The organism is Burkholderia sp. MSHR3999 (assembly GCF_000833595.1).
Classification (GTDB): Bacteria; Pseudomonadota; Gammaproteobacteria; order Burkholderiales; family Burkholderiaceae; genus Burkholderia; species Burkholderia ubonensis.
On sequence record NZ_JRFO01000001.1, the window covers coordinates 170,311 to 284,469 of the forward strand.

98 protein-coding genes, 3 tRNA genes and 3 rRNA genes (2 of these 104 cut by a window edge) are annotated in these 114,159 nt (G+C 66.7%); 56 read left to right on the forward strand and 48 right to left on the reverse strand.

The annotated features are described in order from the left end of the window. From KY49_RS00845 to KY49_RS00860, 4 genes are all read right to left on the reverse strand, one after another. Positions 1–525, reverse strand: the 5' portion of a protein-coding gene (locus KY49_RS00845) for an OmpA family protein (RefSeq protein WP_042582993.1). The gene continues 423 nt to the left of window position 1, outside the view; only the first 525 of its 948 coding nucleotides appear in the window; the start codon lies at positions 523–525; the stop codon falls past the left edge of the window. Between the two features lie 4 nt (positions 526–529). Further along, positions 530–1,522, reverse strand: a complete 993-nt coding sequence (gene tagF / locus KY49_RS00850; protein ID WP_042582994.1) for a type VI secretion system-associated protein TagF — start codon at positions 1,520–1,522, stop codon at positions 530–532. Further along, positions 1,519–5,454, reverse strand: coding sequence for a type VI secretion system membrane subunit TssM (gene tssM, locus KY49_RS00855; RefSeq protein WP_042582995.1), 3,936 nt, complete (start codon positions 5,452–5,454; stop codon positions 1,519–1,521). The genes tagF and tssM overlap by 4 nt, the downstream gene beginning before the upstream one ends. Positions 5,455–5,755: 301 nt before the next feature. Further along, positions 5,756–6,601 (reverse strand): M15 family metallopeptidase, encoded by an 846-nt coding sequence (locus tag KY49_RS00860; RefSeq protein ID WP_042582996.1) that lies wholly within the window; start codon positions 6,599–6,601, stop codon positions 5,756–5,758. A gap of 122 nt (positions 6,602–6,723) precedes the next feature. Between KY49_RS00860 and KY49_RS00865 the strand changes: the two genes are divergently transcribed. Next, positions 6,724–7,698, forward strand: a complete 975-nt coding sequence (locus tag KY49_RS00865) for a hypothetical protein (RefSeq protein ID WP_042582997.1) — start codon at positions 6,724–6,726, stop codon at positions 7,696–7,698. A 191-nt stretch (positions 7,699–7,889) separates the two neighbouring features. Continuing rightward, entirely contained in the window at positions 7,890–8,909 is a 1,020-nt protein-coding gene (locus KY49_RS00870; RefSeq protein WP_045566752.1) for a transporter, read from the forward strand. A 49-nt stretch (positions 8,910–8,958) separates the two neighbouring features. On the opposite strand, the gene KY49_RS00875 is transcribed toward KY49_RS00870, so the two are convergent. Beyond that, on the reverse strand, positions 8,959–9,573 hold the full coding sequence (locus KY49_RS00875; protein ID WP_231636331.1) for a hypothetical protein: 615 nt from the start codon (positions 9,571–9,573) through the stop codon (positions 8,959–8,961). A 300-nt stretch (positions 9,574–9,873) separates the two neighbouring features. Then, entirely contained in the window at positions 9,874–12,033 is a 2,160-nt protein-coding gene (locus KY49_RS00880) for a M1 family metallopeptidase (RefSeq protein WP_042583000.1), read from the reverse strand. Positions 12,034–12,611: 578 nt separating this feature from the next. On the opposite strand from KY49_RS00880, the gene KY49_RS00885 reads away from it, so the two are divergent. The 3 genes from KY49_RS00885 to KY49_RS00895 all read left to right on the forward strand — a co-directional run bounded on the left by KY49_RS00885 (position 12,612) and on the right by KY49_RS00895 (position 15,332). Next, entirely contained in the window at positions 12,612–13,106 is a 495-nt protein-coding gene (locus tag KY49_RS00885; protein ID WP_042583001.1) for an LEA type 2 family protein, read from the forward strand. Positions 13,107–13,226: 120 nt separating this feature from the next. Further along, positions 13,227–14,360 (forward strand): methyltransferase, encoded by a 1,134-nt coding sequence (locus KY49_RS00890; RefSeq protein ID WP_042583002.1) that lies wholly within the window; start codon positions 13,227–13,229, stop codon positions 14,358–14,360. Between the two features lie 93 nt (positions 14,361–14,453). Beyond that, positions 14,454–15,332 carry a class I SAM-dependent methyltransferase gene (locus tag KY49_RS00895; protein WP_042583003.1) on the forward strand — a complete coding sequence of 293 codons (879 nt, stop codon included), beginning with the start codon at positions 14,454–14,456 and terminating at the stop codon, positions 15,330–15,332. A 78-nt stretch (positions 15,333–15,410) separates the two neighbouring features. Here the strand turns inward: KY49_RS00895 and KY49_RS00900 are convergent, their stop codons facing one another. After that, positions 15,411–16,001, reverse strand: a complete 591-nt coding sequence (locus KY49_RS00900; protein WP_042583004.1) for a DUF1415 domain-containing protein — start codon at positions 15,999–16,001, stop codon at positions 15,411–15,413. 85 nt (positions 16,002–16,086) lie between these two features. Beyond that, on the reverse strand, positions 16,087–16,707 hold the full coding sequence (locus tag KY49_RS00905) for a TetR/AcrR family transcriptional regulator (RefSeq protein ID WP_042583005.1): 621 nt from the start codon (positions 16,705–16,707) through the stop codon (positions 16,087–16,089). Between the two features lie 220 nt (positions 16,708–16,927). On the opposite strand from KY49_RS00905, the gene KY49_RS00910 reads away from it, so the two are divergent. The 3 genes from KY49_RS00910 (at position 16,928) to KY49_RS00920 (ending at position 20,434) form a co-directional block, all read left to right on the forward strand. Next, on the forward strand, positions 16,928–18,211 hold the full coding sequence (locus KY49_RS00910; RefSeq protein WP_042583006.1) for an MFS transporter: 1,284 nt from the start codon (positions 16,928–16,930) through the stop codon (positions 18,209–18,211). 146 nt (positions 18,212–18,357) lie between these two features. After that, a complete protein-coding gene (locus tag KY49_RS00915; protein ID WP_042583007.1) occupies positions 18,358–18,963 on the forward strand; it encodes a nitroreductase family protein in 606 nt (201 codons plus the stop codon). Between the two features lie 220 nt (positions 18,964–19,183). Beyond that, positions 19,184–20,434: an Hsp70 family protein gene (locus tag KY49_RS00920; protein WP_042583008.1), complete on the forward strand. Its 1,251-nt coding sequence runs from the start codon at positions 19,184–19,186 to the stop codon at positions 20,432–20,434. Positions 20,435–20,507: 73 nt separating this feature from the next. Here the strand turns inward: KY49_RS00920 and KY49_RS00925 are convergent, their stop codons facing one another. After that, on the reverse strand, positions 20,508–20,711 hold the full coding sequence (locus tag KY49_RS00925; protein WP_006400508.1) for a cold-shock protein: 204 nt from the start codon (positions 20,709–20,711) through the stop codon (positions 20,508–20,510). Between the two features lie 421 nt (positions 20,712–21,132). On the opposite strand from KY49_RS00925, the gene KY49_RS00930 reads away from it, so the two are divergent. After that, a complete protein-coding gene (locus tag KY49_RS00930) occupies positions 21,133–22,731 on the forward strand; it encodes an APC family permease (RefSeq protein ID WP_042583009.1) in 1,599 nt (532 codons plus the stop codon). A 100-nt stretch (positions 22,732–22,831) separates the two neighbouring features. On the opposite strand, the gene KY49_RS00935 is transcribed toward KY49_RS00930, so the two are convergent. The 7 genes from KY49_RS00935 to KY49_RS00965 all read right to left on the reverse strand — a co-directional run bounded on the left by KY49_RS00935 (position 22,832) and on the right by KY49_RS00965 (position 28,859). After that, positions 22,832–23,623, reverse strand: a complete 792-nt coding sequence (locus tag KY49_RS00935) for a DODA-type extradiol aromatic ring-opening family dioxygenase (protein ID WP_042583010.1) — start codon at positions 23,621–23,623, stop codon at positions 22,832–22,834. A 133-nt stretch (positions 23,624–23,756) separates the two neighbouring features. Then, entirely contained in the window at positions 23,757–24,353 is a 597-nt protein-coding gene (locus KY49_RS00940) for a UbiX family flavin prenyltransferase (RefSeq protein WP_010092834.1), read from the reverse strand. Between the two features lie 13 nt (positions 24,354–24,366). Beyond that, the gene (gene grxD, locus KY49_RS00945; RefSeq protein WP_010092833.1) at positions 24,367–24,678 is read right to left on the reverse strand and encodes a Grx4 family monothiol glutaredoxin; all 312 of its coding nucleotides are present in this window, start codon (positions 24,676–24,678) and stop codon (positions 24,367–24,369) included. 77 nt (positions 24,679–24,755) lie between these two features. Continuing rightward, entirely contained in the window at positions 24,756–25,598 is an 843-nt protein-coding gene (gene prmC, locus KY49_RS00950) for a peptide chain release factor N(5)-glutamine methyltransferase (protein ID WP_042583011.1), read from the reverse strand. Positions 25,599–25,608: 10 nt separating this feature from the next. Beyond that, positions 25,609–26,691, reverse strand: a complete 1,083-nt coding sequence (gene prfA, locus KY49_RS00955; RefSeq protein WP_042583012.1) for a peptide chain release factor 1 — start codon at positions 26,689–26,691, stop codon at positions 25,609–25,611. A gap of 81 nt (positions 26,692–26,772) precedes the next feature. After that, positions 26,773–28,071, reverse strand: coding sequence for a glutamyl-tRNA reductase (gene hemA, locus KY49_RS00960; protein WP_042583013.1), 1,299 nt, complete (start codon positions 28,069–28,071; stop codon positions 26,773–26,775). A gap of 26 nt (positions 28,072–28,097) precedes the next feature. Further along, entirely contained in the window at positions 28,098–28,859 is a 762-nt protein-coding gene (locus tag KY49_RS00965; RefSeq protein WP_042583014.1) for a response regulator transcription factor, read from the reverse strand. Between the two features lie 176 nt (positions 28,860–29,035). On the opposite strand from KY49_RS00965, the gene KY49_RS00970 reads away from it, so the two are divergent. The 4 genes from KY49_RS00970 to KY49_RS00985 are packed head-to-tail and all read left to right on the forward strand — an operon-like array spanning position 29,036 to position 32,347. After that, complete coding sequence (locus KY49_RS00970; RefSeq protein ID WP_042583015.1) at positions 29,036–29,290, forward strand: hypothetical protein; 255 nt, start codon at positions 29,036–29,038, stop codon at positions 29,288–29,290. An 18-nt stretch (positions 29,291–29,308) separates the two neighbouring features. Continuing rightward, complete coding sequence (locus KY49_RS00975; protein ID WP_042583016.1) at positions 29,309–31,123, forward strand: aminopeptidase P family protein; 1,815 nt, start codon at positions 29,309–29,311, stop codon at positions 31,121–31,123. Between the two features lie 52 nt (positions 31,124–31,175). Further along, positions 31,176–31,727 (forward strand): cysteine hydrolase family protein, encoded by a 552-nt coding sequence (locus KY49_RS00980; RefSeq protein WP_042583017.1) that lies wholly within the window; start codon positions 31,176–31,178, stop codon positions 31,725–31,727. Continuing rightward, positions 31,724–32,347 (forward strand): HAD family hydrolase, encoded by a 624-nt coding sequence (locus KY49_RS00985; RefSeq protein ID WP_042583018.1) that lies wholly within the window; start codon positions 31,724–31,726, stop codon positions 32,345–32,347. Before KY49_RS00980 ends, KY49_RS00985 begins: the two co-directional genes overlap by 4 nt. Positions 32,348–32,439: 92 nt before the next feature. On the opposite strand, the gene ettA is transcribed toward KY49_RS00985, so the two are convergent. Together ettA and KY49_RS00995 are read right to left on the reverse strand one after the other, a co-directional pair. Then, entirely contained in the window at positions 32,440–34,107 is a 1,668-nt protein-coding gene (gene ettA / locus KY49_RS00990; protein ID WP_010092822.1) for an energy-dependent translational throttle protein EttA, read from the reverse strand. A gap of 188 nt (positions 34,108–34,295) precedes the next feature. Beyond that, entirely contained in the window at positions 34,296–34,616 is a 321-nt protein-coding gene (locus KY49_RS00995) for a DUF3761 domain-containing protein (protein WP_042583019.1), read from the reverse strand. A 403-nt stretch (positions 34,617–35,019) separates the two neighbouring features. Between KY49_RS00995 and gabP the strand changes: the two genes are divergently transcribed. After that, entirely contained in the window at positions 35,020–36,414 is a 1,395-nt protein-coding gene (gabP, locus tag KY49_RS01000; RefSeq protein WP_042583020.1) for a GABA permease, read from the forward strand. Positions 36,415–36,469: 55 nt separating this feature from the next. Here the strand turns inward: gabP and KY49_RS34925 are convergent, their stop codons facing one another. Together KY49_RS34925 and ychF are read right to left on the reverse strand one after the other, a co-directional pair. Then, positions 36,470–36,892 (reverse strand): hypothetical protein, encoded by a 423-nt coding sequence (locus KY49_RS34925; RefSeq protein WP_088507028.1) that lies wholly within the window; start codon positions 36,890–36,892, stop codon positions 36,470–36,472. A 418-nt stretch (positions 36,893–37,310) separates the two neighbouring features. Then, a complete protein-coding gene (gene ychF, locus KY49_RS01005; RefSeq protein ID WP_042583021.1) occupies positions 37,311–38,405 on the reverse strand; it encodes a redox-regulated ATPase YchF in 1,095 nt (364 codons plus the stop codon). A gap of 244 nt (positions 38,406–38,649) precedes the next feature. Between ychF and KY49_RS01010 the strand changes: the two genes are divergently transcribed. The 4 genes from KY49_RS01010 (at position 38,650) to KY49_RS01025 (ending at position 43,314) form a co-directional block, all read left to right on the forward strand. Continuing rightward, positions 38,650–39,828: a UbiH/UbiF family hydroxylase gene (locus KY49_RS01010; RefSeq protein WP_042583022.1), complete on the forward strand. Its 1,179-nt coding sequence runs from the start codon at positions 38,650–38,652 to the stop codon at positions 39,826–39,828. 90 nt (positions 39,829–39,918) lie between these two features. Then, entirely contained in the window at positions 39,919–40,647 is a 729-nt protein-coding gene (locus KY49_RS01015) for a DsbC family protein (protein ID WP_010092815.1), read from the forward strand. A 108-nt stretch (positions 40,648–40,755) separates the two neighbouring features. Continuing rightward, entirely contained in the window at positions 40,756–42,558 is a 1,803-nt protein-coding gene (locus KY49_RS01020; protein WP_042583023.1) for a M61 family metallopeptidase, read from the forward strand. 159 nt (positions 42,559–42,717) lie between these two features. Next, positions 42,718–43,314 carry an FMN-dependent NADH-azoreductase gene (locus tag KY49_RS01025; protein ID WP_042583024.1) on the forward strand — a complete coding sequence of 199 codons (597 nt, stop codon included), beginning with the start codon at positions 42,718–42,720 and terminating at the stop codon, positions 43,312–43,314. A 97-nt stretch (positions 43,315–43,411) separates the two neighbouring features. On the opposite strand, the gene KY49_RS01030 is transcribed toward KY49_RS01025, so the two are convergent. The 8 genes from KY49_RS01030 to rpe all read right to left on the reverse strand — a co-directional run bounded on the left by KY49_RS01030 (position 43,412) and on the right by rpe (position 50,736). Beyond that, positions 43,412–44,308: a uracil-DNA glycosylase gene (locus tag KY49_RS01030; RefSeq protein WP_042583025.1), complete on the reverse strand. Its 897-nt coding sequence runs from the start codon at positions 44,306–44,308 to the stop codon at positions 43,412–43,414. Positions 44,309–44,314: 6 nt separating this feature from the next. Further along, positions 44,315–44,941, reverse strand: coding sequence for a CYTH domain-containing protein (locus KY49_RS01035; RefSeq protein WP_042583026.1), 627 nt, complete (start codon positions 44,939–44,941; stop codon positions 44,315–44,317). Continuing rightward, positions 44,941–45,726 (reverse strand): indole-3-glycerol phosphate synthase TrpC, encoded by a 786-nt coding sequence (gene trpC / locus KY49_RS01040; protein WP_010092810.1) that lies wholly within the window; start codon positions 45,724–45,726, stop codon positions 44,941–44,943. Before trpC ends, KY49_RS01035 begins: the two co-directional genes overlap by 1 nt. Positions 45,727–45,763: 37 nt before the next feature. Continuing rightward, positions 45,764–46,795 (reverse strand): anthranilate phosphoribosyltransferase, encoded by a 1,032-nt coding sequence (gene trpD, locus KY49_RS01045; RefSeq protein ID WP_042583027.1) that lies wholly within the window; start codon positions 46,793–46,795, stop codon positions 45,764–45,766. 13 nt (positions 46,796–46,808) lie between these two features. Then, positions 46,809–47,399, reverse strand: a complete 591-nt coding sequence (locus KY49_RS01050) for an aminodeoxychorismate/anthranilate synthase component II (RefSeq protein ID WP_042583028.1) — start codon at positions 47,397–47,399, stop codon at positions 46,809–46,811. Between the two features lie 13 nt (positions 47,400–47,412). Further along, complete coding sequence (trpE, locus tag KY49_RS01055) at positions 47,413–48,906, reverse strand: anthranilate synthase component I (RefSeq protein WP_042583029.1); 1,494 nt, start codon at positions 48,904–48,906, stop codon at positions 47,413–47,415. A gap of 362 nt (positions 48,907–49,268) precedes the next feature. Next, the gene (locus KY49_RS01060) at positions 49,269–50,045 is read right to left on the reverse strand and encodes a phosphoglycolate phosphatase (protein WP_082062291.1); all 777 of its coding nucleotides are present in this window, start codon (positions 50,043–50,045) and stop codon (positions 49,269–49,271) included. 4 nt (positions 50,046–50,049) lie between these two features. Further along, the gene (gene rpe, locus KY49_RS01065) at positions 50,050–50,736 is read right to left on the reverse strand and encodes a ribulose-phosphate 3-epimerase (protein ID WP_042583030.1); all 687 of its coding nucleotides are present in this window, start codon (positions 50,734–50,736) and stop codon (positions 50,050–50,052) included. 172 nt (positions 50,737–50,908) lie between these two features. Here rpe and apaG point away from each other — a divergent pair, with 172 nt between their 5' ends. Together apaG and mltA are read left to right on the forward strand one after the other, a co-directional pair. Next, the gene (gene apaG / locus KY49_RS01070) at positions 50,909–51,283 is read left to right on the forward strand and encodes a Co2+/Mg2+ efflux protein ApaG (RefSeq protein ID WP_017333705.1); all 375 of its coding nucleotides are present in this window, start codon (positions 50,909–50,911) and stop codon (positions 51,281–51,283) included. An 84-nt stretch (positions 51,284–51,367) separates the two neighbouring features. After that, the gene (gene mltA, locus KY49_RS01080; RefSeq protein WP_071853989.1) at positions 51,368–52,600 is read left to right on the forward strand and encodes a murein transglycosylase A; all 1,233 of its coding nucleotides are present in this window, start codon (positions 51,368–51,370) and stop codon (positions 52,598–52,600) included. 113 nt (positions 52,601–52,713) lie between these two features. Here mltA and paaK read toward each other — a convergent pair whose 3' ends face one another. The 5 genes from paaK to paaN all read right to left on the reverse strand — a co-directional run bounded on the left by paaK (position 52,714) and on the right by paaN (position 58,342). Beyond that, on the reverse strand, positions 52,714–54,012 hold the full coding sequence (paaK, locus tag KY49_RS01085) for a phenylacetate--CoA ligase PaaK (protein ID WP_010092799.1): 1,299 nt from the start codon (positions 54,010–54,012) through the stop codon (positions 52,714–52,716). 37 nt (positions 54,013–54,049) lie between these two features. Beyond that, positions 54,050–54,502 (reverse strand): hydroxyphenylacetyl-CoA thioesterase PaaI, encoded by a 453-nt coding sequence (paaI, locus tag KY49_RS01090; RefSeq protein ID WP_042583032.1) that lies wholly within the window; start codon positions 54,500–54,502, stop codon positions 54,050–54,052. 1 nt (position 54,503) lies between these two features. Beyond that, entirely contained in the window at positions 54,504–55,295 is a 792-nt protein-coding gene (paaG, locus tag KY49_RS01095) for a 2-(1,2-epoxy-1,2-dihydrophenyl)acetyl-CoA isomerase PaaG (protein WP_042583033.1), read from the reverse strand. A gap of 45 nt (positions 55,296–55,340) precedes the next feature. After that, positions 55,341–56,543, reverse strand: a complete 1,203-nt coding sequence (pcaF, locus tag KY49_RS01100) for a 3-oxoadipyl-CoA thiolase (RefSeq protein ID WP_042583034.1) — start codon at positions 56,541–56,543, stop codon at positions 55,341–55,343. Positions 56,544–56,635: 92 nt separating this feature from the next. After that, positions 56,636–58,342, reverse strand: coding sequence for a phenylacetic acid degradation protein PaaN (gene paaN / locus KY49_RS01105; RefSeq protein WP_042583035.1), 1,707 nt, complete (start codon positions 58,340–58,342; stop codon positions 56,636–56,638). A 129-nt stretch (positions 58,343–58,471) separates the two neighbouring features. Here paaN and KY49_RS01110 point away from each other — a divergent pair, with 129 nt between their 5' ends. From KY49_RS01110 to KY49_RS01145, 8 genes are all read left to right on the forward strand, one after another. Then, the gene (locus KY49_RS01110; protein ID WP_042583036.1) at positions 58,472–59,248 is read left to right on the forward strand and encodes an enoyl-CoA hydratase; all 777 of its coding nucleotides are present in this window, start codon (positions 58,472–58,474) and stop codon (positions 59,246–59,248) included. Between the two features lie 485 nt (positions 59,249–59,733). Further along, positions 59,734–61,264: ribosomal RNA gene (locus tag KY49_RS01115) — 16S ribosomal RNA — on the forward strand. Between the two features lie 63 nt (positions 61,265–61,327). Continuing rightward, positions 61,328–61,404: transfer RNA gene (locus tag KY49_RS01120), tRNA-Ile, on the forward strand. A gap of 36 nt (positions 61,405–61,440) precedes the next feature. After that, positions 61,441–61,516: transfer RNA gene (locus KY49_RS01125), tRNA-Ala, on the forward strand. Between the two features lie 278 nt (positions 61,517–61,794). Then, a 23S ribosomal RNA gene (locus KY49_RS01130) occupies positions 61,795–64,676 on the forward strand. Between the two features lie 119 nt (positions 64,677–64,795). Beyond that, positions 64,796–64,908, forward strand: a 5S ribosomal RNA gene (rrf, locus tag KY49_RS01135). Together the 16S, 23S and 5S rRNA genes with 2 tRNA genes alongside form the textbook arrangement of a ribosomal RNA operon. A 293-nt stretch (positions 64,909–65,201) precedes the next feature. Continuing rightward, the gene (locus KY49_RS01140) at positions 65,202–67,277 is read left to right on the forward strand and encodes a molybdopterin-containing oxidoreductase family protein (protein WP_042583037.1); all 2,076 of its coding nucleotides are present in this window, start codon (positions 65,202–65,204) and stop codon (positions 67,275–67,277) included. Positions 67,278–67,414: 137 nt separating this feature from the next. Then, positions 67,415–69,088: a long-chain fatty acid--CoA ligase gene (locus KY49_RS01145; protein ID WP_042583038.1), complete on the forward strand. Its 1,674-nt coding sequence runs from the start codon at positions 67,415–67,417 to the stop codon at positions 69,086–69,088. Between the two features lie 155 nt (positions 69,089–69,243). Here the strand turns inward: KY49_RS01145 and KY49_RS01150 are convergent, their stop codons facing one another. Further along, positions 69,244–70,401 (reverse strand): porin, encoded by a 1,158-nt coding sequence (locus KY49_RS01150; RefSeq protein WP_042583039.1) that lies wholly within the window; start codon positions 70,399–70,401, stop codon positions 69,244–69,246. Between the two features lie 285 nt (positions 70,402–70,686). Between KY49_RS01150 and coq7 the strand changes: the two genes are divergently transcribed. The 18 genes from coq7 (at position 70,687) to lpxC (ending at position 90,981) form a co-directional block, all read left to right on the forward strand. After that, positions 70,687–71,313: a 2-polyprenyl-3-methyl-6-methoxy-1,4-benzoquinone monooxygenase gene (coq7, locus tag KY49_RS01155; RefSeq protein ID WP_010091227.1), complete on the forward strand. Its 627-nt coding sequence runs from the start codon at positions 70,687–70,689 to the stop codon at positions 71,311–71,313. A gap of 388 nt (positions 71,314–71,701) precedes the next feature. Next, on the forward strand, positions 71,702–72,130 hold the full coding sequence (gene mraZ, locus KY49_RS01160; protein ID WP_006400450.1) for a division/cell wall cluster transcriptional repressor MraZ: 429 nt from the start codon (positions 71,702–71,704) through the stop codon (positions 72,128–72,130). Positions 72,131–72,153: 23 nt separating this feature from the next. Next, positions 72,154–73,095 (forward strand): 16S rRNA (cytosine(1402)-N(4))-methyltransferase RsmH, encoded by a 942-nt coding sequence (gene rsmH, locus KY49_RS01165; RefSeq protein WP_042583040.1) that lies wholly within the window; start codon positions 72,154–72,156, stop codon positions 73,093–73,095. Then, positions 73,092–73,436 (forward strand): cell division protein FtsL, encoded by a 345-nt coding sequence (gene ftsL, locus KY49_RS01170; protein WP_010091229.1) that lies wholly within the window; start codon positions 73,092–73,094, stop codon positions 73,434–73,436. Before rsmH ends, ftsL begins: the two co-directional genes overlap by 4 nt. Next, positions 73,433–75,271, forward strand: a complete 1,839-nt coding sequence (locus KY49_RS01175) for a peptidoglycan D,D-transpeptidase FtsI family protein (RefSeq protein ID WP_042583041.1) — start codon at positions 73,433–73,435, stop codon at positions 75,269–75,271. Before ftsL ends, KY49_RS01175 begins: the two co-directional genes overlap by 4 nt. Beyond that, a complete protein-coding gene (locus KY49_RS01180) occupies positions 75,268–76,806 on the forward strand; it encodes a UDP-N-acetylmuramoyl-L-alanyl-D-glutamate--2,6-diaminopimelate ligase (RefSeq protein ID WP_042583042.1) in 1,539 nt (512 codons plus the stop codon). The genes KY49_RS01175 and KY49_RS01180 overlap by 4 nt, the downstream gene beginning before the upstream one ends. Next, a complete protein-coding gene (locus tag KY49_RS01185; RefSeq protein ID WP_042583043.1) occupies positions 76,803–78,209 on the forward strand; it encodes a UDP-N-acetylmuramoyl-tripeptide--D-alanyl-D-alanine ligase in 1,407 nt (468 codons plus the stop codon). The genes KY49_RS01180 and KY49_RS01185 overlap by 4 nt, the downstream gene beginning before the upstream one ends. A gap of 16 nt (positions 78,210–78,225) precedes the next feature. Next, a complete protein-coding gene (gene mraY, locus KY49_RS01190; RefSeq protein ID WP_042583044.1) occupies positions 78,226–79,395 on the forward strand; it encodes a phospho-N-acetylmuramoyl-pentapeptide-transferase in 1,170 nt (389 codons plus the stop codon). 28 nt (positions 79,396–79,423) lie between these two features. Beyond that, a complete protein-coding gene (gene murD, locus KY49_RS01195) occupies positions 79,424–80,950 on the forward strand; it encodes a UDP-N-acetylmuramoyl-L-alanine--D-glutamate ligase (protein WP_042583045.1) in 1,527 nt (508 codons plus the stop codon). Further along, positions 80,947–82,230 (forward strand): putative lipid II flippase FtsW, encoded by a 1,284-nt coding sequence (gene ftsW / locus KY49_RS01200; protein ID WP_042583046.1) that lies wholly within the window; start codon positions 80,947–80,949, stop codon positions 82,228–82,230. Before murD ends, ftsW begins: the two co-directional genes overlap by 4 nt. A gap of 121 nt (positions 82,231–82,351) precedes the next feature. Further along, positions 82,352–83,455, forward strand: coding sequence for an undecaprenyldiphospho-muramoylpentapeptide beta-N-acetylglucosaminyltransferase (murG, locus tag KY49_RS01205; protein WP_042583047.1), 1,104 nt, complete (start codon positions 82,352–82,354; stop codon positions 83,453–83,455). Further along, positions 83,452–84,849, forward strand: a complete 1,398-nt coding sequence (gene murC, locus KY49_RS01210; RefSeq protein WP_042583048.1) for a UDP-N-acetylmuramate--L-alanine ligase — start codon at positions 83,452–83,454, stop codon at positions 84,847–84,849. The genes murG and murC overlap by 4 nt, the downstream gene beginning before the upstream one ends. A gap of 1 nt (position 84,850) precedes the next feature. Next, a complete protein-coding gene (locus tag KY49_RS01215) occupies positions 84,851–85,792 on the forward strand; it encodes a D-alanine--D-alanine ligase (RefSeq protein ID WP_010091240.1) in 942 nt (313 codons plus the stop codon). 20 nt (positions 85,793–85,812) lie between these two features. After that, entirely contained in the window at positions 85,813–86,565 is a 753-nt protein-coding gene (locus KY49_RS01220; RefSeq protein ID WP_010091241.1) for a cell division protein FtsQ/DivIB, read from the forward strand. Between the two features lie 26 nt (positions 86,566–86,591). Next, positions 86,592–87,824 carry a cell division protein FtsA gene (gene ftsA, locus KY49_RS01225; protein WP_010091242.1) on the forward strand — a complete coding sequence of 411 codons (1,233 nt, stop codon included), beginning with the start codon at positions 86,592–86,594 and terminating at the stop codon, positions 87,822–87,824. Positions 87,825–87,931: 107 nt separating this feature from the next. Continuing rightward, positions 87,932–89,131, forward strand: a complete 1,200-nt coding sequence (gene ftsZ / locus KY49_RS01230) for a cell division protein FtsZ (RefSeq protein ID WP_010091243.1) — start codon at positions 87,932–87,934, stop codon at positions 89,129–89,131. A gap of 185 nt (positions 89,132–89,316) precedes the next feature. Next, positions 89,317–89,823, forward strand: coding sequence for a peroxiredoxin (locus KY49_RS01235; protein ID WP_010091244.1), 507 nt, complete (start codon positions 89,317–89,319; stop codon positions 89,821–89,823). A 240-nt stretch (positions 89,824–90,063) separates the two neighbouring features. Next, on the forward strand, positions 90,064–90,981 hold the full coding sequence (gene lpxC / locus KY49_RS01240) for a UDP-3-O-acyl-N-acetylglucosamine deacetylase (RefSeq protein WP_010091246.1): 918 nt from the start codon (positions 90,064–90,066) through the stop codon (positions 90,979–90,981). Positions 90,982–91,069: 88 nt separating this feature from the next. Here the strand turns inward: lpxC and KY49_RS01245 are convergent, their stop codons facing one another. Next, a complete protein-coding gene (locus KY49_RS01245; RefSeq protein ID WP_042583049.1) occupies positions 91,070–91,549 on the reverse strand; it encodes a DUF721 domain-containing protein in 480 nt (159 codons plus the stop codon). A 258-nt stretch (positions 91,550–91,807) separates the two neighbouring features. On the opposite strand from KY49_RS01245, the gene secA reads away from it, so the two are divergent. The 4 genes from secA to KY49_RS01265 all read left to right on the forward strand — a co-directional run bounded on the left by secA (position 91,808) and on the right by KY49_RS01265 (position 97,398). Next, complete coding sequence (gene secA / locus KY49_RS01250; protein WP_042583050.1) at positions 91,808–94,606, forward strand: preprotein translocase subunit SecA; 2,799 nt, start codon at positions 91,808–91,810, stop codon at positions 94,604–94,606. Between the two features lie 221 nt (positions 94,607–94,827). Further along, positions 94,828–96,069 carry a bifunctional glutamate N-acetyltransferase/amino-acid acetyltransferase ArgJ gene (gene argJ, locus KY49_RS01255; protein ID WP_042583051.1) on the forward strand — a complete coding sequence of 414 codons (1,242 nt, stop codon included), beginning with the start codon at positions 94,828–94,830 and terminating at the stop codon, positions 96,067–96,069. A 19-nt stretch (positions 96,070–96,088) separates the two neighbouring features. Then, positions 96,089–96,958 carry an ATP-binding protein gene (locus tag KY49_RS01260; protein ID WP_010091251.1) on the forward strand — a complete coding sequence of 290 codons (870 nt, stop codon included), beginning with the start codon at positions 96,089–96,091 and terminating at the stop codon, positions 96,956–96,958. Continuing rightward, a complete protein-coding gene (locus KY49_RS01265; RefSeq protein WP_010091252.1) occupies positions 96,955–97,398 on the forward strand; it encodes an NUDIX domain-containing protein in 444 nt (147 codons plus the stop codon). The genes KY49_RS01260 and KY49_RS01265 overlap by 4 nt, the downstream gene beginning before the upstream one ends. 55 nt (positions 97,399–97,453) lie before the next feature. On the opposite strand, the gene KY49_RS01270 is transcribed toward KY49_RS01265, so the two are convergent. From KY49_RS01270 to KY49_RS01310, 9 genes are all read right to left on the reverse strand, one after another. Beyond that, the gene (locus tag KY49_RS01270) at positions 97,454–97,654 is read right to left on the reverse strand and encodes a DNA gyrase inhibitor YacG (RefSeq protein WP_042583052.1); all 201 of its coding nucleotides are present in this window, start codon (positions 97,652–97,654) and stop codon (positions 97,454–97,456) included. 28 nt (positions 97,655–97,682) lie between these two features. Beyond that, complete coding sequence (zapD, locus tag KY49_RS01275; protein ID WP_042583053.1) at positions 97,683–98,438, reverse strand: cell division protein ZapD; 756 nt, start codon at positions 98,436–98,438, stop codon at positions 97,683–97,685. 117 nt (positions 98,439–98,555) lie between these two features. Then, on the reverse strand, positions 98,556–99,164 hold the full coding sequence (gene coaE / locus KY49_RS01280) for a dephospho-CoA kinase (RefSeq protein ID WP_042583054.1): 609 nt from the start codon (positions 99,162–99,164) through the stop codon (positions 98,556–98,558). A 3-nt stretch (positions 99,165–99,167) separates the two neighbouring features. Beyond that, on the reverse strand, positions 99,168–100,076 hold the full coding sequence (locus tag KY49_RS01285) for a prepilin peptidase (protein ID WP_042583055.1): 909 nt from the start codon (positions 100,074–100,076) through the stop codon (positions 99,168–99,170). Positions 100,077–100,121: 45 nt separating this feature from the next. Next, complete coding sequence (locus KY49_RS01290; RefSeq protein WP_042583056.1) at positions 100,122–101,333, reverse strand: type II secretion system F family protein; 1,212 nt, start codon at positions 101,331–101,333, stop codon at positions 100,122–100,124. Beyond that, on the reverse strand, positions 101,330–102,589 hold the full coding sequence (locus tag KY49_RS01295) for an ATPase, T2SS/T4P/T4SS family (RefSeq protein WP_042583057.1): 1,260 nt from the start codon (positions 102,587–102,589) through the stop codon (positions 101,330–101,332). The genes KY49_RS01290 and KY49_RS01295 overlap by 4 nt, the downstream gene beginning before the upstream one ends. Positions 102,590–102,672: 83 nt before the next feature. Next, positions 102,673–103,968 carry an HlyC/CorC family transporter gene (locus KY49_RS01300; protein WP_042583058.1) on the reverse strand — a complete coding sequence of 432 codons (1,296 nt, stop codon included), beginning with the start codon at positions 103,966–103,968 and terminating at the stop codon, positions 102,673–102,675. A 143-nt stretch (positions 103,969–104,111) separates the two neighbouring features. Further along, a tRNA-Pro gene (locus tag KY49_RS01305) sits at positions 104,112–104,188 on the reverse strand. Between the two features lie 135 nt (positions 104,189–104,323). Further along, entirely contained in the window at positions 104,324–105,319 is a 996-nt protein-coding gene (locus tag KY49_RS01310) for a polyprenyl synthetase family protein (protein ID WP_010091260.1), read from the reverse strand. 209 nt (positions 105,320–105,528) lie between these two features. Here KY49_RS01310 and rplU point away from each other — a divergent pair, with 209 nt between their 5' ends. The 4 genes from rplU (at position 105,529) to proB (ending at position 108,623) form a co-directional block, all read left to right on the forward strand. Further along, positions 105,529–105,840 (forward strand): 50S ribosomal protein L21, encoded by a 312-nt coding sequence (gene rplU, locus KY49_RS01315; RefSeq protein ID WP_006025184.1) that lies wholly within the window; start codon positions 105,529–105,531, stop codon positions 105,838–105,840. Between the two features lie 24 nt (positions 105,841–105,864). Next, positions 105,865–106,128, forward strand: a complete 264-nt coding sequence (gene rpmA / locus KY49_RS01320) for a 50S ribosomal protein L27 (protein WP_010091262.1) — start codon at positions 105,865–105,867, stop codon at positions 106,126–106,128. Between the two features lie 172 nt (positions 106,129–106,300). Next, complete coding sequence (gene cgtA / locus KY49_RS01325; protein WP_042583059.1) at positions 106,301–107,413, forward strand: Obg family GTPase CgtA; 1,113 nt, start codon at positions 106,301–106,303, stop codon at positions 107,411–107,413. 91 nt (positions 107,414–107,504) lie between these two features. After that, entirely contained in the window at positions 107,505–108,623 is a 1,119-nt protein-coding gene (gene proB, locus KY49_RS01330; protein WP_010091264.1) for a glutamate 5-kinase, read from the forward strand. Between the two features lie 83 nt (positions 108,624–108,706). Here the strand turns inward: proB and KY49_RS01335 are convergent, their stop codons facing one another. Continuing rightward, positions 108,707–109,315, reverse strand: coding sequence for a CNP1-like family protein (locus KY49_RS01335; protein WP_042583060.1), 609 nt, complete (start codon positions 109,313–109,315; stop codon positions 108,707–108,709). Positions 109,316–109,328: 13 nt separating this feature from the next. Then, the gene (locus tag KY49_RS01340; protein WP_042583061.1) at positions 109,329–109,973 is read right to left on the reverse strand and encodes an RNA pyrophosphohydrolase; all 645 of its coding nucleotides are present in this window, start codon (positions 109,971–109,973) and stop codon (positions 109,329–109,331) included. Between the two features lie 218 nt (positions 109,974–110,191). On the opposite strand from KY49_RS01340, the gene KY49_RS01345 reads away from it, so the two are divergent. Beyond that, on the forward strand, positions 110,192–111,928 hold the full coding sequence (locus KY49_RS01345; protein ID WP_010091267.1) for a proline--tRNA ligase: 1,737 nt from the start codon (positions 110,192–110,194) through the stop codon (positions 111,926–111,928). A gap of 21 nt (positions 111,929–111,949) precedes the next feature. After that, positions 111,950–112,552, forward strand: a complete 603-nt coding sequence (locus KY49_RS01350; protein WP_042583062.1) for a MarC family protein — start codon at positions 111,950–111,952, stop codon at positions 112,550–112,552. A 77-nt stretch (positions 112,553–112,629) separates the two neighbouring features. Here the strand turns inward: KY49_RS01350 and KY49_RS01355 are convergent, their stop codons facing one another. Then, positions 112,630–113,181 (reverse strand): hypoxanthine-guanine phosphoribosyltransferase, encoded by a 552-nt coding sequence (locus KY49_RS01355; protein WP_042583063.1) that lies wholly within the window; start codon positions 113,179–113,181, stop codon positions 112,630–112,632. A 94-nt stretch (positions 113,182–113,275) separates the two neighbouring features. Continuing rightward, on the reverse strand, positions 113,276–114,159 hold the 3' portion of the coding sequence (gene ffh / locus KY49_RS01360) for a signal recognition particle protein (RefSeq protein WP_010091270.1). The gene runs 484 nt beyond the window's last position; the window shows 884 of its 1,368 coding nt (coding positions 485–1,368); the start codon falls outside the window, past its right edge; the stop codon is at positions 113,276–113,278.

The following is a 114,159-nucleotide window of genomic DNA, read 5'->3' on the forward strand; positions in this document are numbered from 1 at the left end:
CGCGAGCTGCTGGCGCTGCGCCTCGTTGCGCACCTCGCCCTTCATGTCGATCTGCGTGCCGTTGATCTTCAACTGCCCCTTGCTGATCTGCTTGAGCTGCGGGCCGATCAGCTTCTGCACGTTCGCGCCCCAGTTCGGCGGCGTCGCGACGTCGCCGATCTCGATCTGGTCGACGACGTTCGCGGCGCCATAGGTGTCGCGCAGCTTCTGCAGCACGGCGGCCTTGGTCGCCTCGTCGGGCACCTTGCCGCCGACGACGACCTGGCCGGGCGTCGCGTTCGCGGGCGGCGGGGCCAGTGTCGTGGTCGCGGCGGCCGGCGGCGCGACGGTACCGGACGTCAGCGATGCGGGCGCGGCGGTCGCCGGCAGCGCGCTCGTCTGTACGGTGCCGTTGCCGACCGGCGTGACGGTCGCGCCGCTGTTCTGCGCGAAGCTGCTGGCGCCGGCGGCGAGCAGGCCGGCGGCGAGGAGGGCGGCGATGACGGGCGAGAAGCGCGCGCGGCGCGTGTGATTCGTGTTGCGCATGCTGTCAGCCTCCGATGAACGCTTCGCGGAACGCGTCGATCGCGAAGCGCAGCGACAGTTGCGGTTGGTCGAGGTAGCTGACGAGCTTGCTGATCTGTTGATCGTTTTGCGCATGGGCGTCGATCCACTCCGGATCGTCGATGTCGATGTTGTGGGCGGCGTAGGTCTGCGGGTCGACGACGCTCAGCAGCGTTTTCGCCGAAGCGCCGTTGAAGCCGATGATGAGCCGTTCGCGTTCGGCGATCGAACCCATGAAGATCGCGAGCTCGAAGTCGGCCTGCGCGACGAACGGCGCGATCAGTTCGAGCCAGAACGCCGCGACGAGGCTGCGGTAGAACGGGTCGACCGGCAGCGGCAGCGTGAGGCCGCGCTCGATGTGCGACGAGCCGCTCTGCATCACCGGGCGCAGCAGCGAGCCGAGCGCGAGCATCGCGCCGCGCAGCCGCACCGGATGGCCGCTCGCGAGCAGCATCTGCTCGAGGCCGTACAGCGACTGGTGCTCGATGAAATCGTTGAACGTGCCGTCGTGCGCGTTGCCGGGGCCGCTGCCGACCTCGATCGGCACCTGCGTGTCGCCGAGCGCCTGCAGCGCGCCGGGCGGCTCCTCCTTGCCGAGCAGCGGCGGGATCTGCTGCGCGACGCGCGACCACAGCCGCGCGAACGCGAGCGGGCTGCGCGCGAGGAACGCGACGGGCCGCTCGACCTCGAGCGCGGTCGCGCCGAGGAACGGGAAGCGGCGCATCGACACGTCGTGGCTCGCGACCATGTGCCCGGCGATCGCGAGCCGGCTGCGCGAGCCGAGGAACGCGAAGTGCATCGGCTGCGCGTCTTCGTAGACGATCTTCCAGCGCGGGTCCTCGGCGAGCAGCTCGAGGGCCTGCGCGATCCAGCGGTCGAGCGTCTGCAGCAGCTGCGGGTTGTGCGGGCTTTTGACGAAATCGCCGCGCGACGGGATCTTGCCGAAGTAGGCGATCTGCGCCTGAACGGTTTGCGTCATTGCGCCCCCTGTGCGTTCGATGCGGCGGCGGCTGCAACGGCCGGCGCGGCCGGGACTGCACCCGATGCGCCCGACGCGCCCGCGCCCGGCAGGGCGGTGGCGTTGACGGCCGAGCCCGCGCCGACGTCGGCGACCGACGACGGCAGGCGCAGGCCGCGCAGGCTCTGCTGCTGCGGCTGGTCGCCGCCGCCGCCGGTCGGCTGCGACGTGCTGATGATGCGCATCGTGACCGACACGTTCACGTTGCCCTGCGTCCACGTGAGGTCGAAGGTGCCGTCCGGGCGGCGCTTGCGCTGCGCGGAGTTGATCAGCTTCTCGAGACCGTAGCGGCCCGGCTCGTTGACGAGCTGGATCGTGCGGCCGTCGAAGGTGGTCGCCGACAGCGTCGCGCCCGGCGAGCCCTGCGGGTTCGGCCACACGAAGTTGGTCCACTGCGGCGGCGTGTTGCGGTAGCGCAGCTGCTGGCCGTCGATCGCGACCGTGTACTCGGTCGTGCCGCTGCTCGGCTGCGGCAGGATCTGGAACACGGTCTGCGGTTCCGACGACGCACCGCCGCCGCCGGCGCCCGCCGCGCCGCCCGAGAGCGGCGCGACCCAGCGCGCGAAGCCGTTCGTGAAGTCCGGCGCGAGCGCGAGGCCCATGTCGCCCCAGGTGCGGGCCGCGAGCGTGTCGCCGCGGCGCACCGCGAGGGGCCCGAGCGTCGTGCCGACGAACTTCGCGATCGAGCCGTCCGGACCGAACACCTGCGCGATCTCGCTGGCGCCGGCCTCGACCTTCGCGCTCGCCGCGAACGGGTACTTGGTCGCGAGCGAGCCCTGGAACGGCTGGTAGACCTGCGCGTTCCACACCTTGTTGACTTCCGCGCTGGCCGGCTGGATCACGACCGAGAACGCCTGCATCAGCGGCCGCACCAGCAGCGGGCGCAGCGACTTGCGTTGCGTGTCGGTCAGGCCGGTCAGCATCTGCTCGTCGACGAACTTCAGCGAATCGGCCAGCTCCGAGCCGCTGCCGTCGAGCGTCTGCTGCATCAGCTGGCGCGCGCCCGGGCCCGGGTCGCCCTGGTTCTTGATCACGTTGAAGCGCGTGCGGACCTTCGACAGCGTGTCCATGTAGCCCTTCAGCAGCGACGTGCCGTCATGCGTCGCGACGATCCGCGCGAGGCCGACGAACTCCTGGCCGACCGGGCCCATCGGCACGTCCGCCGGATTGCCGTTGATGTCGATGTTGGCGGCCGCCACCTGGCCAGCCTTCGTGCGCGTGAACAGCTGCTTGAACCAGTTCACGACGCCCGTCTGCGCCTTCTTGATCGTCGCGTTCGCGAGCGACGGGTTGTCCCACGAGGTCTGGTCGTACGCGGTCTCGAGCACCTTGCGGATCGGCGAATCCTGCGGGTCGCCCAGGCGGTTCATCCCGTCGACCGCCTGCCCGAAGCTGCTGAAGCCCTGCACGGCGATGCCCTGCATGAACTTCTGCCAGTGCTGCGCGTATTCGGTCTTGTACATGCCGACCAGCGTCTTCTGGATCTGCTCGGGGCTGCCCTCGAGCGTCAGGTCGTCCTGCGTCGACGTGTTCAGCACCCAGTCCTTCGCCTGCAGCTCCTTGGTCGCGGCATCGCGGATCGCCGGCTGCACGTACTCGAACCACGCGTCGCGCGTGAACGTGCCGGGGATCGCGTAGCTGCCGGCGATCAGGCCGCCGTTGCCGTCGCCGACGATGCGCGCGATGGTCATCGGCGCGAAGCGGGTCGACGCGCGCGCCTTGATTTCCTCGTACACGCGCTGGCGGGCCGGCATCCCGCGCACGACGCGGCGCAGGTTCTCGCGGGTCTGGTCGACGAGCGAGAGGTTCGCTTCGATCATCGGCCAGTCGTTGTCGTTCACGCGCGCGAGGTAGAACGAGATCATGCGCTCGGCGCTCCGGATCATCTCGTCGCGCGGCATGTTGCCGCGATTCGTCTCCAGCCAGCCGCGCCAGAAGCGTGCGACCTGGTCGGTCAGGTGCGCCTGCTCGACGTGGCGCTTGTCGGACAGCATCAGGTAGGTCTTCAGCGCGTTGTACGCGTCCTGCACGTTGGTCGGCGACGCGTCGCTGTACAGGCCGCCCTGGGGGGCCGCGGCCGGCTGCGCGGCGGCGGCCTGCGGTGCGGCCCCGGCCGGATTCGTCGAGACCGGGATGGCGCCGCCCTGCACCGCGCCGGACTCCGGCGGGCGCGTCATCGGCACGAGCTGGTCCGGATGCGCGTTCACGTCCTTCAGGAACGACGCGAGGTTCTGCGACACCGGGCTCAGCAGGATCTGGCGCACGCCGTTGTAGTACTCGGTCAGCAGGTGCTGCTCGAGGCGGTCGCCCTGGTAGAGGCCGAGCGACACCGACACCGGCTTGTCGCGGCGGAACTGCTCGAGCTGCTCGATGCGGTCCTCGAGGATGTCCATCGCCTGCAGGCGCGACTGCAGGTCGTTGCGGCCCTGCTGCATGCGCGAGACGTTGTCGAGGTCGGCCTGCACGTTCGCGACGAGCTGCTGGTTGCCGATCGTCGACCAGGTCCAGCCGCCGAGCGCGAGCGCGAGCGCCGCGACGAAGCCGAAGAAGGTCGCGTAGCGCAGGCGCGTCTTGGTCGGGCTCGCGAACTGGCGCACCGTCTGGCGGTCCGCGAAGACCACCTTCGAGAACAGGTCGCGCAGGAAGAAGCCGTTCTTCGAGAACGCGCTGTGCGGCTTCGGCAGCGCGCTCGCGTCGAGGCCGAAGCGGTGCGCGATGCGCTGCGCGGCGGCGCTGCTGGTCTCGCCTTCCTGCAGCGCGCTGGTGAAGTAGAAGCCGCGGAAGATCGGCTTGTACTGGAACGGGTTGTTCTCGAACAGCGTCGCGAGGAACGCGCGCAGCGCCGGCTTGATCGTCGAGAACTCGAGCGGGAAGCTCAACTGGCCCGGCGACGCCAGGTTGCCGCGCGACAGCGACAGCTGCGCGACGCTGATCTCCTTCAGCCCGTCGTACAGCTCCTCGAAGCGCTCGTCGAACAGCGCGACGACGTCGCGCTTCTCGTCCGGCTCGTAGGGCAGGGTGGCGCCCCACACGCGGTCGTATTCGTGCTTGTCGCTGCTGCTGAAGAACTCGGTGAAGCCGGTGATCAGGTCGGCCTTCGTGAACATCACGTAGACCGGCGCGAACACTTCGAGCTTCTCGGTCAGCTCCTGCACGCGCTGGCGGAGGTTCTTTGCGAGGTTGATCGCGAATTCGGGGCGGTTGCCGGTGAGCTCGGCGATGCTCGCGGTGACGATGATGCCGTTGATCGGCGCCTTCGGGCGGTAGCGCTTGAGCAGGCCGAGGAAGCCGAGCCACTCGCTGCGGTCCTCCTCGTGCACCGAGTAGCGGCCCGCGGTGTCGAGCAGGATGCCTTCGGTCGTGAAGAACCAGTCGCAGTTGCGGGTGCCGCCGATGCCGTGGATCACCGCGCTGTTCTTGTCCGCGAACGGGAACTGCAGGCCGGAATTGATCACCGCGCTGCTCTTGCCCGCGGCCGGGTTGCCGATCACGATGTACCACGGCAGCTCGTACAGCGCGGAGCCGCCGGACACCTGGCCGATCTTCGAGGTCTTGATCGTCTTCACCGCGTCGGACAGGCGCGTGCGCAGCACGTCGAGGTCGGCCGTCTTCGCGTCCGTCGCGGCAGCGGCGGCGGCCGGCGCGGCGATCTTGCCGGTTTCCGCCTGCTCCTCGAGCATCTCGCCGAGCTGGCGGTTCGCGCGCTTCACGCGCCAGCGGCGCCACAGCGCGACGCCGAGCCACAGCGCGAGGATCGCCGCGAAGGCGAGCGCCGCCCACAGGAGCGGCAGCTGCAGCGTATCGGCGGCGATGAAGAGGATCGCCGCGAGCGCGACGATCCCGACGATCGAGAGCGTACGCGGGTGAGTCAGCACGTTGAGGATGCGTTGCATAGGACGTTCAGGTTCCGGTGCGATTCGGTGAGGCGACGCAGGCGCGTCGAGCGGCAAGGGTGGCGCCGCGATGTGTCGCCATGCTGTCAAACGGGGTGAAAGAGGCCGGCATCAATGCGCCCGCGGCATCGGAGAAGGCGCGCGCATTAACGAAAGGACGCTGTGAGATTTAAAACGGGACCGGCCGCCCGAGAAAATCGTGCACCGGAATGCACGACCGCTTGCACCGCCCATATCGTTTCCTGCCGGGATATTAAAAAGCCCCATGCCGCCCTCATTATTTCCTGTCCGGCAGCCCTGGCTAGCTGCCGCGTCCCAGTTTAAAACCGGGTTTATGGTATTCAACGTGCCCCAGATCCATCATTTTCCAGCGCCCGCCCCAGGTCAGGCCGACCTGTTCGGCGGTCTGTCCGTATAACTGGTAGCCGCGCATCGCCCACGGATCTTTCTCGGAAATGACCAGCTTGCCGTCGCGCAGGAACGCATTGTCGGACGCCAGCCCGAATTGGTGATAACTCTGGAACGCCGCCGCATTGGTCACGTTGCTGCCCATTTGCGCCAGCCGGTTTTGCCGTTCCGGGCTCCGGTAACCTTCCAGCAATGCCATTTCGTAACCGTGCTGCTCGCGCATGATCTTGTAGACCAGCAGCAAGCGCGTGCGGAAATCCGGGTCCAGCAGGTTCCAGTCGCGGCTGGCGTCTTTCAGCGCCGGCCGCACCTGCTCGACTTCCTTGGTGGCAAAGACTTCCGGCGGCAACGGCGGGGGCGGCACGAGCTGCTCGCCCTCCAGCAGGGCGGCGATCTTCTCGTCAGGCGCGCGCGCCGTGTCGTCGAATTGGAATAATTGCCGGCCGCGCAACGCAATGGCGACCAATGGCGGCGTCGCAAGAATACCTGTCGACACCATAATCAGCAAGCGCCGCCGGACAAGTAAATTTTGCACATCGTTTAAAGCACCCCGGGTAACGCTTGCCGATTTAACAATCTGACTGCGGGTGCGACTGGCGCGATCGCTCGCACGGCGCGTGAGACGGCCGTGAAACTGGGCGACCGATTCAAAAACGGTGGCCCGGACGCCGGGTAAAAGCAGCAGCGCCGCGATGGCGACTGCAAGGGCGAAATAGGCGACGAGTGCGACGGCAATCAACGAAATCCCCGGAAATTGGAATTGATTGTGTTTTGCAATGCTTGCTCTTAGAATCAGGCCTGCTCTGAGAGGCCGGGCTATATTATCGCGGCGAATTAAACCAGGATTCAATGAGACACTGAATGAGTGCGCCGGACAATTCGAATTCAAAAACTCCGCCCAGCCTGCTGTCCGACACGAAACAGGCCGACGGGTCCCAGCATTCGCGGATTCTCGCGGACCTGGAGGGACGCGTCGCACCGCAGCCCGAACCGCCGCGCCGTTCGTTGAAGGCGCCGATCGCAGCCGTCGTCGCGCTCGTGGTCGCGGTCGGCGGCTGGGGCGCGTGGCGCATGCAGCAGGCGGACGATACCACCACGGCAGTGGCTGCCGCGCCTGCGGCACCCGCCGCGCCTGCGGCGCCGGTGCCGGCGAAGGCCGCGCCCGCCAGCGCCGTTGCGCCGCAGGTAGCGCACGCCGCGAGCGCGCCGCAGCCCGCCACGATCGTCAACGACGACGCAGCTTCCCGAACCGTTGCATCCGCATCGTCCGCGCCCGCCGCGGACAACGGCCGCCTGTCGCGCGCGCTCGCGAGCGGCGCCGACGATGCGTCGGGCGCCGCTGCGCCGGCCGTCGCGCCGGCCGCGGCAGCCAAAGCCGATGCCGCGAAGGGCGCGAAGCCGGCGGCCAAGGCGACCTCGGCCGCCACGGTCGCCGCCCGCGGCAAGACCGACGCCGCGCGCGCCAAGGCCGACGCAAAAGCCGAAGCAAAGGCCGAGGCCAAAAAGCGCCGCAAGGAGCAGCAGGCCGAAGTCGCGCAGGCGAAGAAGCGTCGCGACGCGTCGACGCGCACGGCAAGTGCGAAGGACGATCCGGATGCGGACCTGCTCGCGGCGCTTGTCGCGCGCACGAAGCCGGCCGACAAGAAGCCCGCGGCGCAGGCTGCGCCGACCAAGACCGCCGCGACGGCGGGTGGCGCGACGCTCGCCGCGCGCGTGAAGGAGTGTTCGGAACGCGGCTTCTTCGAGGATCAGCTGTGCCGGTGGCGCGTGTGCGACGGCCACTGGGGCAAGGATCCCGCGTGCCCGTCCGCCGAGCAGTCGCAGAACCGCCAGTAAGCCGCCCCCGTTGCCGATGCTTGCGCCGCCCGCCGGGCGGCGCGTTGCATTCGATGCCGCGACGCCGTTCGTGACGTCGTCACGAAAACGTCACATCGGTCGGGCATACGTCGTGGTTCCTTTCCCTGCGCGGCGTCCGGGCGCGTGCGGCGCGCCCGCCGATGATGCCCGTGCGCCGCACGACCTTCGACATGATCGTACAGACTTACGGCGCGGATACCTCCGGCATGGTGTGCGGGTTCCGGTTCATGCCCGGCGAGCCCGGGACGATGCTCGACGCCGAGGCCGCCGCCGACTGGCTGCGCGGGCACCGCGCCGCTGCGCCGGACGATGCGTTCGTCTGGCTGCACTTCAACCTCGCGCACGGCGCGAGCGAGCGCTGGATGCGCACGCACCTCGGGCTGCCCGACAGCTTCTTCGAATTCCTGCACGAAGGGTCTCGCTCGACCCGCATCGAACAGGAAGACGGCGCGCTGCGCGCGATCGTCAACGACGTGATGTTCAATCTCGAACTCACGCCGTCGGAGATCGCGACGCTGTTCGTCCACGTCGAGCGGCGCATCATGGTCACCGCGCGGCTCAAGCCGCTGCGCTCGGTCGACACGCTGCGCGCGAGCGTGCGGGACGGCGAGCGTTTCCGTTCGCCCGCGGAGCTGCTCGTGCACCTGCTGCGCGACCAGGCCGACCTGCTGATCCAGATCATGCGGCGCACGAGCGTCGACGTCGACCGCATCGAGGATCGCTTCCTGTCGCAGCGCCTGACCGCGAGCCGCGTCGAGCTGGGCGCGATGCGCCGCACGCTGACGCGGCTGCAGCGCATGCTCGCGCCGGAGCCCGGCTCGATCTTCCGGCTGCTCGCGAAGCCGCCCGCGTGGCTGCATGCGGAGGACGTGCAGGAGCTGCGCGAGTCGACCGAGGAATTCTCGCTGGTGCTCGCCGATCTCGCCGGGCTCGTCGAGCGGATCAAGCTGCTGCAGGAAGAGATCGGCTCGCGCCTCGACGAGCAGAACAACCGCACGCTGTTCACGCTGACGCTCGTGACCGTGATCGCGCTGCCGATCAACATCGTCGCGGGCTTCTTCGGAATGAACGTCGGCGGGATTCCGTTCTCGGAGAACAAGCACGGCTTCTGGCTGATGGTGCTGCTCGTCGCCGGCTTCACGGCGCTCGCCGCGTGGTGGGCGTTCCGGCGGCGCGGCGACGAACGGTAGCGCGACGCGGGGCGCGGCGGCCGCGCGCCCCGTGCGCCCCGTGCGCCGCTCAGAAGCGGTAGGTCGCCCCGATCTTGACGATCGGATAGAAGCGCAGCCGGTTGGCCTTGTCCCGCAGGTTCGCTTCTTCCGCGTCGACGTTCGACTGTCCCGCCGCGGCCACGATGTTCGGCGGGACGTCGAAGTCCACGTGAGGCTTGCCGAATGCGACGCCTGCGTCGAAGAACGCCGACAGCCCGCGATGGCTCGGGTTGTGGCCGAAGCCGAGCCCGAAGTACGGGCGCACGACCGGAAACTTCGCCTTCGCGTGAATGGTCTCGCCGCCGGTCGGCACGGTCACGCCGTTGATTCGATAGGTGCCCGTCATGCTCGTCGCGGTCGCGTCGATGTTGTCGCCGCCGATGATCAGGCCCGCCGTCAGATGGAACGGCACGACCGACGGCGCGGGGAACAGGTCGGCGTAAAGCCCGCCGTGATACAGGTCCAGATGGGCGTCGTAGCGCAGGTCGCCCGCGGTGAACGAGCGCGACAACGCGAAACCGTCGAATTCCGCGCGCAGGTTCGCATAGCGCGTCACCGCATGGCCGTATCCCAGTCCGATCCCGTCCGTCGCCACGCCGCCGTAGATTTCATCCGCGTGCGATGGCTGCGCCGCAAAATTCATTAGTATGACAAAACAACCTGCCCACTTCATTTTCATCTGACGATTCCATTCGGTTGCGATTGTCCCGCCATGCGCGCGGGGCCTGCCGGCCTGCGCGCGTGGCCAACGGGGGCCGCGATTCCGGCGCCCGCTCCGAGGGATATCGGCAGCCGCTCCGAAACGTTGAGGCTTCGTCACGGGGCTGTCATGCAGCACGAGCGGAACGCAAACGGGCCTCCCGGAGGGAGGCCCGTCGAAGCAGCGGGAAGCGCGTTGGCCGGCCAGCGCCGCACGCTGCGCGGCGCCGGACGGACAGGCGCGTTACTGCGTGAGCACCTTGCGCGGCGTGAACGTGCCCTGATAGCGCAGTGCCGGATGTTCCTGCGGCGTCGTGAGCTCGTTGGTCCGCGGCGTCATGCGCAGGAGCGTCGCGGCCGGCGAAGCGATCGAGCCGATCGACGTCGAGCGCGAGGCCGGCGCGAGGTTGTTCGCGACCAGCAGCGCGGCTTCGCTCTTCAGGTTCGCGAGCAGCACCGGATCGGTCGAGCGGTTGACCTGCGTGAGCAGCCCGCTCCATGCCGTGTCGCTATAGTTCACGACGTAGTAGTCGAGCCCGCTCGGGTCCGCCACCACGCCCGTGCAGCCGTCGATCCGGATCTGCGCCTGCGTATCCTTCAGCGCGTAAGTCGTTCGATTGGCGAGACCCTGGCCATACGCGAGCGTGATCGGCACCGTCCACTGCGTGCCCGGATACGGGTTCTTGTTCGGGAACGGCTGCTGCTTCAGCGTGACGATGGTCTGGTTCTTCGTCAGGTCGCACTGCGTGTCGAGCGACACCAGCGGCACGCCGGTCTGGCGCACGTAGCTGTCGCCGATCGGGCCGACGGCCTGGCCGGTCGACTTCGACACCGCATCCCACAGGCGCTTCGGCGTGCCGTTGCCGAACGAGTAGTCGGTCAGGTACTGCTGCAGGCCCTGACGCAGCGGCTGCTCGCCGACGAAGTTCTCGATCGTCTTCAGCACGTGGGCGCCCTTGTTGTAGACGAACGCGCTCGCGCTCACCACGAAGTCGTTCGAAGCCCAGCCGTTGAAGTTCGGCGCGACCGGGAACGCGTTCGGGCCGATGTCGCGGTTGATCACGCGATACTTGTTCGTCACCTGGTCGAGCCAGCTGAACTCGTCCGGGAAGAACTGGATCGTCGTCTTCACTTCGAAGAACCGCGCGAACGACTCGTTCAGCCACACGTTGTCCCACCAGTCGGCGGTGACGAGATCGCCGAACCACTGGTGCGCGACTTCATGCGTCAGCACCTGGTTGCCGTAGCGCGACATCGGCTTGCCCGGTTCGGGCAGGATGTCGTCCGCGAACTCGAGGATCGAGCCCCAGTTCTCCATCCCGCCGAAGTTCAGGTTCTTCTCGGCCTTGAACGCGTCGTTCGCGGCGACCGTGTCGAACTTCTTCAGCGGCAGCGGAATGCCCGTATAGCGATAGTAGAAGTCGAGCGCCTGCTTGGTGCGCTGCATCGCCGGCTGCGCCCAGTCGCGCATGCCCGGCGGCGTGAACACGCGCAGGTGCAGGCCCTTGCCGTCCGGCAGCGGGCTCGAGAAGTCGTCCTCGTAGGTGTCGAACAGGCCGCCGCCGAAGAACAGCAGGTACGACGGCATCGGCGGGGTCTTCTCGAACGACACGAGCTTGTAGCCGCCGCCGACGTTCGTCGACGGCTTTTCGGCGCCGTTCGACACGACGCGCCAGTTCTGCGGCACTTCGGCGGTCACTTCATAGGTCGGGCGGAACGCCGGCTCGTCCCAGCCGGGGAACCACTGGCGCGACAGGTTGGTTTCGCCCTGTGTGAGGATCGCGCCGCTCGTCGTGCCGTCGGTGGCCTTCAGGTCGACGCGGAACACCCCTTCGGCGGCCGAGCAGCCCGGATACGGATCGTCGCCGCAGCTGCCGCCCGTGTGATTGACCGGATCGTCGTAGGTCTTGAAGTTGATGATGCCCGACCACTCCATGTGCAGCGAGTAGCTGCCGGGCGAGATCGTGCCGCTCGCGGGGCGCAGCTGGTAGAAGTCGCCCTTGTCCTGCGGCGTCGCGATCAGCTGGATGTTGCCCGGCTGCAGCGTGACGCGGCCGTTCGTGAACTTGATCCGGTGGCCGGCGACGACGATCGACGACACCGGCTTGAGCACCTTGATCTCGACGTCGGCGCGGCCGTCGAACGCGTTCAGCGCGTCGTTCGGGCGGAACCACAGCCGGTAGTTGACCGGCACGACGGTGTCGGGCAGCTCGACCGGGTGCGCGCTCTTGTCGATGTTGGACGCAGCCGGCTGAGACGCCGCGGGCGTCGACGCGCCGTTCGGTTTGCCTGCCGCGCCCAGCGCGGAGGCCGAGCCGACGCCGCCGTCATCGCCGCCGCATCCGGCGAGCGCGAGCGCGGCGATCATCGGCAGATAACGCATCTTGCGAATGTTCATCCACATACTGAAACCTCGTTATTGAAAGAATCGTTCAGTGCTGCGAAAACGCCCGGCAAAAGCATTCCCCCGCCGTTAATCAACAGCGATGCGAAACGCCAATGACGGATTATTCGAAAATACGGCCGGATGACTACGTGAAGATAATCATGGTTTGTTGCCCCCTATTGATTCTCGTTTGTCGGTTGACCTGCCGGTTCGATTTTCCCGGGCGCGCGCGCAACCCCATCGAATCGACAACCTGCGAAGCCGGCCGGGCCTTGTGCTGCGGGACCGGAACGCGCGTGCGCCGTTCCGTGGAATCGCCGTCATGCCGCTGCAAGGTTTGTCGGCTTGCTCGAAGGATGGGTCAATATACTTGATGGTTTTGGGTAAAGGAAACGAAAAATTTAGAATCTGCATCGATTCAAGTTTCTGTGTTGCATTGCACGATAAAAGTTATGGATTTGCTTTTCCGTTTTGCCGGGAGATTCGTAGTTTTAATTTATTAACCATATTGGGCGTGCGCGCAGACTACGAAATCCGGTGCGCCGGCGCGTGCCGGTACAATGCGGCGAAGGTCGTTCGCCGCGAGGAGTCCGCTCATGCCGCCCGTTTCGTTTCGTGCCGCGCCGCTGCGCGCCGTGCTGTCGTTCATCGTCGCCGTGCTGCTGCTCGGCGGGTGCGCGAGCCTGATGCGCGATCCGGTGCGCGTGTCGGTCGCCGGGCTCGATCCGCTCGTCGGGCAGGGGCTCGAGATGCGCTTCATGCTGAAGCTGCGCGTGCAGAACCCGAGCGATGCGCCGATCGAGTACGACGGCATCGCGGTGGCGCTGGAGCTGAACGGCCAGCCGTTCGCGAGCGGCGTCAGCGATCGCGCGGGCGTCGTGCCGCGCTTCGGCGAGGCGGTGCTCGACGTGCCGGTCTCCGTGTCCGCGTTCGCCGCGGCGCGGCAGGTGTGGGGCCTGGCCGGCGCCGCGTCGGCGGGCGAGCTGCCGTACGCGCTGCGCGGCCGGCTCGCGGGCGGCGCGCTCGGCGCCGTGCACTTTTCCGATGCGGGCACGCTGCGCCTGCCGGCGCCGCCGGCGTCGGGCGGGTGACGCATCGCCGCGATGCGCTGCAGCATGCGAGCGCGCTTTGCCCGTTACGCAAAGCAGGGTAAGGTGTCGTCCGCACGGCGCATTTCCGCCGCCTGTTGAAGTCAACCGTTCCGAATTCGCGTGACCGATTTTCCCGTTTTCCACTGGACCGACGCCGCCGGCGTCGATCATGCCGTGCGCTGGCGCTCCGAAGCCGGCGTGGCGCCGCCCAAGCGCGCGGTGCCGGCCGACGACCGCATCAACGCCGACGCCGCCTACCGCCTCGCATGCGAGGGCACCGCGCTCGTCTGGCAGGGCGACTTCCAGAATGCGCGCCAGCTCGTGCAGGCGATGGCGCGCCGCGTCGACCGCAAGCCGAAGAAGGCAAAGGCCGCGGCTGGCGTCGATGCGTTCAACCTGCATCGCCTCGCGCAGTCGCAGCGCGCCCGCACGCTCGGGATGCTGCTGATTCCGCTCGACGCCGACTACACGATCCCGCTGCGCCGCGCGCCCGACGTGCGCGCCGCGTGCGAGGAAGCGTACGGCCCCGGCGGCGCGCCGTCGGTCGTGTCGCTGCGCGAGCTGCTCGGCCTCGTCGGCGCGCATGAATGGCGCAAGAAGGGCGTGCCGATTCCGGCGCTCGGCGGCGCGGCGATCCACCCGCACTACGGCGTGTTCTCGCCGGTGCGCGGCGAGTACGTCGAGCTCGTCGCGCGCGCGCCGCTGCCGGCCGACACGCTGGCGTTCGACATCGGCACCGGCACCGGCGTGCTGGCCGCGGTGCTGGCCGCGCGCGGCGTCAAGCGCGTCGTCGCGACCGACCAGGACCCGCGGGCGCTCGCGTGCGCGCGCGAGAACGTCGAGCGGCTCGGCTGCGCGGCGCAGGTCGACGTCGTCGAGGCCGACCTGTTTCCGGCAGGCCGCGCGCCGCTCGTGGTCTGCAATCCGCCGTGGGTGCCGGCCCGGCCGAGCGCGCCGATCGAATATGCGGTCTACGATCCGGACAGCCGCATGCTGCGCGGCTTCCTCGCCGGGCTCGCCGCGCATCTGGCGCCGGGCGGCGAGGGCTGGCTGATCCTGTCCGATTTCGCCGAGCATCTCGGCTTGCGGCCGCGCGACACGCTGCTGCAGTGGATCGACGCCGCCGGCCTCGTCGTGCTCGGCCGCGACGACATCCGTCCCGCGCATCCGAAGGCGGCCGACGCCGACGATCCGCTCTACGCGGCGCGCCGCGCCGAGGTGACGTCGCTGTGGCGGCTCGGCGCGCGGAGCTGAGCGCGCGTTTTCGGTAAACTGTCGCCATTCCTCACGTTTTTTTCGCCGTCGGGCCGCGCGCATCGTTCGCACGCGGCCCGGCGCCGCTTCCCGATGTCGAACAAGACCCACGAAATCCGTCCCGAGCAGTCCGTCGAGCTGCTGAAGGAACTGCACATCCTGACCCGCGACGGCAAGCTGAACCAGGACAGCCGCCGCAAGCTGAAGCAGGTCTATCACCTGTTCCAGTTCATCGAGCCGCTGCTCGCCGGCGTGCAGGCCGACCGGGGCGCCGTGACGCTCGTCGACCATGGCGCGGGCAAGTCGTATCTCGGCTTCATCCTGTACGACCTGTTCTTCAAGCAGCAGCCGGGGCACGGCACGCCGGCGTTCGCGTCGCACATCTACGGGATCGAGACGCGCGAGGAGCTGGTCGCGCGCTCGACCGAGCTCGCCGCGCGGCTGGGGTTCGGCGGGATGTCGTTCCTGAACCTGTCGGTCGCCGATTCGATCACGTCGCCGAAGTTGCCTGAAACGGTCGACGTCGTCACCGCGCTGCACGCGTGCGACACGGCGACCGACGACGCGATCCGCTTCGCACTCGCGAAGCGCGCGCGGCACATCGTGCTGGTGCCGTGCTGCCAGGCGGAAATCGCGGGCGTGCTGCGCCGGAACAAGGGCAAGTCGCTCGCGAGCGCGCTGACCGAGGTGTGGCGGCATCCGCTGCACACGCGCGAATTCGGCAGCCAGATCACCAACGTGCTGCGCTGCCTGCAGCTCGAAGCGCACGGCTATCAGGTCAGCGTGACCGAGCTGGTCGGCTGGGAGCATTCGATGAAGAACGAGCTGATCATCGCGCAGTACAAGAACCTGCCGCGCCGGCGGCCGAGCGAGCGGCTGAACGAGATTCTCGACATGTTCGGGCTGGCGGAGCTGCGCGAGCGGTTCTTCGTGCCGCAGGGCGGCGAGGAAACGGCGCCGGCCGCCCTCTGAGTCGCTGAGTCATGTACGTTCGGCCGGGGCGCGGCGGTTGAACGTTCCTCCGGCGCAGCGCGTCGACGCAATTGCCGCTCAGACGTCGTCGCCGGGCCGGCTCATCCAGTCGCGCCAGCCGTCGTGGCCGAGGCGGCGCAGGGTTTCCTGGTTCCTTTCGTAGATCGCGGACGCGTCCGGGAACGCGTCGGCCGCGCGCGCGATGCTGTCCTCGCGCAGCAGGTGCAGGATCGGATACGGCGCGCGGTTCGTATAGTTCTCGATGTCGTCCGGCTCCGTGCCGTCGAACTGGTAGCGCGGATGGAAGCTCGCGATCTGCAGCACGCCGTCGAGCTTCAGCTGCCGGACGAGCCGGTCGGCGAAGAACAGCGCATCGTTGTAGTCGAGGAATTCCGCGAACGCATGCGGGTAGATCACGAGCGTCGTGTCGATCTGCTGCGGGTCGGCGGCGTCGAGCCGGCGCAGCTCGGTCTCGAGATCGGCGAGCGCGTCCTCGAGCGTCGTGGCTTCGCTGATCGCATAGCGCACCTGATCCTTCACGTACACGCTCTTCGCGAACGGGCACAGATTGAGCCCGATCACCGCGCGCGCGAGCCAGTGCCGGGTGGCGGCGAGGATCGCGTCGTGCGCGTCGTGCGCGTCGTGTGAGTCGGAGCGGGCGTCGGTCATGGCGGTGCGGGGTGGGGGCGGCGGGAGTCGCATTGTAGCGGGCGGCCGCCCGGCCCGGCGTGCCGCGCGTCCCGTTTGCCGTTGATCACGCGCAAGCGGCCTCGATCAGCTGCGTGACGAGCTCGGGCGCGATGCCGATCGGCGTGGCGCCGTGCCGATACGTCTGGCTTGCCGCATAGATCCCCTCGATCACGAGCGCGAGCGAATCGGCGAGCTTCGCCGGCGCGCGCGCGCCGGCGCTTTCGCACAGCGCCACGAGCCGCGCCATCAGCTGTTCCTTGTTCTGCGCGACGCGTTCGCGCGCCGGATGCGACGCGTCCGGGAATTCCGCCGCGACGTTCACGAACGGGCAGCCGCGGTAGTCCTTCTGCGACGCGCGCTCGGCGAGATCGACGAAATACTGGACCAGCTGCGCCTTCGGCTGGCCGGGATGCTTCGCGACGCTCGCGTCGAAGCGCTCGAAAAAGCACGCATCCATCCGCTCCAGATAAGCGAGCACCAGCTCGTCCTTCGACGAGAACCGGCGGTACAGGCTCATCTTGTTGACGCCCGCGCGTTCCACGACGGCCTCGATGCCGACCGCGCGCACTCCTTCCTTGTAAAACAGCTCCTCGGCGGCGCGCAGCAGATGCTCCTGCGCGGCGGCGCCCGGGATCGCCTGTCGCGTGCGTCGCGACGCGGGCTTGGCGGCCTCGATGTCGGACATGTTGCCCTCGGTGTCGAAATTGAATGCTTGACATGTTACCGACTGGTAACTACGATCGCAACACACTTGTGACCGATCGGTAACAATGCGATCGGATCGAAGACAACTGCCAGACGTCGGCCCGGGCCGGCCGACGTGACGTGCGGCGGAGGTGGCCCGTTTTGCATGGGACCGGATCGAGCGCTGAAGCGCTGACGCCGGTCATCAGGAGAAATCGGACATGAACTGGGCAGCAAGACGAATCGGCGGGCGTTTTCACTACGGATGGCTCGCGGCGGCGGTGGTATTCCTGATCCTGCTGGCGGCGGCCGGCACGCGCGCGACGCCGAGCGTGCTGATGGTCCCGCTCGAACGGGAGCTCGGCTGGAGTCGCGCGGCAATCTCGCTGGCGATTTCGGTGAACATCGCGCTGTACGGGCTGACCGGCCCGTTCGCGGCGGCGGCGATGCAGCGCTTCGGGCTGCGGCCGACGATTCTCACCGCGCTCGCGACGATGAGCGCGGGCGTCGCGCTGTCGTCGATGATGACGCAGAGCTGGCAGATGGTGCTGATCTGGGGCCTGATGGTCGGCAGCTCGACGGGTGTCGTCGCGCTGACGCTGTCGGCGACCTTCGTCACGCGCTGGTTTCACGCGCGGCGCGGCCTCGTGATGGGGGTGCTGACCGCGAGCACGGCGACCGGCCAGCTCGTGTTCCTGCCGATGCTCGCGGCGATCGCGCAGCATCACGGCTGGCGGCCGGTCGTGCTGGTCGTCGCAGTTGCGGCGGCGATCGTGATTCCGCTGGTCGCGTTCCTGCTGCCCGAGCGTCCGGCCGACGTGCGGCTGCGTCCGTACGGCGAGCCGGCCGATGCGCCGCCGGCCGCCGAGGCGACGAAGGAGAACCCGCTCGCCGTCGCGTTCCGCACGCTGCTGACCGCGAGCCGCTCGCGCGACTTCTGGCTGCTGTTCTTCAGCTTCTTCATCTGCGGCGCGAGCACCAACGGCTACGTCGGCACCCACCTGATCGCGATGTGCGGCGACTACGGGATGAGCGAAGTGCAGGGCGCGTCGCTGCTCGCCGCGATGGGCGTGTTCGACCTGTTCGGCACGACGCTGTCGGGCTGGCTGTCGGACCGCTATGACAACCGCGTGCTGCTGTTCTGGTACTACGGGCTGCGCGGGCTGTCGCTGATCTACCTGCCGCATGCGTTCGGCATCGACTTCTTCGGGCTGCCGCTGTTCGCGATGTTCTACGGGCTCGACTGGATCGCGACGGTGCCGCCGACCGTGCGGCTCGCGACCGACGTGTTCGGCAAGGCGGCCGCGCCGGTCGTGTTCGGCTGGATCGTCGCCGGCCACCAGCTCGGCGCGGCGTTCGCGGCGCTCGGCGCGGGGATGCTGCGCGCGAGCCTCGGCACCTATACGGTCGCGTCGATGATCTCGGGCGGGCTGTGCATCGTCGGCGCGCTGATCGTGCTGCGCATCAACCGCGGCGCGGCGCGCGCGGCGGCGCAACCGGTGTGACGTCGGCCCCGGCCGATGCGTCCGGGGCCAACGCAGGTTTGGCGATTTGCATTGATCGGCAGCGGCGGGCGCGCCGGCGCGCAACCGGTTATGCTTGCGGTTCGCCGGGCGTTCGCGCCCTTTCATCGATATCAGCGAGGATCCGCATGTCGGTCAAACCTGCTCCTACTACCGTTTCGATTCACGAACTGATCGCGGGCCGCTGGAGCCCGCGCGCCTATTCGAACGCGCCGGTCAGCGCCGAGCACCTGCACGCGGTGCTGGAGGCGGCGCGCTGGGCGCCGTCGGCCTACAACGCGCAGCCGTGGCGCTTCATCGTGTTCGATCGCACGCGCGACGAGGTCGCGTTCAAGCGCGCGTTCGCGACGCTGGTGCCGTTCAACCAGGGCTGGAATGCGCCGGCGCCGGTGCTGATCGCGGTGACCGCGCATACGCTCACGCAGAAGGGGGAGCCTGCGCCGACCGCGCTGTACGACGCGGGCGCGGCCGCGCTGTCGCTGGTGCTGCAGGCGCATGCGCTGGGGCTCGCGGCGCACCAGATGAGCGGCTTCGACGCCAATGCGTTCCGCGACGCGTTCGCGATTCCCGAGGATGTCGCGATCCCGGCGCTGATCTCGATCGGCCACTATGGCGACGCCGACAAGCTCGATCCGGTGCTGCGCGATCGCGAGAAGGCGCCGCGCACGCGCCATCCGATCGGCGACGTGGTGTACGCGGGCGCGTGGAAGAAGGCCTTCGAGACGGCGGCCTGACGCGAAGGTCCTTCGGCCGGGCCGAAGCTCGCGCTCGGGCGTCGGCCCGGGCAAGTCCGGCAAGGGCTTGCGACGCCCGCCCGCCGGGCGTTGCGGCCCCGAATTCATCGAGCCGGCACGGCCCGGCGCCACTTGCCGCTTGCGGTTGTGATCCCGCGGGCTTCATGTTAAAAAGCCCGTCCTTTCCGTTTTCGCGCCGGCCATGCGGCGGCACCTTCCCATGACTTACTGCGCGATCGATTTCGGCACGTCCAATTCCGCTGTGGCGCTGCCCGACGGCGACGGCATGCGGCTCGCGACCGTCGAGGGCGACCACCTGACGCTGCCGACCGCCATTTTCTTCAACAACGACGAGGAGACGGTCGAATACGGCCGCGCGGCGCTCGCGTCCTACATCGATGGCTTCGACGGGCGACTGATGCGCTCGATGAAGAGCATCCTCGGTTCGCCGCTCGCGGAGACGACGACCGATCTCGGCGACGGCTCCGCGATCGCGTACACGGAGATCATCGCGCGCTTCCTCACGCACCTGAAGCGCAAGGCGGAAGCCCGCTCGGGCGCGCCGATCGGCCGCGCGGTACTCGGCCGGCCGGTGTTCTTCGTCGACGACGATCCGCGCGCCGACCGTCTCGCTCAGGACCAGCTCGAAGCGGCCGCGCGCGCGGTCGGCTTTGCCGACGTGCATTTCCAGTACGAGCCGATCGCCGCCGCGTTCGACTACGAGTCGCGCCAGCGCGACGAGCGGCTCGTGCTCGTCGCCGACATCGGCGGCGGCACGTCCGACTTCTCGCTGGTGCGGGTCGGCCCGCAGCGGATGGCGCGTCTCGAGCGCAAGGACGACGTGCTCGCGCACCACGGCGTGCACGTCGCCGGCACCGACTACGACCGCCGCGTCGAGCTGTCCGCGATCCTGCCGGCGTTCGGCTACCGCGCGCTCGACCCGGAAGGGCGCGAGCTGCCGAACCGGACCTATTTCGATCTCGCGACCTGGCACCTGATCAACACGGTCTATACGCCGAAGCGGCTCGGCGAGCTGACGCTGATGAAGCACCTGTACGTCGACGCGCGGCACTTCGAGCGGCTCGCGCGGGTGGTCGAGCTGCGGCTCGGCCATGCGCTGATGGCGCGTGCGGAAGAAGCGAAGATCGGCGTCGCGGCGGGCGGGGAGACGATGATCGACCTGAACGACGTCGAGGAGGACTTGCAGATCGCGTTCGACGCGGACCGGCTGGTCGACGCGAGCCGCGACGACACCGCGCGGATCGTCGACGCCGCGCGCGAGACCGTGCGGCTCGCCGGCGTGGCGCCGCGCGACGTCGGCGCGCTGTACTTCACGGGCGGCTCGACCGGGCTGGCGTTCCTGTCGGGCGCGCTCGCGGCGGCGTTCGCGGACGCGCAGCCGGTGTTCGGCGACCGGCTGGCCAGCGTTGCGACCGGTCTCGGCATCCACGCGCAGCGGCTGTTCGGCTGAGCGCCACGGCGACGAAACAAAAAAGCCCCGCCGAAGCGGGGCTTTTTCTTTCAGACGAAATCTCGCGCTGAACTTACAGCGGGCGGATGTTCGCAGCTTGCAGACCCTTCGGGCCCGTCTTCACTTCGAATTCGACCTTCTGGTTTTCTTGCAGCGTCTTGAAGCCTTCGACGCGGATTTCCGAGAAGTGCGCGAACAGATCGTCGCCGCCGCCTTCCGGGGTGATGAAGCCGAAGCCCTTAGCGTCATTGAACCACTTGACGGTACCGGTTGCCATGTTACTTGTTCCTAAAAAGATAAAACGGGGCCGAAGCCCATTGGGCGCGGAAATTCAAGGAAGGGGTAATGGGACCAACCGGAGTACCGTTGATGGGCGAACTACGAAAGAACCAATTCACTCGCCGCTTGAAATCCTGCGTGGGTCTTTATACGGCTAATTCGCGTCGCGGTCAACCGGATTTCCATGTACTCAGGGTTATTACGAATTTAGAGCTTACAAACATTGCAGATTTCACGGATTTTTTGTAGGGGATGATCGATTTTGGCGCAAATGTCCAGGTGCAACCGTTAAACTACGCGCCGCGTGGACGGGGTTGCTCCGATCGAGTGATCCGTCCCCCCAAGAATGCGTGCGCGGTGCAGTTCGAGTCGATCCCGGGCTGCGGGCCGACCATGCTTTTTGAGACATAGGAGAGGATGTGAAGAGTTCTATTCAACGGAACATCGGCCCGTTTGCACTGATGCTGACGGGGCTGGGTTCGATTATCGGCTCGGGCTGGCTGTTCGGCGCCTGGAAAGCCGCGAAGATCGCCGGTCCGGCAGCGATCTGCGCATGGATCATCGGCGCGGTCGTGATTCTCGCGATTGCGCTGACGTACGCCGAACTGGGCGCGATGTTCCCCGAGTCGGGCGGCATGGTGCGCTACGCGCGCTACTCGCACGGGTCGCTGGTGGGCTTCATCAGCGCATGGGCGAACTGGATCGCGATCGTGTCGGTGATTCCGATCGAGGCCGAGGCGTCGATCCAGTACATGAGCACCTGGCCGTACGACTGGGCGCACAGCCTGTTCGTGAACGGCGAGCTGACGACACCGGGCCTGCTGCTGTCGGCCGTGCTCGTCGTCATCTACTTCCTGCTGAACTACTGGGGCGTGAAGGCGTTCGCGCGCGCGAACACGGCGATCACGATCTTCAAGTTCCTGATCCCCGGCCTGACGATCGCCGGCCTGATGCTGTCGAGCTTCCACGCGGACAACCTGGGCACCACGTCGAACGAGGCGTTCGCGCCTTACGGCTGGTCGGCGGTGCTGACCGCGGTCGCGACGAGCGGCATCGTGTTCGCGTTCAACGGCTTCCAGAGCCCGGTGAACCTCGCGGGCGAAGCGCGCAATCCGTCGCGCAGCGTGCCGTTCGCGGTGATCTCGTCGATCCTGATCGCGCTCGTGATCTACGTGCTGCTGCAGGTTGCGTACATCGGCTCGGTGAATCCGGCCGACGTCGCGAAGGGCTGGGCGCACTTCAACTTCTCGTCGCCGTTCGCCGAACTCGCGATCGCGCTGAACCTGAACTGGCTCGCGATTCTGCTGTACGTCGACGCGTTCATCAGCCCGAGCGGCACCGGCACGACCTACATGGCGACCACGACCCGCATGATCTACGCGATGGAGCGCAACAACACGATGCCGAAGATGTTCGGCAACGTGCACCCGCTCTACGGCGTGCCGCGCCAGGCGATGTGGTTCAACCTGCTGGTCTCGTTCATCTTCCTGTTCTTCTTCCGCGGCTGGAGCTCGCTCGCGGCGGTGATCTCGGTCGCGACGGTGATTTCGTACCTGACCGGCCCGATCAGCCTGATGGCGCTGCGCCGCGCGGCGACCGACATCGAGCGTCCGCTGTCGATCCCGCTGATGAAGCTGATCGCGCCGTTCGCGTTCGTCTGCGCGTCGCTGATCCTGTACTGGGCGAAGTGGCCGCTGACCGGCGAAATCATCCTGCTGATGATCGTCGCGCTGCCGGTGTACTTCTACTTCCAGGCCAAGGCGGGCTGGAGCGGCTGGGGCCGCGACCTGAAGGCCGCATGGTGGCTCGTCGCCTACCTGCCGACGATGGCCGTGCTGTCGCTGATCGGCAGCAAGGAGTTCGGCGGTTATGGCCTGCTGCCGTACGGCTGGGACATGATCATCGTCGCGGCGATCTCGCTGGTGTTCTACTTCTGGGGCGTGAACACGGGCTACCGCACCGAGTATCTCGACGAGCGCGAATCGCGCGACGAGATCCTCGAGGGCGTCGGCGCCTGACGGATCCGGACCTGCCGCCGGAATCGGCGGCGGCAGGGCACGGAAAAAAGCCCGTTCGAGCCACAGGCTCGAACGGGCTTTTTGTTTGGGCGGGCGCCGGTCAGTCGTTCGCGCCGGCGAACACGTAGTTCGTCATCGCCAGCACGCGCTGGTAGGTGCCGAGCGACTGGATGCCGAGCCGGTAATCGTCGTCCGCGGCGCCGAGCGCCGCGAACACCGGCAGCAGGTGCTCGTCGGTCGGATGCATCAGCGCCGCGTGCGGCGCCTGGCGGCGATAGTCGAGCAGCGCGTCGAGGTCGCGCGCGGCCAGCCTCGCCTCGAACCAGTCGGTGAACTCGGCGACGCGCGGGTCGGCATCCTCGGGCGCCGCGCCGAAATCCGCCGCGCGCAGGTTGTGCGTGATCTGCCCGGAGCCGATCACCATCACGCCTTCGTCGCGCAGCGGCCGCAACGCGCGGCCGAGCGCGAAGTGATGCGCGGCATCCGCGCGCGGCTGGATCGACAACTGCGCGACCGGCACGTCGGCGTTCGGGAACATCAGCAGCATCGGCACCCACGCGCCGTGATCGAGCCCGTGCTCGACCGTTTGGGTCGCGATGCCGGCCGCGTTCAGCAGGCCGGCCGCGCGCTCTGCGACGTCCGGCGCACCCGGCGCCGGATACTGGATCTCGTACAGCGCGCGCGGGAAGCCGTAGAAGTCGTGGATCGTTTCCGGCTGCCGCGCGGTGCTCGCGACCGGCTGCTGCGTGCCCCAGTGCGCGGACAGCATCAGCACCGCGCGCGGGCGCGGCAACTCGGCGCCGAGGCGCGTGAACGCGCCGGACGGCAACGTCGGATCGATCGGCAGCGTCGGCGCGCCGTGGGACAGGTAGAGCGAAGGCAAGCGGTTCATGGTGGTGGCCCTGCGATGAGGTTGCCTGTCACTATAGGCTCACACCAATCGTTGATAAATCCGCATCTGCGAATTTGATTCGATCTCAGTTGTTGATAATCGGCGAGCCTTGCGGGCCGTGAAACGCGCGCCGTTACTGCGCGTGCCGGATGCCTTCCCAGGGCGTCGTCAGCGGCGCGCTGAGCGCGAACAGGTCGAGCACGCGCGCGACCGTCTGGTCGACGAGTTCCTCGATCGTGTTCGGCATCGCGTAGAAGGCCGGCAGCGGCGGGAAGACGATGCCGCCCATCTCGGTGACGGCGGTCATGTTGCGCAGATGCGCGAGGTTGAACGGCGTCTCGCGCACCATCAGCACGAGGCGGCGGCGTTCTTTCAGCGTGACGTCGGCGGCGCGGGTGATCAGGTTGTCCGACAGCCCGTGCGCGACGCTCGCGAGCGTCTTCATCGAGCACGGCGCGATCACCATGCCGTCGGTCGCGAACGAGCCGGACGCGATCGTCGCGCCGACGTCGCGCACCGCATGCACGACGTCCGCGCGGCGCTCGACGTCGGCCTTCGACAGCTTCAGTTCGTGCTGGATGTTCAGCCAGCCGGCGCTCGAAATCAGCAGATGCGTTTCGACGCCGCCGGCGGCGCGCAGCATGTCGAGCAGCCGCACGCCGTAGATCGCGCCGGTGGCGCCGGTGATCGCGACGATCAGGCGGCGCGGCGGCGCGCTGCGGGGTTCCATCGGGGGACGGGTATTACGCGGCGGCGAACAGCTGCTGCAGCTCGCCCGACTGGTACATCTCCATCATGATGTCCGAGCCGCCGACGAACTCGCCCTTCACGTACAGCTGCGGGATGGTTGGCCAGTTCGAGAATTCCTTGATGCCCTGGCGGATTTCTTCATCTTCGAGGACGTTGACCGTTTTGAACTGGTCGACGCCGCAGGCCTTCAGCACCTGGACTGCGCGGCCCGAGAAGCCGCACATCGGGAATTGCGCGGTGCCCTTCATGAAGAGCACGACCTGGTTTTCGTCGACGATTTGCTTGATACGTTGTTGGGTGTCCATGACTGACCTTGCGTTAGCGGGGCGTTAGAAGGAAATGATAGCGGATTTCAACCGGGCGGGCCGGGCCTGGGCACGCATCAGCCGGGCCGCCGGCCGCCTGTCGTGCGCTCGATCGCGGCGAGATCGGCGAGCGATTCGACCGCGACGAAGCCATGCGCGGCAAGCAGCGCGCGCACCGCTTCGGCCTGGTCGTAGCCGTGCTCGATCCACAGCGTGCCGCCCGGCTTCAGGCGCGCGCCGGCGCCGGCGACGATCGCGCGGATCGCGGTGAGGCCGTCCGCGTCGTCGGTGAGCGCGCCGCGCGGCTCGAAGCGCAGGTCGCCCTGCGACAGGTGCGGGTCGTGCTGCGCGATGTACGGCGGGTTGCTGACGATCGCGTCGAACGCGAGCGCCGGATCGAGCGCCGCGTACCAGTCGCTTTGCAGCCAATGCAGCGGCCCGCCGGGGCGGTGCGCGTCGAGCAGCTTGTCCGCGTTGCGCCGCGCGACGGCGAGCGCTTCGCCCGAGCGGTCGAGCGCCCACACGCGCGCATCGGGCCGCTCGGCCGCGATCGACACCGCGATCGCGCCGCTGCCGGTGCCGAGATCGAGCACGGCCGGATGCGGGATCCCGTCGATCGCATCGAGCGCCGCTTCGACGAGCAATTCGGTTTCCGGGCGCGGAATCAGCACGTCGGGCGTGACGTCGAACGGCCGCCCGAAGAATTCGCGCGTGCCGACCAGCTGCGCGACCGGCTCGCCGGCGGCGCGGCGCGCCTCGAGCGCGAGATAGCGTTCGACGGCGGCCGCGTCGAGCGGCTCGTCGCCGCGCGTGATCAGCTGCGTGCGCGTCCAGCCGAGCGCGTAGGCGAGCAGCACGCGCGCGTCGACCGGGTCGAGCGGCGACGCGCGCAGCAGGTCGAGGGCGGTCGTGGCGCTCATCTCGCGGGCCTCAGTCGGCGTCGCCGAGCGACGCGAGCTGCTCGGCCTGGTGCTCGCTGACGAGCGCGGCGATCAGTTCGTCGAGGTCGCCGTCCATGATCGTTTCGAGCCTGTAGAGCGTCAGGTTGATCCGGTGATCGGTCATCCGGCCCTGCGGGAAGTTGTACGTGCGGATCCGTTCGGAGCGGTCGCCCGAGCCGATCAGGCTCTTGCGCGTCGCGGCTTCCTTCGCGTGCTGCTCGTGATACTGCTTGTCCTTGATCCGCGCGGCGAGCACCTTCAGCGCGCGATCCTTGTTCTTGTGCTGCGAACGGTCGTCCTGGCACTCGACGACGATGCCGGTCGGCAGGTGCGTGACGCGCACCGCCGAGTCGGTCTTGTTGATGTGCTGGCCGCCCGCGCCGGACGCGCGGAACGTGTCGATCCGCAGGTCGGCCGGATTGATCTCGACCTCGCCGATCTCGTCGGCTTCCGGCATCACCGCGACCGTGCACGCGGACGTGTGGATGCGCCCCTGCGTCTCGGTTGCCGGCACGCGCTGCACGCGATGGCCGCCCGATTCGAACTTCAGGCGCGAGTACGCGCCCTGGCCCGCGATTCGCACGATCACTTCCTTGTAGCCGCCGAGATCCGACGCGCTCTCCGACATCATCTCGACCTGCCAGCGCTGGCGCTCCGCGAAGCGCAGGTACATGCGCAGCAGGTCGCCCGCGAACAGCGCCGACTCGTCGCCGCCGGTGCCCGCGCGGATTTCGAGGAAGATGTTGCGGTCGTCGTTCGGGTCTTTCGGCAGCAGCATCTTCTGCAGCTCGACTTCGAGCTGGACCATCCGGTCGCGTGCGCTGCGGATCTCGTCCTCGGCGAAGTCGCGCATCGACGCATCGGCGAGCAGCTCCTGCGCCGCCGCTTCGTCGCTGAGCGACTGGCGCCACAGCGCGTATTGCCCGACGACCGGGTCGAGCTCCGCGTGCTCGCGGGTCAGCTTGCGGTACTGGTCGAGATCGGCCGTGACGTTCTCGCGGCTCAGCAGGTCGTTCAGTTCGGCCAGCCGTGTGGAAAGCTGGTCGAGCTTGCGTTGCATGCTCGTCTTCATGATGTGGAGCGGCGCTCCCGGGCAAGGTATTCGGAAAGGATAGGCCGGCTGGCGAGCCGGCGGCGCGGCGATCGGTCGGCGCTAGTGGCCTGACTGGTCGTTCGAGCGCGGCGCGTGCTGGTAGAAGCCGCGCATCAGGTCGATCAGCGAATCGCGGTCGGCGCCGTTCACGCGGTTCAGCGCGCTCGTCGGGCCGTGGATCAGCTTGTTGGTCAGCGCCTGCGACAGCGCTTCGAGCACCGCGGCCGGATCGTCGCCGCGCGTGAGCATCTTCTGGGCCTTCTCGACTTCGACGCGGCGCAGCGCGTCGGCCTGCGTATGCATGTGGCGGATCACCGGCACGACGCTGCGCGTGTCGAGCCACTGCATGAAATTCTGCACGCGCGTCTCGATGATCGCCTCGGCCTGCGCGACCGCGGCCTGGCGCGACGCGTTGCCTTCGCGCACGATCGCGCCGAGATCGTCGACCGTGTAGAGGAACACGTCCTTCAGCTTGCCGACTTCGGGCTCGATGTCGCGCGGCACGGCCAGGTCGACCATGAAGATCGGCCGGTGGCGGCGCGCCTTGACCGCGCGCTCGACCGCGCCGAGGCCGATGATCGGCAGCGTCGACGCGGTGCACGACACGATGATGTCGAATTCGTGCATCCGCGCCGGCAGGTCCGACAGCGGCATCGCGCGGCCGTTGAAGCGTTCGGCGAGCTTCTGGCCACGCTCGGCGGTGCGGTTCGCGACCACCAGTTCGCGCGGGCCTTGCGCGGCGAAGTGCGTCGCGCACAGCTCGATCATTTCGCCGGCGCCGATGAACAGCACGCGCTGGTCGGCCACGTTTTCGAAGATGCGCTGCGCGAGGCGCACCGCGGCGGCGGCCATCGACACCGACTGCGCGCCGATCTCGGTCGTGCCGCGCACTTCCTTCGCGACCGCGAAGGTGCGCTGGAACAGCTGGTTCAGGTAGGTGCCGAGCGCGCCGGCTTCCGACGCGGTGCGCACCGCGTCCTTCAGCTGGCCGAGGATCTGGGTTTCGCCGAGCACCATCGAGTCGAGGCCCGACGCGACGCGGAATGCGTGCCGGACCGCTTCCGACTGCGGCAGCGCGTACAGGTGCGGCGCGAGTTCGTCGACCGGGATCCGGTGATACTCCGACAGCCAGCGCACCGCGCCCTCGCGCGCCGCACGGTCGTCGGTCGCGCAGTAGAGCTCGGTGCGGTTGCAGGTGGAGAGGATCGCCGCTTCGGGCGCGTTGGGCGCCTGGGGGCCGAGGAACACGCTCTTGAACGTCGCGAGAGCCGGCTTGATCTGCTCGAGCGGAAACGCCACGCGTTCGCGCAGGGCGACAGGCGCAGTGTGGTGATTGATTCCGATCGTGAGGAGTTGCATATCAAGGGCTATCGTTTAGCCCCATATTATAGCGTTTCAGCGATTTCCTCACTCGATGCGTACCGGGCGTCCGCGAGACTGGGGCGGAGATTCGGGGGTTCGATCGGCACCCGGTCGAGCTGATAGCCGTAGCCGTAGAGCGGCAGCAGCCGGTAGCCGTGCTCCGGAAGCAGCCGCAGCTTGCTGCGCAGCCGGGACGCGTGGGTGTCGAGGGTGCGCGACCTCGTGTCGCGCCGGCGTGCCCAGACCGTTTCGAGGATATGGGCCCGCGACACCGGGCGGGACAGGTTCGCGAACAGCAGCAGCGCGAAGCGGAATTCCTTCGGCGTGAGCGACACGATCTCGTCGCCGAAGCGCACGAGGCAGTGCGTGGCGTCGAATGCGTATTCTCCATACGTATCGCGCGAGCGGTTCGGCGGGCGCCGGACGCCCGCGCGCCGCATCAGCGCGTTGACGCGCGCGAGGAGTTCGGGGCCGCTCACCGGCCTGGCGATGCAGTCGTCGGCGCCCGCGTGCAGGCACGACACGATCTCGCTTTCGCGCGGCATGCGCATCACGGCGATCGCGGGCAGGCCGGGCAGGAGCGCGCGGGCGAGGGGGATGACTTCCTCGGCGGGCTGGTCGCCGGCCCAGTCGCCGGTGATCAGCAGGTCGCAGGTTTCGGTGGCGAGCCACTCGAGGCACCGCGCGCTGGAAGGGAACGGGTGGCAGAGGTGTCCGCCCGCGAAGAGGAGGCGATTCATCAGCGCGGCATGACGCGCATCCGGATCGATCAGAGCGATTCGCATGGGAATTTCTTCATTACGACAGCCGGTGAGCGCTTGCCATGGCGTCGGGTCGGCCCCTAAACTCGAATGTTGCGCGGCAAGTACCCTGCTGATCTCGGGTTCGATGGATGGGTCGATGCTAGCCGCAGGAATCGTTCACGCCTATGGGACGAATCTGAAATTGTTAGGGGCGTTGAATGAACTGGTTTGGAATCATCGTTCTGGGAACGGCCGTCGGGTTGTTCGGCCGGGGGCTGCACCCGCTGCGGCGCACCGGCCGGCCGGCGTGGTGGGTCGTGGCGCTCGTCGGCATCGCCGGCGCGGCCGCCGCCAAGATGGCCGGCAATCTCTCGGGACTCTTTTACGACGGCGAGACGCTCGAATGGCCGGTCTGTACCGGCGTTGCGTTCGTCGCCGTGGCCTTGACGGTCGCGCTGGCGGCTCGTCGCTGATTGCCCGCAGGTGAAATCATGAATGCCCGTTTTCCCGAAGACTCGTCGACGCCGGCGCGTCTCGCACTGTTGCGCGGCGCGATGGCCCGCGAGAACATGGCCGCGTATCTCGTGCCGTCCGCCGATCCTCACCTGTCCGAATACCTGCCCGAGCGCTGGCAGGCGCGCCGCTGGCTGTCGGGCTTCACGGGCTCGGTCGGCACGCTCGTCGTCACCGCCGATTTCGCGGGGCTGTGGGTCGACAGCCGCTATTGGGTGCAGGCCGACGCGGAGCTGGCCGGCAGCGGCGTGCAGCTGATGAAGATGACGGGCGGCCAGCAGAGCGCGCCGCACGTCGACTGGCTCGCGCAGAACGTGCCGTCCGGCGCGACCGTCGGCGTCGACGGCGCGGTGCTCGGCATGGCGGCGGCGCGCGCGCTGTCCGCCGCGCTGAGCGCGCGCGGCATCGCGCTGCGCACCGATCTCGACCTGCTCGACGCGATCTGGCCCGAGCGGCCGGGGTTGCCCGACGACGCGGTGTTCGAGCACGCCGCGCCGCAGGCCGACACGACGCGCGCGAGCAAGCTCGCCGACGTGCGCCGCGCGATGCGCGCGCAGGGCGCGCAGTGGCATTTCGTGTCGACCCTCGACGATCTCGCATGGCTCTTCAACCTGCGTGGCGCGGACGTCAGCTTCAATCCGGTATTCGTTGCGCACGCACTGATCGGCGCCGAGCGCGCGACGCTGTTCGTCGCCGGCGGCAAGGTGTCGCCGGCGCTTGCGGCATCGCTCGCGCAGGACGGCGTCGACGTGCGGGCGTACGACGCCGCGCGCGCGGCGCTCGCGGCGCTGCCCGACGGCGCGACGCTGCTGATCGACCCGCGCCGCGTGACCTACGGCACCCTCGAGGCGGTGCCGGCCGGCGTGAAGCTCATCGAGGCGGTGAATCCGTCGACGTTCGCGAAATCGCGCAAGACGTCCGCCGAAATCGAGCACGTGCGCGTGACGATGGAGCACGACGGCGCGGCGCTCGCCGAATTCTTCGCATGGTTCGAGCAGGCGGTGAACCGCGACACGATCACCGAGCTGACGATCGACGAGCGGCTCACGGCGGCGCGCGCGCGCCGTCCGGGCTACGTGTCGCGGAGCTTCGCGACGATCGCCGGCTTCAACGCGAACGGCGCGATGCCGCATTACCGCGCGACGCCGGAATCGCACGCGACGATCGCCGGCGACGGCCTGCTGCTGATCGATTCGGGCGGCCAGTACGTGAGCGGCACGACCGACATCACGCGCGTCGTGCCGGTCGGCATGGTAGGCGACCTGCAGCGGCGCGACTTCACGATCGTGCTGAAGTCGATGATGGCGCTGTCGCGCGCGCGTTTCCCGCGCGGCATCCGCTCGCCGATGCTCGACGCGATCGCGCGCGCGCCGATGTGGGCGGCCGGGCTCGACTACGGCCACGGCACCGGTCACGGCGTCGGCTATTTCCTGAACGTGCACGAGGGCCCGCAGGTGATCTCGCATTACGCGCCGGCCGAGCCGTACACCGCGATGGAAGAGGGGATGATCACGTCGATCGAGCCGGGCCTGTACCGGCCCGGCAAGTGGGGCGTCCGGATCGAGAACCTGGTCGTCAACCGCGCGGCGGGGCAGACCGAGTTCGGCGATTTCCTCGCGTTCGAGACGCTGACGCTGTGTCCGATCGACACGCGTTGCGTGCTCGTCGAAATGCTGCACGAGGAGGAGCGCGCGTGGCTCAACGCGTACCATGCGACGGTGCGCGAGCGCGTCGGCCGGCACGTGAGCGGCGACGCGAAGGCATGGCTCGAGGCGCGCACGCAGCCGATCTGATGCGGGGCGTGCGCGGTTTCGGTTCCAACGACAATCACATCGAGGGCGAAAGATGGCGGACACGGCAGTCCTGGTGATCGACATGCAGCGCGGGCTGGTGCAGCGGGCGAGGCCCGCCTACCGGCTCGACGACGTGGTGGCAGGCATCAACCGGCTGACGGCGGCGGCGCGGGCCGCGGGCGCGCCCGTCTGCTTCGTGCAGCACGACGGCGACGCGGACGACGACATCGTGCCCGGCACGCCCGGCTGGGAACTGCATGCGGATCTCGCGACCGCGGACGGCGACTGGCGCATTCGCAAGTGTGTCGGCGATTCGTTTCATGAGACGCCGCTCGCGGCGCAGCTCGACCGTCACGGCATCCGTTCGGTGCTGATCTGCGGCTACGCGACCGAGTTCTGCGTCGATTCGGCGGCCCGCCGCGCGGCGCTGCTCGGCTACCGGACGACGGTCGTGTCCGACCTGCATACGACGAACGAGCGCGCGCACCTGACGGCCGCGCAGATCGTCGCGCACCATCACTTCATCTGGAAAAACAACTCGTTGTCGGGCAACGCGGTGACGCCGCGCACGCTTGCCGACGTGCTCGCCACGGAGTTCGCATGACGATCAAGGCAGTCGTGTTCGATTTCGGCGGGGTGCTGATCGACTGGAGCCCGGAGTATCTGTACAAGCAGTTGATCCCGGACGACGCCGAGCGCCGCCGGTTCCTCACGCACGTGTGCGGGATGGACTGGGTGATCAGGCAGGACGGCGGGCAGACGATCGAGGAAGGCACGGCGGAACGCGTCGCGAAGTTTCCGGAGCACGAGGCGCTGATCCGCGCGTTCTATGCGCGCTGGCACGAGATGATCGGCGGCGTGCTCGCGGAGGGCGTTGCGCTCGTCGACCGGCTCGACGCGCAGGGGATGCCGATCTTCGGGCTCACGAACTGGTCGGCGCAGACGTTTCCGTATGCTTGGGAGCACTTCCCGGTATTGCGGCGCTTCAAGGACATCGTCGTGTCGGGCCGCGTGAAGCTCGTGAAGCCCGATCCGGCGATCTACCGCGAGATGCACGCGCGGATCGACCCGCATCTGCCGGGCATTGCGCCGCACGAGCTGGCGTTCATCGACGACAACGCGAACAACGCCGCCGCCGCGACGGCGCTCGGCTGGCACGGCATTCACCACACGAGCGGCGCGGCCACCGAGGCGCGGCTGCGCGAACTGGGCGCGCTCGCGTAGGCGGCGGGCGCGCGGCCGTCGGAAAAAAAAGCGGGCGCATGGCCCGCTTTGTCGTTTTGCCGATCCGGGAGCCGTAACCCCCGGCCGCCCGGTCAGCGGCTGATCGGCTTGTAGCGCAGGCGGTGCGGCTTCGCGGCTTCCTCGCCGAGGCGCGCGCGCTTGTCGGCTTCGTACTCCTGGTAGTTGCCGTCGAAGAACGTCACCTGCGAATCGCCTTCGAACGACAGGATGTGCGTCGCGATCCGGTCGAGGAACCAGCGGTCGTGCGAGATCACCATCACCGAGCCCGCGAATTCGAGCAGCGCATCTTCCAGCGCGCGCAGCGTTTCGACGTCGAGGTCGTTCGACGGTTCGTCGAGCAGCAGCACGTTGCCGCCGGCGATCAGCGTCTTCGCGAGGTGCAGGCGGCCGCGTTCGCCGCCGGACAGGTTGCCGACGATCTTCTGCTGGTCGCCGCCCTTGAAGTTGAAGCGGCCGATGTACGCGCGCGACGGCGTTTCATACTTGCCGACCGTCAGGATGTCGGCGCCGCCCGAGATTTCCTCGAACACCGTCTTCGAGCCGTCGAGCGCGTCGCGGCTCTGGTCGACATAGGCGAGCTTCACCGTCGGGCCCATCACGATCTCGCCCGAATCCGGCTGCTCCTTGCCCGTCAGCATCCGGAACAGCGTCGACTTGCCGGCGCCGTTCGGGCCGATGATGCCGACGATCGCGCCGGCCGGGATCTTGAAGTTCAGGTTGTCGATCAGCAGGCGGTCGCCGTACGCCTTGCTGACGTTCTTGAACTCGATCACTTCATTGCCGAGGCGGTCGCCGACCGGAATGAAGATTTCCTGCGTCTCGTTGCGCTTCTGGTATTCCTGGCTGTTCAGCTCCTCGAAGCGCGCGATACGCGCCTTCGACTTCGCCTGGCGGCCCTTCGGGTTCTGGCGCACCCATTCCAGTTCCTTCTTGATCGCCTTCTGGCGCGCCGATTCCGATGCTTCTTCCTGCTTCAGGCGCTCTTCCTTCTGGTCGAGCCAGCTGCTGTAGTTGCCCTTCCACGGAATGCCGTGGCCGCGGTCGAGCTCGAGAATCCACTCGGCCGCGTTGTCGAGGAAGTAGCGATCGTGCGTGACCGCGACGACGGTGCCCGGGAAGCGCACCAGGAACTGCTCGAGCCAGTCGACCGATTCGGCGTCGAGGTGGTTGGTCGGTTCGTCGAGCAGCAGCATGTCGGGCTTCTCGAGCAGCAGCTTGCACAGCGCGACGCGGCGCTTCTCGCCGCCCGACAGGTGCTCGATCTTCGCGTCCCACGGCGGCAGGCGCAGCGCGTCGGCGGCCACTTCGAGCTGCTGCTCGGGGCTGCCGCCGTCGCTCGACGCGAGGATCGCCTCGTACTTCGCCTGCTCGGCCGCGAGCGCGTCGAAATCGGCGTCCGGCTCGGCATACGCCGCGTAGATCTCCTCGAGCTTCTTGTTCGCCTGGAACAGGTCGCCGAGGCCTTCCTCGACGGCTTCGCGCACCGTCTTCGTCGGGTCGAGCTGCGGTTCCTGCGGCAGGTAGCCGATGTTCAGGTTCGGCATCGGCGTCGCTTCGCCTTCGATGTCCTTGTCGACGCCCGCCATGATGCGGATCAGCGTCGACTTGCCCGAGCCGTTCAGGCCGAGCACGCCGATCTTCGCGCCGGGAAAGAACGACAGCGAGATGTCCTTCAGGATCTGGCGCTTGGGCGGCACGATCTTGCCGACCCGGTTCATCGTGAAAACGTATTGGGCCATGTGGATGTGAGAGTCAGAAGTTGGGACCGCCGCTCGGCGAACTCGCGTGGCGGCGTCGGGTGATTCGGTACGGAGCGTGCCGCGTGAGGTGCGGCGGTGTCGCCCGGTGTCGCCGCATGTCGGCGGCGAGAGCGGCTATTGTACTTCGCCGCCGGCCGGCGCTGGCGCGGCGCGGCCGTTTCGCGCGGTCAGAGCCAGGCGGCGACGCCGCCGTGCCCCGAGCACGTGCCGCGCCGATGGCGGCTGAAACTGTACGTGCCGTCGCGGCAGCGCGCGCTCGCGCCTTCGGGCGCGCGGCCCGATTTCGAGCGCGCCGGCGCATGCACGGTTTCGCCGTCGCGATTCCGGTACGTGTCGTGGCGGTCGAGGTCGGCTTCGTTGCCGTAGGTCTGCGGCGCGCGATAGGCGAGCGCGTGGTGCGGGGCGACGGCGGCGCACGCGATCAGCAGCGCGACCGACAGTCGCGCGAGCCGCGTGGCGTGCGGGGTGTGCAAGGCGGGCAAGGGCATGGTCTCTCTCGGTTCTTGGTATCGGGCGTGCGACGGCGGCCCGCGCGCGCCAGCATGGTAGCCGAGGCGGCGCGTTTGTTGCATCGGTTCCCGTCGATGCAACGAGTGGTTCCATCGAAATTCGTCAATTGGTTCTTAGTCGCGAACCGTTTGATGCTTACACTCCATCGCTTCGAAGGCGGCTGAACACGATGCCGACGGAAGGGCGCCGCGATGCGTCGATACGCATCGCGCCCGCAGTTTCGCAGACCTGCGCGGCGCACCCTGACCGAGCGGCCGGGAATCCGGCCTTGGGCCGACGTGCGCCGCACGCCGCGCCGAGTCCGGATCGATAACGACAATCCCCAGCGCCGCCTTCAAGCGATACCCGGCCATGCCGGAACCGTTTTTTGGAGAGAGACACATGAATGGAAGCAAGTCAGGGCTCGGCACCGGCCTGAAGCAACGCCACGTGACGATGCTGTCGATTGCGGGCGTGATCGGCGCGGGGTTGTTCGTCGGCTCCGGCCACGCGATCGCGGAAGCCGGCCCGGCATCGATCCTCGCGTACGCGATCGCGGGCGTGCTGGTCGTGCTGGTGATGCGCATGCTGGGCGAAATGGCCGTCGCGCATCCGGACAGCGGCTCGTTCTCGACCTACGCCGATCGCGCGATCGGCCACTGGGCGGGCTTCACGATCGGCTGGCTGTACTGGTGGTTCTGGGTGCTCGTGATCCCGATCGAGGCGACCGCCGCCGCGACCATTCTCAATGCCTGGTTCCCGGGCGTCGCCACGTGGGTCTTCGCGCTCGGCATCACGTCCGTGCTGACGCTCACCAACCTCTTCTCCGTCAAGCATTACGGCGAGTTCGAATTCTGGTTCGCGCTGATCAAGGTCGTCGCAATCGTCGTGTTCCTCGCGATCGGCGGCGCGGCGATCGTCGGGCTGCTGCCGGTGCCGAGCGTATCGGGCGTATCGAACCTGTTCGCGCACGAGGGCTTCATGCCGAAGGGCGCCGGCGCGGTGCTCGCGGCGATGCTGACGACGATGTTCTCGTTCCTCGGCACCGAGATCGTCACGATCGCGGCCGCCGAATCGGACAACCCGCAGCGCCAGATCGTGCGCGCCACCAATTCGGTGATCTGGCGCATCACGCTCTTCTATCTCGGCTCGATCCTCGTCGTCGCGGCGATCGTGCCGTGGAACGACCCGCTGCTGCCGGCGCACGGTTCGTATCAGCGCGCGATGGAGCTGATCGGCATTCCGCACGCGAAGGCGATCATCGACGTGATCGTGCTGGTGTCGGTCGCGAGCTGCCTGAACTCGGCGCTGTACACCGCATCGCGGATGCTGTTCTCGCTGTCGAAGCGCCAGGATGCGCCCGCGTTCCTGCATCGCACCGATTCGACCGGCACGCCGCGCGCGGCGGTGCTCGCGTCGACCGCGTTCGGCTTCCTGACCGTGATCGCGAACTACCTGATGCCTGAGCACGTGTTCGGCTTCCTGCTCGCGACGTCGGGCGCGATCGCGCTGCTCGTGTATCTCGTGATCGCGATCTCGCAGCTGCGGATGCGCCGGATTCTCGACGTCAGCGGCGCGAACCTGACGCTGCGGATGTGGATGTTCCCGTGGCTCACGTGGGCGGTGATCGTGTTCATCTGCAGCACGCTGACCGTGATGCTGGTGAGCGAGGATCACCGGATGGAAGTGGGCGCGACGGCGGTGCTTGCGCTGATCGTGCTGGCCGCGTCGTGGCTCAACCGGCGGGCGCGGGTGGCGCGCGAGCCGGCGGGGAAGGTGTCGGCGAGCCTGCGGTAAGGGGCGTGGCCCCGGCGGGAGCCGGGGCAAGCCTGCGCAGGGCGGTTGGGCGGCGTCATTGCGTCCGTTTCAGGAATACGACATTGGGCTGAGCGCCCGGTATGGGACCGCTCGGATAGTAGCCGCACTTCGACGGATCGGTGGTATAGCCAATCGGTTGCCAGTTGGCCGGCCACGAAAAACTCCAGCAGGCCGAGATGGTCGATCCCACGGGCATGTCTCTGAAATACGTCATTTCCTGCCAATTGGGACCCGGAAGTCCGCCGGGCGGAATGCATTGCGGATTATTGAGCTGATTGGTGACGATCCAGCCCGATGCGATCTGGGTGGGAAAGCCGGCGGAAACGTGCGTGCGGTAATTATAAAAACACGCGGATACGGTCGGCGCGCCGTTCTGCCCGACACCCGGCGTCAGCCCGACCGCCGCGGGATCGGGAATTCCGGGGAGGGATTGCGCGTACAGCGGCCCTGCATGCATGCACAACACGGCCAGCGCGACTGAGGCACCTCGAAATGGGTTGTGATGATTTTTCATTGGTCAGCCCCTTATATGATTGTGATTGATCGTATAAAGCGACTTCTTCGCCTCTGATTATTTTGTTTTGGTATGGGAGGCGAGTCATTGTACTGGTGGGATCTTTTTTAAAACATCTGATTTTTTGATTGAATTGGTTGTTCTTGTGGCGTTGCCGCTTTTGAAAATGAATCGAATGATGTCGGCGATGGCTATAGTGAACAAAATCGAAATAATCGGATAACCCGCTGCGCAAGTCTTCGGATGCGTGGCGACGTTTTCGCCTGTCGCCGGGCGCATGTGGCAGCCGCAACAAAAAAGCCCGCGACCACCGTGGGCCGCGGGCTTGCAGGAGACGGGCCGGCCGATGCCGGCCGTTCGTTCAGACGTTGAACAGGAAGTTCATCACGTCGCCGTCATGCACGACGTATTCCTTGCCTTCCGCACGCATCTTGCCGGCTTCCTTCGCGCCCTGTTCGCCCTTGTACGCGATGAAGTCGTCGAACGCGATCGTCTGCGCGCGGATGAAGCCGCGCTCGAAGTCGGTGTGGATCACGCCGGCCGCCTGCGGGGCCGTATCGCCGACGTGGATCGTCCACGCGCGCACTTCCTTCACGCCGGCGGTGAAGTAGGTCTGCAGGCCGAGCAGCTTGAAGCCCGCGCGGATCACGCGGTCGAGGCCCGGCTCGTCCATGCCCATGTCGGCGAGGAACGCTTCCTTGTCCGCGTCGTCGAGATCGGCGATTTCCGCCTCGATCGCCGCGCATACCGCGACGACCGGCGCGTTCTCGCTTTCCGCGTACTTGCGTACCGCGTCGAGGTGCGGGTTGTTCTCGAAGCCGTTGTCCTTCACGTTCGCGACGTACATCGCCGGCTTCGCGGTGATCAGGCAGAACGGCTTGAGCAGCGCCTGTTCGTCGTCGGACAGCGCGAGGCCGCGCACGGCCTTGCCCTGGTCGAGCTGCGCGCGCACCTTGTCGAGCACCGCGACGAGCTTCGCCGCTTCCTTGTCGTTGCCCGACTTGGCGGCCTTCGAGTAGCGCGTGAGCGCCTTCTCGACGGTGCCGAGGTCGGCGAGCGCGAGTTCGGTATTGATCACCTCGATGTCGTCGATCGGGCTCACCTTGCCGGCGACGTGGATGACGTTCTCGTCCTCGAAGCAGCGCACGACGTGCGTGATCGCGTCGGTTTCGCGGATGTTCGCGAGGAACTGGTTGCCGAGGCCTTCGCCCTTGCTCGCGCCCGCGACGAGGCCCGCGATGTCGACGAATTCGACGACGGCCGGCACGACGCGCTCGGGGTTGATGATCTCGGCGAGCGCCTTCAGGCGCGTGTCCGGCACTTCGACGACGCCGACGTTCGGCTCGATCGTGCAGAACGGATAGTTCTCGGCGGCGATGCCGGCCTTGGTCAGCGCATTGAACAGGGTGGACTTGCCGACGTTGGGCAAGCCGACGATGCCGCATTTGAGGCTCATGGAATCCTTCGAACGGGTGAAGCGGCGCGGCCGGGCGGGGCGCGGCGGCGCGGGACAAGGGGGCGGCCGTCGCATCGCGCGACGAGCCGGCGTTCAAAGGCGCTATTGTACCGTGCCGCCGCGCCGGTTTCCGGGTGTCGGCCGAACGGACGACGCCGTGCGGCCGACCGCGGCGGCGCTATCCAGCGATTCCCCTGATTTCCCGCAAAGTCCGGCCGCATAAGGGTTTGGCCCCGCGGCTATAATGCCCGCCATGACTGCCCACCACATCTTCGACGTCGCCGTGGTCGGCGGCGGGCTCGTCGGCAAGACGGCCGCGCTCGCGCTGACCCAATCCGGCTACAAGACCGCATTGCTCGCCCAGCCGGCGACGCCGCGCCCCGCCGATCTCGCGTTCGACACGCGCATCTACGCGCTGTCGTCCAGCTCGCAGGCGCTGCTCGAACGGCTGCGAGTCTGGCAGGCGCTCGATCACACGCGGCTTGCGCCCGTCTACGACATGCGCGTCTACGGCGACGCGCACGCCGAACTCCATTTCTCCGCGTACCAGGCGTCGGTGCCGCAGCTCGCGTGGATCGTCGAATCGTCGCTGATCGAGACCTCGCTCGACGCCGCGCTGCGGTTCCAGCCGAACCTGACGTGGTTCGACGCGCGCGCGCAGGGTTTCGACGTGCGCGACGACGCGGCCGTGCTCACGCTGTCGTCGGGGCAGGTGCTCGAAGCCGACCTGGTCGTCGGCGCGGACGGCGCGCATTCGTGGGTCCGCTCGCAAATGGGGGCCAAGGTGGAGCGGCGCGATTATCGGCAGACGGGCGTCGTCGCGAACTTCAAGGCGTCGCTGCCGCACCGCGAGACCGCGTATCAATGGTTCCGCGACGGCGAGATCGTCGCGCTGCTGCCGCTGCCGGACGGCCACGTGTCGCTCGTCTGGTCGGCGCACACCGCGCATGCGGACCAGTTGCTGACGCTCGATCCCGCGCAGCTCGCGGCCGAAGTCGAGCGGGTCTCGCACGGGCAGGTCGGCACGCTCGAATGCGTGACGCCGGCGGCCGGCTTCCCGCTCGCGCTGCAGACCGTCGACAAGCTGATCGCGCCCCGCGTCGCGCTGGTCGGCGACGCCGCGCACCTGATCCACCCGCTCGCGGGCCAGGGGATGAACCTCGGGCTGCGCGACGTCGCCGCGCTCGCCGATGCGATCGCAGGCAAGGAGAGCTTCCGCAACCTCGGCGATACCGTGCTGCTGCGCCGCTACGAGCGGTCGCGCCGCGAGGACATCCGCGCGCTGATGATCGCGACCGACGGCCTGCAGCGGCTGTTCGCGGCGCCCGGCCCGTTCGCGAAGGCGGTGCGCAATGCGGGCATGGCGTTCGTCGGCGCGCAGCCGCTCGTCAAGCGCTGGCTCGTGTCCGCCGCGCTCGGTTGAGCGAACCTTCGTACACTTCCCGGGTCGGAGTCGGTTCCGTTACGGCGTACACTGTGCCGTGCACTCCGAATGAGCTGAAGGAAGACCTCGATGAAAAAAACGATCCGCATCGCCTCGCTGGCGCTGGCCGTCGCCGCGGCGACGCTGGGCTGCACCGCGCAGGCTGACCAGACCACCGACAAGCTGAAAGCGACGCTGCAGACCCGTCTCGGCAGCGACGCGCCGATCAAGAGCGTGGCGAAATCGCCGGTCGCCGGCCTGTACGAAGTGAATCTCGGCTCGCAGATCATCTACAGCGACGCGTCCGGCGACTACGTGCTGCTCGGCGATCTCGTCGATGCGAAAACGCGCAAGAACCTGACCGAGGCGCGCCTCGCCGAAATCAACAAGATCGACTTCGCGAGCCTGCCGTTCGCCAATGCGATCAAGGTCGTGAAGGGCAACGGCGCGCGCAAGATCGCCGTGTTCTCCGATCCGAACTGCCCGTACTGCAAGAAGCTCGAGACGACGCTGCAGTCGGTCGACAATGTCACGGTCTACACGTTCCTGTACCCGGTGCTGTCGCCGGATTCGACCGCGAAGTCGAAGGCGATCTGGTGCGCGACCGACCGCGCGAAGACGTGGGAGGGCTGGATGCTCGACCATCGCGCGCCGGCGAACGCCGCAAGTTGCGACACGAGCGCGCTCGACAAGAACCTCGCGCTCGGCCGCGGGATGAACGTCACCGGCACGCCGACGATTTTCCTGCCGGACGGCCGCCGCCTGCCGGGCGCCGTGTCCGCCGAGCAGCTGAATCAGGCGCTCGCTTCGAACAAGTAACCGATTGATGCGCCGGGCCGCCAGGCCCGGCCGGCGCGAGGGGCGCACGGGGTTCCCGCCCGGCGCCTCTCGTCGTTTCTGACGCCGCCTCCCCGACCGATTCCCACGATGAAAACGCCGATCCGCTATTCGATTGCCCCGAAAGATCCTGCCGCGCACCTGTTCGAGGTGTCGGTGACGGTCGCCGATCCCGACCCCGAAGGGCAGCGGTTCTCACTGCCGGTGTGGATTCCGGGCAGCTATCTCGTGCGCGAGTTCGCGCGCAACATCGTGACGCTGCAGGCGTTCAACGAAGCCGGCCGCAAGGTGCGCGTCGCGAAGACCGACAAGCGCAGCTGGCAGGCCGCGCCGGTGAAGGGCGCGCTGACGCTGCGCTACGACGTCTACGCGTGGGACCTGTCGGTGCGCTCCGCGTACCTCGACGACACGGGCGGCTTCTTCAACGGCACGGCGGTGTTCCTGGGCGCCGTCGGCCGCGAGGACGCGCCGTGCGAGGTGGAGATCGCAAAGCCCGCGGGCGCGGCGTTCCGCACGTGGCGCGTCGCGACTGCGCTGCCCGAGGCGCGCGGCACGAAGCGCTACGCGTTCGGCGCGTATCGCGCATCGAACTATGACGAACTCATCGATCATCCGGTGACGATCGGCGAATTCGCGCTCGCGACCTTCGACGCGCACGGCGTGCCGCACGACATCGTGGTCGCGGGGCGCGTGACGCAGCTCGACATGGAGCGGCTGCGCACTGACCTGAAGCGCGTGTGCGAAGCGCAGATCGCGCTGTTCGAGCCGAAGTCGAAGCAGGCGCCGATGGACCGCTACGTGTTCATGACGCTCGCGGTCAGCGACGGCTACGGCGGTCTCGAGCATCGCGCATCGACCGCACTGATCTGCAACCGCACCGATCTGCCGGTGAAGGGCCGCCCGGAAGCGTCGGAAGGCTATCGCACGTATCTCGGCCTGTGCAGCCACGAGTACTTCCATACGTGGAACGTGAAGCGCATCAAGCCGGCGGCTTTCGTGCCGTACGACCTCGCGCAGGAAAACTACACGTCGCTGCTGTGGCTGTTCGAAGGCTTCACGTCGTATTACGACGACCTGATGCTGGTGCGCAGCGGGCTGATGTCGCAGGCCGAATATTTCGCGACGCTCGGCCGCACGATCGGCGGCGTGCAGCGCGGCACCGGCCGCCTGAAGCAGAGCGTCGCCGAAAGCTCGTTCGACACGTGGATCAAGTACTACCGGCAGGACGAGAACGCGACGAATGCGATCGTCAGCTACTACACGAAGGGCTCGCTCGTCGCGCTCGCGTTCGATCTCGCGATCCGCGCGCAGACCCGCCAGCGCAAGTCGCTCGACGACGTGATGCGGCTGCTGTGGCAGCGCTACGGCCGCGACTTCTATCGCGGCAAGCAGGCCGGCGTCGGCGAGGATGAAGTCGAGGCGCTGATCGAGGAGGCGACCGGCGTCGCGCTCGGCCGCCTGTACGCCGATGCGGTGCACGGCACGCGTGACCTGCCGCTCGCCGACCTGCTCGCGCCGTTCGGCGTGACCCTCGAACCGGATCTCGGCGCGAACGGCGCGCAGGCGAAGCCGACGATCGGCGCGCGCCTGCGCGGCGGCGCGGACTGCACGCTGGCGGCGGTCTACGAGGGCGGCGCCGCGCACCGCGCCGGGCTGTCGGCCGGCGACACGCTGATCGCGCTCGACGGGCTGCGCGTGACCGGCACGAACCTCGACGCGCTGCTCGCGCGCTACCGGCCGGGCGACAAGGTCGAGATTCACGCATTCCGCCGCGACGAGTTGCGCACCGCGAAGCTGAAGCTCGATGGCCCCGAGGTCGCGCGCTACAAGCTCACCGCCGCGGCGAAGCCGGCGGCGCTGCACACCGCGCGGGAAGCCTGGCTGAAGGGCTGAGCGGGCGGGCTCCAGCAATCGGTGCGTAATGAGGGCGCAATCATGCATTGTTCTGCTGCTGCAACAATCCGTCGCCCTGAGCCTGCTTTTTCGGGATGAGGGCGCCGAGCACAATGGCGTCACTCGCGCTGCACAAGCGCAAACCAACTGGAGCCCGACATGACGACCATTCTGCAAATCAATTCCGCGGCGCGTACGCAAGGCGCGCAGTCCACGCTGCTGGCCAATGAACTGACGGCAAAGCTGCAACAGTCGAACCCCGGCGCGAAGGTCGTGGTCCGTGATCTGCTGGCCGACGCGCTGCCGCATCTCGACGAATCGGTGCTCGGCGCGTTCTTCACGCCGGCCGACCAGCGCAGCGCGGAACAGAATGCGATCGTCGCGAAGAGCGATGCGCTGATCGCCGAGCTGCAAGCCGCGGACATCGTCGTGATCGGCGCGCCGATGTACAACTTCGGCGTCTCGTCGCAACTGAAGACGTACTTCGACTGGATCGCACGCGCCGGCGTCACGTTCCGTTACACCGAGAACGGCCCGGAAGGCCTGATCAAGGGCAAGAAGGTGCACGTGGTGACGGCGCGCGGCGGCAAGTACCTCGGTACGCCGAACGACAGCCAGACGCCGTTCCTGCGCACGTTCCTCGGCTTCGTGGGCATGACCGACGTGAACTTCATTCATGCGGAAGGCCTGAACCTTGGGCCGGATGCGCAGGGTGCGGCGCTCGCCAGCGCACGCGAAGCGATCGCCGCCGCGTAAGGCCGGTGGCGGCGCGTCCGTCAGCCAAGGCAAACAAAAACGCCGCGTACCGGAAGGTGCGCGGCGTTTTTGCCTGTGGGGCGCAAACGTGGCGGCGTTACGCGAACGTCTCGGCCTCGTCCGGCAGGCGCCAGTCGATCGGCGCGCGATCGTGCGCCGCGAGGTAATCGTTCGCGAGCGCGAAATGGCGGCAGCCGAGGAAGCCGCGATGCGCGGACAGCGGCGACGGATGCGGCGCTTCGAGCACGCAATGCGCGTTGGCGTCGAACAGCGCGCGCTTGGCCTGCGCGTGCGCGCCCCACAGCATGAACACCAGCCCGCGATGGCGGTTCGCCAGCTCGTGAATCAGCGTGTCCGTGCATTGCTCCCAGCCGCGCTTCGCGTGGCTGGCCGCCGCGCCGCGCTCGACCGTCAGCACGGTGTTGAGCAGCAGCACGCCCTGGCGCGCCCACGAGTCGAGACAGCCGTGACGCGGCGTGTCGTGGCCGAAGTTCGCGGCGATTTCCTTGAAGATGTTGCGCAGCGACGGCGGCGGCTTGACCGCCGGCGGCACCGAGAACGCGAGGCCGTGCGCCTGCGGCGTGCCGCGGTCGTCGCCGTGATACGGGTCCTGGCCGAGGATCACGACTTTCACGTCGTCCGGGCTCGTGAGCCGCAGCGCGCGGAACACGTCGGTCGGATAGACGGTCTTGCCGGCGGCGCGTTCGCTGTCGACGAAGCGGCACAGCGGGCCATAGGCGTCGCTGGCGACGAACGGCGCGAGGACCTCGCGCCATGCGTCGGGCAGCGCGTCGAATTGGGCGGCGAGATGCTGGATGTCACCCGGCGTCGCGGCAGGCGCGGCCGGGGCGGCCGGGGCGGCCGAAGTTGGGTCAGTCGCCGGAGCCGCGGGGGCGGCGGCCTTGGATGACGGGGAGCCGGCGGGTGTATCGGTGACGAGATCGTCGAACAGCGACGCCTGCTGCGGCGCGCGGGAAGTCTTGCGGGTTGCCATGCGTGATTATTGCGCGCGCAGCCGGTAGCCGCGCTGCGCCTTGCTGATGTTTTCGGGGACGAGGCCGGGCAGCGCCTGCTGCAGCTCGGCGGCGAGCGTCGCGAGCGCCGACTCCGGGCCGTCGATCAGTTCGAGTTCGATTTCGCTGATCGGTTCACGGCGCGTTTCGCTTTCGGCCTGGACGACGATCTCGCCGAGATCCACCGCCGCTTCGACGGTCGCGCCGCCGATCGCGATGCGCCACAGCGTGCGCGTGAAATCGGTGCGGAACAGCGCGCGCAGCGCGGGCGCCGCGCTGCGCAGCGCGGCGGCGGCTTCAGCCACGTCGCACGCCGCGACGAGCGCGTCGATCTCGAGCGCGTCGCCGGCCACCGGCAGCTCCCATTCGTGACGCCGATGCAGCCCGCCTTCCGCGGTGCCGACCGTCTTGAACGTCTGCAGCCAGCCGTGCGGCGCGCGGCGCACGCGCACCGCGCTCTTCGAGCGGGCGAGCGCGAGATCCGGCGTGTCGTAGTAGACGTTCGCGAGCGCGATCTCGCGGCCGGGCTCGCCGGTCAGCGTCGCGAAGAATTGCTGCGCGGCCGCGGCCTGTCCGGCCGGCAGCGCGAGCTTGATTTCCTTTTCGATCGCCATCAGAAGAACATCCGCGCGAGCTCTTCACCCGGTTGCTCGGCGCGCATGAACGCCTCGCCGACGAGGAACGTGTTCACGTTCGCCGCGCGCATCGTGTCGACGTCGATGCGCGACAGGATGCCCGATTCGGTCACGACGATCCGGTCCGGCGGGATCATGTCGAGCATGTCGAGCGTGGTCCGGATCGACGTTTCGAACGTGCGCAGGTTGCGGTTGTTGATGCCGAGGAGCGGCGTCTTGAGCGTCAGCGCCTGCTCCATCTCGTCGCGGTCGTGCACTTCGACCAGCACCGCGAGACCGAGCGAGTGCGCATACGCCTCCAGGTCCTGCATCAACGGCGTGTCGAGCGCGGCGGCGATCAGCAGGATCGCGTCGGCGCCCATCGCGCGCGCTTCGAGGATCTGGTACGCATCGACGATGAAGTCCTTGCGCAGCACCGGCAGCGTGCAGGCCGCGCGCGCTTCCTCCAGATAGCGGACGCCGCCCTGGAAGAACTGCTCGTCGGTCAGCACCGACAGGCAGGCGGCGCCGTGCGTCGCGTACGACCGCGCGATGTCGGCCGGCACGAAGTGCTCGCGCAGCACGCCCTTCGACGGGCTGGCCTTCTTGATTTCGGCGATCACGGCGGGCTGGCCGGCCGCGTGCTTCGCACGCAGCGCGCCGACGAAGTCGCGCAGGTCGCGCGCGGACGCGTCCAGCTTCAGCGCTTCGAGCGGTGTGCTGCGCATGGCCGCCGCGATTTCTTCGCGCTTGACGGCAATGATTCGTTCGAGGATGTCGCTCATGGGAGTCTCGTGCTTGATTCGGGTTCGAAAGGGCGGATCAGCGCTTGAACTGCTGCGTGAAGCGCACCAGCTCGTCGACCTTCGCGCGCGCCTTGCCGCTCGCGATTGCCTCGCGGGCGAGTTGGATGCCGTCGGCGATCGACGCGGCGACGTTCGCCGCATACAGCGCGGTGCCCGCATTCAGCGTAACGATCTCGCGCGCGACGCCCGGCTGGTTGTCGAGCGCGCCGAGCAGCATCACGCGCGATTCGTCGGCATTTTCCACCTTCAGCGAGCGGTTCGACACCATCTGCAGGCCGAAGTCCTCCGGATGGATCTCGTACTCGTGCACCTCGCCGTCGCGCAGCTCGCCGACGAGCGTCGCGGCGCCGAGCGACACCTCGTCCATCCCGTCCTTGCCGTACACGACGAGCACGTGCTGCGCGCCGAGGCGCTGCATCACGCGCACCTGGATGCCGACGAGGTCCGGGTGGAACACGCCCATCAGCTGGTTCGGCGCGCCGGCCGGATTGGTCAGCGGGCCGAGGATGTTGAAGATCGTCCGCACGCCGAGCTCGCGGCGCACGGCCGCGATGTTCTTCATCGCCGGATGGTGGTTCGGCGCGAACATGAAGCCCATCCCGGTCTCGGCGATCGATGCGGCCACCTGGTCCGGCTTCAGGTCGATGTTGACGCCGAGCGCCTCGAGCACGTCGGCGCTGCCGGACTTGCTCGACACGCCGCGGTTGCCGTGCTTCGCGACCTTTGCGCCGGCCGCGGCCGTGACGAACATCGTCGCGGTCGAGATGTTGAACGTGTGCGAGCCGTCGCCGCCGGTGCCGACGATGTCGACGAAATTCGAGTTGTCCGCCACGTGCACGTGGTTCGCGAATTCGCGCATCACGGTCGCGGCGGCGGTGATTTCGCCGATCGTTTCCTTCTTCACGCGCAGGCCGGTGATGATCGCGGCGGCCATCACCGGCGACATGTCGCCGCGCATGATGAGCCGCATCAGGTGCAGCATCTCGTCGTGGAAGATCTCGCGGTGCTCGATCGTGCGCTGCAGCGCTTCCTGTGGGGTGATCGTCATCGTGAGGCTCCGGTCAGGCAGTGTGCGCGGCGGCTGCGCGCGCGTCTTTCAGGAAGTTCTCGAGCAGCGCATGGCCGTGCTCGGACAGGATCGATTCCGGGTGGAACTGCACGCCTTCGATCGGCAGCGTCTTGTGGCGCACGCCCATGATCTCGCCGTCGTCGGTCCACGCGGAGATCTCGAGACAGTCCGGCAGCGATTCGCGCTCGATCGCGAGCGAGTGGTAGCGCGTGACGTCGAAGTGCTTCGGCAGGTCCGCGAACACGCCGCGGCAGTCGGTTTCGATCCGGCTCACCTTGCCGTGCATGATGGTCTTCGCGCGCACGACGCGGCCGCCGAACGCCTCGCCGATCGCCTGGTGGCCGAGGCACACGCCGAGGATCGGCTTCTTGCCCGCGAATTCGCGCAGCACGTCGAGCGTGATGCCCGCGTGCTGCGGGTTGCTCGGTCCGGGCGACAGGCAGATCGCGGCGGGATTCAGGCGCGCGATCTCGTCGAGCGTGATCTCGTCGTTGCGATAGGTGCGCACGTCCTCGCCCAGTTCACCGAAGTACTGGACCAGGTTGTAGGTGAACGAGTCGTAGTTGTCGATCATGAGCAGCATGGTCAGTCTCCGGTCAGAAGTCGCTGTCGAGGCCGTCTTGGACCTGTTCGGCCGCACGCAGCACCGCGCGCGCCTTGTTCTCGGTCTCTTGCCATTCGGATTCGGGCACCGAATCCGCGACGACGCCGGCCGCCGCTTGCACGTACAGGTTGCCGTTGTGGATCAGGCCGGTGCGGATCGCGATCGCGAGATCCATCTCGCCCGAGAACGACAGGTAGCCGACGGCGCCGCCGTACAGCCCGCGCTTGACCGGCTCGAGCTCGTCGATCAGCTCCATCGCGCGCACCTTCGGCGCGCCCGACAGCGTGCCGGCCGGGAACGTCGCGCGCAGCACGTCATAGTTCGTCATGCCGGGCTTCAGCTTGCCTTCGACCGAGCTGACGATGTGCTGCACGTGCGAGTATTTCTCGATCACCATCTTGTCGGTCACCTGCACCGAGCCGATTTCCGCGATGCGGCCCACGTCGTTGCGCGCGAGGTCGATCAGCATCACGTGCTCGGCGATCTCCTTCGGATCGTTGAGCAGCTCGGTCGCGAGTTCCGCGTCGCGTTCCGGCGTGTTGCCGCGCGGCCGCGTGCCGGCGAGCGGGCGGATCGTGACGATCTGGTCGTCGCCGCGCTTCTCCTGGCGCACGAGGATTTCCGGCGACGCGCCGACCACGTGGAAATCGCCGAAGTTGTAGTAATACATGTACGGCGACGGATTCAGCGAGCGCAGCGCACGGTACAGCGACAACGGGTTGTCGCGATACGGCTTCGTCAGGCGCTGGCCGACCTGGATCTGCATCAGCTCGCCGGCCGCGATGTATTCCTTCGCCTGGCGCACGGCGGCCAGATAGTCGTCCTTCTTGAACTCGCGGAACGTCTCGGTGCGCACGCTCGGCGACGTGACGGGCGGCTGCACGGTCGCGCGCAGCCGCTGCTTCAGCTCGCGCAGGCGCTGCTTCGCCTTCGTGTACGCCTCGGGCTGGCCCGGATCGGCGTAGATGATCAGGTACAGCTTGCCGGCCAGGTTGTCGATGACGGCGACTTCCTCCGTCAGCAGCAGCTGGATGTCGGGCAGGCCGAGATCGTCGCGCGGCGCGGTGTGCGCGAGCTTCTTCTCGATGTAGCGCACCGCGTCGTAGCCGAAGTAGCCGGCGAGGCCGCCGCAGAAGCGGGGCAGGCCCGGACGCTGCGCGACCTTGAAGCGCGCCTGGAACGCGGCGATGAATTCGAACGGATCGCCGTCGTGCGTTTCGACGACCTGGCCGTCGCGCACCACTTCGGAGACGCCGGCGCGAGCGCGCACGAGCGTGCGGGCCGGCAGGCCGATGAACGAGTAGCGGCCGAAGCGTTCGCCGCCGACCACCGATTCGAGCAGGAACGAGTTGGCGCCGCCGCGTTCCGGCTGCGCCAGCTTCAGGTAGAGGGACAGCGGCGTTTCGAGATCGGCCAGGGCTTCCGCGATCAGCGGAATGCGGTTGTAGCCTTCGTTCGCGAGCGATTGGAATTCGAGTTCGGTCATGTTCCGGTCCTGTTCTGGACGAGCGGCGGGATGCGCCGGGGATCACGTGATGCTGCGCGGCTGCTGACGGCGAAACGGCGGTCGATCGTGGTGTGCCTGGTGCCGGCGTGCGGGCTCCGAAGCGCGAGCGTCGCCAGCCTGCGACCGTCCCTGAACGCAAGCGTTCGGGTGCGGTAGGACTCGAGGTGGAGCGGCGATCGGCGCGCGGATGCGCAGCGAGACAAAAAAACGGCGCTGAAGTCGTGCTTCAGCGCACCTCATCGAAGAGGTTAGCGCGACCAGCGACGCCAGGGCCAGGCTCCCCGGTCGATGCTGCTCAGACTCCGTTTTTTGTTCAGAAACATGCGGATGGAAGAATTAGATCAGACGGTTGGCCGGCCGGCGTTGTGCGCGGCGATCGCGCAGGCTGCGACCAGCAACGAGCCGACTATACCATCCGAATTTATCGTTTGTATAGCCTTGCCATGGTTGTAGCCGTACGGCACCGTCAGCGTCGCCATGCCCGCCGCGCGGCCCGCGAGCGCGTCGTTTTCCGAGTCGCCGATCGCCACCGAGACGTCCGGCGCGACGCCGAGCGCATCGCACGCGGTCAGCATCGGCAGCGGGTCGGGCTTCTTGCGCGGCACGCTGTCGCCGCCGAGCACGATGCCGAAGCGGTCGACCAGCCCGTACTGCTCGAGCAGTTCGATCGCGAAGCGGTGCGGCTTGTTGGTTACGCACGCGAGCTTGATGCCGTCGGCGCGCAGCGCGTCGAGACCGGCCGCGACGTCCGGGTAGAGGCGCGTGTGGCGGCCGTTGATCTTCGCGTATTCGGCCTGGTAGATCGCGAGCGCGTCGTCGAAGCGCGCGTGCGCTTCGTCTGCGGAAAAGCGCGGCTTCAGCACGCTCTGGATCAGATGCTCGGAGCCCTTGCCGACGTAGCCGATCACTTCGTCGCGCGACGTCGCCGGCGCACCGAGCTTCGCCAGCATGCCGTTCAGGCCAGCGGTGAAATCGTCGGCGGTATCGACCATCGTGCCGTCGAGGTCGATCAGCGCCGCGTCGATGCGCGGCGCGGCGAAGTGGATCGGCGCGGCCGGCTTAGGTGCGGCCGGCTCAGGTGCGGCCGCTTTCGCTTCGGGCGGGTTAGATTTGCTCACGGCGTCAGCTCCGCGTGACTGTCGCGAGCTGGCTGCGCATTTCGTCGATCACCTTGCGATAGTCGGGCTTGCCGAAGATCGCCGAGCCCGCGACGAAGGTGTCCGCGCCGGCCGCCGCGATTTCCGCGATGTTGTCGGCCTTCACGCCGCCGTCGACCTCGAGCAGGATCTCGCGGCCGGTGCGCTCCTTATACGCGTCGATGCGTGCGCGCGTCTCGCGCAGCTTGTTCAGCGTTTCCGGAATGAACGACTGGCCGCCGAAGCCCGGGTTCACCGACATCAGCAGCACGAAGTCGAGACGGTCCATCACGTAGTCGAGATAGTTCAGCGGCGTCGCCGGGTTGAACACGAGGCCGGCCTTGCAGCCGTGGTCGCGGATCAGCGACAGCGTGCGGTCGATGTGATCGGAGCCTTCCGGGTGGAAGCTGATCAGGTTCGCGCCCGCTTTCGCGAAATCGGGCACGATCCGGTCGACCGGGCGCACCATCAGGTGCACGTCGATCGGCACCTGCACGTGCGGACGGATCGCCTCGCAGACGAGCGGGCCGATCGTCAGGTTCGGGACGTAATGGTTGTCCATCACGTCGAAGTGGATCCAGTCGGCGCCGGCGGCGACCACGTTGCGGACTTCTTCGCCGAGCCGTGCGAAGTCGGCCGACAGGATGCTGGGAGCGATGCGGAATTGAGTCATGGCTGAGGAGCGGGGAGGGGGCGGCGCAAAACCGTCATTCTACCGCCCGGCGGCGGCGCGCGCGGTTGCGGGCTGGTGCCGCATGAAGCAGAATGCCGAACCAAAGCGGCGCGTCCGCGGCCCCGCGTCGGACGATGCCGGCGCGGGCCGGTCACTACCCAGCGGAATCACCATGAGTCAGTATCAGTTCACCGTGACGGTGAAAACCAGCTACTTGCCGGAACAATCCGACCCCGAACGCCGTCAATACGCATTCGCGTACACGCTGACGATCCGCAACAGCGGGCAGGTCGCGGCGCAGCTGATCGCGCGTCACTGGATCATCACGGACAGCGAGAGCCACGTGCAGGAAGTGAAGGGGCTCGGCGTCGTCGGCCACCAGCCGCTGCTGCAGCCGGGCGAGCAGTTCGAATACACGAGCTGGGCAGTGATCGCGACGCCGGTCGGCACGATGCGCGGTTCGTACTTCTGCGTTGCCGAGGACGGCGAGCGCTTCGACGCGCCGATCGACGAGTTCGCGCTGCACATGCCGCGCACGCTTCATTGAGCGTGCACGGCGCGGCGCGCTCAGCGGGACGGGCGGTCGTTGTCGCGGGCGTGCTTCTTCCGGCCCGACGCTGTCCACGCGACGATGAAGATCAGCAGGGCGAGCGCGAGGAAGGCTTCCAGCGCGAAGATGAGCATCGGATATTGGTCGAGAAGATCTGACATGGCGGTTTCCATCAAGAACGAACATTGTATGTGGTTTGGCCCCCGGTTGGCGGGCTGGGCGGCGGCGGTCGCGACGGCGGCGCTGCTTGCCGCATGCGGCGGCGCGCCGACGCGGACGTCTTCCCTGAAGCCGCCGGCCGGCGCGGCGATCGTGCCGGGGCAGGTCGCCGCCACGCGACTGACGCCGGTCGCCTGGCAGCAGGTGCCGGGCTGGCAGGACGACTCGCTGATCGGCGCGACGGTCGCGCTGCGGCAGAACTGCGCGCGGCTGGCGCGCCAGCCCGCATGGCAGCGTGCGTGCGCGGCGGCCGAGCGGCTCGACGAGCTCGACGTCAGCAGCGCGCGCGCGTTCTTCGAAACGTATTTCACGCCGTTCCAGTTCGCGAACAGCGACGGCACGCTCGATGGCCTCGTCACCGGCTATTACGAGCCGCTGCTGCGCGGTTCGCGCGTGCGGCGCGGGCCGTATCAGACCGCGCTCTACCGCTGGCCGGCCGGCTATCGCGCGGGCGCCGCGCTGCCGGCGCGGGCGCAGCTCGAGCGCGCAGGCGTCCTGAACGGCAACGAGCTGGTGTGGGTCGACGATCCGATCGAGGCGTTCTTCCTGCAGGTGCAGGGCTCCGGGCGCGTTTTGCTCGACGACGGCTCGGTGATGCGGGTCGGCTACGGCGGCACCAACAACCAGCCGTACCGCTCGATCGGCAAGTGGCTGATCGACCGCGGCGAGCTGACGCCGGCCCAGGCGACGATGCAGGGCATCAAGGCGTGGGCGAAGGCGAACCCGACCCGCGTCGACGCGCTGCTCGACACGAATCCGCGTTTCGTGTTCTTCCGCGAGATGCCGTCGAAGGAAGAGGCGCCGCATGGCGGCGCGGACGGTCCGGTCGGCGCGCTCGGCGTGCCGCTGACGCCCGAGCGTTCGATCGCGGTCGATCCGTCGGCGATTCCGCTCGGGACGCCGGTGTTCCTGCAGACGACGCGTCCACTGACCAACACACCGATGAATCGCCTCGTGTTCGCGCAGGATACGGGCAGCGCGATCAAGGGCGGCGTGCGGGCCGACTACTTCTGGGGGCTCGGCGACGATGCCGGCGACCAGGCGGGGCGGATGAAGCAGATCGGCCGGATGTGGCTGCTGTTCCCGAACTCGTGATGCAGGCGGCAGGCAGGCGCCTCGCGGAAGTTGCTTGACGCACCAGGCTGGATGAAAAAGCCCGATCGGTTCGAAACCGATCGGGCTTTTTGCATCGGCGGGCGACGCCCGCGTCAACCCTTGCGTTTGTCCACGACCCGGCGCGCCTTGCCGACCGAGCGCTCGATGCCGTTGACCGGCAGCACGTTGACCACCGCGGTCACGCCGATCAGCGACTTGATGTCGTGCGCGAGCGCCTGCTTTGCCGCGTCGATCGTCGCCGTGTCCGGCGCGGTCTCGGGGCAGGGCTCGACGTTCAGCGTCAGCACGTCGAGCGGCCCCTCCTTCGTCAGCACGATCTGGTAATGCGGCGCGAGCGCGCGCTGCCGGAGCAGTTGTTCCTCGATCTGCGTCGGGAACACGTTGACGCCGCGCACGATCATCATGTCGTCCGAGCGCCCGGTGATCTTTTCCATCCGGCGCATCGTGCGCGCGGTGCCGGGCAACAGGCGCGTCAGGTCGCGGGTCCGGTAGCGGACGATCGGCAGTGCCTCCTTCGTCAGCGACGTGAACACGAGTTCGCCCAGCTCGCCGTCGGGCAGTACTTCGCCCGTCTCCGGATCGATGACTTCCGGGTAGAAGTGGTCTTCCCAGATCGTCGGGCCGTCCTTGGTTTCGACGCATTCGGATGCGACGCCCGGGCCGATCACTTCGGACAGCCCGTAGATGTCGACCGCGTCGATGCCCATGCGGCGCTCGATCGCGGCGCGCATGTCGTTGGTCCACGGCTCCGCGCCGAAGATGCCGATGCGCAGCGAGCTTTGCGCGGGATCGACGCCTTGCCGCTCGAACTCGTCGGCGATCGACAGCATGTAGCTCGGCGTCACCATGATGATGTCCGGACGGAAATCCTGGATCAGTTGCACCTGCTTCTCGGTCTGCCCGCCGCCGAACGGGATCACGGTCAGCCCGGCGCGTTCCGCGCCGTAATGCGCGCCGAGCCCGCCCGTGAACAGTCCGTAGCCGTAGCTGATGTGCACCTTGTCGCCCTGGCGCGCGCCGGCGGCGCGGATCGAGCGGGCGACCAGATTGGCCCAGGTGTCGATGTCGCGCGCCGTGTAGCCGACCACCGTCGGCTTGCCGGTCGTGCCCGACGATGCGTGGATGCGCGAGATCTGGTCTTGCGGCACGGCGAACATGCCGAACGGATAGCTGTCGCGCAGGTCGCGCTTGGTGGTGAACGGGAAGCGGGCCAGGTCGGCCAGCGTTTTCAGGTCGTCCGGATGCACGCCCGCTTCGTCGAACTTGCGGCGATAGACCGGGGAATGCAGGTAGGCATGCCGGAGCGACCATTTGAGGCGCTCGAGCTGCAGCGCGGTCAGCTCGTCGCGCGTCGCGGTCTCGATTGGCTCGAGCGGTAGCGGGGTAGTCATGCGTGTCTCCGGTATTTGTTATGAGCGGGCCGTTGCGTCAGCGGTCGTCCGGAATGACCGTGCCCTTGATCTGGGCCGACTTGCCGCGGAACATCGCAACCGTTTCGCCGGCCTGATTCGTGACGCGGATGTCGTAGATGCCGAATCGGCCGTTGCGGGTCTGCTCGACAGCCTCGGCGGTCAGTATGTCGCCGCCGTGCACCGGGCGCAGGAATTCGATCGAGCAGCCGGCCGCGACCGTGTTGAGGTTGTACGAATTGCAGGCGAACGCGAACGTCGAATCGGCGAGCGTGAAGATGAGCCCGCCGTGACAGATCTGATGGCCGTTCAGGAAGTCGGCTCGCACCGGCATGCGCATGCGCGCGTAGCCGGGACGCACTTCGACGAGCTCCATGCCCAGTGCGCGGCTGCACGCATCCGCGTCGTACATCGCCTGCGCGGTGGCCCGTGCCAGCGCGTCGGGGCTGCGCGTTTCGGCGGAGCCGTTCATGTCAGCGCCCCTCGAAGCGCGGTGCGCGCTTCTCGATGAACGCCTTCACGCCTTCCGCGTAGTCGTGCGATTGGCCCAGCTTGCGCTGCAGGTCGCGTTCCAGGTCGAGCTGCTGATCGAGCGTATGCGTGGTGCTTTCGCGCATTGCCTGCTTGACCGAAGCGATCGCGAGCGTCGGTTGCTGCGCGAGTTGGGCGGCGAGCTGGCTGGCGGTCGCGGCGAGCGCATCGTCGTCGACGGTGCGCCAGATCAGTCCCCATTGCTCGGCCTGCTCGGCGCTCAGCTTGTCGCCGGTCAGCGCGAGTCCGAGCGCGCGCGCCATGCCGATACGCTGCGGCAGGAACCAGGTGCCGCCGGAGTCCGGCACGAGCCCGATCTTGACGAATGCCTGGATGAAGCTGCTCGAACGTGCTGCCAGCACGAGATCGCATGCGAGCGCGAGGTTGGCGCCTGCGCCGGCGGCCGTGCCGTTGACGGCGGCGATCACCGGAACCGGCAGGCGCTGCAGACGCCGGACCAGCGGATTGAAATGCTCGTCGATCAATGCGCCGAGATCGGTCGACGCACCGGGCGTGAAATCGAGATCGGCGAGGTCCTGCCCGGCGCAGAAGCCGCGCCCCGCGCCCGTCAGGATCAGTGCGCGCGCGCCGCCGGATTCGACGTCATCAAGCGCCGACTGCAGTTCGCGATGCATCTCCCGCGTAAAGCTGTTCAGCTTGTCCGGACGGTTGAGCGTGATCGTCGCCACGTGGGTGGCCTGATCGATATCCAGCTGGATCGCTTGATATGACATGCAGTCTCTCCTTGATGACTTCGTTATAGGCGCGTCGCGCTTCGGTTACATCCGCTCGATCGCGAGCGCGATACCTTGTCCGACGCCGATGCACATCGTGCAGAGCGCGAAACGGCCGCCGGTGCGCTCGAGCTGATAAAGCGCCGTCGTGACGAGACGCGCGCCGGATGCGCCGAGCGGATGACCGAGTGCGATCGCGCCGCCGTTCGGGTTCACGCGCGGGTCGTCGTCCGCGACGCCCAGCGTGCGCAGCACCGCGAGCCCCTGCGACGCGAACGCCTCGTTCAGCTCGATCACGTCGAACTGGTCGATCGTCATGCCGAGGTGAAGCAGCAGCTTTTGCACGGCCGGCGCCGGGCCGATGCCCATCACGCGCGGCTCGACGCCGGCGGTCGCCATGCCGACGACGCGCGCGCGGCGGCGCAGGCCATACTGGTCGGCCGCTTCGGCATTCGCGAGCAGCAGCGCCGCTGCGCCGTCGTTGACGCCCGACGCATTGCCGGCCGTGACCGTGCCGTCCGGGCGCACGACGCCCTTGAGCTTCGCCAGTGCGTCCAGCGACGTCTCGCGCGGATGCTCGTCGCGCGACACGACGAGCGGGTCGCCCTTTTTCTGCGGGATCGTCACCGCGACGATCTCCTCTGCCAGCGTGCCGTCCTGCTGCGCGCGCGCGGCCTTCTGCTGGCTGCGCAGCGCGAACAGGTCCTGGTCGGCGCGGCTGATGTGGTAGTCGGTCGCGACGTTTTCCGCGGTTTCCGGCATCGAATCGACGCCGTATCGCTGTTTCATCAGCGGATTGATGAAGCGCCAGCCGATCGTCGTGTCGAAGATGTCGGCCTGGCGCGCGAATGCGCTCGCCGACTTGCCCATCACGAACGGCGCGCGGGTCATGCTCTCGACGCCGCCCGCGATCATCAGTCGCACTTCCCCGGACTTGATCGCGCGCGCGGCGGAGCCGACCGCGTCCATCCCGGAGCCGCACAGGCGATTCAGCGTCGTGCCCGGCACGGTGGTCGGAAGGCCTGCCAGCAGCGCGGACATGCGCGCGACGTTGCGGTTGTCCTCGCCCGCCTGGTTCGCGCAGCCGTAGATCACGTCGTCGATCGCGGACCAGTCGACGTCGCGGTTGCGCTCGATCAGCGCCCGGATCGGCACCGCGCCGAGATCGTCGGCACGGACATCTTTCAAGGCGCCGCCGTAGCGGCCGATGGGGGTGCGAATCGCATCGCAGATGTAGGCGTCAGTCATGGGCGTATCGGTGGAAAGCGAACCCGCCGCGCCGGGCGGCGGATTCGTTCATGGTAGAGGACGGCGCGGCGTTTGCACGTCGGCCGTACGGGTTATGCCGTTTGGCCGGCTTCCGCAGGCGTGGCCTTCGGCGCAACATGGACGCGGCTCTGCACCACGCGGAACCGGTTGGCGACGAATGCCGAATCCGCGAGCGCCGCATTGGCGGCCGGATTCGCGCCCGTGCCGTGGAAGTCCGAGAATGCGGCGGACTGGTTGACGAACACGCCCCCTGTCAGGTTGATCGACAGCGCGACGCCGCCGCGCACCGCCGCGTCGTGCGCCGCGTCGATCACGGCAGCGTCCGTGCTGTAGGCGGAGAGCGTGAGCGCGCCGTGTTCCGCGGCGATCGCGCCGGCGAGATCGAGCGATTGGGCCGTCGAGTCGGTCGCGATCACGAACGAGATCGGCCCGAACCATTCCTGCGTGAATTTCTCGCGATCGGCGGCGTCGAGCTGGAGTACGAGCGGGGTGCGAACGCGCGCGTCGGGGAAGGCGGGGTGCTGCAGCGCCAGGCTGTCTGCGAGCACGCGGCCGAGCTTGCGCGCGTCGTCGATTCGCGCCGTGACGCCGTCGTTCTGGATCGCGCCGATCAATTCGACCGAGCGCGCCGGGTCGCCGGTCAGCTTCTGCACCGCGACGGCGATCGCCTGCGCGACTTCGTCGAAGCTCGCGTGCCCGTCGGCGGTCCGGATGCCGCCGCGCGGCACGTAGATGTTCTGCGGCGCCGTGCACATCTGGCCGGAGTACAGCGACAGCGAGAAGGCGATGTTCTTTGCTGCGGCCTTCAGGTCGTCCACCGAGTCGATCACGATCTGGTTGACGCCGGCCTTCTCGGTATAGACCTGGGCCTGATGGGCATGGCGTTCGAGCCACGTGCCGTTCTGCGTGCTGCCGGTGAAGTCGATCAGCTTGATTTCCGGGCGGAGCGCGAGGTCCTGCACGAGCGCGCCGTCGTTCGGCTCGGTCGCGAGCAGCGTGACGACGTTCGGATCGAAACCTGCTTCGCGCAGCACGTCGCGTGCGATCCGGACGGTGATCGCCAGGGGCAGGATCGCGCCCGGATGAGGTTTGACGATCACGGTATTGCCCGTCGCCAGATCGGCGAAGAGGCCCGGATAGCCGTTCCAGGTCGGGAACGTGCAGCAGCCGAGCACGAGCCCGGTGCCGCGCGGCACGATCGTGTAGCGCTTGTGCATCGCGAGCGGCGGGTTCTTGCCTTGCGGCTTTTCCCAGTGCGCATCGGCCGGGATGCGTCGCAGTTCGTCCCATGCGTACGCGACGGCCTCGAGCGCGCGGTCTTGTGCATGCGGGCCGCCGGCCTGGAACGCCATCATGAACGCCTGGCCGGTGGTGTGCATCACGCTGTACGCGATCTCGAAGCTGGCGCGATTCAGGCGCGCGAGGATTTCCATGCAGACGCCGATCCATGCGGTCGGTCCGGCCTTGCGCCACGCGGGCTGGGCTGCCGCCGCCGCGGCGATCAGCGCATCGGGCGTCGATTTCGGATACCGCACGCCCAGTCCGATGCCGTACGGCGACCGCTCGGCGCCGACCGTTTCGCCGGCCGCGGGCTGGTCGAGCGCGAAGGTCTTGTCGAGGTGCGACTTGAACGCCGCCTCGCCGTCGGCGTTGGCGCTTTCCCCGTACACTTTGGGACTGGGCATTTCGACGAACGGGCTCCAGTAGCCGCGGCTCTCGATGGCGGCGAGTGCGTGCTTCAGCGTGTCTTCGTGCTTCGTGAACAGTGGGTGGGTCATGGCGGCAGCCTGATGGACGTTAAGGGGAATTGGACCGATTAATTAACCGACCGGTTGGTCGGAGAATGGTAGCATCAATCTATTCGCGTGTGCGAGGCGTTTCGCATTTCATTGATCGAGGAGAAATAGATGGCTTACGAGAACATCCTGGTGGAGACCCGAGGCCGCGTCGGCCTTGTTACGCTGAACCGGCCGAAGGCGCTGAATGCGCTGAACGATGCGCTGATGGATGAGCTGGGCGCGGCGCTCAAGGCGTTCGATGCCGACGAGGGAATCGGCGCGATCGTCGTGACGGGCAGCGAGAAGGCGTTCGCGGCGGGTGCGGACATCGGCATGATGTCGACCTATTCCTATATGGATGTTTACAAAGGCGACTACATCACGCGGAACTGGGAAGTCATCCGCCAGATCCGCAAGCCGATCATTGCTGCGGTCGCCGGGTTTGCGCTGGGCGGTGGCTGTGAACTGGCGATGATGTGCGACATCATCTTCGCGGCGGACACGGCGAAGTTCGGCCAGCCCGAAATCAAGCTCGGCATCATGCCGGGCGCGGGTGGCACGCAGCGCTTGCCGCGCGCGGTGTCGAAGGCCAAGGCGATGGACATGTGCCTGACCGCGCGTTTCATGGATGCCGCCGAGGCCGAGCGGGCCGGGCTGGTGTCCCGGGTGCTGCCTGCCGACAAGTTGCTGGACGAGGCCATTGAGGCTGCGACGACGATTGCCGAGTATTCATTGCCGGCGGTCATGATGGTCAAGGAGTCGGTGAACCGCGCATACGAGACCACGCTGGCCGAGGGCGTGCATTTCGAGCGCCGGCTGTTCCACTCGATGTTCGCGACGGAAGACCAGAAGGAAGGGATGGCTGCGTTCGTCGAAAAGCGGAAGCCGGTGTTCAAGCACCGCTGACGGACGGTCATACTGGGCGAGCCCCCGATTCATCAGCGTAAAAGCCCCGGTGCGCGGCAGCGCACCGGGGCTTTTACATTTATTTCGCGAAACCCCTTGCGCTTGGTGCGGGAGGTGCCTAGAATCACGCCTCTTTCGCGCTGACGGCAACGCGGCGCGGAAGGGGGAAGGCAGATGAACCCCGCAGTCGCAACGAGCTAGTAAAAAAGTTGTTGACGAACTGCGAAACAGTGTTCATAATCTCTCTTCTCTGCTGCTGACAACGCAGCGCTGCCGGGAAAGACGGTTTTCTCGCAGAAACGTTCTTTAAAAATTAACAGCCGATAAGTGTGGGCGCTTGATGACAGCGAGCCGATCGTCAGATCGGATTAGCAAAAGTATCAAGAGTCTCACACTAAAGTAAGTCAGGTTTATGAAGCAATTCATATTCCTGTCAGCTTTGAGTGAGCGACCGGTTCTACGGAACCGAAAACAGTAACAGGTTTGAACTGAAGAGTTTGATCCTGGCTCAGATTGAACGCTGGCGGCATGCCTTACACATGCAAGTCGAACGGCAGCACGGGCTTCGGCCTGGTGGCGAGTGGCGAACGGGTGAGTAATACATCGGAACATGTCCTGTAGTGGGGGATAGCCCGGCGAAAGCCGGATTAATACCGCATACGATCCACGGATGAAAGCGGGGGACCTTCGGGCCTCGCGCTATAGGGTTGGCCGATGGCTGATTAGCTAGTTGGTGGGGTAAAGGCCTACCAAGGCGACGATCAGTAGCTGGTCTGAGAGGACGACCAGCCACACTGGGACTGAGACACGGCCCAGACTCCTACGGGAGGCAGCAGTGGGGAATTTTGGACAATGGGCGCAAGCCTGATCCAGCAATGCCGCGTGTGTGAAGAAGGCCTTCGGGTTGTAAAGCACTTTTGTCCGGAAAGAAATCCCTGGTCCTAATATGATCGGGGGATGACGGTACCGGAAGAATAAGCACCGGCTAACTACGTGCCAGCAGCCGCGGTAATACGTAGGGTGCGAGCGTTAATCGGAATTACTGGGCGTAAAGCGTGCGCAGGCGGTTCGCTAAGACCGATGTGAAATCCCCGGGCTCAACCTGGGAACTGCATTGGTGACTGGCGGGCTAGAGTATGGCAGAGGGGGGTAGAATTCCACGTGTAGCAGTGAAATGCGTAGAGATGTGGAGGAATACCGATGGCGAAGGCAGCCCCCTGGGCCAATACTGACGCTCATGCACGAAAGCGTGGGGAGCAAACAGGATTAGATACCCTGGTAGTCCACGCCCTAAACGATGTCAACTAGTTGTTGGGGATTCATTTCCTTAGTAACGTAGCTAACGCGTGAAGTTGACCGCCTGGGGAGTACGGTCGCAAGATTAAAACTCAAAGGAATTGACGGGGACCCGCACAAGCGGTGGATGATGTGGATTAATTCGATGCAACGCGAAAAACCTTACCTACCCTTGACATGGTCGGAATCCTGAAGAGATTCGGGAGTGCTCGAAAGAGAACCGGCGCACAGGTGCTGCATGGCTGTCGTCAGCTCGTGTCGTGAGATGTTGGGTTAAGTCCCGCAACGAGCGCAACCCTTGTCCTTAGTTGCTACGCAAGAGCACTCTAAGGAGACTGCCGGTGACAAACCGGAGGAAGGTGGGGATGACGTCAAGTCCTCATGGCCCTTATGGGTAGGGCTTCACACGTCATACAATGGTCGGAACAGAGGGTCGCCAACCCGCGAGGGGGAGCCAATCCCAGAAAACCGATCGTAGTCCGGATTGCACTCTGCAACTCGAGTGCATGAAGCTGGAATCGCTAGTAATCGCGGATCAGCATGCCGCGGTGAATACGTTCCCGGGTCTTGTACACACCGCCCGTCACACCATGGGAGTGGGTTTTACCAGAAGTGGCTAGTCTAACCGCAAGGAGGACGGTCACCACGGTAGGATTCATGACTGGGGTGAAGTCGTAACAAGGTAGCCGTATCGGAAGGTGCGGCTGGATCACCTCCTTTCCAGAGCTATCTCGCACAAGTTGAGCGCTCACGCTTATCGGCTGTAAATCAGGACAGACTCAGGGGTCTGTAGCTCAGTCGGTTAGAGCACCGTCTTGATAAGGCGGGGGTCGTTGGTTCGAATCCAACCAGACCCACCAATTGTCTGGCGGAAGTACCCTGGGAAGTCTCTGTATGGGGGCATAGCTCAGCTGGGAGAGCACCTGCTTTGCAAGCAGGGGGTCGTCGGTTCGATCCCGTCTGCCTCCACCACAATCTTCAATGACAAGCGTTCGACTTGATCGAACTTTTGCCATTGGCGATTGAGCCAGTCAGAGTGATATGAGTAACACCATATCGGCTGTCGTTCTTTAACAATCTGGAAGAAGCAAGTAATTTGGATAGCGGAAGCGTCTTTGAGATGGACGTGGAAACTATCCGGGTTGTGATTGTATCGATGTATCTCAAGATGATTCGAACTTCATGTTCGGCTCAATTGGAATACGGCACAACGCGAGAACTCAACCTGTAACGAGACAGACTCGTTATAGGGTCAAGCGAACAAGTGCATGTGGTGGATGCCTTGGCGATCACAGGCGATGAAGGACGCGGTAGCCTGCGAAAAGCTACGGGGAGCTGGCAAACGAGCTTTGATCCGTAGATGTCCGAATGGGGAAACCCACTCCTTATGGAGTATCCATGGCTGAATACATAGGCCATGTGAAGCGAACGCGGTGAACTGAAACATCTAAGTAACCGCAGGAAAAGAAATCAACCGAGATTCCCAAAGTAGTGGCGAGCGAAATGGGATGAGCCTTGCACTCTTTATTTGTATTGTTAGCCGAACGCTCTGGAAAGTGCGGCCATAGCAGGTGATAGCCCTGTAGGCGAAAACAGTATGAAAGAACTAGGTGTGCGACAAGTAGGGCGGGACACGTGAAATCCTGTCTGAAGATGGGGGGACCATCCTCCAAGGCTAAATACTCGTGATCGACCGATAGTGAACCAGTACCGTGAGGGAAAGGCGAAAAGAACCCCGGGAGGGGAGTGAAATAGATCCTGAAACCGCATGCATACAAACAGTCGGAGCCTCGTAAGGGGTGACGGCGTACCTTTTGTATAATGGGTCAGCGACTTACGTTCAGTAGCAAGCTTAACCGTATAGGGCAGGCGTAGCGAAAGCGAGTCCGAATAGGGCGTTCAGTTGCTGGGCGTAGACCCGAAACCAGGTGATCTATCCATGGCCAGGATGAAGGTGCGGTAACACGTACTGGAGGTCCGAACCCACTAACGTTGAAAAGTTAGGGGATGAGCTGTGGATAGGGGTGAAAGGCTAAACAAACCTGGAAATAGCTGGTTCTCTCCGAAAACTATTTAGGTAGTGCCTCGTGTCTCACCTTCGGGGGTAGAGCACTGTCATGGTTGGGGGGTCTATTGCAGATTACCCCGCCATAGCAAACTCCGAATACCGAAGAGTGCAATCACGGGAGACAGACATCGGGTGCTAACGTCCGGTGTCAAGAGGGAAACAACCCAGACCGCCAGCTAAGGTCCCCAAATATGGCTAAGTGGGAAACGAAGTGGGAAGGCTAAAACAGTCAGGAGGTTGGCTTAGAAGCAGCCACCCTTTAAAGAAAGCGTAATAGCTCACTGATCGAGTCGTCCTGCGCGGAAGATGTAACGGGGCTAAGCCATATACCGAAGCTGCGGATGCGAGCTAGTCTCGCATGGTAGGAGAGCGTTCCGTAAGCCTGCGAAGGTGCCTTGTAAAGGGTGCTGGAGGTATCGGAAGTGCGAATGCTGACATGAGTAGCGATAAAGGGGGTGAAAGGCCCCCTCGCCGTAAGCCCAAGGTTTCCTACGCAACGTTCATCGGCGTAGGGTGAGTCGGCCCCTAAGGCGAGGCAGAAATGCGTAGCTGATGGGAAGCAGGTCAATATTCCTGCACCGTCGTTAGATGCGATGGGGGGACGGATCGCGGAAGGTTGTCCGGGTGTTGGAAGTCCCGGTCGCTGCATTGGAGAAGGCGCTTAGGCAAATCCGGGCGCAGGATTCAAGGGTGTGGCGCGAGCTCCCTCGGGAGCGAAGCAATTGGAAGTGGTTCCAAGAAAAGCCTCTAAGCTTCAGTCTAACGATGACCGTACCGCAAACCGACACAGGTGGGCGAGATGAGTATTCTAAGGCGCTTGAGAGAACTCGGGAGAAGGAACTCGGCAAATTGGTACCGTAACTTCGGGATAAGGTACGCCCTTGTAGCTTGACTGGCCTGCGCCAGGAGGGTGAAGGGGTTGCAATAAACTGGTGGCTGCGACTGTTTAATAAAAACACAGCACTCTGCAAACACGAAAGTGGACGTATAGGGTGTGACGCCTGCCCGGTGCCGGAAGATTAAATGATGGGGTGCAAGCTCTTGATTGAAGTCCCGGTAAACGGCGGCCGTAACTATAACGGTCCTAAGGTAGCGAAATTCCTTGTCGGGTAAGTTCCGACCTGCACGAATGGCGTAACGATGGCCACACTGTCTCCTCCCGAGACTCAGCGAAGTTGAAGTGTTTGTGATGATGCAATCTACCCGCGGCTAGACGGAAAGACCCCATGAACCTTTACTGTAGCTTTGCATTGGACTTTGAACCGATCTGTGTAGGATAGGTGGGAGGCTATGAAACCGGAACGCCAGTTTCGGTGGAGCCGTCCTTGAAATACCACCCTGGTTTGTTTGAGGTTCTAACCTTGGCCCGTGATCCGGGTCGGGGACAGTGCATGGTAGGCAGTTTGACTGGGGCGGTCTCCTCCCAAAGCGTAACGGAGGAGTACGAAGGTACGCTAGGTACGGTCGGAAATCGTGCTGATAGTGCAATGGCATAAGCGTGCTTAACTGCGAGACCGACAAGTCGAGCAGGTGCGAAAGCAGGTCATAGTGATCCGGTGGTTCTGTATGGAAGGGCCATCGCTCAACGGATAAAAGGTACTCTGGGGATAACAGGCTGATACCGCCCAAGAGTTCATATCGACGGCGGTGTTTGGCACCTCGATGTCGGCTCATCTCATCCTGGGGCTGTAGCCGGTCCCAAGGGTATGGCTGTTCGCCATTTAAAGAGGTACGTGAGCTGGGTTTAAAACGTCGTGAGACAGTTTGGTCCCTATCTGCCGTGGGCGTTGGATATTTGAAGGGGGCTGCTCCTAGTACGAGAGGACCGGAGTGGACGAACCTCTGGTGTACCGGTTGTGACGCCAGTCGCATCGCCGGGTAGCTATGTTCGGAAGAGATAACCGCTGAAAGCATCTAAGCGGGAAACTCGCCTTAAGATGAGATATCCCTGGGGACTTGATCCCCTTGAAGGGTCGTTCGAGACCAGGACGTTGATAGGTCGGGTGTGTAAGCGCAGTAATGCGTTCAGCTAACCGATACTAATTGCCCGTAAGGCTTGATCCTATAACAAGACTGTTTTAGAGCGGTTGAATGACCGCGATGTGTGCGATACGCACAACCCAGGATTACTGCTTCTTCCCAGATTGGTTCTGCTGGCCAAGCCAGCAGAACAACCCTCTTTGCCTGATGACCATAGCGAGTCGGTCCCACCCCTTCCCATCCCGAACAGGACCGTGAAACGACTCTACGCCGATGATAGTGCGGATTCCCGTGTGAAAGTAGGTAATCGTCAGGCTCCCTCAAGCCAGAAACCCCCGCCCAACCGGCGGGGGTTTTTGCATTTCCAGCGACGGAAATGGCACCGGGCGCGCTGGCGCACGGAAATGTTACCCATCACCTCGCCCGAGGTTGCTGGCCAGAAGGTTTGTAGAGATTCCAGCCTTCTCGCGAACGCTCCGTTCGCCCCCCGATTCTCGCAATCTCCCTCCATCCTCATCGAAGCACGAGGCGATTTCTCGTCACGAAATCGACACTTTGCCGCTCGCCTCCGCCGTAAAATCCTCTAATCCCCAATCCTCGAACAAAACGATGAACGCCCCTACACAGATGGCCAGGGCCGTATGCCCCCACGATTGCCCCGACACGTGCGCAATGCGCGTCACCATCGAAAACGGCAAGGCGCTCAAGGTATCCGGCGACCCCGATCATCCGCCGACTCAGGGCGTGTTGTGCACCAAGGTCAGCCGCTACGCCGACCGGGTGCATCATCCCGATCGCCTGACCGTACCGCTCAAGCGCATCGGCGCCAAGGGAGAGGGGCGTTTCGTGTCGATCAGCTGGACCGAGGCATTCGACGAGATCGGCCGCCGCCTTGGAGAGATCGCGAAGCGCGCGCCGGAAGCGATCGTTCCGTACAGCTATGCGGGGACGATGGGGCTCGTGCAGGGCGAAGGCATCGCCCAACGATTCTTCCACAAGCTGGGCGCGTCACGGCTCGAGCGCGCGATCTGTGCCGCCGCGGGTGCGGCAGGGCTGCGCTACACCTATGGCGGCAGTCTCGGGATGCACCTCGAATATTTCGAAGAGAGCGAACTGATTCTGATCTGGGGCGCAAACCCGATCGCGTCGAGCCTGCATTTCTGGACACGGGCCCAGGAAGCGAAACGGCGCGGCGCACATCTGGTCGCGATCGACCCGTACCGCTCGCTGACGGCGGAAAAGTGCCACCAGCACATTGCATTGCGGCCCGGCACCGACGGCGCATTCGCGCTCGGCATGATGCACGTGCTGATCAACGAAAACCTGCTCGATCACGACTATATCGCCAGCCATACGGTCGGCTTCGACGCGCTGAGGGCACGCGCGATAGCCTATCCGCCGGAGCGGGTCGCGCAGATCTGCGGTATCGACGCGTCCGAGCTGATCGATCTCGCGCGCCGCTACGGTGCCACCCGGAAAGCGTCGATCCGGCTCAATTACGGCATGCAGCGCGTGCGAGGCGGCGGCAACGCAGTGCGTGCGATCGCCAGCTTGCCCGCGCTGACGGGCGCATGGCGCGACCGGGCAGGCGGATTGCTGCTGTCTTCTTCGGAGTGGGCGCCGGTCAATCAGCCCGCACTGTTGCGTCCCGACCTGATGCCGGGATGGCCTCACAAATTGCCGCGCGTCATCAACATGAACGCCATCGGCGATGCGCTGCTGCACCCGGGCGACGAGGCCTTCGGACCGAAGGTCGAGGCGGTGATCGTCTACAACTCGAACCCTGTCGCCGTCGCGCCGGATTCGTCGAAGGTCGCCGCAGGGTTTGCACGTGAGGACCTGTTCACCGTCGTTCTTGAGCATTTCAAGACAGATACCGTCGATTTCGCCGACATTGTGCTGCCGGCTACTACGCAGCTCGAGCATCTCGACGTCCACAAGTCGTATGGCCATACGTATGTGATGGCGAACCTGCCGTCGATTCCGCCGGTAGGCGATGCGCGGCCGAACACGGAGATTTTCCGCGGCATCGCGCGCAGCATGGGGCTCGATGAACCGGCGCTCTACCACAGCGACGAGGAGGTCGCGCGCGCGGCCCTCAGGTGGGACGATCCGACGCTCGACAGCAATTGGGATGCGCTGAAGCAGGCAGGATGGATCAAGCTCAAGCTGCCTGACGCGCCGTTTGCGAACGGCGGCTTCAGGACCCCGTCGGGCAAATGCGAGTTCTACAGCGCGCAGCTGGCGGAGATGGGGATGGATCCAGTGCCGGACTATCTGCCTCCGTTCGAGTCGGCCGAAGCGGCGCCGGACCTTGCGGCGCGCTATCCGCTCGCAATGATCTCGCCGCCGGCCCGCAATTTCCTGAACAGCACCTTCGTCAACGTCGACAGCCTGCGCAATACGGAGGGCCAGCCGCATCTCGACATTCACCCCGTCGACGCCGACGCGCGGGGGATCGCGGACGGCGATGTCGTGCGCATCTTCAACGATCGCGGTTCGATGCAAGCGCGTGCACGGATCACCGACCGCGCCCGGGCCGGACTCGTGGTCGGCTTGTCGATCTGGTGGAAGAAACTGTCGCCGGACGGGCGAAATGCGAACGAGGTGACGAGCCAGGCACTCACCGATCTGGGCAATTCGGCGACATTCTATGACTGCCTGGTCGAAGTAGCGAGAATTTGACGGAAGATCGGTGCGAGCACGCGCACGTGACCGCCGGAAGTTCGAAGGGGGTGTCTAACCCTGTTGTGCCAAGTCGAGCGAGCCGCTAGGATGCGTTTTCGCACGACCATTCGAAAATCTGTGAGGAGACGCGCAGTATGGACAAGATTTGGCTGAAATCGTACCCGTCCGGCGTTCCGGCCGAAATTGATCCGTCTCCGTATCCGTCCGTCCCCGACCTGCTCGCCGAGAGCTTCAGCCAGTACCGTGACCGGACGGCCTTCGTGTGCATGGGCAAGGCGATCACGTACGGTGAACTGGACACGCTGTCGCGCCAGTTCGGCGCGTGGCTGCAGTCGCGGGGGCTCGCGCGCGGCGCCCGCGTCGCGCTGATGATGCCGAACGTCCTGCAGTATCCGGTGGCGATCGTCGCGGTGCTGCGTGCCGGCTATACCGTCGTCAACGTCAATCCGCTCTATACGCCGCGCGAACTCGAACACCAGCTCAAGGACAGCGGCGCCGAAGCGATCGTCATCCTCGAGAATTTCGCGACGACGCTGCAGGCCGTGATCGCCAATACGTCGGTCAAGCATGTGGTGGTCGCTTCGATGGGCGATCTGCTGGGCCTCAAGGGATGGCTCGTCAACTACGTCGTGCGCAACGTCAAGAAGATGGTGCCGGCGTGGCAGCTTCCGGCCTACACCCGATTCAAGGCGGCGCTGGCCGAGGGGGCGCGGCTGGCCTTCAAGCCGCAGAAGCTCGGCCCGAACGACGTCGCGTTCCTGCAGTACACGGGCGGCACGACGGGCGTTGCGAAGGGCGCGACGCTGCTGCACCGGAACATCGTCTCGAACGTGCTGCAGGCGGGGGCATGGCACCACCCCGCGCACGAGAAGTATCCGGACGTGACGCAGTTCGTGACCGTGGTCGCGCTGCCGCTCTACCACGTGTTCGCGCTGACCGTCTGCGGTTTCCTGACGATGCGCACCGGCGGCATGGGAATTCTGATTCCGAATCCTCGCGATATCGGCGGCATGATCAAGGAGCTGAAGGGCTACCAGATCTCGACGATCCCGGCCGTCAACACGCTCTACAACGCATTGCTGAACCACCCGGATTTCGACCAGCTCGATTTCTCGAAGCTCGCGATCGCCAACGGCGGCGGCATGGCGATCCAGGAAGGCGTGGCGAAGCGCTGGTACGAGAAGACGCACACGGCGATCGTCGAGGGCTACGGCCTGTCCGAAACATCGCCGGTCGCAACCTGCAACCCGGTGACCGCCACGGCGTACAGCGGAACGATCGGCTTGCCGCTGCCGTCGACCGAGGTGTCGATTCGCGATGACGCCGGCAATGAAGTGCCGCTCGGCGAGCCCGGCGAAATCTGCATCCGCGGGCCGCAGGTGATGGCCGGCTACTGGAATCGTCCGGAGGAAACCGCCAAGGTCATGTTCCCGGACGGCTTCTTCAAGACCGGCGATGTCGGCGTGATGGATGCGCGCGGCTACGTGAAGATCGTCGACCGGAAGAAGGACATGATCCTCGTTTCCGGCTTCAACGTGTATCCGAACGAGGTGGAGGACGTCGTGGCGTCGCACCCGGGCGTGTTCGAGGTGGCGGCGGTCGGCGTGCCGGACGAGCATTCGGGGGAAGCGGTGAAGCTCTTCGTCGTGAAGAAGGACCCGGCGCTCACGGACAAGGACATTCTCGCGTACTGCAAGGAGCGGCTCACGGGATACAAGCGTCCGAAGCTCGTCGAATTCCGGACCGAATTGCCGAAGACGAACGTCGGCAAGATCCTGCGGCGCGAATTGCGCGACGGACGCGCCTGACGGGGCGAATGAACCACAGAGCCCGGCTTCGGCCGGGTTTTTCTTTTTTCAGGCTGCCTCGACGCGTTTCCGATCGCCACGGTTCGCTGCAGAAAAAAGAAAAAGGCGCCCGAAGGCGCCTTCAATGAACTGCGGCTTGTCAGGCAAGCTGCTGATTAGAACTTGTGACGGATGCCGACGCGAGCCGCCACCTGGTTCTTGCTGGTCGACGGGTCGAGGCCATTGATCGCTGCGGTCGCATCGACCGGTTCATTATTCTTCGGATCAAGCGTCTTGCCCGATGCATGCTGATACACGCCGATCACGTAGACGTCAGTACGCTTCGATAGGAAGTAGTCGACGCCCAGCGAGCCCTGGTGGTATTTCGCGGCGGACGCGTCGCCGATCTTGCTGCCCTGCGTATAGTCGTAGGCCGCGCCCAGGATCAGTGCCGGGGTCAACTGATACTTGAAGTTGATTTCGCCGTTGTTGAACGTCGCAGTTCCGGAGAACCCGCCAGCAGTAAAGCCCTTGAACTTCGTGTTCGAGTACGTTGCCCCGATCGTCGCCGCGCCGAACGTGTAGGCGCCGCCGGCACCGATGACCTGGTACGTGTTGGCGGTCGCTGCGTACGGACCATAGATCGGCGTCGATGCGATCGTCGTCGATGCGGTCGAACCGTTGTTGAACATGCCGCCGAAGTTCGCCGGCGTGCGCGCGTTCAGGTAGCCGACGCCGAGGACCAGCGGACCGTTGTTGTAGCCGGCGCCGAGCGACCAGACCTGGTTCTTCGCGAACTGGCCGGCTTGCCCGCCGAAGCTGTACAGGCCGCCGAACGAGAAGCCGTTGTAGGTCGGGCTCGTGTACTTGATCGCGTTGTTCACGCGGTACGCATTGTTGAAGTTGTCGAGGTCGCCCGGGTGCGCGGCGATGTAGCCGCCCCACTGGTCACCCGCCTCGAGCGGGCCGACGAAGTCGACGACGGAGTCGTACTGGCGGCCCAGCGTGACCGTGCCGAAGCCGCTCCCCAGGCCGACGTATGCCTGACGGCCGAATTCGAGGCCGCCCTGCTTGAGGCCGCCGGTGTTCACGTCAAAGCCGTTTTCGAGCACGAAGACCGCCTTCAGGCCGCCGCCCAGGTCCTCCGTGCCGCGCAGGCCCCAGCGGCTGCCTTGCAGCACGCCGCTCGACAGGCCGTACAGGTGCTTGCCCTTGGCGTTGTTGTTGAAGATGAAGCCTTCATCGATGATGCCGTAAAGCGTCACGCTGCTTTGCGCGTGAGCGGCGCCAGCGAACGCGCCCAGCGCGACGAGCGCGAGAAGCGACTTTTTCATGAACGGATCTCCAGAAATCATAGAATTTATTGTTGCGGGGCAAATAGTTATGTTCTGCAGACGATCCCCGCTTCAACTTCGCACGAAGTCCGACGTAATGTAGCAAAAGGACTTTTTGCAACAAAGCAAGATGCCCCGGCCCGGGGTCGTCATGTTTCCTTTATGCAACAATGGTTAAAATCACGGGTTAACCGCAATTTCCGCTGAAGAATCAAGTCGGTTACGCAGCGGACACGCGCTTTCGCCGGGTGCGGAAACGCAAGCACTAGCAGCCAGGAGAACAGGATGGTGTTGGATGAATTGATCAGCGAATTCGATCGCGGCCTGCGCTCGATGGCGGGCGTGAACCGGATGAGCCGCCCGGTGCCGGCGCCGGCCGAGCCTCCGACCGTCGAGCTCACGCCGGCCGAGCGCACGCATGCCGCGGGACTGATGCGCGTGAACCATGTCGGCGAGATCTGCGCGCAGGCGCTGTATCAGGCGCAGAAGCTGACCGCGCGCACGCCGGCGGCCAAGGCGATGTTCGAGGAGGCTGCCCGCGAGGAGGAGGACCACCTGGCGTGGACCGCGCACCGGCTCAAGGAGCTCGACTCGCGTCCGAGCGTGCTGAATCCGCTGTGGTACGCTGGCGCGCTGGCGATCGGCGTCGCGGCCGGCGCGCTCGGCGACAAGGTGAGCCTCGGCTTCATGGCCGAGACGGAGCGCCAGGTCGAAAGCCATCTGGAAGGTCACCTGTCGACGCTGCCGGCGGGCGACACCGCGTCACGCGCGATCGTCGACCAGATGCGCATCGACGAGGTGAAGCACGGCAAGGCCGCGACCGACGCGGGCGGCATCGAGCTGCCGCTGCCGGCGCGGATGCTGATGCGCGCCGCATCGAAAGTCATGACGAGCACTGCGTACTACCTGTGACGAAATCCACGGGGGCGGAGCGGTCTGCCGTCCCCCGATCGAGCCTTCCGATACCGCCCGCTTTTTCCGCGTTTTCCCGCCCCCGAAAGCCCCGTTCGCACGCCCATCTGGCCGGCCTTGTTCACGTATCACCTTCACAAGTTGCACTAGCTCATTCATTTATAACGGTTTTTGGGGTAAGGGGGCGCATGAGCTTGTGCGCGTAAGTCCTTGTTCTAACTAACAAAATTCGTCAAAAAACCGGGCCGCTCCCTTGACCGTGCCACACCCTTCCTCTAAAGTGGGAGACAGTGTGAGAAAGTGTATTTTTGTGTGATTTGGCGGGCTATTGCGGCTAAATTCTGAGCATTGAGCGGGTGCTTCGGTGCCCTGAACGGGAGAGCGGAAAGTGTTCCAAGGGGCGTCGGCGCTGACGCTCGATGCGAAAGGGCGGATGTCGGTGCCGGCTCGCTATCGCGAAGCGCTGCAAGGACAGGCAGAAGGACGGGTGACTGTGACCAAGCACCCGGACGGCTGCCTGTTGCTGTTTCCGCGCCCCGAATGGGAGGTGTTCCGCGCCAAGATCGCTGCGCTGCCGATGGATGCGCACTGGTGGCGGCGGATTTTTCTCGGCAATGCGATGGATGTCGATCTCGACAGCGCGGGCCGGATTCTCGTATCGCCCGAGCTGCGCATGGCGGCCGGGCTGGAAAAGGAAGTCATGTTGTTGGGAATGGGTAGTCACTTCGAGCTGTGGGATTCGCAGACCTACATCGCAAAGGAGCAGGCGGCGATGGCGCAGGGCATGCCCGACGCGCTGAAGAATTTCACGTTCTGATTGCGGTGACGGAGACGCCCGCGATGGGAAACGAATTGCAGCATCGGACGGTGTTGTTGGACGAGGCGGTCGACGCGCTCGTGACGCGGCCGGACGGCATCTATGTCGACGGCACGTTCGGGCGGGGCGGCCACAGCCGCGCGGTGCTCGCGCGGCTCGGGGCCGCCGGGCGACTGATCGCGTTCGACAAGGATCCGCGTGCGATCGAGACGGCGCAGGGCATCGAGGATGCGCGCTTCTCGATCGTGCACGACAGCTTTGCGTCGATGCAGGGCGCGCTTGCGGCGCGCGGCATCGGGAAGGTGTCGGGTGTGTTGCTGGACCTGGGCGTGTCCTCGCCGCAGGTGGACGATCCGCAGCGGGGCTTCAGCTTCCGCGCGGATGGCCCGCTGGACATGCGCATGGATCCGACGCGCGGCGAGTCGGCGGCCGAATGGCTCGCGCGGGCGTCGCTGCAGGAACTGACGGAGGTGATACGAGATTATGGGGAAGAACGGTTTGCTTTTCAGATTGCAAAGGCGCTTGTTGCTCGCCGGGCAGAGTCCGACCGTCTCGGGCCTCTCGACAGCACGGGCGAGCTTGCCCAAATCGTGGGTCACGTCGTCAAGACACGTGAGAAGGGCAAGGACCCGGCAACCCGCACCTTTCAGGCTATACGGATTCACGTCAATCAAGAGCTTGCGGACCTGCAAGTCGTACTAGACGCGGCATTGTCGTTGCTGGAGCAAGGGGGGCGGCTGGTGGTCATCAGCTTTCATTCACTCGAGGACCGGATCGTCAAGCGATTCATGCAGGCGCACGCGAGTGCGCCTGCGGTCGATCGCCGCCTGCCGATCCGCGCCGTCGACCTCCCGAGCCCCCCGTTGAAGATCATCGGCCGCAAATTCCCGAGCGACGCCGAAGTGGCCGCGAACCCGCGCGCGCGCTCGGCGGTGATGCGCATTGCGGAGCGCGTCGCGCCATGAGCCGCTTCAACATCTTCCTGCTGATCATCGTGATGGGCTGCGCGCTGTCGGTCGTCAATTCGACGAACCAGCAGCGCCAGATCTTCATTCAGCTGCAGCGCGCGCAGTCGCAGGAGCACCAGCTCCAGCAGGACTATGCGCAGCTTCAGTATCAGCAGAGCGCGCTGTCGAAGACCTCCCGCATCGAGCAGCTCGCGAACGATTCGTTGAAGATGCAGCCGATCATGACCGGCCGCACCCAATACCTGACGCTGGCGCCGGGCGCCGCGAAGGCGATCGACGCGCCGATCCCCGCATCGGCCGATGCGGCGGCGGGCAAGGCCAGGGGAGGTGCGCGATGAAGCCGTCGCAGAAGCGCCAGAACGTGAAGTTCGCGTCGAGCCCCGTGCTGTCCGTGCACCTGCCGATGTGGCGCTCGAAGCTCGTCGTGTTCCTGCTGTTCATGGCGTTCGTCGCGCTCGCCGCGCGCGCGTTCTGGATCCAGGGGCCTGGCAACGCGTTCTATCAGAAGCAGGGCGAAAGCCGCTACCAGCGCACGATCGAGCTGCCGGCGACGCGCGGCAAGATTCTCGATCGCAACGGGCTCGTGCTCGCGACGAGCCTGCCCGTGCGCGCGATCTGGGCGATTCCCGACGCGGTGCCGGACGATCTCGGCGCGGACAAGCTCGACCAGCTCGGCAAGCTGCTCGGCATGACGCAGAAGGAGCTGCGCGCGAAGCTGTCGGAGGACAAGGGTTTCGTATACGTGAAGCGCCAGGTGCCGATCGACCTCGCCGACAAGGTCGCGGCGCTCGACATCCCCGGCGTGTACCAGCGCAACGAATACAAGCGCTTCTATCCGGAAGGCGAGATCACCGCGCACCTGATCGGCTTCACGAACGTCGAGGACGAGGGCCAGGAAGGCGTCGAGCTCGGCGACCAGAAGCTGCTGTCCGGCACCTCGGGCGTGCGCCGGGTGATCAAGGACCGGCTTGGACACATCGTCGAGGACGTTGCCGAGCAGCTGCCGCCGCACAACGGGACGGACGTCGACCTGTCGATCGACAGCAAGATCCAGTACATCGCGTATGCGAACCTGAAGGCAGCGGTCGACAAGTTCAAGGCGAAGGCGGGCGCGGCGATGGTCATCGACGTGCGCACCGGCGAGGTGCTCGCGCTCGTCAACTATCCGACGTACAACCCGAACGACCGTTCGCACCTGACGGGCGAGCAGCTGCGCAACCGGATCCTGACCGACGTGTTCGAGCCGGGCTCGATCATGAAGCCGTTTACGGTGTCGCTCGCGCTCGACCTGCATCGCGTGACGCCGAACACGCTCGTCGAGACCGGCAATGGCCACTTCGTGCTGGACGGCGCGCCGATCACCGACGACGCGGGCTTCGGCACGCTGACGGTCGGCGGCGTGATCCAGAAATCGAGCAACATTGGCGCGACGAAGATCGCGATGACGATGAAGCCCGAGGAAATGTGGAATATGTATACGAGCATCGGCCTCGGCCAGGCGCCGAAGGTCGGCTTCCCGGGCGCGGCGGCCGGCCGCCTGCGGCAGTGGAAGAACTGGCGCAGGATCGAGCAGGCGACGATGTCTTACGGCTATGGCCTGTCCGCGTCGCTGTTCCAGCTCGGGCGTGCGTATACGGCGATCGCGCACGACGGCGAGCTGATGCCGGTGACGATCTTCAAGACCAACAGCGCACAGCCGGTCGCGGGGCCGCAGATTTTCGCCCCGTCCACCGCGCGCCAGGTGCGGGCGATGCTCGAGACGGTCGTGGCGCCCGGCGGCACGTCGCCGGACGCCGCCGTGCCGGGCTACCGCGTCGGCGGCAAGAGCGGTACCGCGTACAAGCACGAAGGGCACGGCTATACCCGCAAGTACCGCGCGTCGTTCGTCGGGATGGCGCCGATGCCGAACCCGCGCATCGTCGTCGCGGTGTCGGTCGACGAGCCGACGGCGGGCAGCCACTTCGGCGGGCAGGTGTCCGGGCCGGTGTTCTCGGCGATCGCAGGCGACACGCTGCGCGCGCTGAACGTGCCGCCGAACATGCCGGTCAAGCAGCTCGTCGTGTCTGACGATACGCCCCCCGCGACCGGGCCGCAAAAGCTGGCCGCGGGTGCGGGCGCGAAGCATATGATCGTGTCCAGCACGACACGCAATTCTCCTGGAGTCATTCGATGAGCGCCGCTCGCAGTTCCCATCCGGCGCACCAGCAGATCGCAGCCGCGCTCGCGTGGCTGCGTCAGCATGTGGCCCCCGCCGCGCAACTGCATGCGGATACGCGCAGCCTCGAAGCAGGCGACGTGTTTCTCGCGTATGCGGTCGACGGGGCCGACAACCGCGCCTTCATTGCCGACGCGGTCGCGCGCGGCGCCGCCGCCGTCCTGTATCAGCCGGACGGCCTTGCCGCCGCACCGGCCGCGCCGGTCGCGCTCGCCGTGCCGGCGCTGAACGAACTCGCCGGCGACATCGCCAGCGGCTGGTACGGCGATCCGAGCGACAGCCTGTTCGCGGTCGGCGTGACCGGCACGAACGGCAAGACGTCGTGCACGCAGTGGATCGCCGCCGCGCTGACGGCGCTGAATCGGCCGTGCGCGTTGATCGGCACGCTCGGCAGCGGGATGCCGGGCCATCTGGTGCCGACCGGCTTCACGACGCCCGACGCGCCGCAACTGCAGCGCAGCCTCGCGCAGTTGCGCGACGCGGGCGCGAAGGCGGTGGCGATGGAGGTGTCGTCGCACGCGCTGCATCAGGGGCGCGTGAACGGCACCGCGTTCGACATCGCCGTGTTTACGAACCTCACGCAGGATCACCTCGACTATCACCGCACGTTCGACGCGTACGAAGCGGCGAAGGCGAAGCTGTTCGCATGGCGCGGCCTGCGCGCCGCGGTCGTCAATCGCGACGACGCGGCCGGCAGCCGTCTGCTCGCGAGCCTGTCCGGCCAAGTGCGCACGATCGCATACGGGATCGGCGACGCGCCGGCGGCGGGCGCGGATCGCGAGCTGAGCGCGCATGACGTGCGCGCGACCGCGACCGGCACCGCATTCCGCCTGCGTTCGTCGTGGGGCGATGCGGACGTCGAGGTCGGCACGCTCGGCACGTTCAACGTCAGCAACCTGCTGGCGGTGCTCGGCACGCTGCTCGCGGCCGACGTGCCGTTCGACGCGGCGCTCGCCGAAATCGCGCGGCTCGAGCCGGTCAACGGCCGGATGCAGCGCCTCGGCGGCCGGCTGCAGAACGACGAGCCGCTCGTCGTGATCGACTATGCGCACACGCCCGACGCGCTCGAGAAGACGCTCGACGCACTGCGCCCGATCGCCGTTGCGCGCGGCGGCGCGCTCGTCTGCATGTTCGGCTGCGGCGGCGACCGCGACGCGACCAAGCGTCCGCTGATGGGCGCGATCGCCGAGCGGCTGGCCGACGAGGTCGTCGTGACGAGCGACAACCCGCGCAGCGAGGACCCGCAGCGCATCATCGACCAGATCGTCGCCGGGATGGCCGTGCCGGACAACGCGCGCCGGATCGAGGACCGCGCGAGCGCGATCCTGCAGGCGGTGCGCGGCGCGGCGCGCGAGGACGTCGTCGTGCTGGCCGGCAAGGGGCACGAGGCGACGCAGGAGATCATGGGCAAGAAGCGCGCGTTCTCCGACCAGGACCACGCGCGGCTCGCGCTCGCGGCGCGCGCGACGCACGGCAAGGGAGGCGGCGAATGACGATGCTCAGCCTTGGTGAAGCCGCTCGCCTGATTCAGGGCGCGACCGTCCACGGCGACGCGAGCGTCACGTTCGAGCGGGTGTCGACGGACAGCCGCACGGTCGGCCCGGGCGACCTGTTCGTCGCGCTGAAAGGGGAGCGTTTCGACGCGCACGATTTCCTCGCCGACGTGGCGGCGCGCGGCGCGGCCGCTGCGCTCGTGTCGCACACGCCGGCGGGCCTCGCGATGCCGACGATCGAGGGCGGTGAAACACGGGCCGCGCTCGGCGCGCTTGCGCACGGCTGGCGCAAACGATTCCCGTTGCCGGTCGTCGCAGTGACGGGCAGCAACGGCAAGACGACGGTCAAGGAAATGATCGCGTCGATCTTTGCCGCCGCGGTCGGCGCGGATGCGCGGCTCGCCACGGCCGGCAACCTCAATAATGACGTCGGCCTGCCGTTGACACTGCTGCGCCTGAACGCCGCGCACCGGCTCGCGGTGATCGAACTCGGGATGAACCACCCGGGCGAGACGGAGATCCTCGCGCGCCTCACGGCGCCGACGGTCGCGCTCGTCAACAACGCGCAGCGCGAGCACCAGGAATTCATGGCGACGGTCGAAGCCGTCGCGCTCGAACATGCGGCCGTGATCCACGCGCTCGCGCCGGACGGCGTCGCGGTGTTCCCGGCCGACGACGCGTACGCGGGCATCTGGCGCGTCGCGGCGACCGGCAACCGGATCGTCGACTTCGCGCTCGACGACGGCGAGCGGCACACCGACGCGCAAGTGACGGGCCGCGTCGACGGCGGCGCACTCGCGATCGACACGCCTGCCGGGTCGATCACGGTGCGGCTGCGTGCGCTCGGCGCACACAACGCGCGCAACGCGCTGGCGGCGACGGCTGCCGCGCTGGCGGCGGGCGTCGCGCTGACGGCGATCCGCCAGGGCCTCGAGGCGTTCGAGCCGGTCAAGGGCCGCCTGCAGGTCCGGCAGGCAAGCGCCGGCAGCCTGGCGGGCGCGACGGTCGTCGACGACACGTACAACGCGAACCCCGATTCGATGCGCGCGGCGATCGACGTGCTCGCGGCGCAGCCGGCGCCGCGCGTGCTGGTGATTGGCGACATGGGCGAAGTCGGCGACGAAGGCCCTGCGTTCCATCGCGAGGTCGGCGCGTACGCGCGCGAGCGCGGCATCGACGCGCTGTTCGCGCTCGGCGACGCATCGCGCGACGCCTGCGCATCCTACGGCGACACGGCCCGCCACTTCGGCGACGTCGGCGCGCTGGTCGACGCGCTGCTGGCGGCGGGCTACGGCGCACGGGCGACGGTGCTCGTGAAGGGCTCGCGGTACATGAAGATGGAGCGCGTGGTCGACGCGCTGACGAACCAACCCGCGGCGGGCACGGCGCCCGCCGCACCTTGAGTAGAAGGAAGGAAGCATGCTGCTGGCGCTGGCGCAATGGCTGCAGGGCGACGCAAGCTTTTTGCGCTTGTTCACGTACCTGACGTTCCGTGCGGTGATGGCCACCATCACCGCGCTCGGGATCGGGCTCGTGTGCGGACCGTGGGTGATCCGCAAGCTGACCGAAATGAAGGTGGGGCAGGCCGTGCGCAAGGACGGCCCGCAGACGCACCTCGTCAAGTCCGGCACGCCGACGATGGGCGGCGTGCTGATCCTGATCGGCATCGCGGTCGCGACGCTGCTGTGGGGCGACCTGACGAACCGTTTCATCTGGATCGTGATGCTCGTCACGTTCGGTTTCGGCGTGATCGGCTGGGTCGACGACTACCGCAAGGTCGTCCACAAGGACCCGCGCGGGATGTCGTCGCGCGAGAAGTACTTCTGGCAATCGGTGATCGGCCTGTTCGCGGCCGTCTACCTGGCATTCAGCGTGTCCGAGGCGAACAACGTGCGCGTGTTCGACCTGTTCATGGCGTGGGTGAGGAGCGGCCTGTCGATGGGGCTGCCGGCGCGCGCCGACCTGATGCTGCCGTTCCTGAAGTCGATCAGCTACCCGCTCGGCGTATGGGGCTTCATCGTGCTGACCTATTTCGTGATCGTCGGCGCGAGCAACGCGGTGAACCTGACCGACGGCCTCGACGGCCTCGTGATCATGCCGGTCGTGCTGGTCGGCGCATCGCTCGGCGTGTTCGCGTACGTGATGGGCAGCGCGGTCTATTCGAAATACCTGCTGTTCCCGCACATCCCGGGCGCGGGCGAACTGCTGATCTTCTGTTCCGCGATGGGCGGGGCGGGGCTCGCGTTCCTCTGGTACAACACGCATCCCGCGCAGGTGTTCATGGGCGACGTCGGCGCGCTGGCGCTCGGCGGCGCGCTCGGCACGGTCGCGGTGATCGTGCGCCAGGAAATCGTGCTGTTCATCATGGGCGGCATCTTCGTCGCGGAAACGCTGTCGGTGATGCTGCAGGTTTCGTGGTTCAAGTACACGAAAAAGCGCTACGGCGAAGGGCGGCGCCTGCTCAAGATGGCGCCGCTGCATCACCATTTCGAATTGTCCGGCTGGAAGGAAACGCAGGTGGTGGTGCGTTTCTGGATCATCACGCTGATGCTGTGCCTGTTCGGTCTGTCCACCCTCAAGTTGCGGTAAAGGAAAGGTAACAAGGATGTCTGGCGAGATGTTTGGAGATCGGCAGCGGCCGATGGTGCTCGTGCTGGGGCTCGGCGAATCGGGTCTCGCGATCGCGCGATGGTGCGCGAGGCACGGGTGCCGGCTGCGCATTGCCGATACCCGCGAGGCGCCGCCGAACCTTGCCGCGCTGCAGGCAGAAGGCATCGACGCGGAATTCGTCGGCGGGCCGTTTTCGCCGGCGCTGCTCGACGGCGGCATCGAGATCGTCGGGCTGAGCCCCGGCCTGTCGCCGCTCGAGCCGGCGCTCGCCGCGCTGCTCGCGGCGGCGAACGAGCGCGGCGTCGCGGTGTGGGGCGAACTGGAATTCTTCGCGCAGGCGCTGCGCGCGCTCGGCGCGAGCGGCTATCAGCCGAAGGTGCTGGCGATCACGGGCACCAACGGCAAGACCACGACGACGAGCCTGACCGGCCTGTTGTGCGAACGGGCGGGCAAGAAGGTCGGCGTCGCGGGCAACATCAGCCCGGCGATGCTCGACCGGCTCGCCAGCGCGATCGATGCCACCGCGCTGCCGGACGTCTGGGTGCTGGAGCTGTCGAGCTTCCAGCTCGAGACCGCGCGCACGTTCGCGCCGGACGCGGCCGCGATCCTCAACATCACGCAGGACCACCTCGACTGGCACGGCAGCTTCGACGCATATGCAGCCGCAAAGGGCCGGATCTTCGGCGCGACGACGACGCGCGTGCTGAACCGCGACGATGCGGCCGTGATGAAGTTCGCGCCGGCCGCAGGCGCGGCCGATGCGCCACGCACGATCACGTTCGGTCTGAACGAGCCGGTGCACGAGGGCGATTACGGGCTGTTGCGCGACAACGGGATCGCGTGGCTCGTCGAGGCAATTGACCGGGCCGCGCCAGGCCGAGACGCGACCGACGAGCCGGCGACGGGCCGCCGCCGCAGGCGCGACGCCGTCCATACGCCGGACATCGCGCAGAAGCGCCTGATGCCGGCCGACGCGCTGCGCATCCGCGGCCTGCACAACGCGGCGAACGCGCTTGCCGCGTTCGCGCTCGCGCGCGCGATCGACCTGCCGGCCGCGCTGCTGCTGCACGGGCTGCGCGAATACCGCGGCGAGGCGCATCGCGTCGAGCTGATCGCGACGCTCGACGAAGTCGATTACGTCGACGACAGCAAGGGCACGAACGTCGGCGCGACGGTGGCCGCGCTCGACGGGCTCGCACAGCGGATCGTGCTGATCGCCGGCGGCGACGGCAAGGGCCAGGATTTCTCGCCGCTCGCGGCGCCGGTCGCGCGCTGGTGCCGCGCGGTGCTGCTGATCGGCCGCGACGCGCCGGCGATCCGCGACGCGCTCGCCGACACGGGCGTGCCGCTCGTCGATCACGCGACGCTCGAGGCGGCGGTGCGCGCGGCGAGCGAGCTCGCCGAGCCGGGCGACGCGGTGCTGCTGTCGCCCGCATGCGCGAGCTTCGACATGTTCAAGAGCTACGCCCATCGCGCGGACGTGTTCCGCCGCGCGGTGGAGGATCTCGCCCTCGATCAAGGAGCGACGCCATGAGCTGGTCCGATCGCCTCGTCTCCCGTTTCAACGATCGACGCGACGGCGGCGGCAATGCGGCCGGCGGCCGCGTCGCATCGGCCACGCGGGCCGCGACCGGCGGCCTCGCGAGCGTCGTCAACGGCGTGCGGCCGGGCCGTTCGCGGATGCTCGACTTCGACTACTCACTGCTGTGGATCGCGGTCGCGCTGCTCGGGCTCGGCGTCGTGATGGTGTATTCGGCGTCGATCGCGATGCCGGATTCGCCGAAATACGCGTCGTATCACGATTACGCGTTCCTGCTGCGCCACTGCGTGTCGCTCGTCGTCGCGTTCATCGCGGCGGTGATCGCGTTTCGCGTGCCGGTGTCGACGTGGGACAAGTACGCGCCGCATCTCTTCCTGATCGCGCTGGTCAGCCTCGTGATCGTGCTGATCCCGCACGTCGGCAAGGGCGTGAACGGCGCGCGCCGCTGGATTCCGCTCGGCATCACGAACATGCAGCCGTCGGAAGTCATGAAGCTCGCGGTGACGATCTACGCGGCGAACTACACGGTGCGCAAGCAGGAATACATGCAGAGCTTCGCGAAGGGCTTCCTGCCGATGGCCTGCGCGGTCGGCCTCGTCGGCGCGCTGCTGCTGCTCGAGCCGGACATGGGCGCATTCATGGTGATCGCCGCGATCGCGATGGGCGTGCTGTTCCTCGGCGGCGTGAACGGCAAGCTGTTCGGCGGCCTCGTCGCGACGGCGGTCGGCACCTTCACGATGCTCGTGTGGCTGTCGCCGTGGCGGCGCGAGCGGATCTTCGCGTATCTCGATCCGTGGGACGAGCGCTACGCGCAGGGCAAGGCGTACCAGCTCACGCACTCGCTGATCGCGTTCGGCCGCGGCGAATGGTTCGGCGTCGGCCTCGGCGGCAGCGTCGAGAAGCTGAACTACCTGCCCGAAGCGCATACCGACTTCATCCTCGCGGTGATCGGCGAGGAGCTTGGCTTCGTCGGCGTGATGGTCGTGATCCTGCTGTTCTACTGGATCGTGCGCCGCGCGTTCGAGATCGGCCGCCAGGCGCTCGCGCTCGACCGCACGTTCGCGGGGCTGACCGCGAAGGGCATCGGCATCTGGTTCGGCGCGCAGGCGTTCATCAACATGGGCGTGAACCTCGGCCTGCTGCCGACCAAGGGCCTGACGCTGCCGCTCGTGAGCTACGGCGGCTCGGGCATCCTGCTCAACTGCGTCGCGCTCGCGGTGCTGCTGCGCGTCGATTATGAAAATCGCGTGCTGATGCGGGGAGGGAAGGTATGACCTCCCCGCGTCAGTACGCGATTTCGGCGAAGGCTAACTTCGTGCGCGAAGCGTGCGAAGTTAAGCGAAGCGGCCGTAGCCAAAATGTTCGTTCATTCTTGCTGATGCGGGGAGGGAAGGTATGACCGCGACGCATCGCACGCTGATGGTGATGGCAGGCGGCACCGGGGGCCACGTGTTCCCGGGGCTCGCGGTCGCGCACCGGATGGAAGCGGCAGGCTGGCGCGTCGTGTGGCTCGGCAATCCGGCCGGGATGGAGGCGACGCTCGTGCCGAAGCACGGCATCCCGATGGAATACGTGCGTTTCGGCGGCGTGCGCGGCAAGGGCCTGAAGACCAAGCTGTCGCTGCCGTTCAACCTGCTGCGTGCGTGCTGGCAGAGCCTCGGCGCGCTGCGCCGGGTCAAGCCCGACGTCGTGCTCGGGATGGGCGGCTACATCACGTTCCCGGCGGGCGTGATGACGGCGCTGTCCGGCCGTCCGCTCGTGCTGCACGAACAGAATTCGATCGCCGGCCTCGCGAACAAGGTGCTCGCGAAGCTCGCGAAACGCGTGCTCGTCGCGTTCCCGGACGCGCTGCCGCACGCCGAATGGACCGGCAACCCGATTCGCGCGGAACTTGCGCGCACGGAACCGCCCAAAGCACGCTATGCGGCGCGCAGCGGCCCGCTGAACGTGCTGGTCGTCGGCGGCAGCCTCGGCGCCGCCGCGCTGAACGAAGTGGTGCCGCGTGCGCTGGCGATGCTGGCGCCGGGCGAGCGGCCGCGCATCGTGCATCAGGCGGGTGCGAAGCACATCGACGTGCTGAAGGCGAACTACGAGGCTGCCGGCCTCGTGTGCGGCAGCGACGTGCAGCTCGTGCCGTTCATCGACGACATGGCGGCCGCGTACGCGGCCGCCGATCTCGTGATCTGCCGGTCGGGCGCGATGACGGTATCGGAGATCGCGGCGGTCGGGGTGGCGGCGCTGTTCGTGCCGTTCCCGTATGCCGTCGACGATCACCAGACGACCAATGCCGCGTTCCTCGCCGAGGCGGGAGCAGCGGTGCTGGTGCAACAACGCGACCTGTCGGCCGACCTGCTCGCCGACTGGCTGCGCGGCCAGTCGCGGGCGTCGCTCGCGGACATGGCGGAGCGTTCGCGCTCGCTGGCGAAGCCGGATGCCACCGATGAGGTCGCGCGGGTCTGCGCGACGGTGGCCGGCGCGAACCTGGAAACACTGCAATGAAACACATCGTCAAACACATTCATTTCGTCGGGATCGGCGGCGCCGGCATGAGCGGCATCGCGGAAGTGCTCGTCAATCTCGGCTACCAGGTCAGCGGCTCGGACCTGTCGCGCAACGCGGTGACCGACCGCCTCGAGGCGCTCGGCGCGCGGATCGCGATCGGCCACGACGCGGCGAACATCGAGGGCGCGAACGCGGTCGTCGTGTCGACGGCCGTGCGCTCGGACAACCCGGAAGTGCTGGCCGCGCGCGCGAAGCGCGTGCCGATCGTGCAGCGCGCGGTGATGCTCGCCGAGCTGATGCGCCTGAAGCAGGGCATCGCGATCGCGGGCACGCACGGCAAGACCACGACGACGAGCCTCGTCGCGAGCGTGCTCGCGGCGGGCGGCCTCGATCCGACCTTCGTGATCGGCGGGCGGCTGATCAGCGCCGGCGCGAACGCGCGGCTCGGCACGGGCGACTTCATCGTCGCCGAGGCCGACGAGTCGGACGCGTCGTTCCTGAACCTGTATCCGGTGATCGAAGTCATCACGAACATCGATGCCGACCACATGGATACCTACGGCCACGATTTCGCGCGGCTCAAGCAGGCGTTCATCGAATTCACGCAGCGGCTGCCGTTCTACGGCAGCGCGGTCGTGTGCGTCGACGACCCGAACGTGCGCCAGATCATCCCGTTCATCTCGAAGCCGGTGGTGCGCTACGGGCTGTCGCCGGACGCGCAGGTGCGCGCGGAAGACATCGACGCGCGCGATGGCCGGATGCACTTCACGGTGATCCGCGAAGGGCGCGAGCCGCTGCCGGTCGTGCTGAACCTGCCGGGCCTGCACAACGTGCAGAACGCACTCGCGGCGATCGCGATCGCGACGGATCTCGGCGTGTCGGACGATGCGATCCAGCAGGCGCTCGCGGAATTCAACGGCGTCGGCCGGCGCTTCCAGCGTTACGGCGAAGTGCCGGCAGCGAACGGCGGCAGCTACACGCTGATCGACGACTACGGCCATCACCCGGTCGAAATGGCGGCGACGATCGCGGCCGCGCGCGGCGCGTTCCCCGGCCGCCGCCTCGTGCTGGCGTTCCAGCCGCACCGCTATACGCGCACGCGCGACTGCTTCGACGATTTCGTCAACGTGCTGTCGACGGTCGATGCGCTGGTGCTGACGGAAGTCTACGCGGCCGGCGAGGCGGCGATCACGACCGCCAACGGCGACGCGCTGTCGCGCGCGCTGCGCGCGGCGGGGAAGGTTGAACCGGTATTCGTCGCGTCAATCGACGACTTGCCGGACGCATTGACGAAGGTCGCGCAGAACGGCGACGTGGTGATCACGATGGGTGCGGGCTCGATCGGCGGCGTGCCGGCGAAGGTCGCGCAACATACTCAACAGAAGGCATGACATGAGCGGGATTGATCCGAAACGTTTCGGCAAGGTGGCGGTGTTGCTCGGCGGCGTGTCCGCCGAGCGCGAAGTGTCGCTCAACTCGGGCCGGCTCGTGCTGCAGGGCCTGCGCGACGCGGGCATCGACGCGCATCCGTTCGACCCGGCCGAGCGTCCGCTGGCGGCGCTGAAGGACGAAGGGTTCGTGCGCGCGTTCAACGCGCTGCACGGCGGCTACGGCGAGAACGGCCAGATCCAGGGCGCGCTCGATTTCTACGGCATCCGCTACACGGGCAGCGGCGTGCTCGGCTCGGCGCTCGGCCTCGACAAGTTCCGCACGAAGCTCGTGTGGCAGCAGACGGGCGTGCCGACGCCGCCGTTCGAGACGGTGCTGCGCGGCGACGACCTCGCCGCGCGCGCGCCGGAGATCGTCGCGAAGCTCGGCCTGCCGCTGTTCGTGAAGCCGGCGAGCGAAGGCTCGAGCGTCGCGGTGCTGAAGGTGAAGACGGCCGACGCGCTGCCGGCTGCGCTCGCCGAAGCCGCGAAGCACGACCCGATCGTGATCGTCGAGAAGAGCATCGAGGGCGGCGGCGAATACACCGCGTGCATCGCCGGCGATCTCGACCTGCCCGTGATCAAGATCGTGCCGGCCGGCGAGTTCTACGACTATCACGCGAAGTACATCGCCGACGACACGCAATACCTGATTCCGTGCGGCCTCGCCGCCGACAAGGAAGCGGAGCTGAAGCGCATCGCGCGCCGGGCGTTCGACGTGCTGGGCTGCACCGACTGGGGCCGCGCGGACTTCATGCTCGACGCCAACGGCGACGCGTACTTCCTGGAGGTGAACACCGCGCCGGGCATGACCGATCACTCGCTGCCGCCGAAGGCGGCGCGCGCGGTCGGCATCAGCTATTCGGAGCTGGTGGTGAAGGTGCTGTCGCTCACGCTCAACGACTGAAGCAGGAACGGAAAGACGTCATGTGGAACAACGTTCGCCAACTCAACCTTGCCGCCAGCGCGCTGTACGCGCTGCTGCTGCTCGTGTTGGCGGCGGCCGGCTGCTACTGGCTGATCCAGCGTCCGGCGTTCGCGCTGCGCGCGATCCAGATCGACGGCGACACCGACCACATCAACGCGCCGATCGTGCGCGCGGGCGTGGTCGGGCGGCTGAAGGGCAACTTCTTCACCGTCGATCTCGATACGGCGCGGGTCGCGTTCGAGCAGATGCCGTGGGTGCGCCGCGCGAGCGTGCGCCGGGTGTGGCCGAATGCGCTGGCTGTCACGCTCGAGGAGTACAAGCCGCTCGGGACCTGGGGCAGCGACCAGCTGGTGAGCGTCGACGGCGAGCTGTTCACCGCGAACCAGGGCGAGCTCGACGAGGCGCTGCCCGCGTTCGATGGGCCGGAAGGCAGCGCGAAGGAAGTCGTCGTGCGGTATCACGACTTCGCGAAGTGGTTCGCGCCGCTCAACGCGACGCCGGAAGAGGTCACGCTGTCGGCGCGCTACGCATGGACGGTGAAGTTGTCGAACGGGATGCAGGTCGAGCTGGGCAAGGAGCGCAACGGCGACACCCTGCATGACCGGAGCCAGCGCCTCGTCGCCGCGTGGCCGGCCGTCACGCAACGCTGGGGCAACGACATCGAGTACGCGGACCTGCGCTATCCGAACGGATTCGCGATTCGCGCGGCGGGCATGCGGTTCCTGACCGATACCGACAAGCGCAAGAAGTAACGAGAGATCACACGCAAGAGCACTCTATGAGCAAAGACTACAAGGATCTGCTGGTTTCCCTCGACATCGGCACGTCGAAGGTGGTGGCCGTCGTCGCCGAGCTGAAGGGCGAAGGCCACTACGAGGTGATCGGTCTCGGCCAGAGCGAATCGAAAGGTCTGAAGAAGGGCGTGGTGGTGAACATCGAGGCCACCGTGCAGTCGATCCAGCGCGCGCTCGAGGAAGCCGAGCTGATGGCCGACTGCAAGATCACCAACGTGTTCACCGGGATCGCCGGCAGCCACATCCGCAGCTTCAATTCGAGCGGGATGGTCGCGATCAAGGACAAGGAAGTCACGCAGACGGACGTCGCGCGCGTGATCGAGACCGCGAAGGCGATCAACATCCCGACCGACCAGCAGGTGCTGCACATCCTCACGCAGGAATTCATCATCGACGGCCAGGAAGACGTGCGCGAGCCGATCGGCATGAGCGGCATCCGCCTCGAGGTGAAGGTGCACATCGTGACGGGCGCGGTGAGCGCCGCGCAGAACATCGTCAAGTGCGTGCGCCGCTGCGGGCTGGAAGTGAACGACCTGATCCTGCAGCCGCTCGCGTCGTCGCTCGCGGTGCTGACCGAGGACGAGAAGGACCTCGGCGTGGTGCTCGTCGACGTCGGCGGCGGCACGACCGACATCGCGATCTTCGCCGAAGGCGCGATCCGCCACACCGCGGTGATTCCGATCGCCGGCGACCAGATCACGAGCGACATCGCGATGGCGCTGCGCACGCCGACGCCGGACGCGGAAGACATCAAGGTCAGCTACGGGATCGCGAAGCAGGCGCTCGCCGATCCGGACGAGATGGTCGAAGTGCCGGGCCTCGGCGAACGCGGCCCGCGCACGCTGTCGCGCCAGGCGCTCGCGGCGGTGATCGAGCCGCGCGTCGAGGAGTTGTTCTCGCTCGTGCAGCAGGTCGTGCGCGAGTCGGGTTACGAAGAACTCCTGAGCTCCGGCGTGGTCATTACCGGCGGCGCGGCGATGATGCCGGGGATGGTCGAGCTCGGCGAAGACATTTTCCTGAAACCGGTGCGCATCGGCGCGCCGGAATACGCGGGCGGCCTGGCCGACGTCGTGCGCAATCCGCGCTATTCGACGGCGATGGGCCTCCTGGTGGAAGGCAGCGCTCAGCGCATGCGCGGCCGCAAGGTCGCGGTGCAGTCCGGCAACGCGGGGCAGATCTTCTCGCGGATGAAGGAATGGTTCCTGAGCAACTTCTGACGAATCGAAATTCGCGCCGGTGCCGGCGGCCGGCGCGCGACAGGGGGTTGCCCGATCTCCTGCCGAATAACGGCCGAGTAGCAGTAACTTTCTTGACGGAGGCAACAATGGAATTTGAAATGCTGGAAACCGAAACCAACGGCACCATCATCAAGGTGGTGGGCGTTGGTGGCGCTGGCGGCAATGCCGTGCAGCACATGATCAACCGCGGTGTGCAGGGCGTCGACTTCATCGTGATGAACACCGACGCGCAGGCGCTGTCGCGTTCGCGCGCGCCGTCCGTGATCCAGCTCGGCAACACCGGCCTCGGCGCCGGCGCGAAGCCGGAAATGGGCCGTGCGGCAGCCGAAGAGGCGCGTGAGCGCATCGCCGACGGGCTGCGCGGCGCGCACATGGTGTTCATCACCGCCGGCATGGGCGGCGGCACCGGCACGGGCGCGGCGCCGGTCGTCGCGCAGATCGCAAAGGAGATGGGCATCCTGACGGTCGGCGTCGTCAGCAAGCCGTTCGAGTTCGAAGGCGGCAAGCGGATGCGCGTCGCGGAAGCCGGCTCGCAGCAGCTGGAGGATCATGTCGACTCGCTGATCGTCGTGCTGAACGACAAGCTGTTCGACGTGATGGGCGACGACGCGGAAATGGACAAGTGCTTCCAGTGCGCGGACGACGTGTTGAACAACGCGGTCGCGGGCATCGCGGAAATCATCAACGTCGATGGCCTGGTCAACGTCGACTTCGAAGACGTGAAGACGGTGATGGGCGAGCAGGGCAAGGCGATGATGGGCACGGCGACGGTCGCCGGCGTCGATCGCGCGCGCCTCGCGGCGGAACAGGCCGTGGCGAGCCCGCTGCTGGAAGGCGTCGACCTGTCGGGCGCGCGCGGCGTGCTGGTCAACATCACGTCGAGCCGTTCGCTGCGCCTGTCGGAAACGCGCGAAGTGATGAACACGATCAAGAGCTACGCGGCGGAAGACGCGACGGTGATCTTCGGTGCGGTGTACGACGACGCGATGGGCGACGCGCTGCGCGTGACGGTCGTCGCGACGGGCCTCGGCCGCGCGGCGAAGAAGCAGCAGTCGGCGCCGATGACGCTCTTGCGCACCGGCACGGACAACCAGCCGGTCAACGCGGTGTCGCACAACAGCTACGCACCGGCGCATCACGTCAGCACGGCCGACTACGGCGCGCTCGACACGCCGGCCGTGTGGCGCAATTCGCGCGAAACCGCGGCATCGCACGTGCAGGCGCTGCAGGAGAAGGGGGTCGACACGTACGACATCCCGGCATTCCTGCGCAAGCAGGCTGACTGAGGCACACGGGCGAAGCCGCGGCGGTGTCGCCGCGGTGAAGCCGGCGTGACGGATGCTACGGACCGCGACAGGCCGCGTCGAATGCGACGCCGGGCCGGGAGACGTGCCCTCTTCGCTTCGGCGAGGCGGGATGGGCCGTGCTGTCCGTATCACGCGAGAAACCGTATCGCTATGAGGGACCAGGCATGATTCAAGTGGGCGACGCGCTGCCCGACGCGCAACTGTTCGAGTTCATCGACGACGCGCAGGCGGGTTGTACGCTGGGGCCGAACGCCCGCAGCGTGCGCGAGCAGACGGCGGGCAAGCGGGTGGTGATCTTCGGATTGCCGGGCGCTTTCACGCCGACCTGTTCGGCGCAGCATGTGCCGGGCTACGTCGAGCACGCCGAGCAGTTGCACGCGGCGGGCATCGACGAGATCTGGTGCGTGTCCGTCAACGACGCATTCGTGATGGGCGCTTGGGGACGTGATCTGCACACCGCGGGCAAGGTGCGCATGATGGCGGACGGCAGCGCGGCTTTCACTCATGCACTGGGGCTGACGCAGGATTTGTCCGCGCGCGGCATGGGGATTCGTTCCCTGCGCTACGCGATGGTGGTCGACGACGGTGTGGTCAAGACGCTGGCCGTCGAAGCGCCGGGCAAGTTCGAAGTGAGCGATGCGGCGAGTGTGCTGGCGACGTTGAAGCCCTGATCGCGCGATGCGCCGTTGCTTGCGGGCAACGTTGCGTATCGGCCGCAGGGCGGTTGTAACACGGGCCGATGACCGGGAACGCCTCCGTTCCGGGCATCGGCCCGTCCCGTATCGGCAAGGGTAAACAGCGGAAACAGATTGATACGCAGTTTCAAACGACGCTGAATAGGGAATTACGCTATAATGCCGTCTATCGAATATAACGCCTGATTGAAATCTTCAATCAAGACGAAGAACACCATGCTGAAGCAGCGCACCATCAAATCGATCGTGAAGACCGTGGGCATTGGTCTCCACTCCGGCCGCAAGGTCGAACTGACGCTCCGTCCCGCCGCGCCGGGCACGGGCATCGTGTTTTCGCGCGTCGACCTGCCGACGCCCGTCGATATCCCGGCCTCGGCGATGTCGATCGGCGATACGCGGCTCGCGTCGGTCCTGCAAAAGGATGGTGCGCGCGTGTCGACTGTCGAGCACCTGATGTCCGCGTGCGCGGGCCTTGGCATCGACAACCTGTACGTCGACGTGACCGCCGAGGAAATCCCGATCATGGACGGCAGCGCATCGTCGTTCGTGTTCCTGATCCAGTCGGCCGGTATTGAAGAGCAGAACGCGCCGAAGCGATTCATCAAGGTTACGAAGCCGGTGGAAATTCGCGATGGTGACAAGTTCGCGCGTCTCGACCCCTATTTTGGCTTCAAGCTGAAGTTCACGATCGACTTCCGTCATCCGGCCGTCGACAAGACCGGCCAGGAGCTCGAAGTTGATTTTGCGAACACGTCGTATGTGCGCGAGATCGCTCGCGCCCGCACGTTCGGCTTTGCGCACGAGGTCGAGATGATGCGCGAGTTGGGCCTGGCACGCGGCGGCAGCATGGATAACGCGATCGTGCTCGACGAGTACCGCATCCTGAACAACGACGGGCTGCGCTACGACGACGAGTTCGTGAAGCACAAGATGCTCGACGCGATCGGCGACCTGTACGTGATCGGCCATCCGCTGCTGGCGTCCTATACCGCGTACAAGTCGGGGCACGGGCTCAACAACGCGCTGCTGCGCGAACTGCTCGCTAACGAGGACGCATACGAGATCGTGACGTTCGACGATCCGCAGTCCGCGCCGAGCGGCTTCGGGTTCGATGCGCAGACGGCGTTCGCCTGAGCGGGTGAGCCCCGTGAGGCGATGAAAAAGCGGCCCAAGGGCCGCTTTTTCGTTTGCGTCGTCGACGCGGGTTGAGAAGCGTGCGTGGTCAGCGCGGCGATTTCGCCCCATGCCGCGCCGCCATCCGGGCGAGCGCCGCCTGCAGCGGCGACGGCTCGAGGTGATCGGCCAGGTCGCGCAACGCCGCCGCGCCGACGGACGTCATCCGCGCCTGCTTCACGTGCGGCGGCTCCGGCGCGTCCTTCGGACGCACGCGCACGCGCAGCGTGCTCACCGGCCAGCCGCGCTTTTGCAGATCCGCGAGCAGCCGCGGCTCGACCTGCCGCAGCCGCGCGGCCAGCGCGTTGTGCGCGGCAAACAGGGTCAGGACGCCATCCTTCACGAATCCCGGCTCGACGTGGCTGGCGAGATAGTCGGGCAGCAGCGTGGCGAGGTCGCGCTGCAGCGCGGCGATCTGCTCGACGCCGGCGCGCAGCGCCGCGAACGCGTCGGTGCGGCCGAGCACCTCGGACACGGGTTGCGGACGATACGGGCCGAGCGGGCCGAAACGCTTGGAAAATCGGTTCATCTAGGCTTTCTTCGGGGGCGCCGCAGCGCGCGGTGGTTGACGCCGATTGTACCCGCCGCGGCTCGCGCGCGGCCGGATTTGCGGCGGTGCCGGCAGCCGGCACGGCGAGGCTGCCGTCCGCCCGAGTCACGGGCGCATGCGCCCTCGCGTGCTAAAATTCGATGTTTGAATCCACTATTACGCTAAGCCGCCGAGGCTCGGGCGTCGGGGCGCGCAACACGCGCCGGGCGCCGGTGCTGCGACGCAGGATCCGATCCGATGACAACCGGTTTTCTCCAGAAAATTTTTGGCAGCCGCAACCAGCGGCTCGTCAAGCAATATCAAAAGACCGTCGCGGCGATCAATGCGCTCGAAACGCAGATCGAGAAGCTGACGGACGACCAGTTGCGCGGCAAGACGGACGAATTCCGCCAGCGGCATGCGGCCGGCGAGTCGCTCGACAAGCTGCTGCCGGAGGCGTTCGCGGTCTGCCGCGAGGCGAGCCGCCGGGTGCTGAAGATGCGGCACTTCGACGTGCAGCTGATCGGCGGCATGGTGCTCCACTACGGCAAGATCGCCGAAATGCGCACCGGTGAGGGCAAGACGCTCGTGGCGACGCTGCCGGTGTACCTGAACGCGCTGTCGGGCCGCGGCGTGCACGTCGTGACGGTCAACGACTACCTCGCGCAACGCGACGCCGAGTGGATGGCGCGCCTCTACAACTTCCTCGGGCTGTCGGTCGGCATCAACCTGTCCGGCATGGAGCACGAGCAGAAGCAGCAGGCATACGCGTCCGACATCACGTACGGCACGAACAACGAGTTCGGCTTCGACTACCTGCGCGACAACATGGTCTACGAGACCGACGCGCGCGTGCAGCGCGCGCTCAACTTCGCGGTGGTCGACGAAGTCGACTCGATCCTGATCGACGAAGCGCGTACGCCGCTGATCATCTCCGGCCAGGCCGAGGACCACACCGAGCTGTACGTGCGGATGAACGCGCTGCCGCCGCTGCTCGAGCGCCAGATCGGCGAGGAGAAGGCTGACGGCACCGGCGTCGAGAAGCCGGGCGACTACACGCTCGACGAGAAGGGGCGCCAGGTGTTCCTGACGGAATCGGGCCACGAGAAGGCCGAGCGCCTGCTGTCGGAGTGGGGCCTGATCGGCGACGGCGAGAGCTTGTACGCGCCGCAGAACATCACGCTGATGCACCACGTGTACGCTGCGCTGCGCGCGCACACGCTGTTCCACAAGGACCAGCACTACGTCGTGCAGAACGGCGAAGTGATCATCGTCGACGAATTCACGGGCCGCCTGATGGCGGGCCGCCGCTGGTCCGACGGCCTGCACCAGGCGGTCGAGGCGAAGGAGCACGTGAAGATCCAGAGCGAGAACCAGACGCTCGCGTCGATCACGTTCCAGAACTATTTCCGCATGTACGCGAAGCTGTCGGGCATGACCGGCACCGCGGACACCGAAGCGTACGAATTCAACGAGATCTACGGTCTCGAGACGGTCGTGATCCCGACCAACCGTCCGCCGAAGCGGATCGACAAGCAGGATCAGATCTACAAGACGGCCAAGGAGCGCTACGACGCGGTGATCCGCGACATCCGCGAATGTCACGAGCGCGGCCAGCCGGTGCTGGTCGGCACGACGTCGATCGAGAATTCCGAGCTGCTGTCGCACCTGCTGAAGCAGGCCGGGCTGCCGCACGAGGTGCTGAACGCGAAGCAGCACGCGCGCGAAGCGGCGATCGTCGCGGAAGCAGGCCGTCCGCGGCGCATCACGATCGCGACCAACATGGCCGGCCGCGGCACCGACATCGTGCTCGGCGGCAACGCGGAGAAGCAGGCCGCGTTCATCGAGGCCGACGAGTCGATCCCGGCTGACGAAAAGGCGCGCCGCATCCAGCAGCTGCACGACGAATGGGAAACGCTGCACGAGCAGGTGAAGGCCGCGGGCGGCCTGCACATCATCGGCACCGAGCGTCACGAGTCGCGCCGGATCGACAACCAGCTGCGCGGCCGTGCGGGCCGTCAGGGCGATCCGGGCTCGTCGCGCTTCTACCTGTCGCTCGACGATCCGCTGCTGCGCATCTTCGCCGGCGACCGCGTGCGCGCGATCATGGACCGCCTGAAGATGCCGGAAGGCGAGGCGATCGAGGCCGGCATCGTCACGCGTTCGATCGAATCCGCGCAGCGCAAGGTCGAGGCGCGCAACTTCGACATCCGCAAGCAGCTGCTCGAATACGACGACGTGTCGAACGACCAGCGCAAGGTCATCTACCAGCAGCGCAACGAGCTGCTCGAAGCGCACGACATCACCGAGACGATCGGTGCGATGCGCCAAAGCGTGATCAGCGACGTCGTCCGCCAGTTCGTGCCGGCGGGCAGCATCGAGGAGCAGTGGGACATCCCCGAGCTCGAGGAAGCGCTGCGCAACGACTGGCAGCTCGATCTCGCGATCCAGGAAATGGTGAACGAGTCGTCGTCGATTTCGGCGGACGAGATTCTCGAGGCGGTGACCACCGCTGCCGACGAGCAATACGAGTCGAAGGTCGCGCTGGTCGGCCGCGAATCGTTCAGCGCGTTCGAGCGTTCGGTGATGCTGCAGTCGGTCGACCGCCTGTGGCGCGAGCACCTGGCGGCGCTCGACCACCTGCGCCAGGGCATCCACCTGCGCGGCTACGCGCAGAAGAACCCGAAGCAGGAATACAAGCGTGAGGCGTTCGAACTGTTCGCCGCGATGCTCGACGCGATCAAGCAGGAAGTCACGCGGATCGTGATGAACGTGCAGATCCAGTCGCCCGAGCAGCTCGAGGAAGCGGCCGAGCAGATCGAGGAGCGCACCGGGCATCTGGAAAACGTCGAGTACCAGCATGCCGAGTTCGCCGAGGCGGGCGCGCCGGTGGCCGGCGGTGCGGCGGTGGCCGCCGCGACGGCCGCCGAGGAGATGGTCGGCAGCGCGATGAGCCATAGCGGCCCCGGCGGCGAGATGCCGAAGGTCGGCCGCAACGATCCGTGCCCGTGCGGCAGCGGCAAGAAGTACAAGCATTGTCACGGCAAGCTGTCGTAAGACGATGCCCCCACGCTCACGTCGTTCGCTGCCCCCCGAGGGGGCGGTCAGCTTCCTTGGGGCGGCCCGGCGGAAGCTGACACGCGGCGCGCGATGAGCGCGCCGCGTCGTTTATAGCGTTGATTTGTGGTGAGAGTTGCGGCGGTCCGCGCGTGCGGCCGCCGGTTCGTTCAATCGATGCCGGCGCGCGCCGGCATTTTCCCTTCCGGCAGGTGTTCCACATGGCTGTCAATTTCCCGTCGATCGATCCCGCCCAACTGCATCCCGTCGCCGGCGTCACGCTGGGCTGGGCGGAGGCGAACATTCGCAAGCCGAACCGCAAGGACGTGCTGGTCATTTCCGTCGACGATGGCGCGACGGTCGCCGGCGTGTTCACCGAGAACCGCTTCTGCGCGGCGCCCGTGATCGTCTGCCGCGAACATCTGGCGAAGGTGCGCGCGGGCGGCGCGGGCATTCGCGCGCTCGTCGTCAACACCGGCAACGCGAACGCGGGCACCGGAGAGCCGGGCCTCGCGCATGCGCGCGAGACCTGCGCGGAGCTCGCGCGCCTGGCGGGCATCGAGCCGGCCCAGGTGCTGCCGTTCTCGACGGGCGTGATCCTCGAGCCGCTGCCGATCGATCGCCTGAAGGCCGGCCTGCCGGCGGCGCTCGCGAACCGCCAGGCCGCGCACTGGTTCGACGCCGCGCAGGCGATCATGACCACCGACACGCTGCCGAAGGCGACGTCGCGCCAGGTGACGATCGACGGCCACACGGTCACGCTGTCAGGCATCAGCAAGGGCGCGGGCATGATCAAGCCGAACATGGCGACGATGCTCGGCTTCCTCGCGTTCGACGCGACGGTCGCGCAACCGGTGCTCGACACGCTCGTGAAGGAGGTCGCGGACCGCTCGTTCAACTGCATCACGATCGACGGCGACACGTCGACAAACGACTCGTTCATCCTGATCGCGTCCGGCAAGAGCACGCTGCCGGCGATCACATCGACCGATTCGCCCGCCTACGCGGCGCTGCGCGACGCGGTCACCGAGGTTGCGCAAGTGCTGTCGCAACTGATCGTGCGCGACGGCGAAGGTGCGACGAAATTCATGACGGTGCAGGTCGAAGGCGGCCGGAGCGTCGCCGAATGCCGTCAGATCGCCTATGCGATCGGCCATTCGCCGCTCGTGAAGACGGCGTTCTACGCGTCGGACCCGAACCTCGGCCGCATTCTCGCGGCGATCGGCTATGCGGGCGTCGCCGATCTCGACGTCGGCAAGATCGACCTGTATCTCGACGACGTGCTGGTCGCGAAGGCGGGCGGCCGCAATCCGGCGTACCAGGAAGAGGACGGCCAGCGCGTGATGAAGCAGAGCGAGATCACGATCCGAGTGCTGCTCGGCCGCGGCGACGCGCAGGCGACGATCTGGACGTGCGACCTGTCGCACGATTACGTGAGCATCAACGCGGATTACCGCTCCTGATCGCGCGCGCCGGAACATCATGGACAAGCTCGAACAGTTCCTGACGCGCGCGGAAACGCTGCTCGGCCGGCTCGAGGCGATGCTGCCGCCCGCGCCGGCGGCGGTCGACTGGAACGCCGCGAATGCGTTCCGCTGGCGCAAGCGCCAAGGGCGCGGCTATCTGCAGCCGGTGCCCGCCGTGTCGTCGATCACGCTCGCCGACCTGCACAACATCGATCGCCAGAAAGCGCTGATCGAGCAGAACACGCGGCAATTCGTGCAGAAGAAGCCGGCGAACAACGTGCTGCTGACCGGCGCGCGCGGCACCGGCAAGTCGTCGCTGATCAAGGCGTGCCTGAACGCTCATGCGAACGACGGGCTGCGCTTGATCGAAGTCGACAAGGACGACCTGCACGATCTCGGCGACATCGTCGACCTGATCGCGCAGCGTCCCGAGCGCTTCATCGTATTCTGCGACGACCTGTCGTTCGAGGAAGGCGAGTCGGGCTACAAGGCGCTGAAGGTTGCGCTCGACGGCTCGATCGCCGCGCAGTCGGACAACGTGTTGATCTACGCGACGTCGAATCGCCGCCATCTGCTGCCCGAGTACATGAGCGACAACGAGACGTACAAGCACCTGCCCGACGGCGAGATCCATCCCGGCGAAGTCGTCGAGGAGAAAATCTCGCTGTCCGAGCGCTTCGGCCTGTGGGTCAGCTTCTATCCGTTCAAGCAGGACGATTACCTCGGCATCGTCGCGCACTGGCTCCGCCACTTCGGCTGCGGTGACGCCGAGATCGAGCAGGCGCGCGGCGACGCGCTCGTGTGGGCGCTCGAGCGCGGTTCGCGCTCGGGACGCGTCGCGTGGCAGTTCGCGCGCGACTGGTCGGGCCGCAAGGAGCAGGCATGAGCACGGATCTCGCACAAGGCGCCGTGCGCGCGCCCGATGGCCGGAAGGTGACCGAGGTCGCGGTCGGCATCATGGTGCAGCCGGACGGCCGATACCTGCTCGCGCAGCGGCTGCAGGGCAAGCCGTACGAAGGCTATTGGGAGTTTCCGGGCGGCAAGCTGGAGGCGGGGGAAAGCGTCGAGGACGCGCTCGCGCGCGAACTGCACGAGGAGCTCGGGATCGCCGTCACCGCATGCCACCGCTGGCATACGCTCGAGCACGACTACCCGCATGCGTACGTGCGGCTCTACTTCTGCAAGGTGACGGGCTGGACCGGCGAGCCGCACAGCAAGGAAGGGCAGGCGTTCGTCTGGCAGCATCTGCCGGTCGACGTCGCGCCGCTGTTGCCCGCGGCGCTGCCGGTGCTCGAACTGCTCGCGAAGGACGAAGCGCAACGCTGAAGCCGGGCGGCTCGCCGGGAGGCGGGCCGCAGCGCGCGGCGCATCGCGCCGCGATTCAGCTCGGGCGATGCCCGTTCGTGCCGTCTTCTTCCTCGGACAGCGGCGAGTCGTCCGAACCGCCGATCCGGTATTTCTCGGCGGCCCATGCGCCGAGATCGAGCTGCTTGCAGCGGGCGGAGCAGAAGGGGCGGAAGCGATTTTCAGGCGTCCAGCGCACTTCGGCGCCGCAGGACGGGCATTTCACAACAGTAGTCATACGAAAGCGTCGATCCGGCACAGGGCCGTTACAGATTGCACAGGGTCAGGTGGAACGGCACGTCGATGTCAACGGCACGCGGCCGCACGTCGCCGTCCTGCATCGTGAACCGCACCCACAGCATGTACTTGTTCGCGCTGGCTTCCGGAATCACGCGCAACTCCGGCACCACGCGCACCTGCATCAGTTGATAACTGCGACCGGACAGCATCTGCTGATAGCTGCCCTGCATGGCCATCACCTTCGATGCCTGCCCCGATTCGCGCGCGAGGCGCAGCACGATTGCCGCCGCGTCGCGCAGCGGCAGGAGCGGCAGGACCCACTTGGCGATGTCCTGGCGCCGCTGCTCGGCGGGCCACTGCTGCCATGCGTAGTACGACGGCAGATCGAATTTGCAGGTTCCGCCGGGAATCACCGCGCGGCTGCGGATGCTCGCGAGCCACTCGTTGTCGACCAGATGCTGGCCCGTCTTGCCCTGCATCTGCCCGAGGTTCGCGAGCGTCTGCTCGATTTCGCCGAGTACGGCTTCGAGCGCGTTCTGTTCGATACCCGGATTGCCGCGAAAGGGGGCGAGCGTCTGGCGCTGACGTTCGAGTTCTTTCATCAGATCCGATTTCAGGTCCGCGCGGCCCGTGACTTCGGCGATCTCGAACAGCGTCGTCAGCGCGACGTGATGTTCCCGCGCGTCCTCCTGAGCCAAAAAAAACGCGAAGCGCTCGAACAGGTCTTCGAGGCGCAGCAGCGTGCGAATTCGCTCATTGAACGGGTACTCGTAAAGAATCAAGCGCGCTCGCCTCTTGCGTAGGGAATGAAACAATGCAGGACATTCTAATGCTCACTCTCTACCCTAGCAACGCGCCAATTTCGTGCGCCATCGCGGCGCGTCGCACGCACATGGTGCTTACTTTGCGGCCGCCGCACCGGCGAGGTAGCGCTGGTGCAGCGCATCGACCTGCGCGGCGAGCGCGTCGGGCGTCGTCGCGTCGTTCACGATGACGTCGTCGGCGGCTGCGAGACGGGCGTCGCGCGTTGCCTGCCGCGCAATGATCGCCTCGACCTGCTCGCGCGTGAATCGGTTGCGGCGCATCACGCGCGCGATCTGGGTCTCGACGTCGCAGTCGACGACGAGCACGCGATCGACGCGCGATTTCCAGCTACCGGATTCGACGAGCAGCGGCACGACGAACATCACGTACGCGCCTCGCGCTTCCCGGCCTTCGCGGTCGGTCTCCGCCCGGATCAGCGGATGCGTGATTGCCTCGAGGCGCCGTCGTGCCGCATCGTCGCTGAAGATCAACGCGCGCATCTTCGCACGGTCGAGCGAGCCGTCCGCCGCGACGAAGTCCGGGCCGAACGCCTGTTCGATCGCGGGCATCGCAAGCCCGCCCGGCGCGGTGATGCGATGGGCGATCAGGTCGGTGTCGACGATCGACGCGCCGCGAGCCGCGAAAAGGTCGGCCACGGTGGTCTTGCCGCTGCCGATTCCGCCGGTGAGTCCCACTGCAAGCATGTGTCAGCCTCCGAGCGCCGAATAGAAAGGGGTGCCGAAAAACAGCGTCGCGGCGCCGCCGGCCGCGAGAAACGGGCCGAACGGAATCGGCTCCTCGAAGCGCATGCGGCCGCGCCACGTCGCGACGAGCCCGACGATCGCGCCCGTCACCGCCGCGAACAGCACGACCTGCGGCAACGCGGCCCAGCCCATCCATGCGCCGAGCGCGGCGAGCAGCTTCAGGTCGCCGAAGCCGATGCCCTCGATGCCGCGCAGCCACCTGAACAGCCAGTAGATCGACCACAGGAACAGGTAGCCGGCCATCGCGCCGATGACGGCTGCGCGCAGCGACGCGAACGTGCCGCCGAGGTTCAGCGCGAGCCCGGCCCAGAGCAGCGGCAGCGTCATCGAATCGGGCAGGTAGCCGGTCTGGATGTCGATCGCGCTCATCGCGAGCAGCGCGGCGCACAGGCCGAATGCGGCGAGTGCGGCCATCGTGGGGCCGAACGCCGCGAGCGAGCCGGCGGCGAGCAGCGCGCCCGCGCATTCGATCAGCGGGTAGCGCGCGCCAATTGCGTGGCCGCACTGCCGGCAGCGCCCGCGTTGCAGCAGGTAGCTGACGAGCGGGATGTTCTCCCACGCGCGCAGCACATGGCCGCAATGCGGACAGGCGCTGCGCGGATGCCACAGATCGTAGCGCGGCGGATAGCCGTCGTCGGACTCTGCGTTCGTGCCGGTGGCCTCGGCAATCTCGGCCTCCCACGCGCGCCTCATCATGACGGGCAGCCGGTGGATGACCACGTTGAGGAAGCTGCCGACGCACAGGCCGAGCACGACGGCGAATGCGTACTGCGCGGCGGGCGGCAGCATCGCGAACGCGGACAGCGCTGTCACGGGCGAATCGGGGGCGGCGTACAAGGGTTCGGGCGTCATGTTGCGGGGCGGTCGGACAAATCGGCGACAGATTCGGTAGCGATGCTACACCACGTTGCCGAGCTGAAGGATGGGCAGATACATCGCGACGACGAGGCTGCCGACCAGCGCGCCCAGCACGATCACGATCAGCGGTTCGCCGAGCGCGGCGAGCGTATCTAAATGCGCGTCGAGCTGGCGTTCGCACAGTGCGGCGATGTCGGCGAGCATCGTGTCGAGCGCGCCGGTTTCTTCGGCGACGGCAATTGGCTGGACGACGTCGTCCGGAAAGCAGCCGGCCGCATGCATTGCGTCGGCGAGCCGCGCGCCGCGCAGCACGCGCGCGGCGATGCGCGCGGTGGCCTGCTCGAACACCGGATGGCCCGCGGTGCGCTCGAGCGTCGCGAAGGCGTCCGCGAGCGGCACGCCGGCTCCGAGCAGCGTGGCGAGCGACCGGCACCATCGTGCGGCCGCGAAGCGGCCCAGTATCGGGCCGACGAGCGGCGTGCGCAGCAGGCGCCGGGACAGCGACAGGCGCAGCGCGGGCGAACGCCGGATCGCGTGCCGCGCGGCCACGCCGGCGGCCGCGACGCCGGCAAGCAGCGGCGCGCCCCACGCGGCTGTGGCGGATGCGAGCGCGAGCAGCATGCGTGTCGGCGCCGGCAACGCGGCGCCGAAACCGTCGAAGATCTGCCGGAAGGTCGGCACGACCCACAGCATCAGCGCGATCGTGATCGCGAGCGCGAACAGGATCACCGCCACCGGATAGGCGAGCGCGGCGCGCAGCTTGCGCCGCTGCGCGTCCGCGCGCTCGCGGTGATCCGCGACGCGCGCCAGCACCGGGCCGAGCGCGCCGGACGTCTCGCCGATCTCGATCAGCTGGCGATACAGCGAGCCGAATTGAGACGGGTAGCGGGCGAGCGCGGCGGCAAAGCGCCGGCCGCCGACGATTTCCCGTGCGAGGCCGGCCGCGATGCGCGGCATGCCGTCGGGCCCGCGGGTGCGCGCGAGCATCTCGAGCGCCGGCGCGAGCGGCAGGCCGGCCTGCAGCAGGCTGGCGAGCTGCTGCGTGAAGCGCGTGATCTCCCGGGTGCGTGCCGTCGGCGGCCGGGCCGCACCGCGCGGATCGAGCGACAGCACGGTGATGCCGGCGCGCGCGAGCGTCGCGCGTGCGCCGGCGGGGTCGAACGCGATCACGGTGCCGCGGCGCGGCGCGCCGTCGGGGCGGCGGCCGCGCCACGCGAAGCGGGTCTCGCGCGGCGGCGTGTGCGCGTTCATGCGTCGGGCGTGGCGGCGAGCGCTTCCGCCAGACTCGTCGTGCTGTCCCGCACGCGCGCAAGCGCGGCATCGCGCAGGTTGCGCACGCCTTCGCCGGCCGCATGGCGGGCGAGCTCGCCGACGCTCGCGCGCGCGACGATGTGTTCCGCAAGCCCGGGCGACACCGGCATTGTCTGGTGGAGGCCGATGCGGCCGCGGTAGCCGATGCCATGACAGGCGGGGCAGCCGCGCGCGACGAACGGCCGCCACCCGGACGCGAGCGCCGACGGGTCGCAGCCGGCTTCGCGCAGCACGCGCGGCGGCGCGTCGGATGGCGCGCGACAAGCCGCGCAAAGACGGCGCACGAGCCGTTGCGCGGTGACGAGGCGCAGCGCCGCCGCCAGGTTGTATGGTGCGACGCCGATGTCGAGCAGCCGCGTGATCGCGGCCGGCGCATCATTGGTATGCAGCGTCGACAGCACGAGGTGCCCGGTTTGCGCGGCCTTGATCGCGACGTCGGCCGTCTCCGCGTCGCGGATCTCGCCGACCATGATGACGTCCGGGTCCTGCCGCAGCAGCGCGCGCAGCGCGGTCGCGAAGGTCAGCCCGGCCTTCTCCGCGACGCCGACCTGATTGATGCCGTCGAGCTGGATCTCGGCCGGATCCTCGACCGTGCAGACGTTGTGCGCATCGCGATCGAGCATCTGCAGCGCGCAGTAGAGGGACAGTGTCTTGCCGCTGCCCGTCGGCCCGGTGACGAGCACGAGCCCGTGCGGTGCGCGTATGGCCGCCTCCATTGCGCGCGCCTGCAGCGCATCGAAGCCCAGGCGCGCGAGCGTGAGGTCGGGCGGCAGCGTTTCGAGCCGGCGCAGCACGAGCTTTTCGCCGAACAGCGTGGGCAGCGAGCTGACCCGGTAGTCGCCGCGCCGGCCGCCGGCGAGCGCGACGCGCAGCCGGCCGTCCTGCGGGACGCGGCGTTCCGCGATGTCCATGCGCGCGAGCACCTTGACCCGCGTGACGAACGCATCGCGCAGGTGAACCGGCGGCCGCGCGTGCTCGTGCAGCACGCCGTCGATGCGCAGGCGGATCCGCCAGCCCGTTTCGAACGGCTCGACATGGACGTCGGAGGCTTCGCGGGCGCACGCGGCGTGCAGCGTGTCCGTCAGCAGCCGCACGGCCGGCGCGTCGTCGAGCTGGGCCGCGTCGAGCGGGCGGGAGTCGGATGAAGGCGCGGAGCCGGGAGCGGCGGGCATCCCGCCTGAAGGTGTGAACAGCATGCATGCCGGCGCGTCGGCCGCCTGGTTACCGTGACCGTTGCATGGTCGCGCGACAGGGGCTGCGCCGGCAGTCGGCCATCCGGCTAACGCGTGGCGAGGCTGCGCGCGCCGCGCGCCGGGCGCGGCCTGAAGAGCTTGACGGTGCGGACCGCCTGGTCGTCGCTGCGCATCACTTCGAGCATCACGTCGCCGATCTTCAGGCACACGTCGTCTTCGGGAATGTCCTCGAGGACCTCGAGGATCAGCCCGTTGAGCGTCTTCGGCCCGTCGGTCGGCAGCTTCAGGTGCAGCCAGCGGTTCAGCTCGCGCAGCGGCATGCTCGCCGCGACGATGCATTCGCCGTTCTCGTCCCAGCCGCCTTTGCGCTCGCTGCGCGGCATCGAGGTCGTGAACTCGCCGATCAGCTCCTCGATGATGTCCTCGGGCGTGACGAGACCTTCGAGCTCGCCGTATTCGTTGACGACGAGCGCGGTGCGTTGGCGGCTTTCCTGGAAATACTGGAGCTGCTGCACCACCGGCGTGCCCGACGGCACGTAGTACGGCTCGGCGAGCAGCGTGCGCAGCGTCTCGCGGTCGAAATCCTGGTTGTGCAGCGCGGTCAGCGTCTTGCGCACGTGCAGCACGCCGAGCACCTTGTCGATGTCGCCTTCGTAGACGACGAGCCGGTTGTGATAGCAGGTCTCGAGCTGATGCAGGACGTCGTCGAGCGGCGCGTAGAAATTGAGCGATTCGATCTGGCGGCGCGGCACCATCACGTCGTCGACCGTGATGTTCTCGAGATCGAACAGGTTCAGCAGGATGCTGCGGTGCTTGGTCGGCATGAAGCTGCTCGACTCGAGCACGATGGTGCGCAGCTCGTCGGCCGACAGCCGCAGGTCGCGGCCCTTGGCCGTGTTGATGCGCAGCACCCACAGCACGCCGTGCGCGAGCGCGTTCACGAACCAGACGATCGGCTTCAGCACGCGCATCAGCGGCGCGATGACGAGGCTCGCGGGCAGCGCGATGCGTTCCGGGAACGTCGCGCCGGCGATCTTCGGCGCGATTTCGGCGAACACGATGATCAGGAACGCGACGATGCCGGTCGCGATCGACAGCGCGAGGTTGTTACGGCCGAACGTGTGCAGCGCGATCGACGTCGTGAGCACCGGGATGATCGTGTTGAACAGGTTGTTGCCGATCAGGATCACGCTGAGCAGCTGGTCGGTGCGCGTGAGCAGGCCTTGGGTAGTCTTCGCGCCGAGCGCGCCCTGGACGGCGAGATGCTTCAGCCGATGGCGGTTGAGTGCCATCATCGCGGTCTCGGAAATGGAAAAGAAGCTGGAGCAGAGGAGAAGCAGGAAGACGGCGCCGATTTGCGCCCATAAGGGAATTTGGTCCACGCGTCGGAAAGGGCAGTGAAGGACAGGGATGGAGGGACTATAGCAGAGGCCGGTGGCAGGGGCGTGTCGCGCCGGCGGCACGGGTTGCGCGGCGCGCGGGCAAAAAAAAACCGTGCACCTCGGTGCACGGTTTTTCACAAATCTGGTCGGGGTGAGAGGATTCGAACCTCCGGCCTCTACGTCCCGAACGTAGCGCTCTACCAGGCTAAGCTACACCCCGATTTGGACTCTTCCGACTTCGCAGTCTTCTTCAAGACCGCTGCGTCGTCGAGCAAGAACATGACTATAACAGCGCTTTTTCTGAAATGGAATACCTTGGTGAAAATATTTTTTGAATCGTGTGTCCGGAGCGCGCTCAGGACTGCCGCGATGTCGAATACGAGCACAGCTCGAGCAGGCTTTCCTTGTAAACGGAATCCGGAAACGCGGCGATCGCGGCCGCCGCGGCCTGCGCTTCCTGCCGCGCGCATTCGAGCGTGTGGTCGAGCGCGCCCGAGCGCGTGATCGCGTCGAAAATCGTTTCGAAGCGGTCGGTGCCGCCCTGTTCGATCGCCTCGCGCGCCAGCGCGGCCTGTTCGGGGGTGCCGCGCTCGATCAGGTAGATGAGCGGCAGCGTCGGCTTGCCTTCGCGCAGGTCGTCGCCGGCGTTCTTGCCCATCGCCTCGGCGGTGCCTGCATAGTCCAGCCAGTCATCCATGATCTGGAACGCGGTGCCGATGCGGCGCCCGTACTCGGCGGCGGCGGCCTCGGTCGTCGCGTCGGCGCCCGCGAGCACCGCGCCCAGCCGGGCGGACGCTTCGAACAGCTTGGCCGTCTTGTAGCGGATCACCTGCATGTAGCGGGCCTCGTCGACGTCCGCATCGTGCATATTGAGCAGCTGCAGCACTTCGCCTTCGGAGATGATCGTCGTCGCTTCCGACAGGATCTCCATCACGCGCATCTTGCCGACGCCGACCATCATCTCGAACGAGCGCGAATAGAGGTAGTCGCCTACCAGCACGCTCGCGGCATTGCCGAACAGCGCATTGGCCGTCTGGCGGCCGCGCCGCAGCTCGGATTCGTCGACGACGTCGTCATGCAGCAGCGTGGCCGTGTGAATGAACTCGACGACGGCCGCGAGCACGTGCCGCTGGTGCGACGTCTCGCCGAGCGCACCCGCGACGAACAGCAGGAGCGCCGGCCGCAGCCGCTTGCCGCCCGCGCCGATGATGTACTCGGCGATCTGGTTGATCAGCACCACGTCGGACGCGAGGCTTTGCCGGATGACGCGATTCACCTGCTCCATGTCGCTCGCGATCGGGGCGAGCAGGTGGGCGGCGCTGAGGGTGGGGGAGGCGGTGGACGACGACATGATCATGGAATTGGGTGATGCGGCGGATTATAAGTCGAATCCGCCGCATCCCGGTCTGTCGCGCGCGCCGCGGGCGCGATTTTGGCCATCCGGCCGAGGGACCGGCGCGGCAATCGTCGATCGGCTTTGACAGAGATGCTAACTCTCTGTATAATCACGCCTTTTCCGCGCGTGGTGTGCGGAAAAATGGATCCAGAGTGAGGTTCTCAATGTACGCGGTCATAAAAACCGGCGGCAAGCAGTACAAGGTTGCCGTTGGCGAAAAACTGAAAGTAGAACAGATACCGGCTGACATTGACGCTGAAATCACGCTCGACCAGGTTCTCGCAGTGGGCGAAGGCGAATCGATTAAGTTCGGTACGCCGCTGGTCAGTGGGGCTTCCGTCAAGGCCACCGTTGTGTCGCACGGTCGTCATGCCAAGGTCACCATCTTCAAGATGCGTCGCCGGAAGCACTACCAAAAGCACGGCGGCCACCGCCAGAACTACACTGAGCTGCGCATCGACGCGATCAACGCGTAAGCGCCTCGGTAAAGGAGCAATCAGATGGCACACAAAAAGGCAGGCGGCTCTTCCCGGAACGGCCGCGACTCCGAGTCGAAACGTCTCGGCGTGAAGGTGTATGGCGGCCAGGCGATCAACGCCGGCGGCATCATCGTGCGTCAGCGCGGCACCCGCATGCACGCTGGCGAGAACGTCGGCATGGGCAAGGATCACACCCTGTTCGCGCTGGTCGACGGCCACGTGAAGTTCGCGACGAAGGGCGCGGACAAGAAGCATATGGTCATCGTCGTCCCGGCGGCTGCCTAAGTTCAGGCACCCACGGGCTTCGTAGCCGAAAGGCCCCGCACTTGTCGCGGGGCCTTTTTTATTTTGTCGCTGCGCAAGCGCGGGCGGCTGGTCGCGGCGGTTGGCCGGACGGCCGATTGTTCAAGCGCGGCGGAGCGCGGCACAATAGCGAAAATACTGGGCGGAGTAACGAATGAAGTTCATTGACGAAGCGCGAATCGAAGTCATCGCCGGAGACGGAGGCGATGGCAGCGCGTCGATGCGCCGCGAGAAATTCGTTCCGTTCGGCGGGCCGGACGGCGGCGACGGCGGCCGGGGCGGCAGTGTCTACGCGATCGCCGACCGCAACATCAACACGCTGATCGATTACCGTTACGCGAAGAAGCACCTGGCGCGCAACGGTGAGAACGGCCGCGGCTCGGACTGCTACGGCAAGGGCGGCGACGACATCACGCTGCGCATGCCGGTCGGCACGGTCATCAACGACATGGACACGGGCGAGCTGATCGCCGACCTGACCGAGCACGACCAGAAGGTGATGCTCGCGCAGGGCGGTGCGGGCGGCCTCGGCAACCTGCATTTCAAGTCGAGCACGAACCGCGCGCCGCGCCAGAAGACCGACGGCAAGCCGGGCGAGCGGCGGATGCTGCGCCTCGAGCTGAAGGTGCTGGCCGACGTCGGCCTGCTCGGCATGCCGAACGCGGGCAAGTCGACGTTCATCTCGTCGGTGTCGAACGCGAAGCCGAAGATCGCCGACTACCCGTTCACGACGCTGGCCCCGAATCTTGGCGTCGTGCGCGTCGGGCCGAGCAAGAGCTTCGTGATCGCCGACATTCCCGGGCTGATCGAGGGCGCGGCCGAAGGCGCCGGCCTCGGGCATCAGTTCCTGCGCCACCTGCAGCGCACCGGGGTGCTGCTGCATCTTGTCGATCTTGCGCCGTTCGACGAAAGCGTCGATCCGGTCGCGGAGGCGACGGCAATCGTCGGCGAGCTGCGCAAGTACGACGAGGCGCTGTACGAGAAGCCGCGCTGGCTCGTGCTCAACAAGCTCGACATGGTGCCGGAGGACGAGCGCGAGGCGCGCGTCGCGGATTTCCTCGAGCGTTTCGGCTGGGACGGCCCGGTGTTCGAGATCTCGGCGCTGACCGGCCAGGGCTGCGAGGCGCTGTGCTACGCGATCTACGACTACCTCGCGGAGCATTCGGATGCGCATCGCGCGGCCGAGGCGGAAGACCTGGCGGCGGACGTGCGCTTCCGCGACACGCCCGCGCGCGACGGGCAGACGGCATCGGACGCCGACGCCTGAGCGGCGGGTGCGCGTCGGGCGCGAGCCGCCCGGCGCGGGAATTCAATCGCGCCCGGCCAGGCCAGGCATCACATACAGGAGACAGCGCACGATGCGTTCGATCATCGCGGATTCGAAGCGACTGGTGGTGAAGGTGGGATCCAGCCTCGTGACCAACGACGGCAAAGGGCTCGATCATGCCGCAATTGGCCGCTGGGCCGCCCAGATCGCCGCGCTGCGCGACCAGGGCAAGGAAGTGGTGCTCGTCAGCTCGGGCGCGATCGCGGAAGGGATGCAGCGGCTCGGCTGGAGCAAGCGTCCGCGCGAGATCGACGAACTGCAGGCCGCTGCCGCGGTCGGGCAGATGGGGCTCGCCCAGGTCTATGAAAGCCGCTTCTCCGAGCACGGGATCCGCACCGCGCAGATCCTGCTCACGCACGCCGACCTCGCGGACCGCGAACGCTACCTGAATGCACGCTCGACGCTGCTCACGCTGCTGCGGCTCGGCGTCGTGCCGATCATCAACGAGAACGACACGGTCGTTACCGACGAAATCAAGTTCGGCGACAACGACACGCTCGGCGCGCTCGTCGCGAACCTGATCGAAGGCGATGCGCTGATCATCCTCACCGACCAGTCCGGCCTGTTCACCGCAGATCCGCGCAAGGACCCGGCCGCGACGCTTGTCGCTGAAGCGAACGCGGGCGCGCCCGAACTCGAGGCGATGGCGGGGGGCGCGGGGTCGAGCCTCGGCCGCGGCGGCATGCTGACGAAGATCCTCGCGGCCAAGCGCGCGGCGCACAGCGGCGCGAACACCGTGATCGCGAGCGGGCGCGAGCCCGACGTGCTCGCGCGTCTCGCGGCGGGCGAGGCGATCGGCACGCAGCTGATCGCGCGCACGGCTCGGATGGCGGCACGCAAGCAGTGGATGGCCGATCACCTGCAGGTGCGCGGGCATGTCGTGATCGACGCCGGCGCGGTCGAGAAGCTGACGGCGGGTGGCAAGAGCCTGCTGCCGATCGGCATCGTCAACGTGCAGGGCGTGTTCGCGCGCGGCGAGGTGATCGCCTGCGTCGGGCCCGACGGGCGGGAAGTCGCGCGCGGGCTGACCAACTACAGCAGCGCGGAAACGAAACTGATCCAGCGCAAGCCGAGCGGCGAGATCGAAGCGGTGCTCGGCTACATGATGGAGCCGGAGCTGATTCACCGCGACAACCTGGTGCTCGTGTGACCCGTCCGGTCCGGTGATCGTCGATATGCAAAAGCCCTCGTGACGAGGGCTTTTTGCTTTTCGGCTTCGGCCGGCCGGCGCGATTAGCGCAGCTGGTTCAGCGCGGTGCGGTGATACTTGATGTTCTCGAGGATCGACTGCGTCGTGCCCTGCGGCATCTTGTTCGCGCAGAAGTAGTCCTGGTAGAGCGCCGCGTGATATGCGTTCAGCTCGCCGTTCTCGATGCGGCGCCAGTCGTTCTCGACCGTGCGGTCCCAGCCGTCGTGATCCGAATTGAGGCCCGCATACTGGCGCCATTCATACGTGTCGCAGCGAATGCCCTCGTAATTGACGTTGCGCGCGCCGGCCGGGCTCGTGACGACCACCGTATACCGCACGATGCCGTCGGTGCCGACCGCCAGCGACTTCGCGTCGACGAAGAACTTGAGCGGCGTGTTCTGCGACACGTTGAACGACAGCAGGTCGCCCGGCGTTGGCAGCGCGGGCAGCGTGTCGACCTTGTTTTCCTTCCATTCCCCCTGGCGGTCCAGCAGATAGACGAACGTGCCGTCGTCCTTGTTGGTCGGCGAATTCGAATGCGCGCAACCGGCCAGCACAGCCGCTGCGGCGATCGACGTGAGCGCGAGAGCAATCGCTTTCAATATGCATTCCTCGTAAAAAAAGGGCGCGACACCAAGGTCGCGCCCGGTCATGCAGTCCGACTTGTCATTCGCCGAGGATCAGGCGAGGAGGCGTCTCGTCGAGCGTGCTCGCTTCCACTTCGATCTCGGAACAGACCACCGATGTGTCGACAACCGTCAACGCCTGCTGGGGCTGCGATTCCACGACGCGCGGATAGCGCGGACGCGGACCCCGCGGCTTGTCGGCCCGCTGCGCCGGGCGGCGCAGGAAGCGCGACAGTTCCGTCAGCGCCAACTGATAAACATCCCGCTTGAACTCGATCACCGCATCGAGCGGCACCCAGTACTCGTTCCAGCGCCACGCATCGAACTCCGGGTGGTCGGTCGCGCGCAAGCAAATGTCGCAATCGCGTCCTACCATCCGCAGCAGGAACCAGATCTGTTTCTGGCCGCGGTAATGACCGCGTACTTCACGCTTGATGAACTTGTCAGGCACCTCGTAACGCAACCAGTCGCGAGTGCGGCCGATTATCTTGACGTGTTCCGGATGCAGGCCGGTTTCCTCGTGCAGCTCCCGGTACATCGCCTGCATGGGGGTCTCGCCGTACTTGATCCCACCTTGAGGAAACTGCCAGGAATGCTCGCGGAGCCGCTTGCCCCAAAACACCTCGTTGCGCGCGTTCAAGAGGATGATGCCGACGTTCGGGCGAAAGCCTTCACGATCCAGCATACAACCACCTTCGAATCCTTTAAAATTGCTTTGATTATAAACAGATAACGGGCGCCGCGCACCGTAACGGAGCGAATCCGCGCCGGGCGCGCCAGTTGAGCTGTCCCTGATTTGTCTGCCAAGTCATCTGCGCGATCGTCGTTCGCCGCGCGCAGCTTTTTCACCTTGAATCTTTTTCGGGCGCCCTGCCTGGGGGCGCCGTTTTTGGAACCGTCCGCATGAAAGCTTCCCGTTTCTTTATCGGCACCCTGAAAGAAGCACCCGCCGACGCAGAGATCGTCAGCCACAAGCTGATGGTGCGCGCCGGCATGATCCGCCGCGTCGCCGGCGGCATCTACAACTATCTGCCGATCGGCCTGCGCTCGATTCGCAAGGTCGAGGCGATCGTGCGCGAGGAAATGAACCGGGCCGGCGCGATCGAGCTCCTGATGCCGGCCGTGCAACCGGCCGAGCTGTGGCAGGAGTCGGGCCGCTGGGAGCAGTATGGTCCCGAGCTGCTGCGCTTCAAGGACCGCAAGGACAACGAGTTCGTGATCGGGCCGACGCACGAGGAAGTGATCACCGACATCGCGCGCAACCAGATCAGGAGCTACCGGCAGATGCCGGTGAACTTCTACCAGATCCAGACGAAGTTCCGCGACGAGATCCGTCCGCGCTTCGGCGTGATGCGCGGCCGCGAGTTCATCATGAAGGACGCGTACTCGTTCGACAAGGATGCCGACGGCCTCGCCGAGTCGTATCGCAAGATGTACGACGCGTACGTGCGCATCTTCACGCGCCTCGGTCTCGAGTTCCGTCCGGTTGCGGCCGACAGCGGCTCGATCGGCGGCAACTTCTCGCACGAGTTCCACGTGATCGCCGACACCGGCGAGGACGCGATCGCGTACTGCCCGAGCTCCGATTTCGCGGCGAACATCGAGGCGGCCGAAGCGCTGCCGCTGATCGCCGAACGCGCCGCGGCCGCCGAGCCGATGGCGAAGGTCGCGACGCCGGGCAAGGCGAAGTGCGAGGCCGTCGCCGAGCTGATGGGGATTCCGCTCGCGCGCACGATCAAGTCGATCGTGCTCGCGACCGACAACGAAGGCGCCGAGCCGACGATCTGGCTGCTGATGCTGCGCGGCGACCACGACCTGAACGAGATCAAGGCATCGAAGCTGCCGGGCCTGAGCAACCACCGCTTCGCGACCGAACAGGAAATCGTCGAGTGGTTCGGCACGCCGCCGGGCTACCTCGGCCCGATCGGCACGAAGAAGCCGGTGAAGGTGATCGCCGATCGCACGGTCGCGAACATGAGCGATTTCGTCGTCGGCGCGAACGAAGTCGACTACCACATCGCCGGCGTGAACTGGGGCCGCGACCTGCCGGAGCCGGAAGTCGCCGACATCCGCAACGTGCAGAAGGGCGACCCGTCGCCGGACGGCAAGGGCGTGATCGACATCTGCCGCGGCATCGAGGTCGGCCACGTGTTCCAGCTCGGCACCAAGTACTCGGAAGCGATGGGCGCGACGTTCATCGACGAGTCGGGCAAGCCGCAGCCGATGCTGATGGGCTGCTACGGCGTCGGCATCACGCGCATTCTCGGCGCGGCGATCGAGCAGAACTTCGACGACCGCGGCATCATCTGGCCGGAGTCGATCGCGCCGTTCGAGGTCGTCCTGTGCCCGATGGGCTACGACCGCAGCGACGCGGTGCGCGAAGCGACCGACAAGCTGTACGCTGAGCTGGCCGCGGCCGGCATCGACGTGATCCTCGACGATCGCGGCGAGCGTCCGGGCGTGATGTTCGCCGACTGGGAGCTGATCGGCGTGCCGCATCGCCTCGTGATCGGCGAGCGCGGCCTGAAGGAAGGCAAGCTCGAGTACCAGGGCCGCCGCGACGCCGAAGCGACGCTGCTGCCGGCCGACACGGCCGCGGCAACGGTCGTGGAGAAGGTCCGCGCCGCGCTCGCGCGCTAAGCCGGCCGACCGGGGGACACGGTGGAATACACCTTCCTGTCGGCCACCGTGCTTCTTCTGCTGATCACCGATCCGCTCGGCAACATTCCGCTGTTCATCTCGGCGATGCGGAGTGTGCCGCGCGAGCGGCGCGTGAAGCTGATCCTGCGCGAAGTGGGGATCGCGTTCGTGATCCTGCTGTTCTTCATGGTCGTGGGCGACCGCTTCCTGCGGATGATGAACCTCACCGACCTGTCGCTGCGCATCGGCGGCGGCATCGTGCTGTTCCTGATCGCGTTGCGGATGATCTTCCCGCATCCGGACGGCGCGCTCGGCAACGATCCGCGCGCCGGCGGCGAGCCGTTCATCGTGCCGCTGGCGATCCCGGCGCTGGCCGGACCGTCGGCGCTCGCGACGGTGATGCTGCTGACGTCGCAGGCGCCCGGCAAGATGCTCGAGTGGGCGGGTGCGCTGACGGTCACGATGATCGTCTGCGCGGTCACGCTGGTGCTGGCCGAGCGGATCCAGCAATGGCTCGGCGAGCGGACGGTCGCCGCATTCGAGCGGCTGATGGGCCTCGTGCTCGTCGCGATCTCGGTCGAGATGATGCTGGGCGGCATCCGCGTATTCGTGCACCAGCTGTAGCGCGGCGACGCCCCAATGTAAAAGCGGCGCTCCGGAAGAACCGGAGCGCCGCTTTTTTTATGCGGACCGCGCGGGCGTCAGGCGTTCGCGGTCAGTGCGCGGATCGTCGGCAGGTTGCGCCAGTAGCCCTTCGCATCCATGCCGCAGCCGAACACGTAGCGGTCGGGCACGGCGAAGCCGCAGAAATCCGGGTGCAGCGGCTTGGCCTTCGTGAGCGTCTTCTCGCACAGCACGGCGGACATGAAGCGCGTCGCGCCCATGTCGAGAATGCGGTCGCGGATCGCGGCCATCGTCTCGCCTTCGTCGAGGATGTCGTCGAGCACGAGCACGATGCGGTCCTTCACTGATTCGCGCGGCGCGACGCGCCAGTGCATCTCCGGGCTGCCCTGCGTCGTGTTGCGGTAGCGGGTCAGGTGGATGTAGTCGAATTCCAGCGGGAAATCGAGATGCGGCAGCAGCATCCCGGTAAACACCGCGGCGCCGCCCATCACCGAGAGGACGAGCGGGAACGCGTCGCCGATCTCGGCGCGGATCGCTTCGGCCATCCGGGCGATCGACGCGTTGACGGCGTCCGCCGAGACGATCTCTTCGGAGTGTTCGAAAATGTGGAGGGCTTCTTCGCGGTTCATGAGTTCTGGCGGGCAGTCGGTATACAAATAAGAATGAAGCAGATCGGGCGGCGCGCGCTACAGCAAAAACCCGCGCGCCGGCCGACGGGCGGAATCAGCGCAGGCCGGGCATCATGCCCTTCAGGCCGCGCATCATCTTCTGCATGTTGCCGCCCTTCAGCTTCTTCATCATCGTACGCATCTGGTCGTACTGGTTCAGCATCCGGTTGACTTCCTGCACCGGCACGCCCGCGCCGGCGGCAATGCGGCGCTTGCGCGTCGCCTTGATGATCTCGGGTTTCGCGCGCTCGGCAGGCGTCATCGAGCTGATGATCCCTTCCATCCGGCGGATCTGCTTTTCGGCCTGGCCCATGTCGGCGCCGGCGGCCGCCTGCTGGAACTGCGCGGGCAGCTTGTCCATCAGCGACGACAGGCCGCCCATGTTCTTCATCTGCGAGATCTGCGCGCGAAAATCGTTCAGGTCGAAGTCGCCGCCTTTCTTCACCTTGTCGGCGAGCTTCTGCGCGGCCTGCACGTCGACGCCGCGCTGCGCTTCCTCGACGAGCGCGAGGATGTCGCCCATGCCGAGGATCCGGTTCGCCATCCGGTCCGGGTGGAAGATCTCGAGGCCGTCGAGCTTCTCGGCGACACCGACGAACTTGATCGGCTTGCCGGTGATGTGGCGCACCGACAGCGCGGCGCCGCCGCGCGAGTCGCCGTCGAGCTTGGTCAGCACGACACCGGTGAGCGGCAGCGCGTCGTTGAACGCCTTCGCGGTGTTGACCGCATCCTGGCCGAGCATCGCGTCGACGACGAACAGCGTTTCGGCAGGCTTCAGCGTAGCGTGCAGCGCGGCGATCTCCTGCATCATCGCTTCGTCGATGCCGAGACGGCCGGCCGTGTCGACGATCAGCACGTCATGGTAGTGGCGCTTCGCCCAGTCGACCGCGGCGAGCGCGATGTCGACCGGCTTCTGGTCCGGCGTCGACGGGAAGAAGT

What these genes read in the sequence shown, in the direction of transcription:
- tagF (WP_042582994.1), bottom strand. Translation starts at nt 1,522, where the DNA reads ATGACGCAAACCGTTCAGGCGCAGATCGCCTACTTCGGCAAGATCCCG.
- tssM (WP_042582995.1), bottom strand. Translation starts at nt 5,454, where the DNA reads ATGCAACGCATCCTCAACGTGCTGACTCACCCGCGTACGCTCTCGATC.
- KY49_RS00865 (WP_042582997.1), top strand. Translation starts at nt 6,724, where the DNA reads ATGAGTGCGCCGGACAATTCGAATTCAAAAACTCCGCCCAGCCTGCTG.
- KY49_RS00870 (WP_045566752.1), top strand. Translation starts at nt 7,890, where the DNA reads ATGATCGTACAGACTTACGGCGCGGATACCTCCGGCATGGTGTGCGGG.
- KY49_RS00875 (WP_231636331.1), bottom strand. Translation starts at nt 9,573, where the DNA reads ATGAATTTTGCGGCGCAGCCATCGCACGCGGATGAAATCTACGGCGGC.
- KY49_RS00880 (WP_042583000.1), bottom strand. Translation starts at nt 12,033, where the DNA reads ATGTGGATGAACATTCGCAAGATGCGTTATCTGCCGATGATCGCCGCG.
- KY49_RS00885 (WP_042583001.1), top strand. Translation starts at nt 12,612, where the DNA reads ATGCCGCCCGTTTCGTTTCGTGCCGCGCCGCTGCGCGCCGTGCTGTCG.
- KY49_RS00895 (WP_042583003.1), top strand. Translation starts at nt 14,454, where the DNA reads ATGTCGAACAAGACCCACGAAATCCGTCCCGAGCAGTCCGTCGAGCTG.
- KY49_RS00900 (WP_042583004.1), bottom strand. Translation starts at nt 16,001, where the DNA reads ATGACCGACGCCCGCTCCGACTCACACGACGCGCACGACGCGCACGAC.
- KY49_RS00905 (WP_042583005.1), bottom strand. Translation starts at nt 16,707, where the DNA reads ATGTCCGACATCGAGGCCGCCAAGCCCGCGTCGCGACGCACGCGACAG.
- KY49_RS00910 (WP_042583006.1), top strand. Translation starts at nt 16,928, where the DNA reads ATGAACTGGGCAGCAAGACGAATCGGCGGGCGTTTTCACTACGGATGG.
- KY49_RS00915 (WP_042583007.1), top strand. Translation starts at nt 18,358, where the DNA reads ATGTCGGTCAAACCTGCTCCTACTACCGTTTCGATTCACGAACTGATC.
- KY49_RS00920 (WP_042583008.1), top strand. Translation starts at nt 19,184, where the DNA reads ATGACTTACTGCGCGATCGATTTCGGCACGTCCAATTCCGCTGTGGCG.
- KY49_RS00925 (WP_006400508.1), bottom strand. Translation starts at nt 20,711, where the DNA reads ATGGCAACCGGTACCGTCAAGTGGTTCAATGACGCTAAGGGCTTCGGC.
- KY49_RS00935 (WP_042583010.1), bottom strand. Translation starts at nt 23,623, where the DNA reads ATGAACCGCTTGCCTTCGCTCTACCTGTCCCACGGCGCGCCGACGCTG.
- KY49_RS00940 (WP_010092834.1), bottom strand. Translation starts at nt 24,353, where the DNA reads ATGGAACCCCGCAGCGCGCCGCCGCGCCGCCTGATCGTCGCGATCACC.
- grxD (WP_010092833.1), bottom strand. Translation starts at nt 24,678, where the DNA reads ATGGACACCCAACAACGTATCAAGCAAATCGTCGACGAAAACCAGGTC.
- prmC (WP_042583011.1), bottom strand. Translation starts at nt 25,598, where the DNA reads ATGAGCGCCACGACCGCCCTCGACCTGCTGCGCGCGTCGCCGCTCGAC.
- prfA (WP_042583012.1), bottom strand. Translation starts at nt 26,691, where the DNA reads ATGAAGACGAGCATGCAACGCAAGCTCGACCAGCTTTCCACACGGCTG.
- hemA (WP_042583013.1), bottom strand. Translation starts at nt 28,071, where the DNA reads ATGCAACTCCTCACGATCGGAATCAATCACCACACTGCGCCTGTCGCC.
- KY49_RS00965 (WP_042583014.1), bottom strand. Translation starts at nt 28,859, where the DNA reads ATGCGAATCGCTCTGATCGATCCGGATGCGCGTCATGCCGCGCTGATG.
- KY49_RS00970 (WP_042583015.1), top strand. Translation starts at nt 29,036, where the DNA reads ATGAACTGGTTTGGAATCATCGTTCTGGGAACGGCCGTCGGGTTGTTC.
- KY49_RS00975 (WP_042583016.1), top strand. Translation starts at nt 29,309, where the DNA reads ATGAATGCCCGTTTTCCCGAAGACTCGTCGACGCCGGCGCGTCTCGCA.
- KY49_RS00980 (WP_042583017.1), top strand. Translation starts at nt 31,176, where the DNA reads ATGGCGGACACGGCAGTCCTGGTGATCGACATGCAGCGCGGGCTGGTG.
- KY49_RS00985 (WP_042583018.1), top strand. Translation starts at nt 31,724, where the DNA reads ATGACGATCAAGGCAGTCGTGTTCGATTTCGGCGGGGTGCTGATCGAC.
- ettA (WP_010092822.1), bottom strand. Translation starts at nt 34,107, where the DNA reads ATGGCCCAATACGTTTTCACGATGAACCGGGTCGGCAAGATCGTGCCG.
- KY49_RS00995 (WP_042583019.1), bottom strand. Translation starts at nt 34,616, where the DNA reads ATGCCCTTGCCCGCCTTGCACACCCCGCACGCCACGCGGCTCGCGCGA.
- gabP (WP_042583020.1), top strand. Translation starts at nt 35,020, where the DNA reads ATGAATGGAAGCAAGTCAGGGCTCGGCACCGGCCTGAAGCAACGCCAC.
- KY49_RS34925 (WP_088507028.1), bottom strand. Translation starts at nt 36,892, where the DNA reads ATGCATGCAGGGCCGCTGTACGCGCAATCCCTCCCCGGAATTCCCGAT.
- ychF (WP_042583021.1), bottom strand. Translation starts at nt 38,405, where the DNA reads ATGAGCCTCAAATGCGGCATCGTCGGCTTGCCCAACGTCGGCAAGTCC.
- KY49_RS01010 (WP_042583022.1), top strand. Translation starts at nt 38,650, where the DNA reads ATGCCCGCCATGACTGCCCACCACATCTTCGACGTCGCCGTGGTCGGC.
- KY49_RS01015 (WP_010092815.1), top strand. Translation starts at nt 39,919, where the DNA reads ATGAAAAAAACGATCCGCATCGCCTCGCTGGCGCTGGCCGTCGCCGCG.
- KY49_RS01020 (WP_042583023.1), top strand. Translation starts at nt 40,756, where the DNA reads ATGAAAACGCCGATCCGCTATTCGATTGCCCCGAAAGATCCTGCCGCG.
- KY49_RS01025 (WP_042583024.1), top strand. Translation starts at nt 42,718, where the DNA reads ATGACGACCATTCTGCAAATCAATTCCGCGGCGCGTACGCAAGGCGCG.
- KY49_RS01030 (WP_042583025.1), bottom strand. Translation starts at nt 44,308, where the DNA reads ATGGCAACCCGCAAGACTTCCCGCGCGCCGCAGCAGGCGTCGCTGTTC.
- KY49_RS01035 (WP_042583026.1), bottom strand. Translation starts at nt 44,941, where the DNA reads ATGGCGATCGAAAAGGAAATCAAGCTCGCGCTGCCGGCCGGACAGGCC.
- trpC (WP_010092810.1), bottom strand. Translation starts at nt 45,726, where the DNA reads ATGAGCGACATCCTCGAACGAATCATTGCCGTCAAGCGCGAAGAAATC.
- trpD (WP_042583027.1), bottom strand. Translation starts at nt 46,795, where the DNA reads ATGACGATCACCCCACAGGAAGCGCTGCAGCGCACGATCGAGCACCGC.
- KY49_RS01050 (WP_042583028.1), bottom strand. Translation starts at nt 47,399, where the DNA reads ATGCTGCTCATGATCGACAACTACGACTCGTTCACCTACAACCTGGTC.
- trpE (WP_042583029.1), bottom strand. Translation starts at nt 48,906, where the DNA reads ATGACCGAACTCGAATTCCAATCGCTCGCGAACGAAGGCTACAACCGC.
- rpe (WP_042583030.1), bottom strand. Translation starts at nt 50,736, where the DNA reads ATGACTCAATTCCGCATCGCTCCCAGCATCCTGTCGGCCGACTTCGCA.
- apaG (WP_017333705.1), top strand. Translation starts at nt 50,909, where the DNA reads ATGAGTCAGTATCAGTTCACCGTGACGGTGAAAACCAGCTACTTGCCG.
- mltA (WP_071853989.1), top strand. Translation starts at nt 51,368, where the DNA reads ATGAAGATCAGCAGGGCGAGCGCGAGGAAGGCTTCCAGCGCGAAGATG.
- paaK (WP_010092799.1), bottom strand. Translation starts at nt 54,012, where the DNA reads ATGACTACCCCGCTACCGCTCGAGCCAATCGAGACCGCGACGCGCGAC.
- paaI (WP_042583032.1), bottom strand. Translation starts at nt 54,502, where the DNA reads ATGAACGGCTCCGCCGAAACGCGCAGCCCCGACGCGCTGGCACGGGCC.
- paaG (WP_042583033.1), bottom strand. Translation starts at nt 55,295, where the DNA reads ATGTCATATCAAGCGATCCAGCTGGATATCGATCAGGCCACCCACGTG.
- pcaF (WP_042583034.1), bottom strand. Translation starts at nt 56,543, where the DNA reads ATGACTGACGCCTACATCTGCGATGCGATTCGCACCCCCATCGGCCGC.
- paaN (WP_042583035.1), bottom strand. Translation starts at nt 58,342, where the DNA reads ATGACCCACCCACTGTTCACGAAGCACGAAGACACGCTGAAGCACGCA.
- KY49_RS01110 (WP_042583036.1), top strand. Translation starts at nt 58,472, where the DNA reads ATGGCTTACGAGAACATCCTGGTGGAGACCCGAGGCCGCGTCGGCCTT.
- KY49_RS01140 (WP_042583037.1), top strand. Translation starts at nt 65,202, where the DNA reads ATGAACGCCCCTACACAGATGGCCAGGGCCGTATGCCCCCACGATTGC.
- KY49_RS01145 (WP_042583038.1), top strand. Translation starts at nt 67,415, where the DNA reads ATGGACAAGATTTGGCTGAAATCGTACCCGTCCGGCGTTCCGGCCGAA.
- KY49_RS01150 (WP_042583039.1), bottom strand. Translation starts at nt 70,401, where the DNA reads ATGAAAAAGTCGCTTCTCGCGCTCGTCGCGCTGGGCGCGTTCGCTGGC.
- coq7 (WP_010091227.1), top strand. Translation starts at nt 70,687, where the DNA reads ATGGTGTTGGATGAATTGATCAGCGAATTCGATCGCGGCCTGCGCTCG.
- rsmH (WP_042583040.1), top strand. Translation starts at nt 72,154, where the DNA reads ATGGGAAACGAATTGCAGCATCGGACGGTGTTGTTGGACGAGGCGGTC.
- ftsL (WP_010091229.1), top strand. Translation starts at nt 73,092, where the DNA reads ATGAGCCGCTTCAACATCTTCCTGCTGATCATCGTGATGGGCTGCGCG.
- KY49_RS01175 (WP_042583041.1), top strand. Translation starts at nt 73,433, where the DNA reads ATGAAGCCGTCGCAGAAGCGCCAGAACGTGAAGTTCGCGTCGAGCCCC.
- KY49_RS01180 (WP_042583042.1), top strand. Translation starts at nt 75,268, where the DNA reads ATGAGCGCCGCTCGCAGTTCCCATCCGGCGCACCAGCAGATCGCAGCC.
- KY49_RS01185 (WP_042583043.1), top strand. Translation starts at nt 76,803, where the DNA reads ATGACGATGCTCAGCCTTGGTGAAGCCGCTCGCCTGATTCAGGGCGCG.
- mraY (WP_042583044.1), top strand. Translation starts at nt 78,226, where the DNA reads ATGCTGCTGGCGCTGGCGCAATGGCTGCAGGGCGACGCAAGCTTTTTG.
- murD (WP_042583045.1), top strand. Translation starts at nt 79,424, where the DNA reads ATGTTTGGAGATCGGCAGCGGCCGATGGTGCTCGTGCTGGGGCTCGGC.
- ftsW (WP_042583046.1), top strand. Translation starts at nt 80,947, where the DNA reads ATGAGCTGGTCCGATCGCCTCGTCTCCCGTTTCAACGATCGACGCGAC.
- murG (WP_042583047.1), top strand. Translation starts at nt 82,352, where the DNA reads ATGACCGCGACGCATCGCACGCTGATGGTGATGGCAGGCGGCACCGGG.
- murC (WP_042583048.1), top strand. Translation starts at nt 83,452, where the DNA reads ATGAAACACATCGTCAAACACATTCATTTCGTCGGGATCGGCGGCGCC.
- KY49_RS01215 (WP_010091240.1), top strand. Translation starts at nt 84,851, where the DNA reads ATGAGCGGGATTGATCCGAAACGTTTCGGCAAGGTGGCGGTGTTGCTC.
- KY49_RS01220 (WP_010091241.1), top strand. Translation starts at nt 85,813, where the DNA reads ATGTGGAACAACGTTCGCCAACTCAACCTTGCCGCCAGCGCGCTGTAC.
- ftsA (WP_010091242.1), top strand. Translation starts at nt 86,592, where the DNA reads ATGAGCAAAGACTACAAGGATCTGCTGGTTTCCCTCGACATCGGCACG.
- ftsZ (WP_010091243.1), top strand. Translation starts at nt 87,932, where the DNA reads ATGGAATTTGAAATGCTGGAAACCGAAACCAACGGCACCATCATCAAG.
- KY49_RS01235 (WP_010091244.1), top strand. Translation starts at nt 89,317, where the DNA reads ATGATTCAAGTGGGCGACGCGCTGCCCGACGCGCAACTGTTCGAGTTC.
- lpxC (WP_010091246.1), top strand. Translation starts at nt 90,064, where the DNA reads ATGCTGAAGCAGCGCACCATCAAATCGATCGTGAAGACCGTGGGCATT.
- KY49_RS01245 (WP_042583049.1), bottom strand. Translation starts at nt 91,549, where the DNA reads ATGAACCGATTTTCCAAGCGTTTCGGCCCGCTCGGCCCGTATCGTCCG.
- secA (WP_042583050.1), top strand. Translation starts at nt 91,808, where the DNA reads ATGACAACCGGTTTTCTCCAGAAAATTTTTGGCAGCCGCAACCAGCGG.
- argJ (WP_042583051.1), top strand. Translation starts at nt 94,828, where the DNA reads ATGGCTGTCAATTTCCCGTCGATCGATCCCGCCCAACTGCATCCCGTC.
- KY49_RS01260 (WP_010091251.1), top strand. Translation starts at nt 96,089, where the DNA reads ATGGACAAGCTCGAACAGTTCCTGACGCGCGCGGAAACGCTGCTCGGC.
- KY49_RS01265 (WP_010091252.1), top strand. Translation starts at nt 96,955, where the DNA reads ATGAGCACGGATCTCGCACAAGGCGCCGTGCGCGCGCCCGATGGCCGG.
- KY49_RS01270 (WP_042583052.1), bottom strand. Translation starts at nt 97,654, where the DNA reads ATGACTACTGTTGTGAAATGCCCGTCCTGCGGCGCCGAAGTGCGCTGG.
- coaE (WP_042583054.1), bottom strand. Translation starts at nt 99,164, where the DNA reads ATGCTTGCAGTGGGACTCACCGGCGGAATCGGCAGCGGCAAGACCACC.
- KY49_RS01285 (WP_042583055.1), bottom strand. Translation starts at nt 100,076, where the DNA reads ATGACGCCCGAACCCTTGTACGCCGCCCCCGATTCGCCCGTGACAGCG.
- KY49_RS01290 (WP_042583056.1), bottom strand. Translation starts at nt 101,333, where the DNA reads ATGAACGCGCACACGCCGCCGCGCGAGACCCGCTTCGCGTGGCGCGGC.
- KY49_RS01295 (WP_042583057.1), bottom strand. Translation starts at nt 102,589, where the DNA reads ATGCTGTTCACACCTTCAGGCGGGATGCCCGCCGCTCCCGGCTCCGCG.
- KY49_RS01310 (WP_010091260.1), bottom strand. Translation starts at nt 105,319, where the DNA reads ATGTCGTCGTCCACCGCCTCCCCCACCCTCAGCGCCGCCCACCTGCTC.
- rplU (WP_006025184.1), top strand. Translation starts at nt 105,529, where the DNA reads ATGTACGCGGTCATAAAAACCGGCGGCAAGCAGTACAAGGTTGCCGTT.
- rpmA (WP_010091262.1), top strand. Translation starts at nt 105,865, where the DNA reads ATGGCACACAAAAAGGCAGGCGGCTCTTCCCGGAACGGCCGCGACTCC.
- cgtA (WP_042583059.1), top strand. Translation starts at nt 106,301, where the DNA reads ATGAAGTTCATTGACGAAGCGCGAATCGAAGTCATCGCCGGAGACGGA.
- proB (WP_010091264.1), top strand. Translation starts at nt 107,505, where the DNA reads ATGCGTTCGATCATCGCGGATTCGAAGCGACTGGTGGTGAAGGTGGGA.
- KY49_RS01335 (WP_042583060.1), bottom strand. Translation starts at nt 109,315, where the DNA reads ATGACCGGGCGCGACCTTGGTGTCGCGCCCTTTTTTTACGAGGAATGC.
- KY49_RS01340 (WP_042583061.1), bottom strand. Translation starts at nt 109,973, where the DNA reads ATGCTGGATCGTGAAGGCTTTCGCCCGAACGTCGGCATCATCCTCTTG.
- KY49_RS01345 (WP_010091267.1), top strand. Translation starts at nt 110,192, where the DNA reads ATGAAAGCTTCCCGTTTCTTTATCGGCACCCTGAAAGAAGCACCCGCC.
- KY49_RS01355 (WP_042583063.1), bottom strand. Translation starts at nt 113,181, where the DNA reads ATGAACCGCGAAGAAGCCCTCCACATTTTCGAACACTCCGAAGAGATC.